Annotated in this window: 90 protein-coding genes, 1 pseudogene and 1 riboswitch (1 of these 92 running past the window's edge); of the genes and pseudogenes, 57 read left to right on the top strand and 34 right to left on the bottom strand. The window is 72.2% G+C overall.

The genetic code is table 11. The annotated features are described in order from the left end of the window. A protein-coding gene (locus ACH4D3_RS20200) for an ATP-dependent 6-phosphofructokinase (protein WP_398323776.1) crosses the window boundary here: on the top strand, positions 1-298 show its end. The gene continues 728 nt to the left of window position 1, outside the view; only the last 298 of its 1,026 coding nucleotides appear in the window; the start codon falls outside the window, past its left edge; the stop codon is at positions 296-298. 16 nt (positions 299-314) lie between these two features. On the opposite strand, the gene ACH4D3_RS20195 is transcribed toward ACH4D3_RS20200, so the two are convergent. The 5 genes from ACH4D3_RS20195 to ACH4D3_RS20175 all read right to left on the bottom strand — a co-directional run bounded on the left by ACH4D3_RS20195 (position 315) and on the right by ACH4D3_RS20175 (position 5,257). Then, positions 315-1,028: a helix-turn-helix domain-containing protein gene (locus ACH4D3_RS20195; protein WP_398323774.1), complete on the bottom strand. Its 714-nt coding sequence runs from the start codon at positions 1,026-1,028 to the stop codon at positions 315-317. 77 nt (positions 1,029-1,105) lie between these two features. After that, positions 1,106-1,957 carry a carbohydrate ABC transporter permease gene (locus tag ACH4D3_RS20190; RefSeq protein ID WP_398323773.1) on the bottom strand — a complete coding sequence of 284 codons (852 nt, stop codon included), beginning with the start codon at positions 1,955-1,957 and terminating at the stop codon, positions 1,106-1,108. Between the two features lies 1 nt (position 1,958). Then, positions 1,959-2,900 (bottom strand): carbohydrate ABC transporter permease, encoded by a 942-nt coding sequence (locus ACH4D3_RS20185; protein ID WP_398323771.1) that lies wholly within the window; start codon positions 2,898-2,900, stop codon positions 1,959-1,961. Then, a complete protein-coding gene (locus tag ACH4D3_RS20180; protein WP_398323769.1) occupies positions 2,897-4,273 on the bottom strand; it encodes an extracellular solute-binding protein in 1,377 nt (458 codons plus the stop codon). The genes ACH4D3_RS20185 and ACH4D3_RS20180 overlap by 4 nt, the downstream gene beginning before the upstream one ends. A 132-nt stretch (positions 4,274-4,405) precedes the next feature. Then, positions 4,406-5,257 carry a nucleosidase gene (locus ACH4D3_RS20175; RefSeq protein ID WP_398323767.1) on the bottom strand — a complete coding sequence of 284 codons (852 nt, stop codon included), beginning with the start codon at positions 5,255-5,257 and terminating at the stop codon, positions 4,406-4,408. A gap of 33 nt (positions 5,258-5,290) precedes the next feature. Here ACH4D3_RS20175 and ACH4D3_RS20170 point away from each other — a divergent pair, with 33 nt between their 5' ends. Together ACH4D3_RS20170 and ACH4D3_RS20165 are read left to right on the top strand one after the other, a co-directional pair. Then, positions 5,291-5,830 carry a hypothetical protein gene (locus ACH4D3_RS20170; protein WP_398323765.1) on the top strand — a complete coding sequence of 180 codons (540 nt, stop codon included), beginning with the start codon at positions 5,291-5,293 and terminating at the stop codon, positions 5,828-5,830. Positions 5,831-5,869: 39 nt separating this feature from the next. After that, complete coding sequence (locus ACH4D3_RS20165) at positions 5,870-8,284, top strand: ATP-binding protein (RefSeq protein ID WP_398323763.1); 2,415 nt, start codon at positions 5,870-5,872, stop codon at positions 8,282-8,284. Here ACH4D3_RS20165 and ACH4D3_RS20160 read toward each other — a convergent pair. Both ACH4D3_RS20160 and ACH4D3_RS20155 read right to left on the bottom strand, forming a co-directional pair. Then, positions 8,169-8,861, bottom strand: a complete 693-nt coding sequence (locus tag ACH4D3_RS20160; protein ID WP_109033488.1) for a response regulator — start codon at positions 8,859-8,861, stop codon at positions 8,169-8,171. The genes ACH4D3_RS20165 and ACH4D3_RS20160 overlap by 116 nt on opposite strands. After that, positions 8,858-10,531, bottom strand: coding sequence for an ATP-binding protein (locus ACH4D3_RS20155; protein ID WP_398323761.1), 1,674 nt, complete (start codon positions 10,529-10,531; stop codon positions 8,858-8,860). Before ACH4D3_RS20155 ends, ACH4D3_RS20160 begins: the two co-directional genes overlap by 4 nt. A gap of 153 nt (positions 10,532-10,684) precedes the next feature. Between ACH4D3_RS20155 and ACH4D3_RS20150 the strand changes: the two genes are divergently transcribed. The 4 genes from ACH4D3_RS20150 to ACH4D3_RS20135 all read left to right on the top strand — a co-directional run bounded on the left by ACH4D3_RS20150 (position 10,685) and on the right by ACH4D3_RS20135 (position 15,395). Continuing rightward, positions 10,685-12,085, top strand: a complete 1,401-nt coding sequence (locus ACH4D3_RS20150; RefSeq protein WP_398323759.1) for a cation:dicarboxylate symporter family transporter — start codon at positions 10,685-10,687, stop codon at positions 12,083-12,085. A 182-nt stretch (positions 12,086-12,267) separates the two neighbouring features. Continuing rightward, positions 12,268-12,666, top strand: coding sequence for a MerR family transcriptional regulator (locus tag ACH4D3_RS20145; RefSeq protein WP_127895010.1), 399 nt, complete (start codon positions 12,268-12,270; stop codon positions 12,664-12,666). Positions 12,667-12,677: 11 nt separating this feature from the next. Next, positions 12,678-12,992, top strand: coding sequence for a thioredoxin (locus ACH4D3_RS20140; RefSeq protein ID WP_398324356.1), 315 nt, complete (start codon positions 12,678-12,680; stop codon positions 12,990-12,992). Positions 12,993-13,127: 135 nt separating this feature from the next. Continuing rightward, positions 13,128-15,395, top strand: a complete 2,268-nt coding sequence (locus ACH4D3_RS20135) for a HelD family protein (RefSeq protein ID WP_398323757.1) — start codon at positions 13,128-13,130, stop codon at positions 15,393-15,395. A 30-nt stretch (positions 15,396-15,425) separates the two neighbouring features. Here ACH4D3_RS20135 and glgB read toward each other — a convergent pair whose 3' ends face one another. Genes glgB through ACH4D3_RS20115 form a run of 4 tightly spaced genes read right to left on the bottom strand, consistent with a single transcriptional unit; the run spans position 15,426 to position 22,954 of the window. Further along, positions 15,426-17,756: a 1,4-alpha-glucan branching enzyme gene (gene glgB, locus ACH4D3_RS20130; RefSeq protein WP_398323755.1), complete on the bottom strand. Its 2,331-nt coding sequence runs from the start codon at positions 17,754-17,756 to the stop codon at positions 15,426-15,428. Positions 17,757-17,796: 40 nt separating this feature from the next. Beyond that, positions 17,797-19,191, bottom strand: coding sequence for a maltokinase (locus ACH4D3_RS20125; protein WP_398323753.1), 1,395 nt, complete (start codon positions 19,189-19,191; stop codon positions 17,797-17,799). 20 nt (positions 19,192-19,211) lie between these two features. Next, complete coding sequence (gene treS / locus ACH4D3_RS20120; protein WP_398323751.1) at positions 19,212-20,930, bottom strand: maltose alpha-D-glucosyltransferase; 1,719 nt, start codon at positions 20,928-20,930, stop codon at positions 19,212-19,214. Then, positions 20,927-22,954 (bottom strand): alpha-1,4-glucan--maltose-1-phosphate maltosyltransferase, encoded by a 2,028-nt coding sequence (locus tag ACH4D3_RS20115; protein ID WP_398323749.1) that lies wholly within the window; start codon positions 22,952-22,954, stop codon positions 20,927-20,929. The genes treS and ACH4D3_RS20115 overlap by 4 nt, the downstream gene beginning before the upstream one ends. Positions 22,955-23,324: 370 nt before the next feature. Between ACH4D3_RS20115 and ACH4D3_RS20110 the strand changes: the two genes are divergently transcribed. Then, positions 23,325-25,943 carry a glycosyltransferase family 1 protein gene (locus tag ACH4D3_RS20110; protein WP_398323747.1) on the top strand — a complete coding sequence of 873 codons (2,619 nt, stop codon included), beginning with the start codon at positions 23,325-23,327 and terminating at the stop codon, positions 25,941-25,943. A 46-nt stretch (positions 25,944-25,989) separates the two neighbouring features. On the opposite strand, the gene ACH4D3_RS20105 is transcribed toward ACH4D3_RS20110, so the two are convergent. From ACH4D3_RS20105 to ACH4D3_RS20075, 7 genes are all read right to left on the bottom strand, one after another. Next, positions 25,990-26,499, bottom strand: a complete 510-nt coding sequence (locus ACH4D3_RS20105) for a DUF1990 family protein (protein WP_398323745.1) — start codon at positions 26,497-26,499, stop codon at positions 25,990-25,992. A 61-nt stretch (positions 26,500-26,560) separates the two neighbouring features. Next, entirely contained in the window at positions 26,561-28,210 is a 1,650-nt protein-coding gene (locus ACH4D3_RS20100) for a M4 family metallopeptidase (protein WP_398323743.1), read from the bottom strand. 249 nt (positions 28,211-28,459) lie between these two features. Next, positions 28,460-30,514 (bottom strand): M4 family metallopeptidase, encoded by a 2,055-nt coding sequence (locus ACH4D3_RS20095; protein WP_398323741.1) that lies wholly within the window; start codon positions 30,512-30,514, stop codon positions 28,460-28,462. Between the two features lie 294 nt (positions 30,515-30,808). Then, positions 30,809-32,560 carry an ABC transporter ATP-binding protein gene (locus tag ACH4D3_RS20090; protein WP_398323739.1) on the bottom strand — a complete coding sequence of 584 codons (1,752 nt, stop codon included), beginning with the start codon at positions 32,558-32,560 and terminating at the stop codon, positions 30,809-30,811. Next, positions 32,557-34,413, bottom strand: a complete 1,857-nt coding sequence (locus tag ACH4D3_RS20085) for an ABC transporter ATP-binding protein (RefSeq protein WP_398323737.1) — start codon at positions 34,411-34,413, stop codon at positions 32,557-32,559. The genes ACH4D3_RS20090 and ACH4D3_RS20085 overlap by 4 nt, the downstream gene beginning before the upstream one ends. Then, positions 34,410-36,299, bottom strand: coding sequence for an ABC transporter ATP-binding protein (locus ACH4D3_RS20080; RefSeq protein ID WP_398323735.1), 1,890 nt, complete (start codon positions 36,297-36,299; stop codon positions 34,410-34,412). The genes ACH4D3_RS20085 and ACH4D3_RS20080 overlap by 4 nt, the downstream gene beginning before the upstream one ends. After that, positions 36,296-38,224, bottom strand: a complete 1,929-nt coding sequence (locus ACH4D3_RS20075; protein WP_398323733.1) for an ABC transporter ATP-binding protein — start codon at positions 38,222-38,224, stop codon at positions 36,296-36,298. Before ACH4D3_RS20075 ends, ACH4D3_RS20080 begins: the two co-directional genes overlap by 4 nt. 193 nt (positions 38,225-38,417) lie before the next feature. On the opposite strand from ACH4D3_RS20075, the gene ACH4D3_RS20070 reads away from it, so the two are divergent. From ACH4D3_RS20070 to ACH4D3_RS20055, 4 genes are all read left to right on the top strand, one after another. Then, positions 38,418-39,320, top strand: coding sequence for an ABC transporter ATP-binding protein (locus tag ACH4D3_RS20070; RefSeq protein ID WP_398323731.1), 903 nt, complete (start codon positions 38,418-38,420; stop codon positions 39,318-39,320). Next, complete coding sequence (locus tag ACH4D3_RS20065; RefSeq protein ID WP_398323729.1) at positions 39,317-40,066, top strand: ABC transporter permease; 750 nt, start codon at positions 39,317-39,319, stop codon at positions 40,064-40,066. Before ACH4D3_RS20070 ends, ACH4D3_RS20065 begins: the two co-directional genes overlap by 4 nt. Before the next feature lie 26 nt (positions 40,067-40,092). Then, positions 40,093-41,346: a sensor histidine kinase gene (locus ACH4D3_RS20060; protein WP_398323727.1), complete on the top strand. Its 1,254-nt coding sequence runs from the start codon at positions 40,093-40,095 to the stop codon at positions 41,344-41,346. 79 nt (positions 41,347-41,425) lie between these two features. After that, complete coding sequence (locus tag ACH4D3_RS20055) at positions 41,426-42,070, top strand: response regulator (RefSeq protein WP_398324355.1); 645 nt, start codon at positions 41,426-41,428, stop codon at positions 42,068-42,070. A 14-nt stretch (positions 42,071-42,084) separates the two neighbouring features. On the opposite strand, the gene glgX is transcribed toward ACH4D3_RS20055, so the two are convergent. Then, entirely contained in the window at positions 42,085-44,343 is a 2,259-nt protein-coding gene (glgX, locus tag ACH4D3_RS20050; RefSeq protein WP_398323725.1) for a glycogen debranching protein GlgX, read from the bottom strand. Between the two features lie 155 nt (positions 44,344-44,498). Here glgX and ACH4D3_RS20045 point away from each other — a divergent pair, with 155 nt between their 5' ends. The 7 genes and pseudogenes from ACH4D3_RS20045 to ACH4D3_RS20015 all read left to right on the top strand — a co-directional run. Further along, a complete protein-coding gene (locus ACH4D3_RS20045; RefSeq protein WP_398323723.1) occupies positions 44,499-45,749 on the top strand; it encodes an Ig-like domain-containing protein in 1,251 nt (416 codons plus the stop codon). Between the two features lie 156 nt (positions 45,750-45,905). Next, a complete protein-coding gene (locus tag ACH4D3_RS20040; protein WP_398323721.1) occupies positions 45,906-47,108 on the top strand; it encodes an Ig-like domain-containing protein in 1,203 nt (400 codons plus the stop codon). A gap of 45 nt (positions 47,109-47,153) precedes the next feature. Beyond that, positions 47,154-47,921 (top strand): enoyl-CoA hydratase/isomerase family protein, encoded by a 768-nt coding sequence (locus ACH4D3_RS20035; protein ID WP_398323720.1) that lies wholly within the window; start codon positions 47,154-47,156, stop codon positions 47,919-47,921. A gap of 318 nt (positions 47,922-48,239) precedes the next feature. Next, entirely contained in the window at positions 48,240-48,743 is a 504-nt protein-coding gene (locus ACH4D3_RS20030; protein ID WP_385359149.1) for an ATP-binding protein, read from the top strand. A 97-nt stretch (positions 48,744-48,840) separates the two neighbouring features. Next, positions 48,841-49,455 carry an ADP-ribosyltransferase gene (locus ACH4D3_RS20025; RefSeq protein ID WP_398323719.1) on the top strand — a complete coding sequence of 205 codons (615 nt, stop codon included), beginning with the start codon at positions 48,841-48,843 and terminating at the stop codon, positions 49,453-49,455. A gap of 294 nt (positions 49,456-49,749) precedes the next feature. Next, entirely contained in the window at positions 49,750-49,962 is a 213-nt protein-coding gene (locus ACH4D3_RS20020) for an EF-hand domain-containing protein (protein WP_398324353.1), read from the top strand. A 153-nt stretch (positions 49,963-50,115) separates the two neighbouring features. After that, positions 50,116-50,796: pseudogene (locus ACH4D3_RS20015) on the top strand (NADPH-dependent F420 reductase); the annotation flags it as partial. Positions 50,797-50,804: 8 nt separating this feature from the next. Here ACH4D3_RS20015 and ACH4D3_RS20010 read toward each other — a convergent pair. Beyond that, the gene (locus tag ACH4D3_RS20010) at positions 50,805-51,362 is read right to left on the bottom strand and encodes a glycoside hydrolase family 25 protein (protein ID WP_398323718.1); all 558 of its coding nucleotides are present in this window, start codon (positions 51,360-51,362) and stop codon (positions 50,805-50,807) included. Positions 51,363-51,561: 199 nt separating this feature from the next. Between ACH4D3_RS20010 and ACH4D3_RS20005 the strand changes: the two genes are divergently transcribed. Further along, the gene (locus ACH4D3_RS20005) at positions 51,562-53,991 is read left to right on the top strand and encodes a tetratricopeptide repeat protein (RefSeq protein ID WP_398323716.1); all 2,430 of its coding nucleotides are present in this window, start codon (positions 51,562-51,564) and stop codon (positions 53,989-53,991) included. A gap of 25 nt (positions 53,992-54,016) precedes the next feature. Here ACH4D3_RS20005 and ACH4D3_RS20000 read toward each other — a convergent pair whose 3' ends face one another. Continuing rightward, a complete protein-coding gene (locus ACH4D3_RS20000) occupies positions 54,017-55,819 on the bottom strand; it encodes a hypothetical protein (RefSeq protein WP_398323714.1) in 1,803 nt (600 codons plus the stop codon). Between the two features lie 167 nt (positions 55,820-55,986). Between ACH4D3_RS20000 and ACH4D3_RS19995 the strand changes: the two genes are divergently transcribed. Further along, positions 55,987-56,721 (top strand): D-Ala-D-Ala carboxypeptidase family metallohydrolase, encoded by a 735-nt coding sequence (locus ACH4D3_RS19995; protein ID WP_398323713.1) that lies wholly within the window; start codon positions 55,987-55,989, stop codon positions 56,719-56,721. 188 nt (positions 56,722-56,909) lie between these two features. Here the strand turns inward: ACH4D3_RS19995 and ACH4D3_RS19990 are convergent, their stop codons facing one another. Both ACH4D3_RS19990 and ACH4D3_RS19985 read right to left on the bottom strand, forming a co-directional pair. Next, positions 56,910-57,857, bottom strand: coding sequence for a hypothetical protein (locus ACH4D3_RS19990; protein WP_398323712.1), 948 nt, complete (start codon positions 57,855-57,857; stop codon positions 56,910-56,912). A gap of 4 nt (positions 57,858-57,861) precedes the next feature. Then, positions 57,862-58,263 carry a hypothetical protein gene (locus tag ACH4D3_RS19985; protein ID WP_398323711.1) on the bottom strand — a complete coding sequence of 134 codons (402 nt, stop codon included), beginning with the start codon at positions 58,261-58,263 and terminating at the stop codon, positions 57,862-57,864. Between the two features lie 164 nt (positions 58,264-58,427). Between ACH4D3_RS19985 and ACH4D3_RS19980 the strand changes: the two genes are divergently transcribed. After that, positions 58,428-63,023 carry a CHAT domain-containing protein gene (locus ACH4D3_RS19980; RefSeq protein WP_398323709.1) on the top strand — a complete coding sequence of 1,532 codons (4,596 nt, stop codon included), beginning with the start codon at positions 58,428-58,430 and terminating at the stop codon, positions 63,021-63,023. 150 nt (positions 63,024-63,173) lie between these two features. Here ACH4D3_RS19980 and ACH4D3_RS19975 read toward each other — a convergent pair whose 3' ends face one another. The 4 genes from ACH4D3_RS19975 to gcvT all read right to left on the bottom strand — a co-directional run bounded on the left by ACH4D3_RS19975 (position 63,174) and on the right by gcvT (position 67,595). Beyond that, positions 63,174-64,541 (bottom strand): L-serine ammonia-lyase, encoded by a 1,368-nt coding sequence (locus ACH4D3_RS19975; RefSeq protein WP_398323707.1) that lies wholly within the window; start codon positions 64,539-64,541, stop codon positions 63,174-63,176. A gap of 100 nt (positions 64,542-64,641) precedes the next feature. Continuing rightward, a complete protein-coding gene (glyA, locus tag ACH4D3_RS19970; protein ID WP_398323705.1) occupies positions 64,642-65,904 on the bottom strand; it encodes a serine hydroxymethyltransferase in 1,263 nt (420 codons plus the stop codon). A gap of 14 nt (positions 65,905-65,918) precedes the next feature. Next, positions 65,919-66,296 (bottom strand): glycine cleavage system protein GcvH, encoded by a 378-nt coding sequence (gcvH, locus tag ACH4D3_RS19965; RefSeq protein WP_127892517.1) that lies wholly within the window; start codon positions 66,294-66,296, stop codon positions 65,919-65,921. 165 nt (positions 66,297-66,461) lie between these two features. Then, a complete protein-coding gene (gcvT, locus tag ACH4D3_RS19960) occupies positions 66,462-67,595 on the bottom strand; it encodes a glycine cleavage system aminomethyltransferase GcvT (RefSeq protein ID WP_398323703.1) in 1,134 nt (377 codons plus the stop codon). Between the two features lie 155 nt (positions 67,596-67,750). Further along, positions 67,751-67,844: riboswitch (glycine riboswitch) on the bottom strand. Positions 67,845-68,021: 177 nt separating this feature from the next. Between gcvT and ACH4D3_RS19955 the strand changes: the two genes are divergently transcribed. The 9 genes from ACH4D3_RS19955 (at position 68,022) to ACH4D3_RS19915 (ending at position 78,051) form a co-directional block, all read left to right on the top strand. Beyond that, on the top strand, positions 68,022-68,690 hold the full coding sequence (locus ACH4D3_RS19955) for an AAA family ATPase (protein ID WP_398323702.1): 669 nt from the start codon (positions 68,022-68,024) through the stop codon (positions 68,688-68,690). Between the two features lie 79 nt (positions 68,691-68,769). Beyond that, positions 68,770-69,537 carry an enhanced serine sensitivity protein SseB gene (locus ACH4D3_RS19950; RefSeq protein WP_398323700.1) on the top strand — a complete coding sequence of 256 codons (768 nt, stop codon included), beginning with the start codon at positions 68,770-68,772 and terminating at the stop codon, positions 69,535-69,537. A gap of 168 nt (positions 69,538-69,705) precedes the next feature. Next, on the top strand, positions 69,706-70,503 hold the full coding sequence (locus ACH4D3_RS19945; protein WP_398323698.1) for an enhanced serine sensitivity protein SseB C-terminal domain-containing protein: 798 nt from the start codon (positions 69,706-69,708) through the stop codon (positions 70,501-70,503). A 314-nt stretch (positions 70,504-70,817) separates the two neighbouring features. Beyond that, positions 70,818-71,825, top strand: a complete 1,008-nt coding sequence (locus tag ACH4D3_RS19940; RefSeq protein ID WP_109036260.1) for an ABC transporter permease — start codon at positions 70,818-70,820, stop codon at positions 71,823-71,825. 71 nt (positions 71,826-71,896) lie between these two features. After that, positions 71,897-73,699, top strand: a complete 1,803-nt coding sequence (locus ACH4D3_RS19935; protein ID WP_398323696.1) for an ABC transporter substrate-binding protein — start codon at positions 71,897-71,899, stop codon at positions 73,697-73,699. Between the two features lie 108 nt (positions 73,700-73,807). Beyond that, entirely contained in the window at positions 73,808-74,806 is a 999-nt protein-coding gene (locus ACH4D3_RS19930) for an ABC transporter permease (RefSeq protein ID WP_398323694.1), read from the top strand. After that, the gene (locus ACH4D3_RS19925; RefSeq protein WP_398323692.1) at positions 74,803-75,900 is read left to right on the top strand and encodes an ABC transporter ATP-binding protein; all 1,098 of its coding nucleotides are present in this window, start codon (positions 74,803-74,805) and stop codon (positions 75,898-75,900) included. The genes ACH4D3_RS19930 and ACH4D3_RS19925 overlap by 4 nt, the downstream gene beginning before the upstream one ends. A gap of 23 nt (positions 75,901-75,923) precedes the next feature. Beyond that, positions 75,924-77,312: an ABC transporter ATP-binding protein gene (locus ACH4D3_RS19920; RefSeq protein WP_398324351.1), complete on the top strand. Its 1,389-nt coding sequence runs from the start codon at positions 75,924-75,926 to the stop codon at positions 77,310-77,312. A gap of 79 nt (positions 77,313-77,391) precedes the next feature. Beyond that, positions 77,392-78,051, top strand: a complete 660-nt coding sequence (locus ACH4D3_RS19915) for a trimeric intracellular cation channel family protein (RefSeq protein ID WP_003973517.1) — start codon at positions 77,392-77,394, stop codon at positions 78,049-78,051. 15 nt (positions 78,052-78,066) lie between these two features. On the opposite strand, the gene ACH4D3_RS19910 is transcribed toward ACH4D3_RS19915, so the two are convergent. Continuing rightward, positions 78,067-79,269 (bottom strand): erythromycin esterase family protein, encoded by a 1,203-nt coding sequence (locus ACH4D3_RS19910; protein WP_398323690.1) that lies wholly within the window; start codon positions 79,267-79,269, stop codon positions 78,067-78,069. Positions 79,270-79,327: 58 nt separating this feature from the next. Here ACH4D3_RS19910 and ACH4D3_RS19905 point away from each other — a divergent pair, with 58 nt between their 5' ends. After that, positions 79,328-80,131, top strand: a complete 804-nt coding sequence (locus ACH4D3_RS19905; RefSeq protein ID WP_398324349.1) for a TioE family transcriptional regulator — start codon at positions 79,328-79,330, stop codon at positions 80,129-80,131. A gap of 25 nt (positions 80,132-80,156) precedes the next feature. Further along, a complete protein-coding gene (locus ACH4D3_RS19900) occupies positions 80,157-81,017 on the top strand; it encodes a thioesterase family protein (protein ID WP_398323689.1) in 861 nt (286 codons plus the stop codon). A gap of 44 nt (positions 81,018-81,061) precedes the next feature. Here the strand turns inward: ACH4D3_RS19900 and ACH4D3_RS19895 are convergent, their stop codons facing one another. Next, a complete protein-coding gene (locus tag ACH4D3_RS19895) occupies positions 81,062-81,688 on the bottom strand; it encodes a TetR family transcriptional regulator (protein WP_398323687.1) in 627 nt (208 codons plus the stop codon). A 127-nt stretch (positions 81,689-81,815) separates the two neighbouring features. Between ACH4D3_RS19895 and ACH4D3_RS19890 the strand changes: the two genes are divergently transcribed. The 3 genes from ACH4D3_RS19890 (at position 81,816) to ACH4D3_RS19880 (ending at position 83,580) form a co-directional block, all read left to right on the top strand. Then, on the top strand, positions 81,816-81,983 hold the full coding sequence (locus ACH4D3_RS19890; RefSeq protein ID WP_398323685.1) for a hypothetical protein: 168 nt from the start codon (positions 81,816-81,818) through the stop codon (positions 81,981-81,983). A gap of 34 nt (positions 81,984-82,017) precedes the next feature. Beyond that, entirely contained in the window at positions 82,018-82,320 is a 303-nt protein-coding gene (locus tag ACH4D3_RS19885; protein ID WP_398323683.1) for a DUF4190 domain-containing protein, read from the top strand. Positions 82,321-82,410: 90 nt separating this feature from the next. Then, positions 82,411-83,580 (top strand): cysteine desulfurase family protein, encoded by a 1,170-nt coding sequence (locus ACH4D3_RS19880; protein ID WP_398323681.1) that lies wholly within the window; start codon positions 82,411-82,413, stop codon positions 83,578-83,580. A 39-nt stretch (positions 83,581-83,619) separates the two neighbouring features. Here ACH4D3_RS19880 and ACH4D3_RS19875 read toward each other — a convergent pair whose 3' ends face one another. After that, positions 83,620-84,348: an N-acetylmuramoyl-L-alanine amidase gene (locus ACH4D3_RS19875; RefSeq protein ID WP_398323679.1), complete on the bottom strand. Its 729-nt coding sequence runs from the start codon at positions 84,346-84,348 to the stop codon at positions 83,620-83,622. Positions 84,349-84,409: 61 nt separating this feature from the next. On the opposite strand from ACH4D3_RS19875, the gene mnmA reads away from it, so the two are divergent. Continuing rightward, entirely contained in the window at positions 84,410-85,540 is a 1,131-nt protein-coding gene (mnmA, locus tag ACH4D3_RS19870; RefSeq protein ID WP_398323677.1) for a tRNA 2-thiouridine(34) synthase MnmA, read from the top strand. A gap of 74 nt (positions 85,541-85,614) precedes the next feature. Here the strand turns inward: mnmA and ACH4D3_RS19865 are convergent, their stop codons facing one another. Together ACH4D3_RS19865 and ACH4D3_RS19860 are read right to left on the bottom strand one after the other, a co-directional pair. Next, positions 85,615-86,394, bottom strand: a complete 780-nt coding sequence (locus ACH4D3_RS19865; RefSeq protein ID WP_398323675.1) for an alpha/beta fold hydrolase — start codon at positions 86,392-86,394, stop codon at positions 85,615-85,617. A gap of 37 nt (positions 86,395-86,431) precedes the next feature. Next, positions 86,432-86,797, bottom strand: coding sequence for a DUF427 domain-containing protein (locus ACH4D3_RS19860; RefSeq protein WP_398323673.1), 366 nt, complete (start codon positions 86,795-86,797; stop codon positions 86,432-86,434). Positions 86,798-86,859: 62 nt separating this feature from the next. Between ACH4D3_RS19860 and ACH4D3_RS19855 the strand changes: the two genes are divergently transcribed. From ACH4D3_RS19855 to ACH4D3_RS19785, 15 genes are all read left to right on the top strand, one after another. Next, on the top strand, positions 86,860-87,399 hold the full coding sequence (locus tag ACH4D3_RS19855) for a TIGR00730 family Rossman fold protein (RefSeq protein ID WP_361011276.1): 540 nt from the start codon (positions 86,860-86,862) through the stop codon (positions 87,397-87,399). A gap of 27 nt (positions 87,400-87,426) precedes the next feature. Continuing rightward, positions 87,427-88,116 carry an SDR family oxidoreductase gene (locus ACH4D3_RS19850; protein ID WP_398323671.1) on the top strand — a complete coding sequence of 230 codons (690 nt, stop codon included), beginning with the start codon at positions 87,427-87,429 and terminating at the stop codon, positions 88,114-88,116. 64 nt (positions 88,117-88,180) lie between these two features. Then, positions 88,181-89,176, top strand: coding sequence for a methionine synthase (locus ACH4D3_RS19845; protein WP_398323669.1), 996 nt, complete (start codon positions 88,181-88,183; stop codon positions 89,174-89,176). 14 nt (positions 89,177-89,190) lie between these two features. Then, complete coding sequence (gene ligA / locus ACH4D3_RS19840) at positions 89,191-91,398, top strand: NAD-dependent DNA ligase LigA (protein ID WP_398323667.1); 2,208 nt, start codon at positions 89,191-89,193, stop codon at positions 91,396-91,398. 257 nt (positions 91,399-91,655) lie between these two features. Further along, on the top strand, positions 91,656-93,884 hold the full coding sequence (gene rmdB / locus ACH4D3_RS19835; RefSeq protein ID WP_398323665.1) for a cyclic Di-GMP phosphodiesterase RmdB: 2,229 nt from the start codon (positions 91,656-91,658) through the stop codon (positions 93,882-93,884). Positions 93,885-94,091: 207 nt separating this feature from the next. Then, positions 94,092-94,388: an Asp-tRNA(Asn)/Glu-tRNA(Gln) amidotransferase subunit GatC gene (gatC, locus tag ACH4D3_RS19830; protein WP_003973500.1), complete on the top strand. Its 297-nt coding sequence runs from the start codon at positions 94,092-94,094 to the stop codon at positions 94,386-94,388. Positions 94,389-94,391: 3 nt separating this feature from the next. Then, on the top strand, positions 94,392-95,885 hold the full coding sequence (gatA, locus tag ACH4D3_RS19825) for an Asp-tRNA(Asn)/Glu-tRNA(Gln) amidotransferase subunit GatA (RefSeq protein ID WP_398323662.1): 1,494 nt from the start codon (positions 94,392-94,394) through the stop codon (positions 95,883-95,885). After that, on the top strand, positions 95,882-96,121 hold the full coding sequence (locus ACH4D3_RS19820; protein ID WP_030188427.1) for a hypothetical protein: 240 nt from the start codon (positions 95,882-95,884) through the stop codon (positions 96,119-96,121). Before gatA ends, ACH4D3_RS19820 begins: the two co-directional genes overlap by 4 nt. A gap of 15 nt (positions 96,122-96,136) precedes the next feature. Beyond that, entirely contained in the window at positions 96,137-97,651 is a 1,515-nt protein-coding gene (gene gatB, locus ACH4D3_RS19815; RefSeq protein ID WP_398323661.1) for an Asp-tRNA(Asn)/Glu-tRNA(Gln) amidotransferase subunit GatB, read from the top strand. Positions 97,652-97,904: 253 nt separating this feature from the next. Continuing rightward, positions 97,905-100,151: an MMPL family transporter gene (locus ACH4D3_RS19810; protein ID WP_398323659.1), complete on the top strand. Its 2,247-nt coding sequence runs from the start codon at positions 97,905-97,907 to the stop codon at positions 100,149-100,151. Further along, positions 100,129-100,713: a GNAT family N-acetyltransferase gene (locus ACH4D3_RS19805; RefSeq protein ID WP_398323657.1), complete on the top strand. Its 585-nt coding sequence runs from the start codon at positions 100,129-100,131 to the stop codon at positions 100,711-100,713. The genes ACH4D3_RS19810 and ACH4D3_RS19805 overlap by 23 nt, the downstream gene beginning before the upstream one ends. Positions 100,714-100,748: 35 nt before the next feature. Then, entirely contained in the window at positions 100,749-101,357 is a 609-nt protein-coding gene (locus tag ACH4D3_RS19800) for a hypothetical protein (protein ID WP_398323655.1), read from the top strand. A 219-nt stretch (positions 101,358-101,576) separates the two neighbouring features. Beyond that, positions 101,577-101,762 carry a hypothetical protein gene (locus ACH4D3_RS19795; RefSeq protein ID WP_398323653.1) on the top strand — a complete coding sequence of 62 codons (186 nt, stop codon included), beginning with the start codon at positions 101,577-101,579 and terminating at the stop codon, positions 101,760-101,762. A 131-nt stretch (positions 101,763-101,893) separates the two neighbouring features. Further along, positions 101,894-105,064 (top strand): AAA family ATPase, encoded by a 3,171-nt coding sequence (locus ACH4D3_RS19790; RefSeq protein WP_398323651.1) that lies wholly within the window; start codon positions 101,894-101,896, stop codon positions 105,062-105,064. A 38-nt stretch (positions 105,065-105,102) separates the two neighbouring features. Next, positions 105,103-105,312, top strand: a complete 210-nt coding sequence (locus ACH4D3_RS19785) for a DUF6191 domain-containing protein (protein WP_398323649.1) — start codon at positions 105,103-105,105, stop codon at positions 105,310-105,312. 8 nt (positions 105,313-105,320) lie between these two features. Here ACH4D3_RS19785 and ACH4D3_RS19780 read toward each other — a convergent pair whose 3' ends face one another. Then, complete coding sequence (locus ACH4D3_RS19780; RefSeq protein ID WP_398323647.1) at positions 105,321-106,529, bottom strand: PQQ-dependent sugar dehydrogenase; 1,209 nt, start codon at positions 106,527-106,529, stop codon at positions 105,321-105,323. A gap of 129 nt (positions 106,530-106,658) precedes the next feature. After that, positions 106,659-107,657 (bottom strand): aldo/keto reductase, encoded by a 999-nt coding sequence (locus tag ACH4D3_RS19775; RefSeq protein WP_398323645.1) that lies wholly within the window; start codon positions 107,655-107,657, stop codon positions 106,659-106,661. A gap of 74 nt (positions 107,658-107,731) precedes the next feature. Between ACH4D3_RS19775 and ACH4D3_RS19770 the strand changes: the two genes are divergently transcribed. The 5 genes from ACH4D3_RS19770 to ACH4D3_RS19750 all read left to right on the top strand — a co-directional run. Beyond that, positions 107,732-108,673 (top strand): 2-hydroxyacid dehydrogenase, encoded by a 942-nt coding sequence (locus ACH4D3_RS19770; RefSeq protein WP_398323643.1) that lies wholly within the window; start codon positions 107,732-107,734, stop codon positions 108,671-108,673. A gap of 414 nt (positions 108,674-109,087) precedes the next feature. Beyond that, on the top strand, positions 109,088-112,186 hold the full coding sequence (locus tag ACH4D3_RS19765; RefSeq protein ID WP_398323642.1) for a putative bifunctional diguanylate cyclase/phosphodiesterase: 3,099 nt from the start codon (positions 109,088-109,090) through the stop codon (positions 112,184-112,186). Positions 112,187-112,427: 241 nt separating this feature from the next. Next, the gene (locus ACH4D3_RS19760) at positions 112,428-114,269 is read left to right on the top strand and encodes an acetolactate synthase large subunit (protein ID WP_398323640.1); all 1,842 of its coding nucleotides are present in this window, start codon (positions 112,428-112,430) and stop codon (positions 114,267-114,269) included. A 21-nt stretch (positions 114,270-114,290) separates the two neighbouring features. Then, positions 114,291-114,815 (top strand): acetolactate synthase small subunit, encoded by a 525-nt coding sequence (ilvN, locus tag ACH4D3_RS19755; protein WP_003973483.1) that lies wholly within the window; start codon positions 114,291-114,293, stop codon positions 114,813-114,815. Positions 114,816-114,954: 139 nt separating this feature from the next. Continuing rightward, the coding region (locus ACH4D3_RS19750; RefSeq protein WP_398323638.1) for an NAD(P)-binding domain-containing protein at positions 114,955-115,343 on the top strand (389 nt) is incomplete at its 3' end.

Genomic DNA, 115,343 nt, shown 5'->3' with positions numbered 1-115,343 from the left:
CGAGCGCTTCCAGGGCATCGGCACCGCGCTCGCCTTCGAGCTGGAGCGCCGGCTCGGCAAGGAGGCCAAGCCGGTCATCCTCGGCCACGTCCAGCGCGGCGGCGTACCGACCGCCTACGACCGCGTCCTCGCCACCCGCTTCGGCTGGCACGCGGTGGAGGCCGCGCACCGGGGCGACTTCGGCCGGATGACGGCGCTGCGCGGCACCGACGTCGTGATGGTGCCGCTCGCGGAGGCGGTCACCGAGCTGAAGACGGTCCCGAAGGACCGGATGGACGAGGCCGAGTCGGTCTTCTAGACGTCGGACGCGCTCCTCACGGGTGCTTCTCCACCGCCGTCCAGAAGTGGTCCACGATCCGGTCCAGGAAGTCCCGGCCCCCGGCGCTCGAGTCGGCCGCGCCGCCGCCCCAGCTGAGGGTGGCGGCCATCCGCCCCTGGTAGTCCTGGTGCAGCACCTGGAGGACGTTCTCCAGGACGCGCCGGTCCAGCGGCGCCAGCTTGGCGATCGGGCGCACACAACCCTGCCAGCGGGTGGTCACCGCGCTCGTCAGCAGGTCGGCCAGCTTCTCCTCGCGCCCCGTGACGGTCACGAAGTCGGGCAGCGTGAGACCGAGCACGTCGGCGAGCTGGGCCGACTGACGGTCGGTGCCGCGCCAGTCGTCCGCCTCCTCCATCCGCAGGTAGGCCGGGAGCCCGAGCCCGACCGCACGTGCCACGTCCGCGGGGGCCAGACCCCGGGCGACGCGGTGCTCGCGCAGGGACTGCGGCCGCCCGATCAGCTCACCGGGCGAGCACCACAGCACCCCGGCGAGCGCGGTCAGCTCCGGCCCCTCGGGGAAGGCCGTCCCCCGCTCCCAGGCGATGACGAGGTCGGGGGAGACGTACGGCAGCCCGTACGAGACCCGTATGCCGTGGGCGACGTGCTCGGGTCCCATGTTGAGGGCGGCACGCAGCCGGCGGGCGGCGAGGGCGTTGAACGGAGGGCCCGACTGGCTCGGGCCGGGTGAGGGTCGGCGCACGCGCCACACCGTAGGGGTCCGCGGCGATGCTGACTACGGGCTGTTCGGCCAGCGATACGGATTGTAGGAACGTACGGGGGCGCGGCTCACCCTTTGACCGCCCCGCCCAGCGCGAACCCGCCGCCCAGCCGTCGCGAGATCAGCACGTACAGCAGCACGACCGGCGTGGAGTAGACGATCGAGAACGCCGCCAGCTGTCCGTACGCGACCATGCCCCGGTTGCCGAAGAAGTCGTTGATGCTGACCGATGCGGGCATCTGGTCCGGGGAGAGCAGCAGCATGAAGGGGACGAAGAAGTTCCCCCACATCATCACGAACGAGAACACCGTCACCACCGCCACCCCGGGCCCCATCAGCGGCAGCACGATCCGCAGCAGCGACTGGAACGACGACGCCCCGTCCGTCCACGCCGCCTCCTCCAGTTCCTTCGGCACCCCGTCCATGAAGTTCTTCATCAGCCAGATCGCGAAGGGCAGCTGCGAGGCGGCGAAGAAGAAGATCGTTCCCTGCATGGTGTCGATCATGTTGACCCGTACGAACAGGGCGTAGACGGGCACCATGATCGCCGTGATCGGCAGGCTGGTCGCGAACAGGATGGTGAGCAGGAAGGGCCGGTTCAGCCGCGACCGGAAGCGGGAGAGCGGATACGCCGCGAGCACCGCGCACACCACCGTCAGCAGCGTCGCCCCGCCGCACAGAATCAGGCTGTTGAGCAGCGGGGTGAAGGTGATCTCCGGGGTGAGGATCGCGTCGAAGTTGTCCAGCGTCACCCCGTCGGGGACCTTGACCCGCAGGCTCGCGTGCGGGTCAAGGGCGGACAGCACCACCCAGGCCAGCGGCAGCACGAAAGCCGCGGCCGCCACCAGCAGCCCGGCGTCGGCGGCGGTACGGCGCCGGTTGCGGCGGGAGGCGTGGGTGTGGGTGTGGGTGTGGGCCATCTCAGACCTCCGTCCGCAGCAGGCGCAGGTACACGACCGAGAACAGCGAGCCGATCAGCAACAGCAGCAGTGCCACCGCCGTGCCGTACCCGATCAGGCTGTTCTGGAAGGCCTGCTCGTACATGAACAGCGGGAGCGTCTGGCTCTTGCCGCTCGGCCCGCCCCGCGTCATCACCCAGATCAGCCCGAAGACCGACAGCGTCTGGAGCGTGTTGAGCATCAGGTTGGTGCCGATGGAGCGCCGGATCATCGGCAGCGTGATGTGCCACATCCGGCGCCAGCCGCTCGCGCCGTCGACCTCGGCGGCCTCGGTGACCTCCTTGGGGATCTCGTTCAGCGCGGCCGAGTACACCAGCATCGAGAAGGCCGTGCCGCGCCACACGTTGGCGAAGGACACCGCCAGGATCGGCAGCGTGAACAGCCAGTTCTGGGAGGGCAGGTGGAGCCAGTCCAGGATGGCGTTGAGGGTGCCCTCGCGCCGGAAGAAGGCGTAGAGCAGGAAGCCCGCCACCACCTCCGGCAGCACCCAGGCCGTGACAACGATGCCACCGGTGAGCGTGCGGACCGGCTTCGACGCCCGCTGCATCAGCGAGGCCAGCGCCAGCCCCAGGGTGTTCTGCCCGATCAGCGAGGACAGCACGGTGAACACCAGGGTCAGCCATACGGCGTTGAGGAACGCCTCGTCCTTGAAGGCGCGGGTGAAGTTGTCGAAGCCGACGAAGGATTCCTGGGCCTGCCCGGTGAGCTGGAGGTCGGTGAAGGCGATGACGACGCAGTAGACGATCGGACCGGCGAGGAAGAGCAGCAGCAGGACGACGGCGGGGGAGACGGGCAGGGCGCGGAAGAGGGAGCGCCGGACGGTGCCGGGCCGGGTGCCGGGGGTCGGAGACGCGGACGTCTTCCGTACCTCCGGCCCGGCGTGCCCCGGCGCGGTGGCCGTCACTTGCTCACCACCTGGTTGTCGGTCGCCTCCTTGAGCGCCTCGTCGTAGCCGCGCGCCGCCTCCTCGACCGACTTGTCACCGGTCGTCACGCCCTCCATGGCCTCCTGGATGGCGACGGACACCTTCGGGTACGCCGGGTAGGCGGGCCGGTAGTGGGTGTCGGCGACGAGGTCGGTGAAGAACTTGATGCCGGGCTGGGCGGCGACGTAGGCGGGGTCGTTCGCGACGTCCTCGCGGACCGAGATGCCGGAGTTGGCGACGTACCACTTCTGGGCGTTCGCCTTGGTCTGCATCGTCTTGATGAACTCGAAGGCCAGATCGGGGTTGCCCGCCTTGTCCGGGATCGCCCAGGTCCACCCGCCGGACATGCTCACCCTGCCGGGTGCCTGCCCGTTCTGGGTGGGCATGGCGGCCAGCCCCAGCTCCTTCGACCACTCGGGCCACTCGTGCCCACTGCCCTCCAGCCAGTCCTGCGGCAGCCAGGAGCCGTCGAGCGCGATCCCCAGCTTGCCCTGCGGCAGCAGCTCACCGCGCACCTTCGTGCCGAAGTTGGGGTCGAGCGCGTCGGAGACCTCCGGCCCGAGCTTCTCCTTGTACACGGTCTCGACGAAGGCCAGGGAGTCCTCGAACCCCTGCCCCGCCGTGATCCACTTCTTGCTGCCCTTGTCGTACAGCGGATCGGAGCCGCCGTCCCCCGTGCCGTACAGCAGCATCTCGAAGCCCTGCATGGTCGCGGCCTCGCCGGCGGGCTTGCCGGTGTAGACGTTCAGCGGAGTGACCCCGGGGACCTTCTCCTTGATCGTCCGGGCCGCGTCGAGCACCTCGTCCCAGGTCTTCGGCTGCCAGTCGGCGGGCAGCCCCGCCTTGGCGAACACGTCCTTGCTGAACCACAGCCCCCGGGTGTCGGTGCCGTCCGGCACGCCGTACGTCTTGCCGTCCTCGCCCTTGGCCGCCGCCTTCGCCGTGTCGATGAACTGGTCCCAGTCCTCCCAGTCGGCCAGGTAGTCGTCGAGCGGCTTCAGGTACCCGCTGGTGATGTCGGAGTTGATGAGGAACGTGTCCTCGTAGACCAGATCCGGCGCGGTCTTGGGGGAGCGGAGCATCTGCTGGAGCTTGGTGTAGTACTCCGAGTCCGGCGCCTTGATCGGAACCAGCTCGACCTTCTTCCCCGGATTGGCCTTCTCGAACTGCTGCTTGATGTCGGCCAGATACTCGTCCATCACCTTGATGGAGTTGTCCGTCGACTGCTTGAAGGAGACCTTCACCGTGTCCGGGTCGCTGCCGGAGCCGCTTGAACAGGCGGCGAGCGAGGTGGCGGCGAGCGCGGTGAGGGAGAACAGGGCGGTGAACCGGACGGTGGGACGCACGGGCATGACCTCCTACGGGCACACGACACTGTGGCCTGGACGGCTGCGTGGCGAACGTAAGAGGAATGGTCTAGTCAGGTCAATGAGTGTGCGCCGGATTGCCCCCGGAGGAGGTGATCGGCCTTCCCGGCCTTGATGTCACGGATGAGAGCGCGGAGGAGGACCCTTGCCGGTGACGGGGCCGTGGAAGGTGCCGCCCCGGAAGTCGATGTGGTCTCCGCCGTACGTCGCTCCTCGGGACTCCTCCTCGGAGTCGGAGGAGCCCTCCCGAGGCCGGTGCCTGTGCAGCACCGCCACCGTCACCGCCGCGGCCCGCTCGGCGGCGCGCTGCTGTGCACCCGAGGCGTCGGCCCTGTGCTTCTCGGCGTCGGCGCGGTCGCTGATGCCCCGGATCACCAAGGCGTTCAACTGGCCGCTCAGGTGGGCCGCCTGGAGGGCGCCGGAGCCCTCCATCTCGATCGCGCCCGCGTCGTTGTAGTTCCGGCGGACGAACCGGGCGATCTCGGACTCGGTGTCTGCCAGGACGACATCCCCCGTGGCGATCGGCATGAAGTGCGCCCGTACGCCGGGCATGTCCCGCACCGCGGAACGGGCCGCCTGCTCCAGCGCGTGCGAGCCCGGCAGAGCCTTGGGCCGGACCAGGAAGCCCTCCGGGGTCTGCTTGCCGCCGTGGATCTCGTACACCTGCGTGCCCACGACGACGTCGCCGATCCCGACGTCGTCCTTCAGGCTGCCCGCGACGCCGACGAACAGCACCGCCTCGGGGCGCAGCCAGTCGATGAGCTGGGTGGTGAGGACGCCGGCCCGCTCGGCGCCCATGCCCAGTTCGGCGAGGGCGACGTGCCAGGGAGCCGACGTCAGCCGGCCCACTTCGACCCGGGTGCCGTCCCGGTGCACCCGCTCCTCCCGCTCCGCCACGTGCGCGCGGATCGCGGCGTATTCGAGCGGGAGTGCGGTCAGCACCAGAACGGTGGGCTCAATGTCCGGCATAGTCGTAAGTTACCGCTGGGAGAAGGGGATCGCGTGCCGGAACAGGACGTCACGGTGGGGCAGTTGCTGCTCGCCGAGTACGAGAGCGTGAAGAGCGAGCAGCGGGCCAGGATCGGGTTCCGGGACAACCTCCTCTACGTGACGCTCGCCGTCGTGGCCGCCGTCATCGCCGCCACGGCACAGGCGGAGCGGCCCTCGATGCTGCTCGCGCTGCCGCCGGTGTGCCTCGTCCTCGGGTGGACCTACCTCGTCAACGACGAGAAGATCTCGGCCATCGGGCTCTACGTGCGGGACGACCTGGGGCCGAAGCTGGCCGAACTCGCCCCACACGGCAGCGGGTTCGCGACCTTCGGGTGGGAGGCGTACCACCGCGGCGACACCCGGCGCCGGTCCCGCAAGACGATCCAGACCGTGATCGACCTGACGGCGTTCTGCGCGGTACCCCTGGCGGCGCTGGTCGTTTTCTGGGTGAACGGCGACGCCACCCGGCTGCTCGTCGCGCTCTCGGTGCTGGAGGCGCTCGCCGTGGCGGGGCTCGCCGCGCAGGTCGTGCGGTACGCGAAGGCGGCGTGAGCGGTGCCCCGCTGCCGCGGGAGGAGGGGAGCGGCGCGCATGGAAACGGCACTGCTGACGGCCCTGGCCGAGGGTGCGGGCGGAGACGAGGGACGCCGGGCGGTGCAGGCGCTGGCGCGGGCGGTGGGGCTCGACGCCGGTGCGTCCGTCCGGGACATCGCGAAGGCGGCGGCGGAACCGGCGCGGCGGGACGCCGTACGGGAGTGGGGCGCGACGGTGGCCGAGTCGCTCGCCGCCGAGCCGTCCTGGTACGGCGGCGATCACGCCGACTTCCGGGGCGGGCTCTTCCTGCGCGAGGTGATCGGCGTACAGGTCGTGGTCCAGGAGGGCGCCGCCGCAGTCCCGGACGCGCTGGCGGGCCTGCCGCCGAGGCCCGGCGGGTTCACCGGCCGGGAGCGCGAGACCGAGGACCTGTTGCGCGCGCTGGACCCGGCGGGGTCGCGGTCCGCGGAGTCGGCCGCCCCCGTCGCCGCCGTGTCCGGTCTCGGCGGCATCGGCAAGACCGCGCTCGCGATCGAGGCCGCTCACGTGTCCCGGGAACGGGGCTGGTTCCCCGGCGGGTTCCTCTTCATCGACCTGCACGGCTACGACCGGGAACCCGTCACCGCCGACCGGGGCCTGCGAGCCCTGTTGCACGCCCTCGCCGTCCCGCCGGACCGCATCCCGGCGACCACGGACGAGCGGGCCGCGCTCTACCGCTCGACGCTGGCCACGCGGGCCCGTGAGCGCGGCGCGGTGCTGGTCCTGGCCGACAACGCCTCGTCGGCCGACCAGGTGCGGCCCCTGCTGCCGGGTGACTCCCGGCACCGCGTCCTGGTCACGTCCCGCGACCGGCTGCCCCAACTCGGCGCCCGGCTCCTGCCCCTGGATCAGCTCGGTGCCGGCGAGGCCCACGAACTCCTCCACCGTGCCCTGGAGATCGCCGATCCCCACGACAGCCGCATGGCCGGCGACCCCCACACGGCCGAGCGGCTCGCCGGACTCTGCGGGCACCTCCCCCTGGCCCTGCAGATCGCGGTCGCCCTGCTGGCGGCGGACCCCGGCAAGCCGGTGGCCGAACTCGTGGCCGAACTGGCCGAGGCCCACGACCGCCTGGACCACCTCGACGACGGCGAGCGCAGCGTCCGCGCCGCCTTCGAGCTGACCTACCGTCGGCTGCCGCCCGAGCAGGCCCGGCTGCTGCGCCTGCTCGCTCTCGCGCCCGGGGCCGAGGTCAGCGACGAGGTCGTGGCCGCGCTCGTCGGCGCTGCCCGGCCCCCGGCGCGTGAACAGCACGCACTGGCCCGGGCGCACCTCGTGGAGCGGGGGCGGGCGCGCGGGTGGTGGCGGCTGCACGACCTGGTGCGGGAGTTCGGGGCGGGTGCGGTGGGCCGGGAGGAGGGGGACGCGGCGCGGTCGCGGGTGCTGCGGCACTACCTGGAGCTGGCCCTCGCGGCCGACGCCCAGCTGAAGCCTCACGGCGGGGAGGCCCAGGAGACCGGACCCTTCCGTGGCCGTGAGGAGGCGCTCGCCTGGTTCGACGCGGAGCGTGCCGGGCTCGTGGCGGCCGCGCGGTGGGCGGCGGACCGGCGTCAGGCCCTGGCCGCCGACGCCGTCCGGCTCGCCGAGGCGCTCTGCGAGTACCTGGACTGGCGCCGCTGTTTCGACGACGCGGTCACCGTGTGCCGGGCCGCCCGTGCCGCCGCGCACCGGGCGGGTGACGCGGCCGCCGAGGCCGCCGCGTGGAACAGGACGGGGACCGCGCTGCGGGGAAGCAGGCGGCTCAGGGAGGCGTACGACGCCCACCGGCGGGCGCGCGATCTCTACCACGCGCTCGGCCACGACAACGGCAGGGCGATGGCGGTGTCCAACCTCGGCAACATCCTCAGCGACGTGGGGCAGATCGACGAGGCCGTCGAAGCCTTCCACACCGCCCTCGGCCTCTTCCGCCGCACCGGCGACCGGCACAGCGAGGCCGGTGTGTGGAACAACCTCGCCATCCCCCTGCGCAAGTCCGGCCGCGTCGACGAGGCGCTCGACGCCCTCCGCGCCGCCCTCGACCTCTACCGGGATACGGGGGACCGGCCCCGCGAGGGCAGGGCCTGGCACAACTACGCCGTCGCCCTCAACGCGCGGGGCCGCACGGCGGAAGCCGTGACCGCCTGCCTCGACAGTCTGGACATCTGCGCGGAGTTCGAGGACTGGCACGGCAGCGCCCGGACGCTGTACGCCCTCGGGCTCGTGCACGAGACGGCCGGGGACGCCGAGCGGGCCCGCGCGCGCATGACGCAGGCCGCCGGCGCCTACGAGCGGGCGGGCTCGCCCGAGGAGGCCGAGCAGGCCCGCAGGGCGGCACGGCTCACCGGCCCCGCACCCACCGGTACACCAGCTCCGGCCGCCCCACCTGACCGTACTGCGGGCTCCGCCCCGCCCGGCCCGCGTCCACCAGGTGCTCCAGGTAACGCCGGGCCGTGATGCGGGAGATGCCCACCGCCTCGGCGACCCCGGCCGCCGTGAGGCCCTCGGAGGAGCCGCGCAGGGCGCCCGTCACCCGCTCCAGGGTCGGGCCGCTCAGGCCCTTGGGCAGGGCCGCCGGGCCGGGGGCGCGCAGGGTGGCCAGGGCGCGGTCCACCTCGTCCTGGCCGCTGGCCTCCCCGGCGGTGCCGCGGAACTCCGCGTAGCGGACCAGGCGGTCGCGCAGGGTGGCGAAGGTGAAGGGCTTCAGGACGTACTGGACGACGCCCAGCGACACCCCCTCGCGCACCATCGTCAGGTCCCGCGCCGACGTCACCGCTATCACGTCGGTGTGATGCCCCGCCGCGCGCAGCGACCGGGCCAGCTGGAGTCCGTGCACGTCCGGCAGGTGCAGGTCGAGCAGGAGCAGGTCCACCGGCGTGCGGTCCAGCATGCGGCGGGCCTCCGCACCCGTGTGCGCCTTGCCGACCGCGACGAACCCCGGCACCCGGCCGACGTACATCACGTGCGCGTCGGCGGCGACCGGGTCGTCCTCGACGACCAGGACCCGGATGGGCTGCGAGTCGGCGGTGCTCACACCGCACCCCCGGAGCCCGGTCTGCGGCCCGTCACCGCCGCCGGGGCCGACCCGCCGCCCGCGGCATCCCGCAGCGGCAGCCGGGCCTCGAAGCGGGCGCCGCCGCCCTCCGCCTCCGTCACGGTCAGGGTGCCGCCGTGCCGTCGTACCGCCTGCCGGACGAGGGCCAGCCCCAGGCCGCGTCCGCCCTCCCCGGCCTGCTTGGTCGAGTAGCCCCGCTGGAAGACCAGGTCCGCGTGGGCGGGATCGACCCCGGCGCCGGTGTCCGACACCCGCAGCACCAGCTCGGAGCCGCCGGAACCGGCACCCTCCGTGTACGCCGCCACCGTCACCCGCGACGGCACCGCGCCCTGCGTCGCGTCCACCGCGTTGTCCACCAGGTTGCCCAGGATCGTCACCAGGTCCCGGGCGGGCAGCGACGGCGGCAGCAGTCCGTCGTCCAGTCGGCTGTCCCGCGACACCACCAGCTCCACTCCCCGCTCGTTGGCCTGCGCCGTCTTGCCCAGCAGCAGCGCCGCGAGCACCGGCTCGCTCACCGCCGCCACCACCTGGTCGGTGAGGGCCTGCGCCAGTTCCAGCTCGGCCGTCGCGAACTCCACCGCCTCCTCCGCGCGCCCCAGCTCGATCAGTGAGACGACCGTGTGCAGCCGGTTCGCCGCCTCGTGCGCCTGCGAGCGCAGCGCCTGCGTGAAACCGCGCTCGGAGTCCAGCTCGCCCGTCAGTGACTGCAGCTCCGTCACGTCCCGCAGCGTCACCACCGTGCCCCGGCGTTCACCGCCGGAGACCGGTGAGGTGTTCACCACCAGCACCCGGTCCGCCGCCAGGTGCACCTCGTCCACCCGGGGCTCCGAGGCCAGCAGTGCGCCCGTCAGCTGCGACGGCAGCCCGAGGTCCGCCACCGAGGCACCCACCACGTCACCGCGCACGCCGAGCAGCTCCCGTCCGCCGTCGTTGATCAGCGCGACGCGGTACTGCCCGTCGAGCATGAGCAGCCCCTCCCGCACCGCGTGCAGCGCCGCCTGATGGTAGTCGTGCATCCGGCTCAGCTGGTCCGCGTTCATCCCGTGGGTGTGCCGGCGCAGCCGCGCGTTGATCACGTACGTGCCGACCGCGCCGAGCAGCAGCGCCCCGGCCGCCACCCCCGACAGGGCCGTGAGCTGCTCCTGCGCCCGCTTGCTGATCTCCTCGACCTTGATCCCCGCGCTGACCAGACCGACGATCCGGCCGTCGTCCACGATCGGTGTGACCGCCCGGACCGAGGGGCCGAGCGTGCCCGTGTAGGTCTCGGTGAAGGTCTGCCCCCGCTGCGCACGTTCGATGTGGCCCTGGAAGGGATGGCCGATTTCCGACGGGTCGGGGTGGGTCCAGCGGATGCCCTCCGGATCCATGATCGTCACGAAGTCCACGTCCGTGTCCCGCATCACCCGCACCGCGTACGGCTGGAGGCGGGCCGTCGGGTCCGGGGTGCGGATCGCCTCCGCCACGGACGGCGAGTCCGCGATCGCCAGCGACACCGCCCGGGCCTGTCGCCCGGCCGCCTCCTCCGCCTGCCCCCGGTCGCTGATGTAGCTGAACAGCGCGTACCCGACCACGACGACCGCTATCAGGACGGCCTGCATGGCGAAGAGCTGCCCCGCCAGGCTGCGGGGTCTCGGGACGCGGAGGTGCATGCCGTCAGTCTCCCTCGTGGCTGGATTGTGAACTAAATGAACGCAAGGGTGACCGCGCTCACACGCCGGGAGATAGTCACCCAGTCCCCACACCACACCCCCGGACGTGAGCCGCACGCCGGTGTACCGACGACGTCGTCAAGGAGGGCAGCCGTGACCAGCAACGCCGCTTCCGCACCTGCCGCACCCAAAGCCAAGCGGGACCGCACGCACTATCTCTACATCGCGGTGATCATCGCGGTCGCCCTCGGTATCGCGGTCGGTCTGATCGCCCCGGACTTCGCCACCGAGCTGAAGCCGCTCGGCACCGGCTTCGTGAACCTGATCAAGATGATGATCTCCCCGATCATCTTCTGCACGATCGTGCTGGGCATCGGCTCGGTCCGCAAGGCCGCCAAGGTCGGTGCGGTCGGCGGTATCGCCCTGGTCTACTTCTTCGTGATGTCCCTGGTGGCGCTCGCCATCGGCCTGATCGTCGGCAACATCCTCGACCCGGGCACGGGCCTCGCGGTCACCGACGCCATCAAGGAGACCGGCCAGGCGCAGGTCGACGCGGAGGCCAAGGGCACCGTCGACTTCCTGATGGGCATCATCCCGACGACGATCGTCTCCGCCTTCACCGCGGGCGAGGTGCTCCAGACCCTGCTCATCGCCCTGCTCTGCGGCTTCGCCCTGCAGGCCATGGGCAACGCCGGGCAGCCCGTCCTGCGCGGCATCGAGCACATCCAGCGGCTGGTCTTCCGCGTCCTGGCGATGATCATGTGGGCGGCCCCGGTCGGCGCCTTCGGCGCGATCGCCGCCGTCACCGGCTCGGCCGGCGTCGACGCCCTGAAGAGCCTGGCCGTGCTGATGCTCGGCTTCTACGCGACCTGCGTCATCTTCCTCTTCCTGGTCCTCGGCACGGTGCTGCGCCTCGTCTCCGGGATCAACGTCTTCTCGCTCTTCAAGTACCTGGGCCGCGAGTTCCTGCTGATCCTGTCCACCTCCTCCTCGGAGTCGGCGCTGCCGCGCCTCATCGCCAAGATGGAGCACCTGGGCATCAGCAAGCCGGTGGTCGGCATCACCGTCCCGACCGGCTACTCGTTCAACCTCGACGGCACCATGATCTACATGACCATGGCCTCGCTGTTCATCTCCGACGCCATGGGTACGCCGATGTCGATCGGTGAGCAGATCCCGCTGCTGCTCTTCCTGCTGGTGGCCTCCAAGGGCGCCGCCGGTGTCTCCGGCGCCGGTCTCGCCACGCTGGCCGGCGGCCTCCAGTCGCACAAGCCCGCCCTGGTGGACGGCATCGGCCTGATCGTCGGCATCGACCGCTTCATGAGCGAGGCCCGCGCGCTGACCAACTTCGGCGGCAACGCGGTGGCCACCGTCCTGATCGGCACCTGGACCAAGGAGATCGACAAGGACCGGGTGAACGACGTCCTCGCCGGCCGGATCCCGTTCGACGAGAAGACCCTCCTGGACGACGGCCACGGCACCGGCGGCGGCGCCGCCGAGGACGCCCCGGACCTGCCCGAGCAGGGCGGCGAGAAGGAGCTGGCGAAGGCCTGACGGCCGTACGACGCCCCGCATGCCGGGGCGGCTCCCGCACACGCCGGGCGGCTGAGGTGCTCCCCCCGTTGCTCAGCCGCCCGGTCCCCCGAAGAAGCCCCGCGCCCTCCCCCCGGCGCGGGGCTTCTGCCTTCGCGGGACTTCTTGCCTTGACGTCCGGGTCAAGGATTACGTTCGTTCCCATGCGAATCGGCGAGCTGGCCGCACGGGCCGGGACCACCACGCGGACGCTGCGGTACTACGAGTCGCGGGGTCTGCTGCCCGCGCGGCGGGGCGGCAACGGCTACCGGACCTACGACGAGGACGACCTGAAGCTGCTGCGGCAGATCAGGACGCTCCAGGACTTCGGGTTCGACCTGGAGGAGACCCGCCCCTTCGTGGAGTGCCTGCGCGCCGGGCACCCGGAGGGCGACTCCTGTCCGGCGTCCCTGGTGGTCTACCGGCGGAAGCTGGGCGAGCTGGACACGCTGATCGAGCAGCTCACGTCGGTGCGCGCGCAGGTCGCCGCGCAGCTGACGCGGGCCGAGGCGGCGGCTCCGGGGGGTCCGGAGCCCAAGTGCGAACTGGGAGGACACGGATGAGGACCAGCGGGGTGCCCGAGGTGACGGACGCGGACTTCGCGGCGGAGGTGATCGGCTCCGAGCTGCCCGTGCTGGTGGAGTTCACCGCCGACTGGTGCCCGCCGTGCCGGCAGATGGCGCCGGTGCTCGGCGCCCTCGCCGAGGAGGAGGGCGACCGGCTCCGGGTGGTGCAGCTGAACGTCGACCGGAACCCGGCGACCACGAACGCGTACAAGGTGCTGTCGATGCCGACGTTCATCGTGTTCCGCGGCGGTGAACCGGTGAAGTCGATGGTCGGCTCCCGGCCCAAGCGGCGGCTGCTGGAGGAGCTGGCCGACGTGGTCTGACCGGCCCGGCACACGGACCGGCCGACGCAGAAAAAATCCCCCGAGCAATTGCGCTCGGGGGATTTCGCTGCGTATATTCGTTGATTCGTGACTTCAGAAGAATGAGGTCGCGAAGAAGTTCAGTAGGCACAGTATATGCGGCCGGGAGTGGAATTGTCAAACACCGAATTTCCGGACGATGAATTGCTGCACGAGCAGGAATTCATCGACGGACTGTACGCGCGCGTGGACGCGCTGCGCGGCGACGCCGAGGACTCCGTGACCGACGCGCTCGCGCAGGGCAACACCCCGCAGCAGGCGCGCCTGGAGCGGGACATCCTGGTCGCCGAGCGCTCCGGGCTGCTCGCCGCGCTCAACGCGGTGGACGGCTCCCTCTGCTTCGGCCGGATCGACCTCACCTCCGGGGAGGGCCACCACATCGGCCGTATCGGCCTGCGCGCCGACGACGCCGAACGCACCCCCGTCCTCATCGACTGGCGGGCCGGTGTCGCCCGCCCCTTCTACCTGGCCACCGGCCACACCCCGATGGGGCTGCGCCGCCGCCGGCACATCACCAGCGAGGGCCGCACGGTCACCGCCCTGCACGACGAGTTCCTCGACGTCGGCGACGAGACCCGCACCGGCCACGAGGACCCCTCCGGCGACGCCGTGCTGCTGGCCGCGCTGAACTCCGCGCGCACCGGCCGCATGGGCGACATCGTGCAGACCATCCAGGCCGACCAGGACCGCATCATCCGCGCCCCGCACCGCGGCGTCCTGGTCGTCGAGGGCGGCCCCGGCACCGGCAAGACCGCCGTCGCCCTGCACCGCGCCGCCTACCTCCTCTACGAGCACCGCGAACTGCTCGCCAAGCGCGCCGTCCTCATTGTCGGCCCCAACCCGGCCTTCCTCGGCTACATCGGCGAGGTGCTTCCCTCGCTCGGCGAGACCGGCGTGCTCCTCGCCACCGTCGGCGAGCTGTTCCCCGGCGTGAAGGCCACCGCCGCCGACACCCCCGAGGCGGCGGCCGTGAAGGGCCGGGCCGACATGGCCGACGTCCTCGCCGAGGCGGTCCGCGACCGGCAGGCACTGCCCGACCCGGTGATCGCGATCGAGCACGACCGGGACGTCCTCATGCTCGACGACGACCTGGTCAACGTCGCCCGCGAGCGCACCCGCGCCGCCAAGCTGCCGCACAACGCGGCCCGCGAGCACTTCGAGGGCCACATCCTCAACACCCTCACCGACATGGTCGCCGAACGCATCGGCACCGACCCCTACGACGGCAGCAACCTCCTCGACCCCAGCGACATCACCCAGATCCGCGACGAACTCGCCGAGAACCCCGAGGTCTGGTCCGCGATCGACCAGCTGTGGCCCCGGCTCACCCCGCACCGCCTGGTCGCCGACCTCCTCGCCGCCCCCGAGGCCTTCCTGCCCGCCGAGGACGCCGCCGCCGTCCGCCGCCCGGTCACCCGGCGCTGGACCGTCGCCGACGTTCCCCTGCTGGACGAGGCCGCCGAACTGCTCGGCATCGACGACCGGGTGGCCCGCACCCGCGCCGAACGCGAGCGCGAGGAGCAGATCGCCTACGCGCAGGGCGTCCTCGACGTGTCGTACGCGTCGCGGACCTACGAGTTCGAGGACAAGGACGAGGAGGACGCCGAGGTCCTGTCCGCGCACGACATCATCGACGCCGAGCGCTTCGCCGAACGCCAGGAGGAGGACGATCACCGCAGCGCCGCCGAACGCGCCGCGGCCGACCGCACCTGGGCCTTCGGGCACATCATCGTCGACGAGGCGCAGGAGCTGTCCCCGATGGCCTGGCGGCTGCTGATGCGCCGCTGCCCCACCCGCTCGATGACCCTGGTCGGCGACCCGGCGCAGACCGCGGAGGCGGCCGGTGTCGGCTCCTGGTCGAAGATCCTCGACCCCTACGTCGAGGACCGCTGGGAGCACACCCGCCTCGGCGTCAACTACCGCACCCCGGCCGAGATCATGGACCTCGCGGCGGCCGTCGTCCGCGCCGACGACCCGGAGTTCACGCCGCCGAGCTCGGTTCGCTCGACCGGCGTACGCCCCTGGGTCCGCGCGACCGGCGACCTCCCGGCCGCCGTGGCCGAGGCGGTCCGGGAGCTGACCCCGAAGGAGGGCCGCCTCGCCGTCATCGCCCCGCGCGAGCTGCACCGGGTCCTCGCGGCCCGCCTGGACGGCGTGACGGCGGACGCCGAGCCCGACCTCACCCACCGCGTCGTCCTGCTCGACCCGCGCCAGTCCAAGGGCCTGGAGTTCGACTCCGTCCTGGTCGTCGAGCCCGGCCGCTACGGCACCAGCGACCTGTACGTCGCCCTCACCCGCGCCACCCAGCACCTCGGCGTCCTGCACAGCGAGCCGCTGCCGAAGGGCCTGGTGGACGCGGACTGACGGACGGGCCGCGCCCGCCGGTCGGGCCGGTCAGGCCGGACGCAGCCACACCGTCGCCAGGGGCGGCAGGGTCAGCCGGATGCTCGCCGGGCGGCCGTGCCACCCCTGGGCCTCCGGTTTGACCGGGTCCGGGTTGAGCACGTCGCCGCCGCCGTACCGGGCCGCGTCGGTGTTGAGTACCTCGTGCCAGGCCGGGACGTCGTCGGGCACGCCGAGGCGGTAGCCGGAGCGGACCACCGGGGCGAAGTTCGACACCGCCAGCAGCGGGGTGCCGTCGGCGTCCAGGCGCAGGAACGCCACCACGTCGTCGTCGGCGGCGTCCCCGACCACCCAGGCGAACCCGGACGGGTGGCTGTCGCGCCGCCACAGCGCGGGCGTGGCCCGGTAGACGGTGTTCAGGTCCCGCACCAGGTCGCGCACCCCCCGGTGGTCCGCCGACGCCCCGTACTCCGGGTCGAGCAGCCACCAGTCGGGGCCGTGCGCCTCCGACCACTCCGCGCCCTGCGCGAACTCCTGCCCCATGAACAGCAGCTGCTTGCCGGGGTGCGCCCACATGAAGCCCAGGTACGCCCGCTCGTTGGCACGCTGCTGCCACCAGTCGCCGGGCATCTTCGACACCAGCGACTTCTTGCCGTGCACCACCTCGTCGTGGGATATCGGCAGCACGTAGTTCTCGCTGTACGCGTACACCATGGAGAAGGTCAGCTCGCCGTGGTGGTACTTGCGGTGCACCGGCTCGCGGCTCATGTACTCCAGCGAGTCGTGCATCCACCCCATGTTCCACTTCAGCCCGAAGCCCAGCCCGCCGAAGCCGCTCGGGCCCTTGTGGTGCGTGGCCCGCGTGACCCCGTCCCAGGCCGTCGACTCCTCCGCCACCGTCACGACGCCGGGCACCCGCCGGTACAGCGTCGCGTTCATCTCCTGGAGGAACGCCACCGCGTCCAGGTTCTCCCGGCCGCCGTGCTCGTTCGGCGTCCACTGGCCCGGCTCGCGCGAGTAGTCCAGGTAGAGCATCGAGGCGACCGCGTCCACGCGCATCCCGTCGATGTGGAACTCCTCGCACCAGTACACGGCGTTGGCGACCAGGAAGTTGCGCACCTCCCGGCGTCCGAAGTCGAACTCCAGCGTCCCCCAGTCCGGATGCGCCGCCCGCAGCGGATCGGAGTCCTCGTACAGCGGGCGCCCGTCGAACTCGGCCAGCGCCCAGTCGTCGCGCGGGAAGTGCGCGGGCACCCAGTCCATCAGCACACCGATCCCGGCCCGGTGCAGCCGGTCGACCAGGTACTTGAAGTCGTCGGGGCCGCCGAGCCGGGCGGTGGGCGCGTAGAAGCCGGTGACCTGGTACCCCCAGGAGCCGCCGAAGGGGTGCTCGGCGACCGGCATCAGCTCGACGTGGGTGAAGCCGAGGTCCGCGACGTAGGCGGGGAGCTGCTCGGCCAGTTGCCGGTAGGTCAGGCCGGGGCGCCAGGAGGGCAGGTGGACCTCGTACACCGACATGGGCGCCTCGTGCGCGGGCGCGTCCGCGCGGTGGGCCAGCCACTCCTCGTCGCCCCACGTGTAGTCCGAGGCGTGCACGACGGAGGACGTGGCGGGCGGCACCTCCGTGCGGCGGGCCAGCGGGTCGGCGCGGAAGGTGCGGGAGCCGTCGGGCCGGGTGATCTCGAACTTGTACAGCTCGCCCGCGCCGACACCGGGCAGGAACAGCTCCCACACCCCGGTCGAGCCGAGCGAGCGCATCGGGTGTCCGGTGCCGTCCCAGAAGTTGAAGCCGCCGGCCACCCGGACCCCGCGCGCGTTCGGCGCCCACACCGCGAACCGGGTGCCCGCCACCCCGTCGTGCGTCGCCGGGTGCGCGCCCAGCGCCCGCCACAGCTGCTCGTGCCGCCCCTCGCCGATCAGGTGCAGGTCCAGCTCGCCCAGGGTGGGCAGGAAGCGGTACGGGTCCTCGACCTCCTGCTCCGTCCCTTCGTACGCCACCAGGAGCCGGTGGAGCGGGACGTCGGTCAGCGGCACCAGGCCGGAGAAGAAGCCGTCCCCGTCGTCGTGCAGCCCGATCCGCAGCTCCCCGGACAGCACGGTCACGGCCAGGGCGTACGGCCGGAACACCCGGAACGCGACCCCGCCGGGCACCCGGTGGGCGCCGAGCACCGCGTGCGGATCGTGGTGCGTGCCGGCGAGCAGCCGCTCCCGGTCGGCGGCGTCCGGCGCGGGGGAGACGGCGACCTCTGCCCCGGTGGCGGAGGCAGCGGCGGCGGAGGAGGCGGCGGTCTTCCGGGGCGCCTTCTTCTTCGCGGCCTTGGCCGGCTTCTTCCCGGTCGTCTTCTTCGGGTCGGGACCGCTGGACGAGGGACGGGGGGTCACGGGTGGGGCCTCCTGGGCGCGGTGGGAGCGGTCGGGGACGTCATGCCGGCTCGGGCACGGACAGGCGGCGCACCGCCGCCAGGGGCACCTTCAGCCAGTCGGGACGGTGCCGGGCCTCGTACAGGACCTCGTAGACCGCCTTGTCCGTCTCGTAGGCGCGCAGCAGCACCGGGTCGGTGCGCGGGTCGTGACCGCCCGCCTGCGCGTACCCGGTGCAGTACGCGGCCCGGCAGGACTCGGCCCAGCCCGGTGCGCGTACGTCGGCCGAGTGCGCGGCGTAGTCGAAGGAGCGCAGCATCCCCGCGACGTCCCGCACCGCCGGCTGCGGCAGCCGGCGCTCGGCCAGCGGCTTCGCCGGTTCCCCCTCGAAGTCGATCAGGGACCACTCCCCGTCGGGGGAGCGCAGGCACTGGCCGAGGTGCAGGTCGCCGTGGACGCGCTGCGCCGACCAGGTACGGCCCTCGGAAGCCAGGTCGGCCAACGCCGTGAACGCCGTCCGCAGCCCGGGCGCGTACGACCGGAGCAGGGGCACGGCCCGCGCCGCCTGCTCCAGCCGCTCGATCATGGCGTCGGCGAGCTGCCGGGCCTGGGCGTGGCCGAGGGTGACGGTCGGCAGCGCGCGGGCCAGGGCGGTGTGCACCTCGGCGGTGGCCCGCCCGAGCGCCCGGGCCTCGGCGACGAAGTCCTCGCCCTTGGCCAGCTCGCGCAGCGCCAGCTCCCAGCCGTCCGTCGCGCCCTGCAGATAGGGCTGGAGTACGCCCAGCACCCAGGTCCGGCCGGCCAGGTCCGCCACCATCCATCCCGCCGGTGCGGGCACCCGGGGGCAGCCCTCGCGGGCCAGGGCCAGCGGCAGTTCCAGGTCGGGGTTGACGCCGGGCACGATCCGCCGCAGCAGCTTGAGGATGAACGTATCTCCGTACACGATTGACGAGTTCGACTGCTCGGCGGTCATCAGCCGCGGCACCAGCCCCGTGCGTATGCCGTCGCCCGGTGCCCGCTCGAAGCGCAGTCCGCCGATGCGGGCCCGCGTGCGCAGCGCCTCCAGCAGCACCTCGGCGGGACGGGTGTCGTACAGGGCGTCGTAGGCGGTGCGTCCGGCCGCCGGGCCCTCGGTCAGATGCCCGATCAGGGCGGGTGCGAGCCGGGGCGGCAGCGCCTCGCGGGTGCCGATCAGGAGCTGGTAGCAGTCGCCCGGCTCCTGAGCCGCGCCCCCGGCCGGGGTGTGCCGCTGGTGGGCGCGGACCAGCACGTGGTGGAGGCCCAGGCGGGAGTCGGCGGGGAGCAGTTCGGCCGCGGCCACCAGGGAGAAGCCGGTGACCGGGCGGCCCTTGCCGGCGAACCAGCGCTGCCGCGGCAGCCACTCCCGCAGCAGGGGGTCGAGGGACGCGAGGAGTCCCGGCGGGCTCGTGTCGGTGCGTATGACGGCTTCCGGCATGGCGTGTCGCGTCCCTTCCCTCAGACGGCGTCCTTGCGCAGGCGGAACCAGTAGAAGCCGTGCCCGCCCAGGGTCAGCAGGTACGGCAGGTCACCGACCGCCGGGAAGCGGACCCCGCCGAACAGCTCGACCGGATGGCGTCCGCCGAAGGCGCTGAGGTCGAGCTCCGTCGGCTGCGCGAACCGGGAGAAGTTGTGGACGCACAGCACCAGGTCGTCCCCTCCTTCCCCATTCGCGGGGGCCTCGCGCAGGAAGGCCAGGACGGCCGGGTTGGAGGACGGCAGCTCGGTGTAGGTGCCCAGGCCGAAGGCCGGGTTCTGCTTGCGGATCTCGATCATGCGCCGGGTCCAGTGCAGCAGTGAGGAGGGCGAGGCCATGGACGCCTCGACGTTCGTCACCTGGTAACCGTGGACCGGGTCCATGATCGTGGGCAGGAACAGCCGGCCCGGGTCGGACGAGGAGAAGCCCGCGTTGCGGTCCGGGGTCCACTGCATGGGGGTGCGCACGGCGTCGCGGTCGCCGAGCCAGATGTTGTCGCCCATGCCGATCTCGTCGCCGTAGTAGAGGATCGGCGAGCCGGGCAGGGACAGCAGCAGGGCGGTGAACAGCTCGATCTGGTTGCGGTCGTTGTCGAGGAGCGGGGCGAGCCTGCGGCGGATGCCGATGTTGGCGCGCATGCGCGGGTCCTTGGCGTACTCCGCGTACATGTAGTCGCGTTCCTCGTCGGTGACCATTTCCAGGGTCAGCTCGTCGTGGTTGCGCAGGAAGATGCCCCACTGGCAGCCGGACGGGATCGCGGGGGTCTTGGCGAGGATCTCGGAGACCGGGTAGCGGGACTCCCTCCTGACCGCCATGAAGATGCGGGGCATGACCGGGAAGTGGAAGGCCATGTGGCACTCGTCGCCGCCCGCGGCGTAGTCGCCGAAGTAGTCGACCACGTCCTCCGGCCACTGGTTGGCCTCGGCCAGCACCACCGTGTCCGGGTACTGCGCGTCGATCTCCTTGCGCACCCGCTTCAGGAAGTCGTGCGTGCGCGGCAGGTTCTCGCAGTTGGTGCCCTCCTCCTGGTAGAGGTAGGGCACCGCGTCCAGCCGGAACCCGTCGATGCCCAGGTCCAGCCAGAACTTGAGCCCGGCGAGCATCTCCTCCTGCACGGCCGGGTTCTCGTAGTTGAGGTCCGGCTGGTGGGAGAAGAACCGGTGCCAGTAGTACTGCTTGCGCACCGGGTCGTAGGTCCAGTTGGAGGCCTCGGTGTCGACGAAGATGATCCGCGCGTCCTGGAACTGCTTGTCGTCGTCGGCCCAGACGTAGTAGTCGCCGTAGGGGCCCTCCGGATTCCTCCGGGACTCCTGGAACCACGGGTGCTGGTCGCTGGTGTGGTTCATGACGAAGTCGATGATCACGCGCATGCCGCGCTGGTGGGCCGCGTCCACGAACTCCACGAAGTCGGCCAGGTCGCCGAACTCGGGCAGGACGGCGGTGTAGTCGGAGACGTCGTAACCGCCGTCGCGCAGCGGCGACTTGAAGAAGGGCGGGAGCCACAGGCAGTCCACGCCCAGCCATTGCAGGTAGTCCAGCTTGGCGGTCAGGCCCTTGAGATCACCGATGCCGTCGCCGTTGCTGTCCTGGAAGGAGCGGACGAGGACCTCGTAGAAGACGGCTCGTTTGAACCAGTCCGGGTCCCGGTCCTTGGCGGGGGTGTCCTGGAAGGTGTCCGGCACGGGCTCGTTGACGATCATGTGGTGGGTGACCCTCCGATCTGCGGGTGGGACGGTCGCAGAACCGTGCAGACGTGCGCGGGCGTACGGCCCGGCTCCAGGCGCACATAGTTGGCCCTGCCCCAGTGGTAGGTCTCGCCGGTCAGCTCGTCGCGGACCGGCACCGACTCGTGCCAGTCCAGGCCGAGTTGCGGCATGTCCAACGAGACCGTCGCCTCCTGGGTGTGGCGGGGGTCGAGGTTCACGACCACCAGAACCGTGTTCGACCCCTGCCGCTTCGAGTAGGCGATCACCTCTTCCTTGTCCGTGGCGTGGAAGTGCAGATCGCGCAGTTGGCGCAGGGCCGGGTGCCGGCGCCGGATGGTGTTGAGGCGGGTGAGGAGGGGGGCGATGGTGGTGCCCTCGCGGGTGGCGGTGGCCCAGTCGCGGGGGGTGAGCTGGTACTTCTCGCTGTCGAGGTATTCCTCGCTGTCCTGGCGCAGGGGGGTGTTCTCGCAGAGTTCGTAGCCGCTGTAGATGCCCCAGGTGGGGGAGAGGGTGGCGGCGAGGACGGCGCGGACCTCGAAGGCGGGGCGGCCGCCGTGCTGGAGGTAGGCGTGCAGGATGTCGGGGGTGTTGGCGAAGAGGTTGGGCCGCATGTACGCCGCAGCGTCGCCGGACAGTTCGGTGAGGTATTCGGTGAGTTCCTGTTTGGTGTTGCGCCAGGTGAAGTAGGTGTAGGACTGCTGGAAGCCGGTCTGGGCGAGGGCGGCCATCATGGCGGGGCGGGTGAAGGCCTCGGCGAGGAAGATGACGTCGGGGTCGGTGGTGTTGATGTCGGCGATGACGCGTTCCCAGAAGGCGACGGGTTTGGTGTGGGGGTTGTCGACGCGGAAGATGCGCACGCCGTGGTCCATCCAGTGGCGCAGGATCCGGACGGTTTCGGTGTGGAGGCCGTCGGGGTCGGTGTCGAAGGCGATGGGGTAGATGTCCTGGTATTTCTTGGGCGGGTTCTCGGCGTGGGCGATGGTGCCGTCGGGGCGGTGGTGGAACCACTCGGGGTGTTTGTGGACCCAGGGGTGGTCGGGGGAGCACTGGAGGGCGAAGTCGAGGGCGACTTCGAGGCCGAGTGCGGTGGCCCGGGTGACGAAGTGGTCGAAGTCGTCGAGGGTGCCGAGGGCGGGGTGGACGGTGTCGTGGCCGCCTTCGGGGGAGCCGATGGCCCAGGGGACGCCGACGTCGTCCGCGGTGGCGGAGAGGGTGTTGTTGCGGCCTTTGCGGTGGGTGGTGCCGATGGGGTGGATCGGGGGGAGGTAGACGACGTCGAAGCCCATGGCGGCGATGGCGGGCAGGCGGCGGGCGGCGGTGCGGAAGGTGCCGTGGGGCTGGGCGGGGGTGCCTTCGGAGCGGGGGAAGAACTCGTACCAGGCGCCGTAGAGGGCGCGTTCGCGTTCGACGAGCAGGGGGAGGGGGTCGGAGGAGGTGACCAGGTCCCGCAGCGGGTGACGGGCCAGGACCGCGTCCACCTGCGGCGTCAACCCCGCCGCCAGCCTGGACGCGGCCGGCCTGCTCTCGTCCCGCAGCGCGTCGGCGGCGGCCAGCAGTTCACGCCGGTCCTCGCGCCCGGGGACGCCGGCGGCGGCCCGCTCGTACAGCAGGGCGCCCTCCTCCAGGACCAGGTCCGTGTCCATGCCCGCCGGGATCTTGATCCGCGCGGCGTGCCGCCAGGTGGTGACCGGATCACCCCACGCCTCCACGGTGTACGACCACATCCCGGTCTCGCCCGCGGTGACCGTGGCGCCCCAGCGGTCGGTGCCCGGGGCCAGCTCCCGCATCGGCGTCCAGGGGCCCGGCCGGCCCCGCGGATCTCTCAGGACGACGTTGGCCCCCACCGCGTCGTGCCCCTCCCGGAACACGGTGGCGGAGACCTCGAACGACTCACCGGTGACGGCCTTGGCCGGCCTGCGCCCCCGCTGGACGACCGGACGGACGTCCAGGACGGGGATGCGCCCGACGACCGTGGCGCGCTTCGCGGAGGTGGCTGACGAGTGGTGCGTGGCGGGCATGACCGCTCCTGTCCGCGTCAACTGGGTGGGCGGATGACTGCTGGGGAGGTGGGTCCTGCGAGGTGCGTGCGGGGCGTACCGCAGGAGCCTTCCCACACTCTTCCGGTGGGCAATCCGGCACTTTGTTAACTACTCGCGCGTATGTCGACATCGCGACACACCGCGCGATCTGACCGTCGCTTTCCCGGATGCCGCTCCCGCAATCAGCGTTCGTCGCGACATGTGCAGCTTTCCTTGCGGGCCGAAGCGCCACAAGACGGCCGACGGGGAAAGATCCGGCCATATCGACACGCCGTGCGCGTCAGTTCCTGTCCGGCGCATCAGGGCGAAGGCCGCAACAAGGGACACATCGCGCGGTAACGTCGTGCGGGTGAAGGCGATCCGTCGACTGACCGTCCGTCCCGTTCTCCCCGACCCCCTCCGGCCGCTCAGTGATCTGGCCCGCAATCTGCGCTGGTCCTGGCACCCGGAGACCCGCGACCTCTTCCAGTCCGTCGACCCCGAGTGCTGGACCGCGTCCGGCCGCGACCCGGTACGGCTGCTCGGCACCGTCCGGCCCGCGCGTCTCGCGGAGCTGGCCGAGGACCGGCGCTTCCTGCGCCGGCTCACCGCGGTGGCCGACGACCTCGACCACTACATGACCGGCGACCGCTGGTACCAGGCTCAGTCCGGCCGACTCCCCGCCGCCGTGGCCTACTTCTCACCCGAGTTCGGCATCACCGCCGCCCTGCCGCAGTACTCCGGCGGCCTCGGCATCCTGGCCGGCGACCACCTCAAGGCGGCCAGCGACCTGGGGGTGCCGCTCGTCGGCGTGGGCCTGCTCTACCGGCACGGCTACTTCCGCCAGTCCCTCTCCCGGGACGGCTGGCAGCAGGAGCACTATCCCGTCCTCGACCCCCACGAGCTGCCCCTCGCGCCCCTGAAGGAGCGCGACGGCACCCCGGCGCACGTCGCCCTCGCGCTGCCCGGCGGCCGGGAGCTGCGGGCCCGCGTCTGGCTGGCCCAGGTCGGCCGGGTGCCGCTGCTGCTGCTCGACTCCGACGTCGAGGAGAACGACCCCGGCGAACGCGGCGTCACCGACCGGCTCTACGGCGGCGGCAGCGAACACCGGCTCCTCCAGGAGATGCTGCTCGGCATAGGAGGTGTCCGGGCGGTACGGACGTACTGCCGGCTCACCGGGCACGCCGCGCCGGAGGTGTTCCACACCAACGAGGGCCACGCCGGTTTCCTCGGCCTGGAGCGGATCGCCGAACTGTCCGACGAAGGGCTGGAGTTCGGCCCGGCGCTGGAGGCGGTACGGGCCGGCACCGTCTTCACCACGCACACCCCGGTCCCGGCCGGCATCGACCGCTTCGACCGCGAGCTGGTCGCCCGGCACTTCGGCCCCGACGCCGAACTCCCGCGCATCGACGCCGACCGCGTCCTCAGGCTCGGCATGGAGACCTACCCCGGCGGCGAGCCGAACCTGTTCAACATGGCCGTGATGGGTCTCAGGCTCGCCCAGCGGGCCAACGGCGTCTCCGTGCTGCACGGCGGGGTCAGCCGGGGGATGTTCGCCGGGCTGTGGCCCGGCTTCGACGCCGACGAGGTGCCGATCACCTCCGTCACCAACGGCGTGCACGCCCCGACCTGGGTGGCCCCCGAGGTGTTCCGGCTCGGCGCCCGGCAGATCGGCGTACAGCGGGCCGAGGACGCGCTGGCCGTCGGCGGCTCGGACCGCTGGGACTCGGTCGCCGACATCCCCGACCAGGACATCTGGGAGCTGCGCCGCACCCTGCGCGCCCAGCTCGTGGAGGAGGTGCGCGAGCGGCTGCGCGCCTCCTGGCGGCAGCGCGGCGCCGGAACGGCCGAGCTGGGCTGGATCGACGACGCCCTCGACCCGGACGTGCTCACCATCGGCTTCGCGCGGCGCGTCCCGTCGTACAAGCGGCTCACGCTGATGCTGCGGGACCGGGAGCGGCTCACCGAGCTGCTGCTGCATCCCGAGCGGCCGATCCAGATCGTCGTCGCGGGCAAGGCGCACCCGGCGGACGACGGCGGCAAGCGGCTGGTGCAGGAGCTGGTGCGGTTCGCGGACGACCCGCGGGTGCGGCACCGCATCGTGTTCCTGCCGGACTACGGCATGGCGATGGCGCAGAAGCTCTACCCGGGCTGCGACATCTGGCTGAACAACCCGCTGCGGCCGCTGGAGGCCTGCGGCACCTCCGGCATGAAGGCGGCGCTCAACGGCTGCCTCAACCTGTCGGTCCTCGACGGCTGGTGGGACGAGTGGTACCAGCCGGACTTCGGCTGGGCCATCCCCACCGCCGACGGCATCGGCACCGACCCGGACCGGCGCGACGCCATAGAGGCCAACGCCCTCTACGACCTGCTGGAGCAGCGGATCACCCCGCGCTTCTACGAGCGGGGCGCGAGCGGGCTGCCCGACCGGTGGCTGGAGATGGTGCGCCGGACCCTCAGCCTGCTCGGCCCGAAGGTGCTGGCCGGGCGCATGGTCCGCGACTACGTCGAGCGGCTCTACACCCCCGCCGCCGAGGCGCACCGCGCGATGGACCCGGACTCGGCGCGCGGGCTCGCCGAGTGGAAGGCGCGGGTGCGGGCGGCCTGGCCCGGGGTGAGCGTCGACCACGTGGAGACCTCCGCCGCCACCGCCAGCGCCGAACTGGGCAGCACGCTCGCGCTGCGGGTGCGGGTGAAGCTCGGCGACCTCGCGCCTCAGGACGTGGAGGTGCAGGCGGTCTCCGGCCGGGTGGACTCCGAGGACCGGATCACCGACGCGGCGAAGACGCCGCTGAAACCGGTGGGCGGACCGGACCTGGAGGGCCGCTGGGCCTACGAGGGCCCGCTCGCCCTGGACCGCACCGGCCCCTTCGGCTACACGGTCCGCGTCCTGCCCGCGCACCGGCTGCTGGCCTCCGGCGTGGAGACCGGCCTGGTCGCGGTGCCCTCGGGCGACCTGGTGGAGGCGGCGGGCCTGCTGATGCGGTGACCCCCGAGCGGCCGGGCGGCGGCGGGCCGGTGGCGACGAGGAGGGCTCAGTCCTCCTCGTCGCCACCGCTCAGCCGCCTGAGGACGGTGCCGCACCGGCGGGCGTAGGCGTGCTGGAAGGCGCGGGCCGCCGGTCCGCCGGCCTTGGCGTACCACTTGGCCGGGCGGCTGAAGGCCTGCACGGTCAGCCAGACCGTCCCGTCACCCGTGCGGTCCACCACGAAGGCCTCCTCGCCGGACTCCGGGTGGCCGGGCAGCGTGCCGTAGGCCCAGCCGGCCCGGCGCGGCTCCTCCAGGGTCCACACCACCCGGCAGGGCGCCTTGATCAGGCCGGCGAGGGTGACGGTGACGTCGACGCCGGGCGCGGCGCGCTCCGCGCCCGCCTCGATGCCGACGCCCATCTCCCGGTGCATCTCCCAGGTGAGCACGGCCTCGACCGCCCGCCGGAACACCGGTTCGCCCTCCCCGAGGCGGGTGCGTACGTGCATGGGGCGGAAGCCGGGCGGGCAGGCGCCCTGCTCGCGGGTGGCGCCGACGTCGTCGTACGTGAAGGACATGGGCACCAAGGGTAGGGCGGCACCCGGGAACCACTGGTTCCGGGTGCCGCGGTCGCGTCGGTCAGTTCACGTTGATCGCGGTCCAGGCCGCGCCCACCGTCTTGTACTCCGTGCTGTCGGCGCCGTACAGGTCGGACGCCGCGCTCAGGGTGGCCGTGCGGGCGTCGGCGTAGTCGGTCGTCGACGTCATGTACTCGGTCAGCGCCTTGTACCAGATCTGCAGGGCCTTGGCGCGGCCGATGCCGGTGACGGTGGAGCCGTCGTGGGTCGGCGAGTCGTAGTCCACCCCGTCGACCGTCCGCGCCCCGCTGCCCTCGGACAGCAGGAAGAAGAAGTGGTTGGCCGGACCGGACGAGTAGTGCACGTCGACGCCGCCGAGACCGGAGTCCCAGTAGTCCTTGGACGCGCCGTCCTTGCTCGGCTCGTCCATGTAGCGCAGCGGGGTGCCGTCGCCGTTGATGTCGATCTGCTCGCCGATGAGGTAGTCGCCCTTGTCGGCGGAGCTGTTCGCGAAGTACTCCACGCCGGTGCCGAAGATGTCCGACGTCGCCTCGTTGAGGCCGCCGGACTCGCCGCTGTACTCGAGTCCCGCGGTGTTGGAGGTGACGCCGTGGCTCATCTCGTGCCCGGCCACGTCCAGCGAGGTCAGCGGGTTGGTGTTGCCCGTGCCGTCGCCGTAGGTCATGCAGAAGCAGCTGTCCGACCAGAAGGCGTTGACGTAGTTGCTGCCGTAGTGGACGCGGGAGTAGGCCGCCTTGCCGTCGTTCTTGATGCCGCTGCGGCCGAAACTCTCCTTGTAGAAGTCCCAGGTGACCTGGGCGCCGTAGGCGGCGTCGACGGCGGCGGTCTGGTCCTGCGGGTCGCTGGAGGCGGCGCCGGTGCCCCAGGTGTCGTCGGCGTCGGTGAACAGCGTGCCGGTGCCGGAGGTCTTGCGGGCCAGGTTGTACGTCTTGTGGCCGCCGCGCCCGGTGTCGTAGAGCTGGTACGAGGAGCCCGACTTGGTGGTGCCGAGTTCGACCGTGCCCGAGTACAGGCTCTTGCCGGAGCCGGTCTCGATGCCCTGGTACTCGTACAGCTTGGCGCCGGTGGCGGCGTCGGTGACGACGTGCAGCTCGTTCGGGGTGCCGTCGTCCTGGAGGCCGCCGACCACGGTCTCGTAGGCGAGCACCGGCTTGCCCTGGGCGGCCCAGATCACCTTGCGGGGCGCGGAGTCGGCCGCGGTCCTCGACGATCCGGCGTCCTCGGCGGCGGACAGCGCCTGCTGCTCGGCCTTGGCCGCCTTCACCTTCGGGGTGACGGTGGCCACCTTGATGGCGGCCTTGGTCGCCTTGGTGACGCCCCTGGTGGCGCCGGACTCCGAGCGGTGCACGACGAGGTCGCCGCCGAGGACGGGCAGGCCGTCGTAGGTGCGCTCGTAGCGGGTGTGCACGGAGCCGTCGCGGTCCTTGACCACGTCCTTGACGACCAGCTTCTCCTTGGCGCCGAGGCCCAGCGCCCGGGCGGTTCCGGCCGCGCCGGCCTGCTGCTCCTGTATGAGCGCGCTGCGGGCGGTGCCCGACAGCAGGACGGGCGCGCCCGGGAGCGCCGACGGGGCGGTGCTGTCGGCGGCGGCGTTGCCCGCGGTCAGGCCGGTGGTGAGCATCGCTCCGGCGGCGACCGCGGTGGCGAGGGCCAGCGTGGTGCGCTTGTGGCGCGCGAAGAGGGAAGACACACAAGCTCCTTCGGTGGGGGGATCCGGACGGTGTGGGGTGTCCGGCCGGTTACTGCGAAGTTGTGCTGTGGGTGACGGAAGACTGACACCGAAGGCGCGTACATGTCAGGAGGGCGCGATGATGTTGGCCGAAAACCGACGGCCGGTGTGTGGTGCGGGAATGTGAAGGACATGGGGAGGGCGCCGCCCCGGAGGATTCGAACCTCCGAAGCGGCGCCCTGACTTGGGGTGGTGCGCCCGCGGGCCGGCCTACGGGAAGGTGAGCCGCCAGGCGTCGATGTAGCCGGTGTCCGCCGGACCCTGGTCCTGGACGCGCAGCTTCCAGGTGCCGTTGGCCGTTTCGGAGGAGGCGTTCACCGTGTAGGTCTCGTGCACGTCCTGAGCCGGGTCGTAGCCGCTGTTCTTCAGGCGGTACGTCGACCCGTCGGGCGCGACCAGGTCGATCTGGAGGTCACCGCGCCAGCTGTGCACGATGTCCACGCCCACCTGGAGGTTGCTCGGCGCCCTGCCGGTGCGACCGGAGACCGTGAGCGACGAGGTGACCGCGGAGCCGTAGTCGGGGATGTTCACGTTCGTGTCACTCTCGAACGTGGTGCCGTCCCCGGGGTCGCCGCCGTCGCCGGGCCGCGAGCCGACGTTGATGCCCGCCCACGCGTTCGCCACCGCGGTGTACTCGGCGCTGTCGGTGCCGTACAGCTCACCGGCCGCCGCGAGGGTGCCGGTGCGGGCGCCCGCGTAGTTGGTGGTCGACGTGAACTTGGTGGTCAGCGCGCGGAACCAGATCTTCTCCGCCTTGGCGCGGCCTATGCCGGTCACCGGGAGGCCGTCCGAGGTGGGCGAGTTGTACGTGACACCGTTGATGGTCTTGGTGCCGCTGCCCTCGCTCAGCAGGTAGAAGAAGTGGTTGGCCGGGCCCGACGAGTAGTGCACGTCGGAGTTGCCGATGCCCGAGAACCAGTCGTCGTAGGACGCGCCGTCCTTGCTGGGCTTGTCCATGTAGCGCAGCGGGGTGCCGTCGCCGTTGATGTCGATCTCCTCGCCGATGAGGTAGTCACCGACGTCCTCGGAGTTGTTGGCGTAGAACTCGACCGACGTGCCGAAGATGTCGGACGTGGCCTCGTTCAGACCGCCGGACTCGCCGCTGTAGTTGAGTCCCGCGGTGTTGGACGTGACGCCGTGGGTCATCTCGTGCCCGGCCACGTCGATGGCGGTCAGCGGGTTGGCGTTGCCCGAGCCGTCGCCGTAGGTCATGCAGAAGCAGCTGTCGGACCAGAAGGCGTTGACGTAGTTGTTGCCGTAGTGGACCCGGCTGTACGCGGCCACACCGTCGCCGCGGATGCCCGAGCGGCCGTGCACGTTCTTGTAGTAGTCCCAGGTCAGCGCGGCCCCGTAGTGCGCGTCGGCGCCGGCGGTCTCCGGGTCGGAGGAGCTGCCGTTGCCCCACACGTCGTCGGAGGCGGTGAACAGCGAACCGGTGCCCGAGGTCCGGCCGTTCAGGTTGTACGTCTTGTGGCTGCCGCGCGCGGTGTCGGTCAGTGTGTACGACGACCCGGACTGCGCGGTGCCCAGCGTCACGGTGCCGCTGTACGTGGTGTGACCGGTGCCGTTCTCGATGCCCTGGTACTCGTACAGCTTGGCGCCGGTGGCGGCGTCGGTGACGACGTGCAGCTCGTTCGGGGTGCCGTCCTCCTGGAGGCCGCCCACGACCGTCTCGTACGCCAGGACCGGTGTGCCGTTCGCCGCCCAGATCACCTTGCGCGGGGCGCGGTTCGCGTCCGGCTGCTCGGCACCGGCGGCCTTCGCGGCGGACACCGCCTGGGACTCCGCCTTGGCGGCGGAGATCTTCGGCGTCACGGTGGCCGGCCTGAGCGCCTTCGCCGTGGCCTTCACGACCTGCTCGGTCTTCCCCGCGTCCGTGGCCACCACGAGGTCGCCGCCGAGGACGGGCAGGCCGTCGTAGGTGCGCTCGTAGCGGGTGTGCAGGGTGCCGTCGCGGTCCTTGGCCACGTCCCGGACGACCAGCTTCTCCTTGGCGCCCAGGCCCAGTTCGTCGGCGGTCTTCGCCTTGGTGGCGTTGGCGTCGCGGATCAGCTCTGCGCGCTGGGCCGGGCTGAGCTTCACCAGCTCGTTGCCCTTCGCGGGCGACGGGTCGGGGGCCGCGGTGGCGGTGCCGGACTGGACCGCCGTGGCGATCAGCGCGGCGACGCCGGCCAGCGCGACGGCCGCGGCGCGACGGTGCGCGGTACGGCGCGAGGCGTGGGAGGTGGTGTGGGAGGTGCGTCTGTGGGGAGTACTGCTGCTCAACACTGACTCCTTCTGCGTGGCCACGGGTCGCGCGGCCAGGGGAGACCGGCCGGCGGGTGGCCGGCCGGGCGGAACTGTGCGGTACGCAGAAACCTGGTGCTATGAGCCGGCCACGGCACAGCGCTCGTGGGGAAGCTGTGGGGGCACTGTGAAGGGGCCGACGGAAGAGTGGCAGGAGAAAGCGCTACTTGTCAGGAGCGCGTCAGCAAGTTGGCTGGAAATGGTTCGTTGACCGGGCGTTCACGTTCGATAAACGGAATCGTTGCCGTCCGGGTCCGGTTACTGTCCGGTCAGTCAGTAACCGGCGGACGGCTCCCCGTGCCAGGAGCCCCACAGGGCCGCGTACGCCCCGCCCGCCGCCACCAGCTCGTCGTGCGTGCCCAGCTCGGTCAGCAGGCCGTCCTCCATCACCGCCACCCGGTCCGCGTCGTGCGCGGTGTGCAGGCGGTGCGCGATGGCGATGACCGTACGGCCCTTCAGCACGGCCGCCAGCGCCCGCTCCGTGTGCCGGGCCGTCGTCGGGTCCAGCAGGGCCGTGGCCTCGTCCAGGATCAGGGTGTGCGGGTCGGCCAGCGCCACCCGGGCCAGGGCGAGTTGCTGGGCCTGCGAGCCGTCCGTCGAGTGTCCCTTCGCGCCCAGCTCGGCGCCGAGGCCCCCGGGCAGCTCCCGCACCCAGGCCTCGGCACCCACCGCGGCCAGCGCGGCCCACAACTCCTCGTCCGCGGCCGTCGGCTCGGCGATCAGGAGATTGTCGCGGACCGTCCCCAGGAACACATGGTGCTCCTGGGTGACCAGCACCACCTGACGGCGCAGCCGCTCCGGACCCAGGGCGACCACCGGCACCCCGCCCACCGTCACCGAACCCTCCGTCGGCGCGTCGACGCCCGCGAGGAGCCGGCTCAGCGTCGTCTTGCCCGCCCCCGACGGCCCGACGACCGCCAGCCGCTCACCCGGCCGCACGGTGAGGTCCACCCCGCGCAGCACCTCCCCGCCCCGGTCGTAGGCGTAGCGCACCCCGGACACGTCGATACGGTCGCCGTCCGGAACCGCCGACTCGTCCGCCGTCGCCCGCGGGGCCCGTGCCAGCCCCTCAACCCGGGCGAACGAGGCGGCACCGGCCTGCAGCTGCTCGACCCGCATCAGCACCTCGTCGAGCGGCCCCGCCAGCTGCTGGAGATACACGGCGCAGGACACCACCGCCCCGAGGCTCGCCGACCCGTGCGCGTGCAGGACCCCGCCGAGCAGCAGCACGCCCGCCACGGGCAGGACGTAGGAGATGTCCACCGCCGGGAAGAACACACTGCGCAGGAACAGCGTCCGCAACCGGGTGCGCAGCGAGACCTCCAGCGCCCCGCGGTTCGTCGCCACGCGCCGCCCGGCCAGCCCGAACGCCTCGACGGTGCGGGCCCCCGCCACCGTGGCCGCCAGGCTCTCCGCGACGTCCGAGTTGGCCGCGCCCTCGGCGAGGTAGGCGGCCCGCGCCCGGCGCAGGTACCAGCGCAGCGCGAGCCAGGCCGGCGTCAGCCCCAGCACCCCGGCCAGGCCGAGCAGCGGGTCGAGCACGAACACCGCTGCGGTGAGGAACAGCGCCTGCACCGCGTTGACCAGCAGCTCGGGACCGGCGTCGCGCAGCGTCGTGCCGACGGCGGTCACGTCCGCGGTGCCGCGCGTCGTCAGGTCCCCGGACCCCGCCCGCTCCACGACCGACGCGGGCAGCGCCAGCGCCCGCTCCACGTACCGCTCCCGCACCCGGGCGAGCGTCCGCTCCCCGAACCGGTGCCCCACGTACCGCGCCCAGCGGGCCAGCAGCAACTGCGCCAGCGAGCACAACAGGATGGCGAGGGCCATCCGGTCCACGGCGCCGACCCCGCCCCCGCCCCGCACCTCGTCGACGATCCGGCCCAGCAGCCACGGACCCGCCAGGCCGGCCAGCGCGGCCAGCGCGTTGAGACCCAGGACGACCGCGAAGGACCTCCGGTCGGATCGCACGAGACCGGCCGCCGCGCGGCGGACGTCGGCGCGCTCGGCGACGGGCAGCTGTGTCATCGGGCCGGTGCCCCTTCCTCGGCGACCTCGGTGTCCTCGTCGTCCCGCGCGACCAGGGCGCGGTACGCGGGTTCGGAGTCCAGGAGTTCGCGGTGCGTGCCGGTGGCCGTGACCTTGCCGTCGACCAGGTGGTGCACGACGTCCGCGCGGGCGAGGAGCAGGGGCGAGGTGGCGGCGAGGACGGTGGTGCGGCCTCGGCGGGCCTGCTTGAGGCGGTCGGCCACGGTGGCTTCCGTGTGGGCGTCCAGGGCGGAGGTGGGTTCCGCGGCGAGGAGGACTTCGGGGTCGGTCAGGAGGGCGCGGGTGAGGCGGATGCGTTGGCGTTGTCCGCCGGACAGGTCGCGGGCCTGGGCCGCGATCTGGGTTCTCAGTCCGTCTGGGAGGGCGCGGATGATGTCTTCGGCGGCGGCGGTGCGGATGGCCGCGGTGAGTTTCGCTGTCTCGTCTGCCCCAGGCGGTGGTTTCGCGGCTGCGGGTGCCTCGTGGCTTGTCGCGCAGTTCCCCGCGCCCCTGAGGGGCGTTTCCTCATCGCCGATCACAGCGCTCAGGGTGCCCGCGCCCCTGAGGTTGGCTTCTGCAACGCCTATTACGTCGTGCAGGGTGCCTGCGAAGAGGTCGGCTTCCGGGTCGGCGAGCAGGAGGCGGGTGCGGATTTGGGGGAGGGAGATGTCCGCCAGGGGGATGTCTCCCCAGGTCGCGTCCGACGGGGTGTAGCGGGCCAGGCGGTCCAGGATGTCGGTGGCGTCGGACGGGCGGGGCGTGACCAGGGCGGTCAGACGGCCGGGGGTGATCCGGACGCCCGAGGCCGGGTCGTGGAGTACCGACGGTTCCGCGGGGGCGTCCCGGGTGCCGTCGTCCGGGGCCGGTTCCAGGCGCAGGAAGGCGACGACGCGGCGGGCGGCCACCACGCCGCGGCTGAGCTGGTGGCCCATCTCGATCAGGAACGCCACCGGCCAGCCCAGCGCGACGACGTAGCCGTACACCGACACCAGTTCGCCCACACTGATGTGACCCTGCGCGGCCTGCCGGGCGCCCAGCCAGGTCACCAGGGCCAGGAACAGCATCGGCAGCCCCACCCCGAGGGCCTGGATCCAGCTGGTCACCGCCCCGACCCGGTACCCCTGCTCGCGCAGCCGGCCCGAGTCCCGCCGGAAGGCGTCCGCGACCAGGCCCTTGCCGCCCAGCCCGTTCAGCACCCGCAGCCCGCCCGCGAGGTCGCCGATCCGCGCGGTCAGGACGGACTGCCGCTCCCGGTACTCCGCCTCCCTGCCCTGCAGCCGTCCCATGAGCGGACCGAGGAGCACCCCGAGCACCGGGACCCCGATCAGCACCACCAGCGCGAGCCGGGTCGACACGGACAGCATCAGCCCGCCGACCGCCGCGTAGGCGACGACCGCGCCGACGCCCGGCCCCACGGCCGTCAGGGAGGTGCTGATGGTCTGCACGTCGCCGACCCCGATGGTGACGACCTCGCCGGTACCCACCTGCCCGCGCAGCGCCGCGCCGAGCCGCGTGGCGTGCCCGACGACCACCTTGACCGTGCGGAAGTTGGCGTCCATCCGCACCTTCGTCATCGTGCGGTGCCGCATCATGCCCAGCCACGCGTTGACCCCGCCGACGGCGACCATGGCGCCCGTCCAGCCCGCCAGCGCGCCCATGTCCCCGGGCTCCAGACCGTGGTCGACGGCCCGGGCCATCAGATACGGCGTCGCCGCCAGCAGCACCATCCAGACACTGGCGAGCACCGCCCCCGCCAGGCACCGGGGCCACTGCCGCCGCACCAGCCACGCCAGGTACCGCCAGCCGCCCCGGCGGTCCGGAGTACCGGGGTCCTCGTACGCGTCGATCCTCACGCCAGACTGTCCCGCCACGCCCGGTGCAGATCCGCGAACCGGCCCGTACCGGCGATCAGTTCGTCCGGGGCGCCGTCCTCGACGATCCGGCCGTGCTCCATCACCAGCACCCGGTCGGCGATCTCCACCGTGGAGAGCCGGTGCGCGATCACGACCGCCGTGCGGCCCTTCAGCACCGTCGTCATCGCCCGCTGCACCGCCTGCTCCCCGGGGATGTCCAGCGAACTGGTCGCCTCGTCCAGGATCAGCACAGCCGGGTCCGCGAGCAGCGCCCGCGCGAACGCCACGAGCTGCCGCTGACCGGCGGAGATACGGCCGCCCCGCTTGCGTACGTCGGTGTCGTAGCCGTCCGGCAGCGCGGCGACGAAGTCGTGGGCGCCGATCGCCTTCGCCGCCCGCTCGATCTCCTCCCGCGTCGCCTCGGGACGGCCGATGGCGATGTTGTCGGCGACCGTGCCGGAGAACAGGAACGCCTCCTGCGTCACCATCACCACCCCGCGCCGCAGCTCGGGCACGGCCAGCTCGCGCAGGTCGGTGCCGTCCAGCAGGACCCGCCCGGCGGAGGGGTCGTAGAACCGGGCGAGCAGCTTGGCCAGCGTCGACTTGCCCGCGCCGGTGGAGCCCACGACGGCGACCGTCTGACCGGCCGGGAGCGTCAGCTCGAAGCGCGGCAGCACCTCGCCGCCGGTGCGGTAGCCGAAGCTCACCGCGTCGAAGACGACCTCGCGGCCGGGGTGCTCCGACTCCAGCGGCGGCAGCTCCTTCGGCGCGGCCGGCTCCGGCACCGACGGGGTCTGGGCCAGCAGCCCGGCGATCTTCTCCAGCGAGGCGGCCGCCGACTGGTACGAGTTCAGGAACATGCCCAGCCGGTCGATCGGGTCGTACAGGCGGCGCAGGTACAGCACCGCCGCGGCCAGCACACCGAGCGCCAGCGTGCCGTCCGCGACCCGGTAGGCGCCCCACAGCACGATCCCCGCGACGGCCGTGTTCGCCACCAGGCGGGAACCCACCACGTAACGGGCCATCTCCAGCAGCGCATCGCCGTTGGTCCGCTCGTGGCGGTGGTTCAGCACCGCGAAGTCGGCGTCGTTGGCGGCCTCGCGGCGGAAGGCGCGCACCGGCCGGATGCCGTTCATCGTCTCCACGAACTTCACGATCACCGCCGCGATCGCCGTGGACCGCTGCCGGTACACCCGCCCCGCGCGCCGCTGGTAGAGCCGCACCAGCGCGTACAGCGGCACGAACGACGCCACCGCCACGGCGCCGAGACCGAGGTCCAGCCAGAGCAGCAGTGCGGCGATGTAGACGAAGGACAGGATGACCGTCACCAGCTCCTGGAGCCCCTCGTCGAGCAGCTCGCGCAGGGACTCCACGTCCGTGGTGGAGCGCGAGATGAGGCGGCCCGAGGTGTAGCGCTCGTGGAAGTCGACGCTCAGCGCCTGTGCGTGCCGGAAGATGCGCCCGCGCAGGTCGAGCAGCACGTCCTGGCTGACGCGGGCCGCCGCCGCGACGAAGGCGTACTGGAGTCCGCCCGCCGCCAGCGAGCACAGCAGGTAGCCGGCGCCCACCGCGATCAGCGGGCCGTGGTCGTCGTCCCGCAGGGCCGGCACAGCGTGGTCGATGGCGTACGCCACCAGCAGCGGGCCCGCCTGCACGGCCGCCTGCTGGAGCAGCAGGAGGAGGACGGTGAGGGCGACCCGGGCCTTCATGGGCACCAGCAGGGAGCGCAGCAGGGCGCCGGTCGCGCCGGGCGGGCTGGGCAGGACGTCCCGGTCGAACGAGTCGTCGTCGGCGGCGGAGGTGCGGGTCCCCGCCTCGACGGGGCCCCCGTGCTCCGGGTCCTGGGGCTGTTCCCTGCCCGGCGCGGTGGCCGTGGGCGCGGTCATCGGCCGTTTCCTTCCTGGGGTGCCTCGTCGGTCTCGTGCCCGTCGAGTCCGGACATCAGATGGGCGTACTCGGGGCTGGTGCGCAGCAGTTCGTGATGGGTGCCGACGGCGGTGATGCGGCCCTCGGAGAGCAGGGCGACGCGGTCGGCGAGCAGGACGGTGGAGGGGCGGTGGGCCACGATCAGCGCGGTGGTGTCGGCGAGGACCTGCCGCAGGGCGGCCTCCACGGCGGCCTCCGTGTGCACGTCCAGCGCGGACAGCGGGTCGTCCAGGACGAGGAACCTCGGCCTGCCCACCACGGCCCGCGCGAGCGCGAGGCGCTGACGCTGGCCGCCGGAGAGGCTGAGGCCCTGCTCACCGACCTGGGTGCCGGTGCCCTGGGGGAGCGCGTGCGCGAAGTCGGCCTGCGCGACGGCGAGCGCGCGGTCCAGCGCCTCGTCGTCGGCGCCCTCACCCGCACCCATCAGCACGTTCTCACCGACGGTGGCCGAGAAGAGGGTGGGCTCCTCGAAGGCCACGGCGACCATCGAGCGCAGCTCCTCGCGGGACAGGGCGGTGATGTCCTCGCCGTCCAGCGTGATCCGGCCCTCGGTCACCTCGTGCAGGCGCGGGACGAGCGCGGTCAGCGTCGTCTTGCCGCTGCCGGTGGCGCCGACCAGGGCCATGGACTCGCCGGGGTGGATGTGCAGGTCGACGTCCGTCAGGAGGGGCGGGGAGTCGGGGGCGGCGTCGGGATAACGGAACCGCACGTGCTCGAACCGGAGGCCTTGAGGCCGACCGGCGTTGGTGCTGGCCTCGGGGAGGGGGCGCGGCCCGGCGTTGCGGGGTGCCGCTGCGCCCACCCGTGCCGCCCCAGCGGCACGACTGCCCGCAGCTGGGTCCGACTCGACCTCCGCGTCCATCACCTCGAAGTACCGGTCCGTGGCCGTCGCCGCCTCCTGGCTCATCGCCAGCAGGAAGCCGATGGACTCCACCGGCCACCGCAGCGCCAGCGCCGTGGACAGGAACGCCACCAGCGTCCCCGCCGACAGCGCCCCGTCCGCCACCTGGACGGCGCCGACCACCAGCGCCGCCCCGATCGCCACCTCGGGCAGCGTCACGATGACCGCCCAGATGGCCGCCAGCAGCCGCGCCTTGCGCAGCTCCGTGCCCCGCAGCGTGTGCGACAGCTCGTGGAAGGCGCGGGCCTGGCTGCGGTGCCGGCCGAAGCCCTTGATGATCCGGATGCCGAGCACGCTCTCCTCGACCACGGTCGTCAGATCCCCGACCTGGTCCTGCGCGCGCCGCGCCACCGCGGAGTACTTCCTCTCGAAGATCCCGCAGGTGATCATCACCGGGATGGCGGGCCCGAGGATGACCAGCCCGAGGGTCCAGTCCTGGACCAGCATGATGCCCACGCCGACCAGGATCGTCACGCCGTTGACCAGCAGGAACGTCAGCGGGAAGGCGAGGAACATGCGGAGCAGCATCAGATCGGTCGTCCCGCGCGACAGCAACTGCCCCGAGGCCCAGCGGTCGTGGAAGGCCACCGGCAGTCGCTGCAGATGCCGGTAGAGATCCGCCCGCATGCCCGCCTCGACGCCCGCCAGCGGTCTGGCCACCAGCCAGCGCCGCAGCCCGAACAGCAGCGCCTCCGCCAGCCCGAGGAGGAGCAGGTACAGCGCCCCGAGCCACACGCCCGCCGGATCACCGTCGGCGACCGGCCCGTCCACCATCCACTTCAGGACCAGCGGGATCACCAGACCCACGCAGGACGCGAGGATCGCTATCACCGCGGCCGTCCCCAACCGCGCGCGCACCGGTCGCACATAGGGCCACAGCCGCAGCAGGGCACGTACGGTGGAACGCTTCTCGGCAGCGTCCGGCGCGGGGTCCGGGGCGGCGTCCGGGGCGAGATCCGTGGCGGGGGCAGGTTTCGTGGGCATCAGCAGCGAGCCTACGGTTTGCCACTGACACTGCCCACCGAGTTTTCGAGCCCGCCCGGGGTCGTACGGAAGCCCCGCCGGGGTCGTACGGGAGCCCCGCGGGGGTCGTACCGGCGCATCGGCCGATCGGCTGATGCGCCTTCGAGCGCGTCGGCCGATGTGCCGGACCCCCGCCCGCCGGGACGCTGGTGCCATGCCCGTCATCGAAGTCACCGACCTGCGCAAGTCCTACGGCGGCCGCCCCGTCGTCGACGGTGTGTCCTTCGCCGTCGAGGAGGGCGAGATCTTCGGCGTCCTCGGCCCCAACGGCGCCGGCAAGACCACCACCGTCGAGTGCGTCGAGGGACTGCGCGTCCCCGACGCCGGCCGGGTGCGGGTCACCGGGCTCGACCCCGTCGCCGACCACCGGCGGGTCGCCGAGGTCCTCGGCGCCCAGCTCCAGCAGAGCGAGATCCAGCCCAAGCTCACCGTCCGCGAGGCCCTGGAGCTGTACGCCGCCTTCTACCCGAAGCCCGCCGACTGGCGCCCGCTCGCCGAGCGCCTCGACCTCGTCCCGATGCTGGACACCCGGTTCGGCAAGCTCTCCGGTGGCCAGAAGCAGCGCCTGTTCATCGCGCTGGCCCTGGTCGGCGGCCCGCGCGTCGTCGTCCTGGACGAGCTGACCACCGGTCTCGATCCGCGTGCCCGCCGGGAGGCCTGGCAGCTCATCGAGGACATCCGCGCGGGCGGCGTCACCGTCCTGCTGGTCACCCACTTCATGGAGGAGGCGCAGCGGCTGTGCGACCGGATCGCGGTGATCGACCGGGGCCGTGTCGCCGCGCTGGACACCCCGGCCGGACTGATCCGGCGCTCGACCGGCGCCACCGTCATCAGTTTCACCCCGTCCGCGCCGCTGGACGAGGCCGACCTGCGCGCGCTGCCGGAGCTCGCCTCCGTCGAGTTCAGGGACGGCCGCGTCACCCTGTCCGGCACGGACGAGACGGTCAACGCCGTCATCACCCTGCTCTCCCGCACCCGCGTCACCGCGCACCAGCTCCGGGTCACCGACACCACGCTGGACGACGCCTTCCTGGACCTGACGGAGGCCACCGCATGACCACCGACGTCTTCGACACCGCCGTACTGAGGACCGAGCTGCGCCTGTTCCGCCGCGAACCCGGCGCCCTGTTCTGGATGCTGGTGTTCCCGACCCTGCTGCTGGTGATCCTCGGTTCCATCCCGTCCTTCCGCGAGGCCGACCCCTCGTTCGGCGGACTGCGCCCGGTCGACGCCTACGTGCCGGTGGCCGTGCTGCTCGGGCTGACCGTCGGCGGCCTCCAGGGCATGCCGCAGGTCCTCACCGGCTACCGGGAGCGGGGCATCCTGCGCCGGATGTCCGCCACCCCGGTGCGCCCGGCGGCGCTGCTGTCCGCCCAGATGGTGGTGTGCGGCGCGGCCGCCCTGGTCTCGGCGCTGCTGGCGCTCGCCGTCGGACGGCTCGCCTTCGACGTGGGCCTGCCCGGGCAGCCCCTGGGCTACCTCCTGGCGCTGCTGCTCGCCGTGGTGGCCGCGCTCTCCCTGGGCGCCGTGCTCTCGGCGCTCTCCCGCACCACGAAGATCGCCGGTGCGATCGGGTCGGCCGCGCTCTTCCCGGCGATGTTCTGCGCGGGTGTGTGGCTGCCGGTGCAGGCCATGCCGGACCTGCTGGCCCGGGTCGTGGGCTGGACCCCGTTCGGCGCGGCCGCGCAGGCACTCAACGAGGCGGCGGCGGGGGACTGGCCGGACTGGTCCCACCTGGCGGTGCCGGCGGCCTGGACGGTGCTGCTCACGTCGGCGGCCTCGCGCTGGTTCCGCTGGGAATGAACCTGCCGATGGCCGACACTGGCCCGATGACCGAAGCGGGTGCCGTCGAGCGCCAGTGGACGGCGTTCCACCGGTGGGGGCCGTACGGCCTGCTCGCCGTCGGCACGGCCGTCGCCGCGGCCGCCTCCGACCTGGTCGGCATGACCGCGCCCCAGTGGTACCTGGCGGCCGCCCTGATCGCGGTCGCGGTCGGCACGCAGCTGTGGTGGACGAGAACGGCCCGCACCCGCCCCGGGCCGAACCCGGTGAGCGTGTGCCTCTACTTCGTGCGCTGCGCCGTCGCCTTCGTGCTGGCCTGGCTCAATCCGCTCTTCGGCTTCTACGCCTACGCCGGGTACTTCGGGGTGGACCGGCTGCTGCCGCCCCGGCTGCTCAAGACGGGACTGTTCCTGACGGCGGTGACGATCGCGGGCTCGCAGTCGGGCGGGATGCCGCCGGACGACACCACGGGGTGGATGCTGTTCGGCGCGATCCTCGCGGTCAACGTCGTACTCCTCGTGGTGTTCGCCCGCCTCGCCGAGACGGAGGAGGCCCGCAGCCGCGCCCGGGTCCGGACCATCGCCGAGCTGGAGCGCACCAACACCGCGCTCCAGCAGGCCCTCGACGAGAACGCCGCCCTCCACGCCCAGCTCCTCGTCCAGGCCCGGGAGGCCGGGGTGGCCGACGAGCGCAGACGGCTGGCCGCCGAGATCCACGACACCCTGGCCCAGGGCCTGACCGGCATCATCGCCCAGCTCCAGGTCGTGGCGGCCGCCCCGGACCCGGCACTGGGCCGGGAGCACCTGGACCGGGCCCTCGCCCTGGCCCGGCACAGCCTCGGCGAGGCCCGCCGCTCCGTGCACAACCTCTCGCCGGTCGCGCTGGCCGACGACGGACTGCCGGACGCACTGAAGAAGACGGTGACGGAGTGGGGCGGACGCACCGGCGTACAGGCCCGGTTCACCGTCACCGGCACCGCCGAGCACCTGCACGACGAGGTCGCCGCCACGCTGCTGCGCATCGCCCAGGAGGCCCTGTCCAACACGGCCCGGCACGCGGCCGCCGACCGGGTGGGCGTCACCCTCTCCTACATGGGCGACGAGGTCACCCTCGACATCCGCGACGACGGCCGGGGCTTCGACCCGCTGACCGCGCGGGAGCGCACCCCCGGCGGCGGCTTCGGTCTCGACGGCATGCGGGCCCGCGCCGAGCGCATCGCCGGTTCGCTCACCGTCGAGGCGGAGCCGGGGCACGGCACCGCCGTCTCGGCTCGCGTACCGTTGGTACGCCATGACCGATGACGAAGCGACCGCCGCCGCGCGGGCCGACGACGCCGTGAACGATGACGCCGTGACCGATGACGCCGTGACCGAGGAGGCCGTGACCGACGACGCCGTGATCTCCCTGCTCGTCGTCGACGACCACCCCGTGGTCCGCGACGGCCTGCGCGGCATGTTCGAGTCCGCGCCCGGCTTCCGCGTCCTCGGCGAGGCGGCGGGCGGCGCCGAGGCGCTCGAACGGGCCGCCGCGCTCGACCCCGACGTGATCCTCATGGACCTGCGGATGCCGGGCGGTTCGGGCGTGGACGCCATCCGGGAGCTGACGCGGCGCGGCGCCCGCGCGAGGGTGCTCGTGCTCACCACGTACGACACCGACTCCGACACCCTGCCCGCGATCGAGGCCGGCGCGACCGGCTACCTCCTCAAGGACGCGCCCCGCGACGACCTGTTCACCGCGGTCCGCGCGGCGGCCCGGGGGCGCACGGTCCTGTCCCCGGCGGTCGCCTCCCGCCTGGTCTCCGCCGTCCGCGCCCCGAAGACCCCCGGCGCCGAGCCCCTCTCCGCCCGCGAGCGCGAGGTGCTCGCGCTGGTGGCGCGCGGCACCTCCAACAAGGAGATCGCCCGGGAGCTGTTCATCAGCGAGGCGACCGTGAAGACCCACCTCACCCACCTCTACGCCAAGCTGGGCGTCAACGACCGGGCGGCGGCCGTCGCGACGGCGTACGACCGGGGCATCCTCGGCTGACCGGGCCCGCGCCCTCACCCCGCCCGCAGCAGCAGCACCGTCCGCGCCGGCACCGTGATCTCCACCCCCGCCGGGTGCAAGACGCCCGGTGCCTCGCCCTGCTCCTCCCGCCCGGTGTCGACGACCACCTCGTACCGCTCCGCCCACGGGGCGCCCGGCAGGACGAAACCGGCCGGCTCGCCGCCCGCGTGCAGCACGGCGAGGAAGCTGTCGTCGACGACCGGGTCGCCGTGCTCGTCGCGGCCCGGGATGTCCCGCCCGGACAGGTACATGCCGACGGTGGCGGCCGGGGCGTACCAGTCCCGCTCCGTCATCTCCGTGCCGCCCGCGGTGAACCAGGCCAGGTCGCGCAGGCCGTCCGCGGAGTGCGCGCGGCCGGAGAAGAAGGCCCGGCGGCGCAGCACCGGATGGCGGTGGCGCAGGGCGATCAGCCGGGAGGCCAGCGCGAACAGGGGTGCCCACTCCGGGTCGTCCCGCAGGCTCCAGTCCACCCAGCTCGTCTCGTTGTCCTGGCAGTAGGCGTTGTTGCTGCCGCGCTGGGTGCGGCCCATCTCGTCGCCCGCGACCAGCATCGGCACCCCGGTCGACAGCAGCAGCGTGGTCAGCAGGTTGCGGAGCTGGCGGCGCCGCAGCGCGCGCACCCGAGCGTCGTCCGTCTCGCCCTCCGTGCCGCAGTTCCAGGACCGGTTGTCGTCGGTGCCGTCCCGGTTGCCCTCGCCGTTGGCCTCGTTGTGCTTGCGCTCGTACGACACCAGGTCGCGCAGCGTGAAGCCGTCGTGCGCGGTGACGAAGTTGACCGAGGCGTAGGGCCTGCGCCCGCCCCACGCGTACAGGTCGCTGGAGCCAGACAGGCGGTAGCCCATCTCCCTGACGTCCGGCAGCGCGTGCCGCCAGAAGTCCCGGACCGCGTCCCGGTAGCGGTCGTTCCACTCGGTCCACAGCGGCGGGAAGGCGCCGACCTGGTAGCCGCCCGAGCCCACGTCCCACGGCTCGGCGATCAGCTTGACCCGCCGCAGCACCGGGTCCTGCGCGATCACCGCGAGGAACGGGGAGAGCATGTCGACGTCGTGCATCGACCGGGCCAGCGCCGCCGCCAGGTCGAAGCGGAAGCCGTCCACACCCATCTCGGTGACCCAGTACCGCAGCGAGTCGGTGATCAGGCGCAGCACGTGCGGCTGGACCACGTGCAGGGTGTTGCCGCAGCCGGTGTAGTCGGCGTACCGGCGGGCGTCGGGCCGGAGGCGGTAGTAGCCGCGGTTGTCGATGCCCTTCAGGGAGAGCGTCGGGCCCAGCTCGCCCGCCTCCGCCGTGTGGTTGTAGACCACGTCGAGGATCACCTCGATGCCGGCCGCGTGCAGCGCGCGCACCATCCGCTTGAACTCGCCGACCTGCTCACCGGTGGTGCCGGAGGCGGCGTAGGCGGCGTGCGGGGCGAAGTAGCCGACCGAGTTGTAGCCCCAGTAGTTGCGCAGGCCGCGCTCCAGCAGGTGGCTCTCGTGCGCGAACTGGTGCACCGGCAGCAGCTCCACCGCGGTCACGCCCAGCCGTGTCAGGTGCGCGATCGCCGCCGGGTGGGCGAGGCCCGCGTAGGTGCCGCGCAGCTCGGGCGGGACGTCCGGGTGGAGCCTGGTGAAGCCGCGCACATGCAGCTCGTAGATGACCGAGTCCGCCCACGGCGTCTTGGGCCGCCGGTCGTCCGACCAGTCGTCGTCGTCATGGACCACGACGCCCTTGGGGACGTGCGGCGCCGAGTCGCGGTCGTCGCGCACGGTGTCCGCGACCCGCTGCTCCGGCCAGTCCCGCACATGGCCGTACACCTCGGGCGGCAGTCCGAAGTCGCCGTCCACGGCACGGGCGTACGGGTCGAGCAGCAGCTTCGCCGGGTTCCAGCGGGCGCCGGTCCACGGGTCCCAGCGGCCGTGCACCCGGTAGCCGTAGCGCTGACCGGGCCGGACGCCCGGCACGAAGCCGTGCCAGATCTCGTGCGTCAGCTCGGTCAGCCGCACCCGGCTCTCCCCGGCGCCGGGTCCCGGCCCGTCGAACAGGCACAGCTCCACCGCCTCCGCCCCGCCCGCCCACAGCGCGAAGTTGGTCCCCGCCACCTGGTCCGGGCCGGTCCGGAAGCGGGCGCCCAGCGGCACCGGGGTGCCCGGCCGGGCCGGCCCGGCGGGCGGCGGAGCGGTGCGCCGCGCGCCATTGACCACGACGGCGGGATGCCCGTCCGCGGCGGCCCGCTCCCCGGGCACCGCCTCCCGCTCGGCTGCGCTGGACACCTGTCGGCCTCCCACGGCTCGTGGAACGACGTCCGGCAGGAGGGCGTGCGGCGTCCCGGCCGCTGCTCCCCGTCGCGTCGTCCTCCCCACAGTTCTGCCCACCGGGTGGCTCGCACTCACGTTTCCCCGGGGCCGACCGGTCGTTACGGGTGGATGTGAGGCACGTACACGGGCGCGCACGGCGCGCGGGCGCCGCTCTGGCCGCCCTACTGACATGGGCAGGACTGCTGGCCGGGGCCGCCGGATGCACCTCGGACGGCGGCGGCATCGGTTCCGGCATCGGCTCGGGCATCGGCGAGATGTTCGGCAAGCAACCCGCCGCCGAGGACACCATCCGGGTCACCCCGGACGACGGGAGCAAGGCCGTCCGGCCGGACGGGAAGCTGTCGGTGCGGGTGCCCGACGGGCGTCTGGAGTCGGTCAGGGTCGTCCGGTCGCAGGACGCGCAGGAGACCCCGGTGCCCGGCCGGATCTCCGAGGACGGCCTGTCCTGGCGGCCCGACGACGGCCGGCTCGCCCTCGCCGCCAAGTACACCGTCGACGCCGTCGCCCTGGACGGCGGCGGACACCGCTCGGCCCGGCACACCACGTTCACCACCCAGGTTCCCGAGGAACGCTTCATCGCCTACGTCGCCCCCGAGAACCGCTCGGTCGTCGGCACCGGCATGATCGTTTCGCTGGAGTTCAACCGGGAGATCACCGACCGCGCCGCCGTCGAACGCGCCGTCACGGTCACCGCGGAGCCCGCCACCGAGATCCGCCCGCACTGGTTCGGCAAGGACCGCCTCGACTTCCGCCCCAAGGCGTACTGGAAGCCCGGCACCGAGGTCACCGTCGACCTGGACCTGCGGGACGTCGAGGGCGCCGAGGGGGTCTACGGGCTCCAGCACAAGAAGGTCTCCTTCACCGTCGGCCGCAGCCAGGTCTCCCGCGTCGACGCCGTCGAGCGGACCATGGAGGTGCGCCGGGACGGCACGCTGCTGGCCACCGTGCCGATCACCGCGGGCGCGCCGACGACGCCCACCTACAACGGCCGGATGGTGATCACCGAGATGCTGGAGGTCACCCGCATGAACAGCCGCACGGTCGGCTTCGGCGGCGAGTACGACATCCCCGACGTCCCGCACGCCATCCGGCTGACCAGCTCGGGCACCTTCCTGCACGGCAACTACTGGGCGCCCGTCGACACCTTCGGCCGGGCCAACGTCAGCCACGGCTGCGTCGGACTGCGCGACGACAAGGGCGGCGGTTCCGACACCCCGGCGGGCTGGTTCTTCGACCGCAGCCTCATCGGCGACGTCGTGGAGGTGGTCCACAGCAAGGACAGGACGGTCGCCCCCGACAACGGGCTGGGTGGCTGGAACATGAAGTGGAAGGAGTGGAAGGCGGGCAGCGCGGTGAAGTGACGCCGACGCGCCCTTCGGCACCCGGCCGCCAACTCGGTACGGAACGGTGACAATTCACCTGTCCCTCAACGCCCTGGCCTGCGGTTACGATGCGCCGGTGCGCGCGCGGGCGCACTGGGGCGCGGGCCCGACCAGGCCCGGCGAGGGGAGAACAAGGTGAACGTGCGTCCGATAGCGGGGGCGGTACTCGGGCTGCTGATGCTGACCGTCACCGCATGCGGTGGGGGCGGCTCGGGCTCGGGGGCCGGGGACGGCAAGGGGGACAAGGCCAAGGACGCCACCGCGGCACAGAGCGAGCAGTCCGAGGCCGTCGTCACCATCGCCCCCGAGAACGGGGCGAAGGCCGTCGACACCAGCGGCGCCCTGAAGGTCGGCGCGGCCAAGGGCAGGCTCACCGAGGTCGTCGTCAAGGACGGCAAGGGCACGAAGGTCGACGGGAAGATAACCGGGGACGGCGCCACCTGGACGCCGTCCACCCACCTGGCCGCCGCCACCACGTACAGCGTGCACGCGGTCGCCAAGGACTCCGCGGGCCGCACGGCCGCCGAGGACTCCCGCTTCACCACCCTGACGCCGAAGAACACCTTCATCGGCACCTTCACGCCGGAGGACGGCTCGAAGGTCGGCGTCGGCATGCCGTTCTCGGTCCGCTTCACCCGGGGCATCACCAACCCGGAGGACGTCGAGAAGGCCATCACCATCAAGACCGAGCCGGCCGTCGAGGTCGAGGGCCACTGGTTCGGCAACGACCGCCTCGACTTCCGGCCGGAGAAGTACTGGAAGGCCGGCACCAAGGTCACCGTCGACCTCAACCTCGACGGCGTCGAGGGCCGCGACGACGTCTACGGCAAGCAGGCCAAGACCGTCTCCTTCACCGTCGGACGCAGCCAGGTCTCCGTCGTGGACGCCAAGAAGCACACGATGAAGGTCGTGCGGGACGGCAAGACCGTCAAGACCGTCCCCGTCACCACCGGCGCGCCCGGCTACGAGACCTGGAACGGCCAGATGGTCATCACCGAGCGGCTCGCGGTGACCCGCATGAACGGCGAGACCGTCGGCTACGGCGGCGAGTACGACATCAAGGACGTGCCGCACGCCATGCGCCTGTCCACCTCCGGCACCTTCATCCACGGCAACTACTGGGGCGGCGACGCCTTCGGCAACCGCAACTCCAGCCACGGCTGCATCGGTCTGCGCGACGTGCGCGGCGGCTGGGACAAGGACGCGCCGGCCCGCTGGTTCTTCGAGAACTCGATCATCGGCGACGTGGTCGTGGTCAAGAACTCCGAGGACGCAACCATCGCCCCCGACAACGGCCTCAACGGCTGGAACATGTCCTGGGAGAAGTGGAAGGCCTGAGGGGGCGGCTGCCGCGGTCAGTGAACGCCCGCTAACCTGCGGGGCATGACCGTACATCTCGAAGTCGCCGAAGGCGTCGCAACGCTGCGCCTGGACCGTCCGCCGATGAACGCGCTGGACGTCGCCACCCAGGACCGGTTGAAGGAGCTGGCCGAGGAGATCACCCGGCGCGAGGACGTGCGCGCCGTGGTGATCCACGGCGGCGAGAAGGTGTTCGCGGCGGGCGCGGACATCAAGGAGATGCAGGTGATGGACCACGCGGCGATGATCGCGCGGTCCCGTGCCCTGCAGGACTCCTTCACCGCGGTGGCCCGCATCCCCAAGCCGGTGGTCGCGGCGGTGACCGGCTACGCGCTGGGCGGCGGCTGCGAACTCGCCCTGTGCGCCGACTTCCGCATCGCGGGGGAGAACGCCAAGCTGGGCCAGCCCGAGATCCTGCTCGGCCTGATCCCCGGCGCGGGCGGCACCCAGCGGCTGTCCCGGCTGATCGGCCCCTCCAAGGCCAAGGATCTGATCTTCACCGGCCGCCAGGTGAAGGCCGACGAGGCGCTGGCGCTAGGCCTGGTGGACCGGGTGGTCCCGGCCGCCGAGGTCTACGAACAGGCGCACGCCTGGGCCGCGCGGCTCGCCAAGGGCCCCGCCATCGCACTGCGCGCGGCGAAGGAGGCGGTCGACACGGGTCTGGAGACGGACATCGAGACCGGCCTCGCCGTCGAGCGCAACTGGTTCGCGGGTCTGTTCGCCACCGAGGACCGCGAGCGCGGGATGCGCAGCTTCGTGGAAGAGGGCCCCGGCAAGGCCAAGTTCCTCTGAAGGCCACCGCTGCACACCCCCGCAAGAAGTACAAGTTTCATCCGAAGTCGCGTTGTACCTCTTGCAATTGACGCGATGTCTGATCCGGGTCCCTCGATGGGGCGGTTTATGGCAGCCTTAACGCACCATTAAGCGCGCCTTGTCGAGGGAGTCCGTCGCTTGTCTCCGGCCGAGCCGTTCGCGCAGGTCACAGGGGCTGTTTCCGGCCCCGAACTGCCTGTGGCATATGCCGATCGACCGTCGCCCGACCGGGCTCCCGCGGAGGCGTATTCCCCGGGAACGGCCCCGGAGGCCCCCGAGGGCGGCCATGATGGGGGCATGGCGGGGCTGGATGGTACGGAACAGCCGCGGGGAGCCGGACGTGCGACCGCGGCGCGCTGGTCGCCCGCGGTCGAGGACGAACGCGCGCTCAAGGCGCTGGACCTGTTCGGCAACCCGACGGAGCGCGAAGTTCCGTTACCTTCCCGGCCCGAGTCCGCCGCCACCGCCCGCCGGCTGGCCCAGGTCGTCGCCCTGCGGCAGTGGCAGCTCGGCCCCAAGGTCACCGAGGACGCCGTCCTCCTCGTCTCCGAACTGGTCGGCAACGCGGTACGCCACACCGGTGCCCGGGTCTTCGGCCTCCGCATGCGGCGCCGCCCCGGCTGGATCCGGGTCGAGGTCCGCGACCCCTCCCGAGGGCTGCCCTGTCTGATGCCGGTGCAGGAGACGGACATCAGCGGGCGGGGCCTCTTCCTCGTCGACAAGCTCTCCGACCGGTGGGGCGTCGATCTGCTGCCGCGCGGGAAGACCACCTGGTTCGAGATGCGGGTCCTGGACCGCTGAGCGCCCATCTGCCGCTGAAATCAACCCGGTTCGACGGACACGCCACCTACGGGTGAGAATCCGGAACGTGCCGCTCCGTAGCCGGGATCGTATCCGCATGATCAGCACTCGCCTGCGCCGACGGACCGCCGCCGCCGTCCTGTCGCTCTCCGCGGTCCTCGCCACCACCGCCGCCACCGCCCCCGGTGCCGCCACGGCCCCGTCGGCCGCCGCCGCCAAGGCCGCCCCGGCCTGCCCCCAGTTCGACGACAAGACCAAGGCCGCCGCCGACCGCGGTGTCGACGTCGACCGCATCACCCCCGAGCCGGTCTGGCGCACCACCTGCGGCACCCTCTACCGCAGCGACAGCCGCGGCCCGCAGGTCGTCTTCGAAGAGGGCTTCCACGCCAAGGACGTGGAGAACGGGCAGTACGACGTCGAGAAGTACGTCCTGGTCAACCAGCCCTCGCCGTTCGTCTCGACGAGCTACGACCACGATCTGTACAAGACCTGGTACAAGTCCGGCTACAACTACTACATCGACGCCCCCGGCGGCATCGACGTCAACAAGACCATCGGCGACACCCACAAGTGGGCCGACCAGGTCGAGGTCGCGTTCCCCGGCGGCATCCAGCGGAAGTACATCATCGGCGTCTGTCCGGTCGACCGGCAGACCAAGACCGAGATCATGAGCGACTGCGAGAGCAACCCGCACTACCAGCCCTGGCACTGACCCCGGCCGTCCCGGCTCAGGGGCGCAGCCCAGCGACGCCGGCGTCTTGCGCACCCACCCCTCGTCCTCGTCGGGGAAGACCACCGAGTGCGCCGGGAAGGCGATGACCCCCGCGTCCCGGCCGCCGGACTGCGGCACGAGGCTCGTGCCGCAGTCCGCCGCGGGGAACGCCTGGAGCCGCCCACCGCCCATGAAGAGCAGTTCAGGTGGGTGGTCGCCGCACTGGGCGCTCGGACGGCCGGTTAATCTGGCCTGCGTCAGATGGACCCAATGCACGGAACGAGGGGCGGACCGGTGGCCGACATCGAGGAAGCACGCAAGCAGTTCGAGCGGATCGACACGGACGGTGACGGCTTCATCACCGCGGCCGAGTTCAAGGCCGCGCTCGCCCAGGGCGGCGACTGGAACGTCACCGAGTCGGTGGCCGAGGTGATCATCGCCGACCGCGACCTCGACGGCGACAAGCAGCTGTCGTTCGACGAGTTCTGGGCCCACCTGAACAAGTGACGACACGGTGCGGGGCGCCCGGCGGTCACCCGGCGGGCGCCCCTTCGCAGTCCGGGCGCGTTGCTGCGGGGGAGTGAAGGCGGGACGACGGCGGAATAGCCCGCCGGGCCCGGAGGTTGCTGGTCCTCAACGGCAGGACACGACCTCCGAAGGGCCAGGCGAGTCAGCATCATGAAGATCGGCATCATCGGCGCGGGCAACATCGGCGGCAACCTCACCCGGCGGCTCACCGCCCTCGGACACGACGTCTCCGTCGCCAACTCCCGCGGTCCGCAGACGCTCGGCGCACTGGCCGAGGAGACCGGCGCCACCCCGGTACCGGTGGAGGAGGCGGCGCGGGGCGCCGAGATCGTGGTCGTCACCGTCCCGCTGAAGCGGGTCCCGGACCTGCCGTCCGGCGTCCTGGACGGCGCGGCCGAGGGCGTCGCGGTCCTCGACACCGGCAACTACTACCCGCAGCAGCGGGACGGCCGGATCGCGGGGATCGAGGACGAGGGCCTCACCGAGAGCCGGTGGACCGAACGCCACCTCGGCCACCCGGTGATCAAGGCCTTCAACGGCACCTACGCCCAGGACATCCTCGAACGCCCCCGTCCGGCCGGCGCGCCCGACCGCATGGCGCTCCCGGTGGCCGGCGACGACGAGGCGGCCAAGGCGAAGATCCGCGCCCTGATCGACGAGCTGGGCTTCGACACCGTCGACGCCGGCGGCATCGACGACTCCTGGCGCCAGCAGCCGGACACCCCGGTCTACGGCCTGCGCGAGGGCGTCGACGGCGTCGCCAAGGCGCTGGCGGCGGCGTCCCCGGAGCGGCCCGCGGCCTTCCGGGGCTGACCCCGCCCTCAGGCGCTCTGGGCCCACTCCTTCAGCGCGGCCCTGCTCGCGAAGTCCGCCACGTTGGTGTCGACCGGGTCGTCGGTGTACTGGTGGAAGCGCCACTTCGCCTGGATGCGCGGCTTGCCCGCCGAGACGTAGTCGGCGATCCAGAGCCCGTCACCGGCGTATGAGGTGGTGTCGATGTTCAACCAAAAGTTCCGGTTGCAGTAGAGAATGACCCGGTTGTCCGGCCGCAGCGCCTTCACCTTCTTGATGAAGCTGTCCTTCTCGGCGTTGCTCGGGTGCGTGCCCTCGCCGTTCGTCTCCCAGTCGACGGCGAGGATGTCTCCCTTGCGGTCCGGGGCCTTGGAGACGAAGTACTCGGCCTGGGCGGTGAGGTTGCCCGGCCACAGGAAGTGGTAGAAGCCGACGGCCAGCCCGGCGTCGCGGGCCCGCTCCGTCTGGGCCGCGAGTTTGGGATTGACGTACGAACGGCCCTCCGTCGCCTTCACGAAGACGAAGGACAGGCCGTCGGTGTCGTAGCTGGAGGACTGGTACGCGCTGACGTCGATGCCACGCAGCATGGGGCCTCCCTGAGGGGCTGTGGGGGGAATGGTCGCGTCGTGATCGTGATCGTGATCGTGACCGTGTTCGTGTTCGTGTTCGTGGTCGTTCCCTGGTCCTTCCCCTCCCCATTCCCCGTGACGGAGTCTGGGATTCCCCTCGGGGCCCTCGCGCTCGTCGATAGCATTGCGAGGACGAGGAGTTGGGGAGGGGACCGGCGTGGAGCCAGTGCTGGGCATGGTGGTTTCGGCGGTCGGCACGGTCGCTTCGGGCGCGCTGTCCGGCGCCGGCGGCGAGCTGGGCCGACGGACCTCCGAGCGGCTCTTCGACCTGCTGAGCCGTCACCCGGGCGGCGCCGCGGACGGGGACGCTTCGGGTGACGGGCCCACCCTGCCCGTCACCGCGTCCGAGAGGTCGGCGGCCGCGTTACGGCTGATGGAGCTGGTGCACAGTTCCCCGCAGGCCGCACGTGATGTGTCGGAGTGGGTGCGGGAGGCGGCGTGGCTGGCCCCCCGCCCGGTGCCCGCGGTGGCGCACGGTGCCTCCCGGCCGCGGATGCTGCCGCCCACGACCGCGGTGTTCACCGACCGCGCGGACGTACTCGCCTGGCTCACCGCCCTCCTGGACGACGGGAACCGCCCGCGGGGAGCGCCCGTACTCGCCGCGCTGACCGGTCCCGGCGGCATCGGCAAGACCGCCGCCGTCGTGCACTGCGCCCTGGAACTGGCGGACCGGTTCCCCGACGGCGTCCTCTTCGCGGACCTGAACGGCGCCTCGGCCGGTACCGCGCTGCCGCCCTCCGACGTACTCGCCCGGTTCCTGGAGCGGCTGGGGGTGCCGCCCGCCGCGGTACCGGGCGACGAGGCACGGCAGCGGGACCTGTACCTGGACTGCACGGCCGACCGCCGCATGATCGTCGTACTGGACAACGCCCACGACGACGCCCAGGTGATCCCGCTGCTGCCGGCCTCCGCGGAGTGTCTGGTCCTGGTCACGAGCCGGCACCGGCCGGGGCGTCTCGTGGCGCAGCACGGGGCCCGGCCGTTCGCCCTGGGACCGCTGTCGTCCGAGGACTCCGTGGACCTGCTCAGGAGGGTGGTCGGGGACCGCCGTCCCGCCGTGCCCGACCACGCCGTGCGGGCCGTCGCGGACGGCACCGGCGGCATCCCCCTCGCGCTGTGCACCACGGGCGCGGGCCTCGCCGTACGCGAACACCTCAGCTGGGAGCGCGTCGCGCACCGGCTGTCCGACCGGATCCACGGCCACGACCGGGAGGACACCGCCGTGCGGGACGCGCACCCGGACGACGACGGTCCCGGCACTCCGGCCGACCCGGTCCGGGCTGCCCAGGACGTCGCCTACCGCGAACTGACGCCTGCCTGCGCCGCCCTCTACCGCGCCATCGCGGCTGCCGCCTGGCCGACGGTCACCGTCCCGTGCGCCGCGCAGGCCGCCGACGTCCGGGAGCGGGAGGCCCGCGTACTGCTCGAACGGCTGAGCCGGGTGCATCTGCTGGAGGAGGTCGGCGAGGAGCGGTACCGCTTCCACGACCTGACCCGCGCCCACGCCCGGGCACTGGCGTCGGCCGAGGACGGTCACACCGGGATCTCCGCCGCCGTCCGCCGGGTGGCCGTCGGGCAGTTGCGGTTCGCGGCCGCCGCGGACTTTCGGGTCATGCCGAAACGGTGGCGGCTCGGCCCCGCCTACCAGGGACTCGTCCTCCCGGCGGAGCGGGACCCCGCCGACGGCAAGCGCGCGTTGGCGAGCCTGCGCCGGGAACGGGAGAATCTCGCGGCCGTCATCAGGTCCGCCGCGCAGCACGGCTTCGACGACCTCGTGTGGCAGCTGTGCGAGGCGATGTGGACCCTGCATCTGCGCCTCGGATTCCACGCCCAGTGGATCGACACCCATGTGCTCGGCGTCGAGGCGGCGCGGCGCAGCGCCGCGGAGTTCGGCGACCGCCGCGCCGTGGGCCGCATGTGGACCCAGCTCGCCTTCGGGCACATGGGTGCGGGGCACGCGGACGAGGCCGAGGCCGCGCTCCGGCGGGCCGAGGTGGCGGACCGGGACTGCGGACACCACCGGGGGGAGGCGAGCGCCGTCGAGGCGCGAGGGCTGCTGCGGCTGCGGCAGTGGGAATTCACGGCGGCCGAGCGGTACTTCGAGGAGGCCAGGGAGATCCTGGACCGCATCGGCCCGGACGACGACGGATGGCGGGACGTCCCCCGGGCCACCGCCCTGCTGACGCACCACATCGGCCGCGCCCTGACCAGGCAGCGGCGCTTCACGGAGGCCGCGGCCCCCCTGTACGACGCCCTCGCGCGGTTCCGGCGCCTGGACGGCGGCGGCGACCGCTACAACGAGGGCCGGGTCTACATGAGCCTGGGCGATCTGCACCTGGACGCGGGAGACCCGGATCAGGCGCGGGTGTGCCTGGACGAGGCCGTCAAGGTCATGACCGAGGACGGCGCGGGCCTGCAACTCGCCGACGCCCTCCAGGCCCGGGCCCGCTGCCACCGCGCCGCCGACCGCACCACGCAGGAGGCGGACGACCTGCGCGGTGCCGCGGGGTGCTACGAGGACGCGGGAAACGACGACGAGGCGGCACTCGCCCGGGTACGGGCCCGCCTGGCCGAGATCGAGACCTGACCGGCGGCCCCGAAGCGGTCCCGGTTCACGCCGGCCGTGCGGCGGACGGCTCGATGGTGACACGGTGCACGGCGGCCCCGGTGCGCACGCGGAGGACGGGTCCGGCGTCGGCCGGTGCCCGGCCGCTCGCCGTCCAGGCGTAGAGCGCGCCGGCGTAGGCGGCCGGATCGCACAGATCGGGCCGCCCGGCGGCGTCCGGCGCCGCCGTCAGACGCAACAGCTCCCCGTCCCTGGTGCGTACGTAACAGCGGTCCGGCCCGTCTACGAAGGCGACCAGCCCGCAGTACGGATGGCTCGCCAGGGCCTCCGCCGCCCAGGCCGCGGGCGGACCGAGCCGAGGATCGTCCGCGGCCGCGCGCCGTACGACGACGTCGGCGACGCTCAGCCGGCCGGGCTCGCGGGTCTCCTCGTCGACCATCGTGTGCGCCGACTCGGCCGGCGCGTCCGATTCCTGCGGCGGATCCGGCTCGTCGCCGCCGACGGCGTACCGCACGAGGTCGACCTGCGGGGGATCCGCGCCGATGTGCCGGACCAGGACCCGGACCGGTGCGGTGGCATGTGCGGGGTGGAACGGCGGCAGCGGCAGCGGTTCGAGCAGCGCCGCGTGCGACCGGGGCTCGGGCAGGTCCAGCAGGCCGTAGAACAGGCGGCGCAGGAGCACCGCGGACTCACCGGGCGCCGAACTGGTCTGCTGTGCCAGCGCCTTGTACCGGCCGGGCTCGTGTGCCTCGACGGCACGGTCGATCTGCGCGCGCAGGCTGCCGTGCCGCAGCAGCCGGGGTGCCGTGCGTCCGAGGGCGGCCACCGGGGAGCCGGGGTCGAGATCCTGCTCGGGGAAGGCGCCGAGGACGACCGGGATGCCTATGGATGCCGCGTAGTAGGTGACGCTGGAGTGGTCTCCCAGGACGCAGTCGGCCGCGATCAGCGCCTGCCGCCATCCTTCGAGGGGCGGTACGGCGTCGAGACCGGCCCGCCGGGCGTTCTCCAGCCAGGCCCGGACCTGTCCCGGACCGTGGCCGTACCAGATGTTGGGGTGCAGGACGGCGGTCGTACGGTACTCGTCGGCCGGCAACTCCGCCGCGAGCCGGGACAGCAGCCAGGGCAGCAGGTCGTCGCGGTCCTCGCCGTCTCCGCCGAAGAGGGACCGCGGTGCCCAGGTCGAACCGACCACGATCAGCCGCCGGTCGGGCCCCACGCCCAGTGCGCGGCGGAACCGTTCGCGCTGGGGGAGCGCGGCGAGGATGCGGTCGTAGCACGGGTCTCCGGCGAGCACCGCGGTGGGCGCCGCCTCGGGACATGCCGCGCGCAGCCGCTCCACCTGCTCGGGATGGGACAGTACGGTCGCGGTGGCGACGGGTCGCCCGTCCTCAAGAACCCACTCCGGCGACAGCCCGAAGACAGGCGGCAGGTGTCCGGTGTCCGGTGTCCGGTGTCCGGTGTCCGGTGTAGCCAGCCTCTTATTGTATCCAACGCCGTGTGACAGTACGACCAACTTCCCCTTGACCGCTCCCAGTTCGCCCCCATAGCTCGCCGACACCGCGAGATCGAACGGCGTGTCCTTGGCCTGCTCCCACGGCAGGACCGGCAGCCCCGCCCGGGCCAGTAGCTCGGGCACCCCGGCGAGGAACGGCGACGAGCCCGTGCAGGTGGCGAACATCTGCACGCGCAGGTCGCCGTCGAAAAGCGGCAGCACATCGAGCAGGCGCGTCGCGGACGTCACGTTGTGCACGACGAACAGCACGCGTCGGCAGCCCACCCGGGTGACCCAGCGCTCCGCGTCCGCACCGGCCGGCACCCGCAGTCGTACCGCCTCCGCCCCACCTGTCATCGCCGGTCCGGTCCCCTGAATGGTCTGGTCCACTGTCGCCCTGGCCGTCCGATGCTATCCGGCGATCGGCTGCCCGCAGGCACTGTTGACGCGCGTAGCGCCGTGCTCCACGCTGTGCTCTGGTCCACGATCGGACCACCCTCGACTGCGACGCTCGGGAGGCCGGGATGTTCAGACGCGTGTCACGTCTGCTTCTCTCATTTGTCATGATCGCGACAGGAGCTGTCATCGGCGTGGGTGCCACCGCCGGCACCGCACAGGCAGACTCCTGCTACACCTGGAACCGCACGCTGCGACAGGGCTCTTCCGGCAGCGACGTGACGCAGCTCCAGATCCGCGTCGCCGGCTGGGTCACCTCCGGCGAACGCCTCTCCTACGACGGCCAGTACGGCGCCAGGACGGCCGCCGCCGTCAAGAAGTTCCAGGCCGCCTACGGCCTGGGCGCCGACGGCATCGCCGGCCCCGCGACCTTCAGCAAGATCTACGCGCTCCAGGACGGGGACTGCACGCCCGTCCACTTCACCTACGCCGAGCTCAACAAGTGCAACTCGGACTGGTCGGGCGGCGCGGTCTCCGCCGCCACCGCCAAGTCGAACGCGCTGAAGACCATGTGGAAGCTGGAGGCCATGCGGCACGCCCTCGGCGACGTGCCGATCACCATCTCCAGCGGCTTCCGCTCCCGCGCCTGCAACAACGCCGTCGGCGGCTCGTCCACCAGCCGCCACCTCTATGGCGACGCTGCCGACCTCACTGGCTCGCCCAGCTTCTGCCGGCTCGCCCAGCAGGCCAGGACCCACGGCTTCTCGGAGATCCTCGGCCCGGGCTACCCCGGCCACAACGACCACACCCACGTGGCCTTCGACCCGTCGCCGTACTGGTCGGCACCCAACTGCGGCATCTGAACCGCCGGAGCCAATCCGCTGCGGACCCCCGCTCGTCCAGGGAGACGTCCTTGGTCTCCCTGGACGAGCGGGAGGGCAGCGAGAGGTACACGCCGACCAGCAACGGCGAGCCGTGACCGGCCTCCCACAGGCCGATGGCCGAGCCGGCCGTCGTGGTGTCTGCCCCGGACCTTTCCCGTGCTGGTCCCTCAGCCGTCGCCCCGGTCCGGGGGCGGGGGCGCGGTGGGCGTCAGGTAGCGGGTGAGGGTGTCGGCGGCATCGAGGGTGAGGGGGGCGGTGGTGTCGAGGCCCAGCTGCTCTGCCAGGGCGCGGGTGTACAGACGGGTGGCGGCTTCCAGCAGAAGCGCGTACGCGTCGACGGCCGCGTGCGTACGGGCCCGGGCAGTGAGGGCGAGTACGCAGGCGACCGGGGCGGCCGGCCACCACCAAAGGGCGAGAGGCAGGTAGAGCAGGGCCCAGGCGGCCAGCGTGGTCGCGCGGGTGAGGGCCTGGCGGGCGGTGGTGACCTCGCCGCGGGGCCCGTCGGGGAGTGCGAGCCACAGATGTGGCCAAACGGTGGCCAGGTCGAGGCCTTGATCGCGCTCGATGCGCACCGCCGCCGCGTTGAGACGGTCGCCGCTCCAGGTGGGACGCGTGGGTACTTCGACCGCGATACGTGTCATGGCGCGTTCCGCGGCTTGCCGGGCGGTGGGATCGGCCGGGTTCCCGGAGGCCAGGGAACGGATGTCGTCGTCGCGACGCCGGTGCCAGGCCCGGGCGGCCGCGATCCACGCGCGACGCCTTCGGGCCGTGCGCCGGGCGGCGAGTCCGCGGGCAGCACGTGGCCAGGCGGGCCAGTCCGCGGCCAACCAGAGCCGTTCCAGCAGGGAGCCGAGGGCTTGCGCGGCAAGTCCCGCCATCGCTGCGACTGCCAGCACCGCCACCAGCAGGACGACCTGGCCGCCGGCCCCGGCCGCGCCCGAACGGTTGGCCCAGGCGGTGATCCGGTCGGCCACGCGGGACAGGTCGAACGGGTGAGTGTGGCCGAGGGCGACCGCGGCGGTGGCGACTGCCAGGTAGAGGGCACCGGGCAGGGCGAGCAGGGACACCCACTTCTCCGCCAGCTTCTTGCCCACCTCCGTCAACAGCCCGCCCACCGGATCAGAGCCGTTTCCTGCGTAGGGCCACGCCGCTCATCCGGCACTCCGGCACCGGTTCGGTGGCCCGTCGTGGCCACCAGGAACGCGTGCACCGGCCGCCGGGGCACAGATACACGTGTTCACCCGGGCTCGGCCGCCTGATCCCTTCCGGCCGCATTCCCCGGAGGCCGGATCCGTCGTCGGCGTAGCCGTCCAGCCCCCATGGATCGCCGCCGACCTGCAACACCGCGTGCAGCCCGTCCAACGCGTCTGCCACGTCGTCCCCGTCCCGCACGGCGGCCAGTACCCTCTCCACCGGGCTGTCGTCACCGGCGGTCACGGACCGCAGATCCCTGCGGATCTCTTCGAGGTGACGGCACACCGCCGCCAACCGCTCTGCGGCGTAACCTCGTTCGTCGGCCATGGACCACCCCCGTACGACTGAATCGGCCGCCGCCCCGCCCACGGCCGACTAATCTGACACCCCATTGGATTGTTGCACCGAACAACGGGCGCTGCGTCGGTCCACCCTCCCCATGTACCCGGTAGGGCGTGGCCGCCGAGGACGGTACGGACAGGGGGCGTGGGGTGCGCGACGAGTTGGTGGCCGCGGTGTGGGCACGGCTGGGGCGGCTGGCCGGGACGAGTGACCCTTCGGCGGTGATGGAGCCGCAGGCCCTCGCCGACGCCCAGCGGCTCGCCGCGCTCCTGCGTACCGCCGACAGCAGCGGGCACAGCGACGTAACGGCCTGGTACGCACTCGGCTGGTTCCACTGGAACCGGGCAGCCGCGCTCCCCCTCGGCGTCAACCACACGGATCTGATGGCCGCGGTGTCGGCCTTCGTTCCGTGCTTCCTCGATGGGGCCCAGGGCCTGCCGGAAGGCGCGCTGCCGGTCGTCGCGGGGCATGCGGCACCGCACGCGGCCGACCTGTTCCAGCGGGCGACGAAGTCGGCCGACCCGGACCTGCCGTCGGCTGCGGTGCACCTGTGGGAACGCGTGCTGAACGCCACGCCACCCGGCTTCCCCCAGCGTCCGGTGTACCAGGCCTGCGTGGCGGGCGCGCTGCGGCTGCGGTTCTCGCGGGCCGGGGACCGTGCCGACCTGGACGGAGCCATTGACGTGGCACGCGACGCGCTGAGGGCCTTCGCAGCCGACGACCCGCAGCGGATGAAGTGCCTGAGCCTCCTGGGAGACGCCCTGCGCGTGCGGTTCACACGAGCCGGGGACCGGGCGGACCTGGACGAGGCCGTCGACCATCTCAGGGCCACGGTGAGGACGGTGGCCGCCGACGACCCCGAGCGGGCGGGATACCTGTCCAACCTGGGGATCGCGCTGGTGCCGCGGTACGAGCAGACCGCGGACCTGGCGGACCTGGACGAGGCGGCCCGCAGTCTCCGGAGCGCGGTGGCGGCCGCCCCGGCCGACCATCCCGACCGAGCGACGTACCTGTCCAACCTGGGGTCGGTGCTGAGGATCAGGTTCCGGCGTCTCGGGGACCAGGCGGACCTGGACCAGGCCGTCACCGTCGAGCGAGAGGCGGCGGAGGCCACCCCCGGCGACCACCCGCTCCGGCCTCTGTACCTGTCCAACCTCGGGGTCGCGTTGATGGAACGGTTCGAACGGACCGGCGACCAGGCGGACTTGGACGAGGCCGTCCGCAGTCTCCAGAGCGCGGTGGCGGCCACCCCCGACAATCACGCGGAGCGCGCCACGTATGTGTCCAACCTCGCGGACGCGTTGCACGCTCAGTTCGAACGTACGGGGAACCAGACGGAATCAGGTGACGCTGTCGTGGCCGCACGGGAGGCGCTGGGCAGTCTCCCCGCCGACCACCCCGGCCGGTCGAGTTTCATGGCCAAGGTCGCCATCGCGCTCCTGTCGCGGTTCGAGCGCATCGGCAACCGGGTGGATCTGGACGAGGCCGTCGACCATCTCAGAGCCGCGGTGGCACTCGTCCCCGGCGACCACCCGGTCCGGGCGGGGTACCTGTCCAACCTCGCAGCCGCTCTGCAGTCGCGGTTCGAGCACACCGGGGACCGGGTGGATCTGGACGAGGCCGTCGACCGCCTCAGAGCCGCGGTGGCACTCGTCCCCGGCGACCACCCGGACCGGGCGGGGTACCTGTCCAACCTGGGAGTCGCGCTGCAGTCGCGGTACGACCGCAACGGCAACCCGGCGGACATCGACGACGCCATCGCCGCGGTACGGGACGCGGTGGCCCTCTTCCCCGGCGACCATCCCGACCGGGCCGTGTGCCTGTCCAACTTGGGAGTCGCGCTGCAGTCGCGGTTCGACCGCGCCGGAGAGCCGGCGGACCTGGACGAGGCCATCGCCGCCCTGCGCAACGCCGTTCACACCACCCCCGACGACCACCCCAACCGGGCCGTGAGCCTGTCCGCTCTCGGGCTGGCGCTGCGGGCCGGATACGAGCGCTCCGGGGATGCGGGGGACCTGGACGAGGCCGTCGCCGTCGGGCGGGAGGCGGCGGAAGCCACGCCCGACGATCACCCCGTACGGGCGCTACGGCTGTCCAACCTCGCAGTCACCCTGCAGGCGCGTTTCGGGCGCACCGGGAACCAGGCAGACCTGGACGAGGCGGTCCGCGGTCTCAGGACGGCGGTGGCGGCCGCCCCCGACGACCACCCCACGCGGCGTTTGCTCCAGTCCAACCTGGGTCAGGCGCTGCGCGCCAGTTTCGAACGGGCCGGGGACGTGACAGACCTGGACGAGGCCATCGGTGCGGAGCGGAAGGCGGTGACGGCCACCCCGGACGACCATCCCGATCGGGCGCGACACCTGTCCAACCTCGCAGTCGCCCTGACGGCGCGTTTCGGCCGCACTGGGGACGGCGCGGCCTTGGACGAGGGCGTCGACTGCCTCCGGGCCGCAGTGGCGGCCACCCCCGTCGAACACCCGGAACACCCCCGATACCAGTCCAACCTCGGATTGGCGCTGCTGTCGCGATTCGAGCGCACCGGTAACCCGTCGGACCTGGACGAGGCCGTCACTGTGCAGCGGAAGGCGACGGGATCCGCTCCCGACGGCCACGTCAACCGAGCGCAGCACCTGTCCAACCTGGGGCAGGCACTGCTGGCCGGATTCGAGCGAACAAAAGACCGAGCGGCCCTGGGCGAGGCCGTCGACCGCTTCCGGGCCGCAGTGGCGGCCACCCCCGTCGAACACCCGGAACATCCCCGATACCTGTCCAACCTCGGGGTTGCGTTGACGGCGCAGTTCAAGCAGACCCAGGAGGAGGTGGATCTGAGAGAAGCCATCGACCACTTCCGAGCCGCAGTGGCCGTCATCCCCGCCGACCACCCGGAGCGCGCCAAAGTCCAGATCGGCCTCGGTACCGCGCTCTGGGTCAGATCCGAGCGCACCGGGAACGCGGCGGATCTCGACGCGGCCGCGGCCGCGTACGAAGAAGCCTGCGAATCGGTTACGGCAAGCCCGACGGTCCGCGTCAAGGCGGGAAGCGCCATAGCCTCGCTGCTGGCCACGTCGGACACGGGACGGGCGGCCGACGCAGCGGAGGCCGCGGTGCTGCTGCTGCCCGAGTTGACCGCACGGCAGCTGGGGCGGGTTGATCAGCAGCACGCGCTCGGTCAGTTCGCCGGCCTCGCCGTAAGCGCCGCGGGGCTTGCGCTGGCCGATCCTCGCACGGACCGGCGTGAACGGGCCGCCAGGGCGCTGCGGTTGCTGGAGGCGGGGCGGGCGGTCCTCTACAGTCAGGCGCTGGACACCCGTGACGACATCACCGACCTGGAAGAACGTCACCCGGGCCTGGCCGCACGATTCGTACGCCTGCGCGCCCAACTGGACCAGCCCGTTGGCGACTCCGCCCTCGGCGAGCTCCTGGACACGGGCGCCCTGGCGGCGGGCGAGGAGCGCGGCGCTGCCCTCGACCGGTACGACCTGGTCCGCGATTTCGCCCGGACCCTGAGTGAGATCCGCGCGCTCGACGGGTTCGGATCGTTCGCCCTCCCGCCCAGCGTCGAGGAACTCGTCGCCGAGGCATCCCAGGGCCCGGTCGTGGTGTTCAACATCAGCCACTTCCGCAGCGACGCCCTGGTACTCACCCACGACGGCATCACCTGCCTGGAACTCCCCGGCATCACCGTCGCCACCGTGAATGACCGGATCACCGCCTTCCACCAGGCGCTCACCGCTGCCTCCACGGGCGCGAACACCGCTCTCCGGCGCGCGGCGCAGGACGACATGACGGCGGTCCTGGAATGGCTGTGGGACAACGCGGCAGGACCAGTGCTCGACTTCCTGGGCCATCACCGGCGGCCGTCGGTGGAGGCCGACTGGCCGCGGGTGTGGTGGGTGCCGGGCGGAGTGCTGGGTCTGCTGCCGCTGCATGCTGCGGGCCACCACACCGATCCCGCCGACGACGCGTGCCGACGTACCGTCATGGACCGGGTCGTCTCCTCCTACACGCCGACCGTCCGCGCCCTGCGCCACGCCCGCCGCACCGGTGGCGGCCGGGTCCTGTCACCCGACGCGCTTGCTCGGGGCCTGATCGTTGCCATGCCCACCACTCCCGGAGTGCCCGGCCTCGGCCGCCTTCCTTACGTGGAGGCGGAGGCGGAGCTGCTGCGCCGGCACCTGCCGGGTGCTGTCCTGCTTCGTGAGCCCGACCCCGCGCAAGCGGACGCGGCCGCCACGAACCTGCCCACCAAGCCCGCCGTTCTGCGTCACCTGCCGGACTGCCCGATCGCGCACTTCGCCTGCCACGGTGCCAGCCACCCCGCCGACCCCTCCAGGAGCCTGCTCCTGCTCCACGACCACGCGTCCGACCCGTTCACCGTCGCCAGTCTGGCCCCCGTCCGCCTCGGCCACGCCCAGTTGGCCTACTTGTCCGCCTGCCGCACCGCGGCCGTCAGCAACGTCGAGTTGATCGAAGAGTCCATCCACCTGACCTCCGCCTTCCAGCTCGCCGGCTTCCCCCATGTGGTGGGCACCCTGTGGGAGATCAGGGACCAGACGGCCGCCGCCGTTGCCGACGCCTTCTACACCCACCTGCGCACCCCTACCGGGGCGCTGGACACCGGCCGTTCGGCCTGGGCACTCCACCAGGCGGTACGCGGCCTGCGCGACGGCCACGACCTGCCGGGCGCGCTCGACCGCGCCAAAGTCCCCTTCCTGTGGGCCGCTTACCTCCACACCGGTGCCTGACCCCCGAGGCTTCGCAGCGGCGTGGTTGTGCCGTCGTATGCCGCGATCGCCGCCGGTGTCGCTTGACGGCGTCCTCCATGGCGAGGCGTACGGCCTGAGCTTGGTCCTGGTACCGAAGATCCGCATGGCCGCGCCGTCTCCGCGGCGGCCCTAGCACTCGATGATGTTCACCGCCAGCCCGCCCCGGGCCGTCTCCTTGTACTTGACCGACATGTCGGCGCCGGTTTCCTTCATGGTCTTGATGACCTTGTCGAGGGAGACCTTGTGCGAGCCGTCGCCGCGCATCGCCATCCGGGCCGCGGTGACCGCCTTGACCGCGGCCATGCCGTTGCGCTCGATGCAGGGGATCTGGACCAGGCCGCCGACCGGGTCGCAGGTGAGCCCGAGGTTGTGTTCCATGCCGATCTCGGCGGCGTTCTCCACCTGCTCCGGAGTGCCGCCGAGCACCTCGGCGAGGGCGCCCGCCGCCATCGAGCAGGCGGAGCCGACCTCGCCCTGGCAGCCGACCTCGGCGCCGGAGATGGAGGCGTTCTCCTTGAAGAGCATGCCGATGGCGCCGGCGGCGAGGAGGAAGCGGACCACGCCGTCCTCGTCGGCGCCGGGCACGAAGTTCACGTAGTAGTGCAGGACCGCGGGGATGATGCCGGCCGCGCCGTTGGTCGGGGCGGTGACGACCCGGCCGCCGGCGGCGTTCTCCTCGTTCACGGCCATCGCGTAGAGCGTGATCCACTCCATGGCCAGGGCCTGCGGGTCGCCCTCGGAGCGCAGCTTGCGCGCGGTGTTCGCGGCGCGGCGGCGGACCTTCAGGCCGCCCGGCAGGATGCCCTCGCGGGTCATGCCGCGCTCCACGCACGCCCGCATCACCCGCCAGATCTCCAGCAGGCCCTCGCGGATCTCGTCCTCGTCGCGCCAGGCCCGCTCGTTCTCCAGCATCAGGGCGGAGATGGACAGGCCCGTCTCCCGGGCCAGGCGCAGCAGCTCGTCGCCGGTGCGGAAGGGGTACTTCAGGACGGTGTCGTCCAGGACTATGCGGTCCGCGCCCACCGCGTCCTCGTCGACGACGAAGCCGCCGCCGACCGAGTAGTAGGTCTTGGTCAGCACCTCGGCGCCCTCGGCGTCGTACACCCACAGCGTCATGCCGTTGGCGTGGTAGGGGAGGGCCTTGCGGCGGTGCAGGACCATGTCGTCGTCGTAGGAGAAGGCGATCTCGTGGTCGCCGAGGAGGCTGATGCGGCCGGAGGACCGGATCGTCTCGACGCGGGTGTCGGCCGTCTCCACGTCCACCGTGCGCGGCGAGTCGCCCTCCAGGCCGAGCAGCACCGCCTTGGGGGTGCCGTGGCCGTGGCCGGTGGCGCCGAGCGAGCCGTACAGCTCGGCGCGGACCGAGGCGACGGAGTCCAGCAGCTCCTCGTTGCGCAGGCGGCGGGCGAACATGCGGGCCGCGCGCATCGGGCCGACCGTGTGCGAGCTCGACGGACCGATGCCGATCGAGAACAGGTCGAAGACCGAGATGGCCACGGGGACTCCTCAGAACGGGGGTGGTGCGGAGGGGGTGCCGAGGGGCGGGGCGCCCGGCCGCTTGTGGCGGATGCGGCGCCCCGTCCCCCGGACGCGGTGTCTACTTGTTCAGACCCGGGTACAGCGGGTGCCGGTCGGCCAGGGTCTTCACCCGGGCCTTGAGGGCCTCCGCGTCGTAGGACGGCTTCAGCGCCTCGGCGATCACGTCCGCGACCTCGGCGAAGTCCTCGGCGGTGAAGCCGCGGGTCGCCAGGGCCGGCGTACCGATGCGCAGACCGGAGGTCACCATCGGCGGACGCGGGTCGTTCGGGACGGCGTTGCGGTTGACCGTGATGCCGACCTCGTGGAGTCGGTCCTCGGCCTGCTGGCCGTCCAGCTCGGAGTCACGCAGGTCCACCAGGACCAGGTGGACGTCCGTGCCGCCGGTCAGGACGGAGACGCCCGCCGCCTTGGCGTCGTCCCGCACCAGGCGCTCGGCCAGGATGCGGGCACCCTCCAGCGTACGGCCCTGGCGCTCCTTGAAGTCCTCGCTCGCGGCGACCTTGAAGGCGACGGCCTTGGCGGCCACCACGTGCTCCAGCGGACCACCCTGCTGACCGGGGAAGACGGCGGAGTTGATCTTCTTGGCCAGCTCGGCCGTGGAGAGGATCACACCGCCGCGGGGGCCGCCCAGGGTCTTGTGGGTCGTGGTGGTGACCACGTGGGCGTGCGGCACCGGGTTCGGGTGCAGGCCAGCCGCGACCAGACCGGCGAAGTGCGCCATGTCGACCATCAGGTACGCGCCGACCTCGTCCGCGACCTTGCGGAAGGCGGCGAAGTCCAGCTGACGCGGGTAGGCCGACCAGCCCGCCACGATCAGCTTCGGCTTGGTCTCCTTGGCCAGGCGCTCCACCTCGGCCATGTCGACCTGGCCGTCGTCGCCGACGTGGTAGGGGACGACGTTGTAGAGCTTGCCGGAGAAGTTGATCTTCATGCCGTGGGTCAGGTGCCCGCCGTGGGCGAGGTTCAGACCCATGATCGTGTCGCCGGGCTTGAGCAGCGCGAACATCGCGGCCGCGTTGGCCTGGGCGCCCGAGTGCGGCTGCACGTTGGCGTGCTCGGCGCCGAAGAGCGCCTTGACCCGGTCGATGGCGATCTGCTCGATCACGTCGACGTGCTCGCAGCCGCCGTAGTAGCGGCGGCCGGGGTAGCCCTCGGCGTACTTGTTGGTGAGGACCGAGCCCTGGGCCTCCATGACCGCGACCGGGGCGAAGTTCTCCGAGGCGATCATCTCGAGGGTGGACTGCTGGCGGTCCAGCTCGGCGTCGACGGCGGCGGCGACGTCCGGGTCCAGCTCGTGCAGGGGTGTGTTCAGAAGCGACATGCGATCGTGACTCCTCAGGCGCCGGCGAAGGCGGTGTACTCGTCGGCGGAGAGCAGGTCGGCCGGCTCGTCCGTGACCTTCACCTTGAACAGCCAGCCGCCCTCGAAGGGGGCGCTGTTCACCAGCGACGGGTCGTTGACGACGTCCTCGTTGACCTCGGTGATCTCACCGGAGACGGGGGAGTACAGGTCGGAGACGGACTTGGTCGACTCCAGTTCGCCGCAGGTCTCGCCCGCGGTCACCGAGTCGCCGACCTCGGGGAGCTGGACGAAGACGACGTCACCGAGCGCGTTGGCCGCGTGCTCCGTGATGCCGACCGTCGAGACGCCGTCCTCGGCGCCCGACAGCCACTCGTGCTCCTTGCTGTAGCGCAGCTGCTGGGGGTTGCTCATGGCCTGAATTCTCCTGTACGCGAGGAAGTGGCTGGTGAAGGGGGTGGTGGGGCGGTACGTCACACGGGGCCGACGCCGCCGGGGACACCGGGGCCGACGCCGCCCAGTGTCCACCGGGGGCCGACGCCGCCCGGTGTCCACCGGGGGGCCGGTGTCGCCCAGTGTCTACTTCTGGCGCTTGTAGAACGGCAGCGCCACGACCTCGTACGGCTCGTGGCTGCCCCGGATGTCCACGCCGACGCCCTCGGTGCCCGGGGCCGCGTGCGCCGCGTCGACGTACGCCATGGCGATCGGCTTGCCCAGCGTCGGGGACGGGGCGCCGGAGGTGACCTCGCCGATCACCTCGCCACCCGCGACGACCTGATACCCGGAGCGCGGGACCCGGCGGCCCTCGGCGACCAGGCCGACCAGGACGCGGGGCGGGTTCTGCTCCGCCCGGGAAGCGGCCTCGGTCAGCGCGGCGCGCCCGACGAAGTCGCCCTCCTTCTCGAACTTCACCACCCGGCCCAGCCCGGCGTCGAACGGGGTCAGCGCGGTCGACAGCTCGTTGCCGTACAGCGGCATGCCCGCCTCCAGGCGGAGCGTGTCCCGGCAGGACAGGCCGCACGGGACCAGTCCGGCGCCCTCGCCCGCCTTGGTCAGCGCCTGCCACAGCTCGACGGCGTGCTCCGGCTTCACGAACAGCTCGAAGCCGTCCTCGCCGGTGTAGCCGGTGCGCGCGATCAGCGCCGGGACGCCGGCGACCGTGCCGGGCAGACCGGCGTAGTACTTCAGGCCGTCCAGGTCGGCGTCGGTGAGCGACGCGAGGATGCCCGGGGACTGAGGGCCCTGCACGGCGAGCAGCGCGTAGGCGTCGCGGTCGTCGCGCACCTCGGCGTCGAAGCCGCCCGCCCGCTCGGTCAGCGCGTCCAGCACGACCTGGGCGTTGGAGGCGTTGGCGACCACCATGTAGTGAGCAGACACGGCCGCGGTGTCGTCGAGCCGGTAGACGATCAGGTCGTCCAGGATGCCGCCGTCCTCGCGGCAGATCATGGTGTAGCGGGCCCGGCCCGGCTTCACGGTGCCGATGTTGCCGACCAGCGCGAAGTTCAGCAGCTCGGCCGCCTGCGGCCCGGTGACGGTGATCTCACCCATGTGCGACAGGTCGAAGAGACCGGCGCGGGTGCGCACCGCGACGTGCTCCTCGCGCTCGGAGCCGTAGCGCAGGGGCATGTCCCAGCCGGCGAAGTCGGTCATCGTCGCGCCCAGCGCGCGATGCGTGGCGTCGAGCGCGGTACGGCGCGGTTCGGTACTGCTCATCGGTCGGTCGTCTCCCAGGACAGGACGTGGCGAGGTCGGTCCTCCCCATCTGTCATCGGAACCTGAGAGGTTCGCCACGGCCACCGGAGTACGGCGATCAGGGCTTGCACCTTGGGTGGGACCGCCGTCGGGGGCGGTCCGCTTTTCAGATGTGCCTCGCCCGCGCGGTAACGGGGCCTGAGAGATTCAAGGGAGGGACTTGCTCCTTCGGCGCCCCGGCGCGGCCGGGGACTCTCCCGCGCGGATTCAAACGGCCGGTATGCAGTTGGCGCCGCCATCATTGCATGCCCGGGCGATCCGTGGCAGACCGTGATCTGTAACCGGCTTGTGGCAGTAAGCGAACGAAAACGCGAGACCCGCGCATTACCTTCTCTTTACACTCGACGGGGAGGTACTCGTGTACCGCCCCAGGGGAGGACGATCACGGTGAACAGGACCACGGCGTACGCCACGACCTCGGGACTCGCGCTGCCCAAGCAGCCGGCCGCCCCGGCCCCCGAGGCATGCGCCCCGCTGACCGCACCCGTCGTCCGCGACCTCAGAGACCGCGACGGCCGCAGCCCGCACGCCCTGCTCTTCGGACCCCGGGACCTGGTGGTGATCACCGGCCTGCCCGGCAGCGGCAAGTCCACGCTGATGCGGCGCACCGTGCGCGGCGGCCGCATCGACTCCCAGGACACCCGCGACCGCTGGGACCGCCGCATGCCGCGTCTCCTGCCGTACCCGCTCTACCGCCCCCTCGTCCGCCTCGCCCACTACGCCGGACTGCGCCGCGCGCTGCGCTCCGGCGAGGGCGTCGTCGTGCACGACTGCGGCACCCAGGCCTGGGTGCGCGGCTGGCTGGCCCGCGAGGCCCGGCGCCGGGACGGCACCCTGCACCTGCTGCTGCTCGACGTCGCCCCCGGCGAGGCCCTGGCAGGCCAGCGCGAGCGCGGCCGGGGCGTGTCGCGGTACGCGTTCCTGCGGCACCGCGCGGCCAACTCCCGCCTGCTGCGCGCGGTGACCGAGGGCACGCTGCCCGCGGGCTGCTCCTCGGCGGTCGTCCTCGACCGGGCGGCGGCCGACACCCTGCGGCGGATCGCCTTCACGGGGTGACGCACGGTAGGGCCCCGGGGCCGAACGGGTTAGCCTTTCAGCCACGAACGGCGGTACCAGGCAGGCGGTAGGTAGGCAGATGGACTTCCCGGCACAGACGCACCCCCACCCGCACGGCGGATGGCCAGGCAACGAGCTGGAGGAGGTGCTGTCCGCCTCCCTCGGCATCCCGGCGGCCGGCGGCCGGATCGTGGAGGTCCTCGGCCGCAGCTTCCTGTGGATCCCGCTGCCGAACGGCGGCGGCCCGCACAGCGGCCCCCTCGACCTGCCGTCGCTGGAGATCGACGGCCAGGCCTACGTGCCGGTGTTCAGCTCGGAGGAGCAGCTGCGCCAGGTCGCGGGCGCGCACATGGCGTACACCGTCGCCCCCGCCGCGGAGTTCGCCCGCGGCCTGCCCCCGCAGGTCGGCATCGCGGTGAACCCGGAGGGCGTGGTCGGCATCCCGCTGCCGCCGCCCGCCGTGGCCGAGCTGTGCCGGGCCGGGCGCACCCCGCTGGACGGGCCCTCCTCCGGCGGCCGGGTCCGCCTCTTCGAGCCGGACTGGCAGGACGACCCGGTGGACTTCCTGGCCGCGGCCTCCGCCGAGTTCGCCGCCACCGGCGTCGTACGCAGCGCGCGCCGCTGCCTGGCCGCCGTCGAGACCGCCGACCCGGTCCTGTTCGTCGGCGTCGAACTGACCCACTGGGAGGACGACGCCCGCACCCTCCCCCTGGACGCCCTCGGCCGAGCCCTCGCCAAGTCCCCCCTGAAGTACCAGGTCAACCTGGTCCTCCTGGAAGCGGCCCAGGACCCGGTCTGCGACTGGATGCGGGAGAAGGTCAGGCCCTTCTACAACGGTGACTTGTAAACACCGGTATGGGAAACGCCGTCAGGGGCGCGGGGAACTGCGCGACAAGCCACGACGGCGCCGCAGCCGAACAAGGACCGCACACCCCGAGCTCCAGACCTCCCCCGCACCCGGCGGAGCCTTAAGCTGGTCCCAACACCGGGGGAACTTCTCGAAGGGGCGATACGCGTGAGCGCCAGCGGCACCACGACCGGACAGGTCGAGCACATGCTGCGCCAGGTGACGCCCGGGCGCTACGACGCCTACGAGGCCCTGCTGCGCGCCCTCGCCACCCCCACTTCCGGCCAGGTCTGGATGCTGCTGTGGCACGGCCAGGCCGGCTCCCCGGACGCCCAGTACGGGAACATGGAGATCGAGGGCTACGGCTACGCGCCCTGCGTGACCTCCGCCCAGGAGCTCTCGGCCAGCGGCTGGAACCGGTCGTACGAAGTGGTCGACGGCCTGGAGGTGGCCCGCGCCCTGTACCCGGACCACTACGGCCTGTGGCTCAATCCGCACGCCCCCGGCGGCGGCGTCGGCATCCCCTGGCTCGACCTGCGCCGCATCGCCTCCGGCCTGGACCGTCAGCCCGCCGGGCCGCTGCGGCTGTCCGAACCGGCCATCGAGATCCCCCAGTTCTACGCCCTGCTCGCGCAGAACGCCCACCGCACCCCGGCGGTCCGCGCGCTGCGCCGCGCCTGGGTGCAGCCCGCGCTGGGCGCGCCGTACCTCGCCATCGGCCTGGACGTGTACGACACCTCCCCGCCGGCCGTCGACGCGGTGCGCGCCATGATGCAGCAGTCCGTCGGCGCGGTGCCGGACGGGCTGCCGGTGTCGACGGTGGCGATGACCGACACCGACGACCCGGTCGCGCTGTGGCTGCGCGCCAACGCGCGCCCGTTCTACGACCGCGAGGCCCACGCTCCGGCCCCCGCCCAGGCGCCGGCGGGCGGGTACGGATACCCTCCGGCCGGTAGCCGGTACTGACGGCGGCGGGGTCGGTCCTCCGGTCGGCAGAGGCGATCTTCGCGCGTAGATGACGACGCAAAGCGCCACCTTGTCCCCGATGTCCCAACTCGCCCGTGTCCGGCCCCCGTTACCCACTGTCCGGATAACGGAACACCTCAAACAGCATCACGGTTGCGCATCCATTCCCCGTCAAGTCTGGCTACAGATCGCCAAAGCGTTGAAGACTCCCGCAACAAGGGGTGGATGCTCGCCTCTTTGTACGACGGACTGATCACGCCGCTACAGCGGCAAGTGCGGGCCGGCTACCGCCGGTTGAGAGGGGTCCCTGCCAGATGACGGCACCATTGCACGAGCCGACCGCGGAAGCGGCCCCGAGTGCGGCAGAGGAAGCGGCGGTTGCCGGCGCCGAGGCCAAGTCGGTACAAGGGCGCTCCCTGGGCCGGATCGCCTGGGAGCGCCTGAAGCGGGACAAGCTGGCCCTCGCGGGCGGCATCGTCGTGCTGGTCCTCGTCGTGGTCGCCGTGTTCGCGCCCTTGATCACCTCGCTCTACGGGCAGGACCCCAACGCGTACAACGAGGACATGATCGACCCGCTGTTCGGTACCCCCACGGGTTCCCTGGGCGGCCTCGGCGGCGAGCACTGGCTCGGCGTGGAGCCGGTCAACGGCCGCGACATCTTCGCCCGCATCGTCCACGGCGCCCGGATCTCGCTGCTGGTCGGCTTCCTGTCCGCGATGGTGGCCGTGGTCCTCGGCACCGTCCTCGGTGTCCTCGCGGGCTTCTTCGGCGGCTGGGTCGACTCCCTCATCTGCCGGATCATGGACGGCCTGCTGGCCTTCCCGCAGCTGCTCTTCATCATCGCCCTGGTCTCCGTCATGCCGGACAACATGCTCGGACTGAGCGGCACGGGCGTGCGCCTGCTCATGATGATCGTGGTCATCGGCTTCTTCGGCTGGCCCTACATCGGTCGCGTGGTCCGCGGTCAGACACTCTCGATGCGCGAACGGGAGTACGTCGAGGCGGCCCGGTCGCTGGGGGCCGGACGGTTCTACATCCTCTTCAAGGAACTGCTGCCCAACCTGGTGGCGCCGATCATCGTGTACACGACGATGATGATCCCCACCAACATCCTCACCGAGGCGGCGCTCAGCTTCCTGGGTGTGGGCGTCAAGCCGCCCACGTCGTCGTGGGGGCAGATGCTCTCGAGCGCGATCGACTACTACAAGTCGGACCCCATGTACATGGTGGTCCCCGGTGTGGCGATCTTCATCACCGTTCTTGCCTTCAACCTCTTCGGTGACGGCGTGCGCGACGCGCTGGACCCGAAGGGGTCCCGCTGACCCTGCCGTACCGCAAAGCGACCCGTGGCACCTGCACGGGGTCTCTCATCTAATCCGGAGGATCCGAGATCGTGACTACCCAACGCACCTCAGGGCGGCGCAAGCAGGCTTTGGCCGCTGCCGCAGTGGTCGCCGCGCTGCTGACCACGGCGGCGTGCGGCGGAGGCGGCGACGACGACAGCGGCGGCGGTTCGAAGAACGGCGCGGCCGGCTACGACGCAGCCAACAACAAGGTCGCCCAGGCCTCCGAGGCCAAGAAGGGCGGCACGCTGAAGTTCGCCAGCACGCAGGACGCCGACTCGTGGGACACCACGCGCGGCTACTACGGCTTCATGTGGGACTTCTCCCGCTACTACAGCCGCCAGCTGGTCACGAACAAGACCGAGCCGGGTGCCGCCGGCGCCGAGACCACCCCCGACCTCGCCACCGACGTCGCCAAGGTCTCGGACGACGGCAAGACCTACACGTACACCCTGCGTGACGACGTCACCTGGGAGGACGGCAAGCCGATCACCTCCAAGGACGTCAAGTACGGCATCGAGCGCGTCTGGGCGCAGGACGTGCTGTCCGGCGGCCCGACGTACCTCAAGGAGGTGCTCGACCCCGAGGGCGAGTACAAGGGCCCGTACAAGGACACGTCCAAGGACAAGCTCGGTCTGAAGGCGATCGAGACGCCGGACGACAAGACCATCGTCTTCCACCTGCCGCAGGCCAACTCGGACTTCGAGGAGATGCTCGCGCTGACCTCGGCGTCCCCGGTCCGCCAGGACAAGGACACCAAGTCCAAGTACGGCCTGCACCCGTTCTCCTCGGGCCCGTACAAGTTCGAGTCCTACAACCCCGGCAAGGACCTGACCCTGGTCCGCAACACCGAGTGGAAGCAGAGCTCGGACCCGGTCCGCAAGGCGTACCCGGACAAGATCACGATCAAGTTCTTCACCAACGCCAACGACATGGACGCCCGCCTCATCGCCGGCGACTACGACATCGACCTGGCGCAGACCGGTCTGTCCCCGCAGGGCCGCACCACCGCCCTGAAGGAGCACAAGGCCAACCTGGACAACCCGGTCTCGGGTTACATCCGGTACGCAGCGTTCCCGCAGAACGTGAAGCCGTTCGACAACATCCACTGCCGCAAGGCCGTGCTCTACGGGGCCGACCACGTCTCCCTGCAGACCGCGCGCGGCGGCCCGGTCGCCGGCGGCGACATCGGCACCAACATGCTGCCGCCCGCCGTCCCGGGCTCCGAGGGTCAGAAGTACGACCCGTACGAGATGGCCGGTGCCAACAAGAAGGGCAACGTCGAGAAGGCCAAGGAAGAGCTGAAGGCCTGCAACAAGCCGAACGGCTTCAAGACCACCATCGCGGTCCGCAACAACAAGCCGGTCGAGGTCGCCACCGCCGAGTCCCTCCAGGCCTCGCTGAAGAAGGTCGGCATCGACGTCGAGATCGACCAGTACGACGGCTCGCAGTACGCCAGCGTCATCGGTAGCCCCACCAACGTGCAGAAGAAGGGCTACGGCATCATCATCATGGGCTGGGGCCCGGACTTCCCGTCCGTGCAGGGCTACGGTCTGCCGCTGTGGCACAGCGACTACATCCTCGACAGCGCGAACAACAACTTCGCGATGATCGACGACCCGAAGATCGACGGTCTCTTCGCCGACTACCTGACCGCGAAGGACGACGCGGGCAAGAAGCAGATCGCCACGGAGATCAACCACAAGGTGATGGAGGGCGCGTACTACCTGCCCTTCGTCTTCGAGAAGTTCATCAACTGGCGCTCCAGCAACATCGCGAACGTGTACACCACCGACGCCTACAGCGGTATGTACGACTTCGTGAACATCGGTCTGAAGAACCCCAAGAAGTAACCGGTACACCCGCCGTACGGCACGAAAGGCAGGTGAAGGCCGGCGCGGCGTGACCGCGGGCCGCCGGACAATCTCCGGCGGCCCGCGGGACGCAGCGGGCCGCAACCCGTGCTCGCTTACCTCATCAGGCGGCTGTTCGCCGCCGCAGTGATGCTCGTGGTCATCATCCTGGTGGTCTTCTGCATCTTCTTCCTCGTCCCCAAGTGGGCCGGGGTCGACATCGCCCTGAACTTCGTCGGCAAGCAGGCGGACCCCGCCGCCGTCGAGGGTGTGCGGGAGAAGCTGGGTCTGGGCGACCCGGTCCTCGTCCAGGCCTGGGAGTTCTTCAAGGGCATCTTCGCGGGTCGCACCTACGCGGCCGGCGGCGACGTGACCCAATGCGCCGCGCCCTGCTTCGGCTACTCCTTCAAGACCGAGCAGTCGGTCTGGCCGGTGCTGACCGAGCGTTTCCCGGTGACCCTGGCTCTCGCGCTGGGTGCCGCCGTGCTGTGGCTGATCTTCGGCGTGGCCGCCGGTGTGCTCTCCGCCCTCAAGCGCGGCACGCTGTGGGACCGCGGCGCGATGGTCGTCGCCCTGGCGGGTGTCTCCCTCCCCATCTACTTCACCGGTCTGCTGAGCCTGGCGATCTTCTCCTACGGCCTCGGCTGGATCGACGGTGAGTTCGTACCGCTCGAGGACAGCCTCACCGGATGGCTCGGCGGCATGATCCTGCCCTGGATCACCCTGGCCTTCCTGTACGCCGCGATGTACGCCCGGATCACCCGCGCCACCATGCTGGAGATCCTCGGCGAGGACTACATCCGCACCGCGCGGGCCAAGGGACTCAAGGAACAGGTCGTCATCAGCAAGCACGCGATGCGATCGACCCTGACCCCCCTGCTCACCATGCTCGGCATGGACCTCGGCGCCCTGATGGGCGGCGCGATCCTGACCGAGACCACGTTCAGCCTGCCCGGCCTCGGCCAGAAGGTGCTGGACGCGATCAAGAACCACGACCTGCCCTTCATCCTGGGCGTCGTCCTGATCACTTCTCTCGCGGTGCTGATCGCCAACCTCGTGGTGGACATCCTGTACGCCGTGATCGACCCCCGAGTGAGGCTCGCATGACCGAACTGAGCAAGAGCGGGGCAGCGGTGGGCGAGCCCACCGGCAACTCGCCCGCGCCGACCGCCTTCCTGGAAGTACGCGACCTCAAGGTCCACTTCCCGACCGACGACGGCCTGGTCAAGTCCGTGGACGGGCTCTCCTTCCAGCTGGAGAAGGGCAAGACCCTCGGCATCGTGGGCGAGTCCGGCTCCGGCAAGTCGGTGACCTCGCTCGGCATCATGGGCCTGCACACCGCCGGCCAGTACGGCAAGCGCAAGGCGCGGATCTCCGGCGAGATCTGGCTGGACGGCACCGAGCTGCTGTCCGCCGACCCCGACCACGTGCGCAAGCTGCGCGGCCGCGAGATGGCGATGATCTTCCAGGATCCGCTGTCCGCGCTGCACCCGTACTACACGATCGGCCAGCAGATCGTGGAGGCGTACCGCATCCACCACAAGGTGGACAAGAAGACCGCCAAGCGCCGCGCGGTGGAGATGCTCGACCGGGTCGGCATCCCGCAGCCGGACAAGCGGGTGGACAGCTACCCGCACGAGTTCTCCGGCGGTATGCGCCAGCGCGCGATGATCGCGATGTCGCTGGTGAACAACCCCGAGCTGCTCATCGCGGACGAGCCGACCACCGCCCTGGACGTCACCGTCCAGGCGCAGATCCTCGACCTCATCCGGGACCTGCAGAAGGAGTTCGGCTCCGCGGTCATCGTCATCACCCACGACCTGGGCGTCGTCGCCGAGCTGGCCGACGACCTCCTGGTGATGTACGGCGGCCGGTGCGTGGAGCGCGGTCCGGCCGAGAAGGTGTTCTACGAGCCCCGGCACCCCTACACCTGGGGCCTGCTCGGCTCGATGCCGCGGCTCGACCGCGACCAGCAGGAACGCCTCATCCCGGTCAAGGGCTCGCCGCCCTCCCTCATCAACCTCCCGTCCGGCTGCGCCTTCAACCCGCGCTGCCCGTACGCCGACGTGCCCAAGGACGACGTCACCCGCACGGTCCGCCCCGAGCTGACCGAGGTCGGCAGCAAGCACTGGGCCGCCTGCCACATGTCGCAGGAGCAGCGGGAGCGTATCTGGACCGAAGAGATTGCGCCGAAGCTGTGAGCGACGAAGCCAAGGACGAAGCGGTGGCCATCCCCGCGCAGAGCGACGGCACCGAGAGCAAGTCCGCCCAAACCGCCACCCTCACCAAGGGTGCGGCCCCCGGCGAAACCCTGCTCAAGGTGACCGGGCTGCAGAAGCACTTCCCCATCAGGAAGGGCCTGCTGCAGCGCCAGGTCGGCGCCGTCCGCGCCGTCGACGGCATCGACTTCGAGGTCCGCTCCGGTGAAACCCTCGGCGTCGTGGGCGAGTCCGGCTGCGGCAAGTCGACCATGGGCCGGCTGATCACCCGGCTCCTCGAACCGACCGCCGGCAAGGTCGAGTTCCAGGGCAAGGACATCACCCACCTCGGGGTCGGCGGCATGCGTCCGCTGCGCCGCGACGTGCAGATGATCTTCCAGGACCCGTACTCCTCGCTGAACCCGCGCCACACCATCGGCACGATCGTCAGCGCCCCCTTCAAGCTCCAGGGCGTCCAGCCCGAGGGCGGGGTCAAGAAGGAGGTCCAGCGGCTGCTGTCGGTGGTCGGGCTCAACCCCGAGCACTACAACCGCTACCCGCACGAGTTCTCCGGCGGCCAGCGCCAGCGCATCGGCATCGCCCGCGCGCTCGCGCTCAACCCGAGGCTGGTCGTGGCCGACGAGCCGGTCTCCGCGCTCGACGTGTCGATCCAGGCCCAGGTCGTCAACCTGCTCGACGACCTCCAGAGCGAGCTGGGCCTGACGTACGTGATCATCGCGCACGACCTCTCGGTGGTCCGGCACGTCTCGGACCGCATCGCGGTGATGTACCTCGGCAAGATCATGGAGCTGGCCGACCGCGACCTGCTCTACAAGACGCCGATGCACCCGTACACCAAGGCGCTGATGTCGGCCGTCCCGATCCCGGACCCGGCACGGCGCGGCGCCAAGAGCGAGCGCATCCTGCTCAAGGGCGACGTGCCCTCGCCGATCGCCCCGCCGAGCGGCTGCCGCTTCCACACCCGGTGCTGGAAGGCGACGCAGATCTGCACGACCACCGAGCCGCCGCTCAAGGAGCTGCGGCCGGGCCAGCAGGTGGCCTGCCACCACCCGGAGAACTTCGAGGACCAGGCCCCGCAGGACGTCGTCCTGCTCAGCGCCGCCAAGGAGGCGGCGGAGCTGGTGTCGGAGGACGCGCTGGCCGAGTCGGCGGCGACCTCGGCGGCGGTGGCCGCGGAGGTCGAGGCTTCGGAGGACACCGCTTCTAAGGACGCCGCTTCGAAGGACGCCGTCTCGGACGGTGCCGCGTCGAAGGAGGCCGCGTCGGACGATGTCGTCTCCGACGATGCCGCGTCGGACGATGTCGTCTCGGACGAGGCCGCCTCGGAAGGCGACGAGCCCGTCGCGGAGGGTGCCGAGAGCACCGACGAGGAGCCTCCCGCCAAGGAGAAGTGACCGCGTTCACTGCGCCCTGCCTGAGAGCCCCCGCCTTCGTTTGTAAGGCGGGGGCTCTACGGCAGGTAAGAATGGAAGGGTGTACGAGCAACTCTTCAGCCCCACCGTCCAGCACACGCTCGACCTGGTCGGCATCTTCGTCTTCGCCATCTCCGGCGCGCTGCTGGCCGTACGCAAGAACTTCGACGTCTTCGGCATCGCCGTCCTCGCCGAGGTCACCGCGCTGGGCGGCGGACTGTTCCGGGACCTGGTGATCGGCGCGGTGCCGCCCGCCGCCTTCACCGACCTCGGGTACTTCCTCACCCCGCTGCTCGCGACGCTGCTGGTCTTCTTCCTCCACCCCCACGTGGAGCGGCTCCAGACCGGCGTGAACATCTTCGACGCGGCCGGGCTCGGCCTGTTCTGCGTCGCGGGCACCACCAAGGCGTACGACTACGGCCTCGGCCTGACCGCCTCGGCCTGCCTGGGCCTGACCACCGCGGTCGGCGGCGGTGTCCTGCGCGACGTGCTCGCCAACGAGGTCCCCTCGCTGCTGCGCTGGGACCGCGACCTGTACGCCGTCCCGGCGATCGTCGGCTCCGCGATGGTCGCCCTGTGCATCCGCTACGAAGCGCTCACCCCGTTCACCAGCGGGCTCGCGGTCGTCACGGCCTTCGTCCTGCGGCTGCTCGCCCTGCGCTTCCACTGGCGGGCGCCGCGCGCCTGGAACCGCCGGTCGACGGTGGTGGAGGGGGACTGACCACCGGCCCTCCACTCACGGGCGCCGCATGTCCCCGACGAAGACGAGGCCGTCGACCGAGTCGAGGTGTCCGGGGTCGAGCGGGGCGTAGCCGAACCAGGGGGACATCCGGGGCGCCGGCCGGGGGTCGCCGAGGGCGTCGGCCAGGAGCGCGGGGTCGAGGACGCAGGGGTCCTCCCCCAGCGCGTACAGAAGCCCCTCGACGGTGTCCGGCGGCGGGGTGTCCACGCCCTGGTGCCGGATCGTGCCGAGCGCCGTGGCGACGAAGGCGTACTCCGGGCCGAGCCGGGCGGCCACGAGCGCGCCGGCGCTCCACCATTCCATCGGGCCCTGCCACATCCGCATCGAGCTCTTCTCGCGCTGGAGGTGGGAATTGTGGGCGTGGACCAGCGTCGGCCCCCGGTCGGCGAGCGCGAGGAGGTTGTCGGCCATCATCCGGTCCCGCAGGCCCAGCATGCGGGTCATGCGGGCCGGGGCGGTGTCGGCCATCCAGTAGTGATAGCTCAGCAGGCCCGTCGCGGTACGTCCGTGCAGGCGCGCCCGGTCCCAGTCGTCCGGTGCGCCGGACGCGAGCAGGTGCGGCGTCTGCTCGTCCAGCAGCGACACCAGGTCGGCGGCGAGCGTGCGCAGCTCCCCGGCCCCGGCCGACCGCCCCACCGACCGGGCGGGGTCCGTCATCGCCTCGGGCTCGGTCCACCGGTCGTCGGCCCCGAGCAGGCGGTCCAGCGTCTGCCGGGTGCAGGGGAGCAGGGCCGGGTCCACCGCGGCCGACAGGTAGCCGTGGAGCGCGGTGAGCGCCTGCCGGGGGCTCGCGGCACCGGTGATCTCCAGCGGGCCGTCGAAACCGGCGAAGCGGGCCCGTTCGTCCGCCGGCCGGTCCTCGTTGTACGCGCGCATCCGGCGCACCAGCTCCCGGTTGGCCGCACTGGCACCGAAGCCGTGGCTGAACCCGTGCGCCATGACCTCGTCGAGGGTGCCGGTGCCCCGGGTGACGTAGTCGTCCACGACCAGCCCCATCAGGCAGTCGCTCTCGATCGCGATCGTCCGGTAGCCGTGCCGTTCGACGAGCTGCCAGAAGACGTCGTCGCGTACGTCGAGCAGGGTGTCCTCGCCGTGGGTGGGCTCGCCCAGGGCGAGTAGCCGGGGCGGGGCCGGGAACAGCCGCATGACGGCGGCGGCGTCGAGAGGGCGGGCGATGTCCTGGATGCGGTCAGCCATGGCTTCAACGGTATCGTTGAAGTCTCGGTTGAAACTTTTCCGCGAGAGTGTGGGACTTTTGGTAGCCAACCTTCAAAACGGAGGAAGACTCAAGCCCGTCGACCTGGCCCGCGCGCACGGTCTGTCGGCGCAGGCGGTCAGGAACTACGAGGCGGACGGCATCCTTCCGGCCGCCGCTCGCACGGCCCACGGCTACCGCGTCTACACCACGCTGCACGCCCGTGCCCTGGACGCGTTCCTCGGCCTGGTGGCGGGCCACGGGCACCGGACGGCGGCCGCGGTGATGCGGGCAGTGAACGAGGGCGCGCCGGACGACGCGCTCCGGCTGATCGACGAGAGCCACGCCCAGTTGCTCGACGACCGGCGGACGCTGGAGGCCGTGGAGGGCGCGCTGCGGGACCTGGTGCCCGAGGCCGCCGGGGGCGCGCCGGTCGCGGGCGGGTTCATCGGCGCGCTGGCGGGAGAACTGGGCATCCGGCCGGCGACCCTGCGCACCTGGGAGCGGGCCGGGCTGGTGCGCCCACGGCGCGACCCGGTGACCGGATACCGCCGCTACGACGAGGCCGACGTACGGGACGCCCGGCTCGCCCACCAGCTCAGACGGGGCGGCTATCCACTGGAGCGGATCGCGTCCGTGCTCGCCCAGGTGCGGTCGGCCGGGGGCCTGGAGCCGCTGGAGGCCGCCCTGCGCGAGTGGCACGACCGCGTCTTTGCCCGCGGCCGGGCGATGGTGACCGGCGCGGCGCACCTGGAGAGCTACCTGCGCGCGAGGGAACACCAGGAAGAAGGGAAGGGAGCAGGGGAGGAAGGGAGGAAAGGGAAGGAGGGGAAGGAGGGGAAGGAGGGGAAAGCTACCGCTTAGTAGTTTCCTGTTGTACCGTGCAGTCATGCCAGAAGCAGCCTCCGCAGCGGCCGTACGGGCCACCATCGGCGACAGCGAGTTCGACCGGGACACCGCCGTCACCCGACGCGCCCCCGGCGTCTACGACACCGACCTCTCGGCCGGCTGGACGATCTTCGACGCCGTCAACGGCGGCTATCTGCTGGCCGTCCTCGGCCGGGCCCTCGGCGACGCGCTCCCGCATCCCGACCCCTTCACCGTCTCGGCGCACTACCTCACCACCTCCCGGCCCGGTCCGGCGGTCGTGCGCACCGAGACCGTCCGCACGGGGCGCACCCTCTCCACCGGGCAGGCCTCACTCCTCCAGCGGGACGACGAGGGCAACGAGGTCGAGCGCATCCGCGTCCTCGCCTCCTACGGCGACCTCGACGCGCTGCCCGACGACGTCCGCACCTCGGCGAAGCCGCCCGCGATCCCGCCGGTGGAGCAGTGCTTCGGGCCGGAGGACGGCCCTGCCCCCGTCGACGGCGGCTCACCGATCGCCGACCGGCTGAAGCTCAAGCTCGACCCCGCCACCCTGGGCTGGGCGCTGGGGCAGCCCTCGGGCCGCGGGGAGATGCGGGCCTGGTTCGGCCTCGCCGACGGCCGCGACGCCGATCCGCTCTCGCTGCTCCTCGCGGTGGACGCGCTGCCGCCGACCGCCTTCGAACTGGGGCTCAAGGGCTGGGTGCCGACGGTCGAGCTGACCGCGCACGTGCGGTGCCGTCCGGCGCCGGGCCCGCTGCGGGTCTCCATCACCACCCGCAACCTCGCCGGCGGCTTCCTGGAGGAGGACGCCGAGGTCTGGGACAGCGCCGACCGCCTGGTCGCCCAGTCCCGTCAACTCGCCCGGGTCCGGCTCGGCTGACCCGGCGGCTCCTCGGGCCGGCCCGTACTCGGTCCAGCCAGTGCTCAGTCCAGCCAGTGCGTGCGGCCGACGCTGATCAGCCGCAGTTGCCGCCGTGCCGTCTCGACGGCCCGGCGGCGCTCCTCTTCCGGGGCCTCCAGTGTCTCCAGGAACAGGGAGGCCGTGATCAGCATCTGGTCGACGTAGAGGCCCGCCAGCATGCGCAGGTCGGTCTCGCTCCAGCCCGCCGCCGACGCGTCCGTGGCCAGCTCGGCCCGCACCTCCTCGGTGAACCGCGCCAACTGCTCCCGTATCGCCCGGCGCACCGGCTGCACGCCGCCGTGCCGCTCCCGCGCGATGAAACGGACGTGGGCCGGGTGCGCGGCCACATGAGTGGCGATCAACTCGACCGCGCGGGCGATGCGTTCCTCGTCGTCCTCGGCCGGTGACATCGTGCTCCGGATCATCGGGTGCAGGCTGCCCAGCGCCTCCTCGACCAGCGCCACGCCGAGATCCGCCGTGGAGTGGAAGTGCCGGTAGAAGGCGGTCGGCGCGACCCCCACGGCACGGGTGACCTCGCGCAGTCCCAGGCTGCTCAGGCTCTGCTCCTCCAGCAGGCCGAGCGCCGCGTCCAGGAGCGCCTGCCGGGTCTTCTGCTTCTGTGCCTGCCGAACGCCGGGGGTGTGACTCATGCCATGCAGTTAACAACTGTTCTCCGGAATTGAAAAGCCGTGCGGCGCGCTAGACTGAGAAGTCAGTGAACAACTGTAACCACAATCGTTCACCGAAGCGTCCACACAAGGTTGGGGGAACCGTTCCATGCTGTTTCTCGTCGTCGCACTTCTGCTCCTCGGTGTGGTCCTGGGCGCCGTCGCCCACGCACCGTTGACCTTCTCCCTCGCGGCCGGCCTGGTCATCGCCGTCTGGCTCGGCATCTTCGCGATCCGCGAGCGGCACGGCCGCCGACGGAGCGCCTCCGCCCACTGACGCACCTCCACCGACGCACGGCAGGGAGAACACCATGCGGCTCACCGCACCGGCCGACCGCACCACCGAAGGCCCCCGCACCATCCGCACCACCCGTCGTACCGGCATCCACGACACCGACGGCATGGCCGTCGCCTCCTTCGTCCTCGGACTCCTCGGACTGCTGGTCCTCAACGTCTTCCTCGGCCCGATCGCGATCGCTCTGGCCGGCGTCGCCCTGTGGCGCGGCACCGCCCGCCGCGGCCGGGCCCTCCTCGGCCTCGGCCTGGGCGTCGCCGACCTGCTGGTCCTGGTCGCCTTCATGTCCGCGGACAGCACCATGTCCTGGAGTCTGTGAACCACCTCACCGTCTCGTCCCGGCCGCTGCCCGACGAGGCCAACCTTGGTCTGAGAGCGGGCGGAACCGCCCCGTAGAATCGGCCGCACCATGGCTTACCTCGACCACGCCGCGACCACCCCGATGCTTCCCGAGGCGGTCGAGGCGCTCACCGCGCATCTGAGCGCCACCGGCAACGCCTCCTCCCTGCACGCGTCCGGCCGCCGGGCGCGGCGCACCGTCGAGGAGGCCCGCGAGACCCTCGCCGAGGCGCTCGGCGCCCGCCCCAGCGAGGTGGTCCTCACCTCCGGCGGCACCGAGGCCGACAACCTCGCCGTCAAGGGCCTGTACTGGGCCCGACGCGACGCCGACCCGGCCCGCACCCGGGTCCTGGCCAGCCCCGTCGAGCACCACGCGGTCCTCGACGCCGTGCACTGGCTCGGCGAACACGAGGGCGCCACCGTCGAGTACCTGCCGGTCGACGCCCAGGGCCGGGTCCACCCCGAGGCGCTCCGCGAGGCCATCGTCCGCGACCCCGGGGACGTCGCCCTCGCCACCGTCATGTGGGCCAACAACGAGATCGGCACCGTCATGCCGGTCCGGGAACTCGCCGACGTGGCCGCCGAGTTCGACGTTCCGCTGCACGCCGACGCGGTCCAGGCCTTCGGTCAGATCCCGGTCGACTTCGCCGCCTCCGGGCTCGCCGCCATGACTGTTTCCGGCCACAAGATCGGCGGCCCCTACGGCATCGGCGCGCTGCTGCTCGGCCGGGAGTACACGCCCGTCCCCGTCCTGCACGGCGGCGGCCAGGAACGCCACGTGCGCTCCGGCACCCTCGACGTCCCCGCCGTCGCCTCCTTCGCGGTCGCCGGGCGTCTCGCCGCCGAGCAGCGCGAGTGGTTCGCCCGCGAGATCGGCGCCCTGCGCGACGACCTGGTCGACGCCGTCCGGACGGCCGTCCCGGACGCCATCCTCGGCGGCGACCCGGCGCCCGGGGGCCGCCTCCCGGCCAACGCCCACTTCACCTTCCCCGGCTGCGAGGGCGACTCCCTCCTCCTGCTGCTCGACGCCCAGGGCATCGAGTGCTCCACCGGCTCCGCCTGCACCGCGGGCGTCGCCCAGCCCAGCCACGTCCTGCTGGCCACCGGAACCGACCCCGACCTGGCCCGCGGCACCCTGCGCTTCTCCCTGGGGCACACCTCGACCGAGGCCGACGTGGAGGCGGTCGCCAAGGCGATCGGCCCGGCGGTGGAACGCGCCCGGGCCGCGGGGCTGTCGTAAGGCGCGGGCCGCCTCGCCGAGAGCCGGGCCCGCCGGGGCTCAGGCCTTGGTCGGCGGCTTCGACGGCGCGCTCGTGGCCGCCCGCCGCACCAGCTTCAGGTACCGGTCCCAGTCCCAGTGCGGCCCCGGGTCGGTGTGGTCGGTGCCCGGCACCTCGACGTGGCCGAGGACGTGCTTCCGGTCCACGGGTATGCCGTATCGCGCGCAGATCCCCGCGGTCAGCCGCGCGGAGGCGGTGTACATCGCGTCGGTGAAGTCCTGCGGGCGGTCCACGAAGCCCTCGTGCTCGATGCCGACACTGCGTTCGTTGTAGTCGCGGTTGCCCGCGTGGTACGCCACGTCCAGCTCGCGGATCATCTGGGTGACGCGCCCGTCCTGCCCGACGATGTAGTGCGCGGCCGCCTTGTGCCCCGGGTCCTGGAAGGCCCGCACCGCGCTGTCGAAGCTGCCCTGCGTGACATGGACGATCACCATGTCGATGCCGAAGTCGTCCGGCCGGTCCGCCCGCCGCCAGTTCGCGTCCGACGCCGCCACCCAGCGGGCGCCCGCGTAGTCGACCACGCCGTCCTCGCGGGGCCGCTCGACGCCCGGCAGCCGCCACCACAGCCGGGACAGCTCGTCGCGGGCCAGCACACCGGTGCCCACGGCCGCCGCCGCCCCGCCGACGATCAGCGCCCGGCGGCCGATGCGCCGGTCGCCGTCCGCGGACCCGCCGCCGGCCGGCCCGCCCGGTGTGGACCCGCTCGTGGATCCCTGGTTCGCCCCCATGCGATCTTCAACGCATACTCGCGCGCTCCGGTTCCCGCTTCCCCCGTACTCTGGAGGAGTTATGACTGAGACCCCGCAGCGCACCCGCCCCCTCCGCGTCCTCGCCGCCATGTCGGGCGGAGTCGACTCCGCCGTCGCCGCCGCCCGCGCGGCCGAGGCGGGGCACGACGTGACCGGCGTCCACCTGGCGCTCTCCGCGAACCCGCAGTCCTTCCGCACGGGCGCCCGGGGCTGTTGCACCATCGAGGACTCGCGGGACGCCCGCCGCGCCGCCGACGTCATCGGCATCCCGTTCTACGTGTGGGACCTCGCCGACCGCTTCCGGGAGGACGTGGTCGAGGACTTCGTCGCCGAGTACGAGGCGGGGCGCACCCCCAACCCGTGCCTGCGCTGCAACGAGAAGATCAAGTTCGCGGCCCTCCTCGACAAGGCCCTCGCGCTCGGCTTCGACGCCGTCTGCACCGGCCACTACGCCCAGGTGATCCGGCGCGAGGACGGCGTCCGCGAGCTGCACCGCGCCTCCGACATGGCCAAGGACCAGAGCTACGTCCTCGGGGTGCTCGACGACCGGCAGCTCGCCCACGCGATGTTCCCGCTCGGCGACACGGTCACCACCAAGGACGAGATCCGCGCGGAGGCCGAGCGCCGGGGCCTCGCGGTGGCCAAGAAGCCCGACTCGCACGACATCTGCTTCATCGCCGACGGCGACACCCAGGGCTTCCTCGCCGACCGGCTCGGCAAGGCCGAGGGCGACATCGTCGACGAGGCGGGCAACCGGCTCGGCACCCACGAGGGCGCCTACGGCTACACCATCGGGCAGCGCAAGGGCCTCAGGATCGGCACCCCCGCGCCCGACGGCAAGCCGCGCTACGTCCTGGACATCTCCCCGGTGAACAACACCGTCACGGTCGGCCCGGCCGAGGCCCTCGACGTCGACGCCCTCCGCGCGATCAAGCCCCGCTGGTGCGGCGCCGCCCCCACCGGCCCCGGCACCTACACCGCCCAGCTGCGCGCCCACGGCGGCGAGACCGAGGTCCGCGCCGAACTGGCCGACGGCACCCTTGAGGTGACCTTCACCGAGCCGGTCCGCGGCGTCGCCCCCGGCCAGGCGATCGTGCTGTACGACGGCACGCGCGTGGTGGGCTCGGCGACCATCGCGTCGACGACGCGGGCCACGGCGGGCGCGGCCTGAGCCGTCGTTGGGCCGTCGCCGAGTCGTCGCGGAGCCGTCGCCGAGCCGTCCCTGAGGTGCACGACCGCGCCGGCTCACCCGGCGAGGAACTCCGCCAGCACCGGCGCCAGCACGCCCGGCTCCACCATGTGGGTCTGCCGGTCCACGGTGCCGTAGGTGCCCTCCGGGGCCGCCTCCGCGATCGCGCGGGCCGCCTCGTGCCACCACGCGTCGCTCGCGCCGCCCGCGAGCACCAGCAGGGGCACGGTGATCCCGGCGATCTCGGTGCGGGGCACCCGGCCGTCGCCCAGCACGGCGTCGTCGTGGGCGAGGCTCGGCGCCACCGACTCCATCCCCGCCCACATCGGGGACTGCCGGGCACCCCGGATCATCTCCTCGCCCAGCCCGCTGTGGCGCAGGAACAGCTCCACGGCGTCCCCGCGCCTGCCCTGCCCCAGCGCCTCGGTCAGCCGCTCCGTGTACTGGGCAGCCGCCCGCGCGGCGGCGTCGTCCATGGCGTACGGCACCTCGTACACGGCGGCCCGGCGCAGCGGCAGACCGCTCGCCGCCGCCCGGAGCACCAGCGCGCCGCCCGACGACATGCCGTACAGCGACGCCTCGCCGCCCACCGCCTCGATCAGCGCCGCCAGGTCCTCGATCTCGCGTTCCACCGCGTAGGGCGCCGTGTCGCCGCTCTCGCCGCGCCCCCGGCGGTCGTACACGGTGACGTCGAAACGGCCCGACAGCTCGGCGGCCAGCGGCGCCATCGTGGCGCCGGTCGACATGGCGCCGCTGACGAGCACGACCGCCGGTCCCCGCCCGGAGCGTTCGTAGGCGATGCGGGTGCCGTCACGCGAAACAGTCGTCATCTCCATGCCTGTGCAGACTGCCCTACGGCACCGGTTTCATCGCTCAGGACACCTCGACTTCGTAGAAACAGAGGTGGTCCTTGATCTCCGCGACCTCCGGCTTCGGGTCCGGGTAGGCCCACACCAGGTCCGCGGTGTCGGGCAGCGACCAGTAGGACGCGTCGCCCTTGAAGGGGCAGTGGGTGGTCGTGCCGGACGGCGTCAGCAGGTCGAGGCGCACGTCCTCGGCCGGGATGTAGTACCGGTCGGGACAGCCCGTCTCGTGCAGTACCAGCGCGCCGTCGCTCTCCGCGAGCACCTGCTCGTCGTGCACCACGCGCACGTGCCGGTCGCTCGACTCGACGGAGATGCGGTGTCCCTTGAGTCCCTTGGTCACGGTCGTCCTCCTGGTGGCAGTGGTCTGCGTCACGTACTACAGCGTCCCCGTAGGCAGGGTTCTTCCCCTCCGGACCGGGCCGTACGGTGGACGCCATGAACATCTGCGTCTTCCTCTCCGCCGCCGACCTCGACGAGCGCTACACCCGTCCCGCCAAGGAGTTCGCCGAACTGCTCGGCAAGGGCGGGCACACCCTCGTCTGGGGCGGCTCCGACGTCGGTCTGATGAAGGTGGTCGCCGACGGCGTGCAGGAGTCCGGCGGACGGCTGCTCGGGGTCTCGGTGGACTTCCTGGCGGCCAAGGCCCGCGAAGGCGCCGACGAGATGGTGATCGCGAAGGACCTGGCCGAGCGCAAGCGGCTGCTGCTGGAGAAGGCCGACGCCGTGGTCATCATGGTGGGCGGCACCGGCACGCTCGACGAGGCCACCGAGATCCTGGAGCTGAAGAAGCACGGGCACACCGACAAGCCGGTCGTCCTGCTCAACACCGCCGGCTTCTACGACGGTCTCAAGGAGCAGTTCCGCCGCATGGAGGACGAGGGCTTCCTGCCCCGCCCCCTCACCGAGCTGGTCTTCTTCGCCGAGGAGCCGGTGGGCGCGCTCGCCTACCTGGAGGAGAGCCAGGGCATCGAGTAGGGCGCCCGTGATGCGAGCATGGCGGGCATGGCTACACATGTGATCACCGGAGCGGGCTCCGGCATCGGCGCGGCCGTCGCCCGCCGCCTGCACGCACGCGGCGACGAGGTCGTGCTCCACGCGCGCGACGCGGGCCGCGCCAAGGAACTGGCCGCCGCGCTCCCCGGTGCGAAGACGCTGGTCGGCGACCTGTCCGACCCCGGCAAGCTGTCCTGGGCCCTCTCCCACCAGAGCCTGCCCGACCGGGTGGACTCGCTGCTGCACATCGCCGGGGTCGTCGACCTCGGAGCGGTCGGCGACCTCACCCCGAAGACCTGGCTCAACCAGCTCAACGTCAACCTCGTCGCCCCCGCCGAGCTGACCCGCCTCCTGCTGCCCCTGCTCCGCGTCGCCCAGGGCCACGTGCTCTTCGTCAACTCCGGCGCGGGCCTCGCCACCCACGCCGGCTGGGCCGCGTACGGCGCCTCCAAGCATGGCCTGAAGGCCCTCGCCGACGGCCTGCGCCAGGAGGAGCACGCGAACGGCGTCCGCGTCACCTCGGTCTACCCCGGCCGCACGGCCAGCCCCATGCAGGCCAAGGTCCACCAGCAGGAGGGCAAGGACTACGACCCGGCGAAGTGGATGGACCCCGAGTCCGTCGCCACGACCATCCTGATGGCCCTGGACCTCCCGAGGGACGCGGAGGTCAACGACCTGACGGTGCGCCCGGGACGGTGAGCGCCCTCCCGCAAGGGGCGGCGGGGGCGAGATCAAGCCCCGCACCCCTGCGTACGCTTGCCCCGTGAACGACGACTTCGCCCCCGCCACCGGCATCGGCAGCCTCCCGGGCCACGACGCCCGAGAGGCCGCCAAGACCGCCACCGGCAGCTTCGAGGACTTCCCCTTCCTCCCCGAGCTGCCCGCCCGCGGCCCCGGCGCCGACATGATCGGCCGCACCGCCGGGATGCTCGTCGAGCTGTACGCGCGCGTGGAGCCCAGCGGCTGGCGGCTCGGCGACCGTCCGGGCCGGGACACCAAACGCGCCCGCGCCTGGCTGGGCGAGGACCTCGACGCTCTGGAGGAGTTCACCCAGGGATACGAGGGCCCGCTGAAGGTCCAGGCCGTCGGCCCCTGGACCCTCGCCGCGGCTCTGGAACTGCGGGGCGGCGAGGCGGTCCTCTCCGACCCCGGCGCCTGCCGCGACCTCGCCGCCTCGCTCGCCGAGGGCCTGCGCCTGCACCTGGCGGAGATCCGGCGCCGCGTCCCCGGCGCCCGCCCCGTCCTCCAGCTCGACGAACCCTCCCTCACCGCCGTGCTGCGCGGCCAGGTCCGCACCGCCAGCGGCTACCGCACCCACCGCGCCGTCGACCGCCAGGTCGTGGAGGCGACGCTGCGCGAGGTCGCCGGGGTGCACGACGGCGGTCCGGTCGTGGTCCACTCCTGCGCGCCGGACGTGCCGTTCGCCCTGCTGCGCCGGGCGGGCGTCGCGGGCGTCTCCTTCGACTTCGCGCTCCTCACCGAGCGTGACGGCGACGCGATCGGCGAGGCCGTCGAGGGCGGCACCCGGCTGTTCGCCGGTGTCGTGCCGGGCACGGACACGGCATTGTCAGACCCTGCCGGTAGCGTTTCGGGTGTCAGAACGCTGTGGCGCAGGCTGGGGCTGCGTCCGGAGCTGCTCGCGGAGGCGGTCACCGTCACTCCGGCGTGCGGACTCGCGGGTGCCTCCCCGGACTACGCCCGGCGCGCGCTCGCCCACTGCGTCCGGGCGGCACAATCTCTCGCGGACAACCCAGAGTAACGGGAGGACATACGGTGGCCGGCGACAAGCAGGGCGACAAGCAGGCGGAGACGACGAGCGTGCCCGCCGAGGCGCGGGAGCGGCACGCGCAGCTCGCCGAGCAGATCGAGGAGCACCGCTTCCGGTACTACGTGAACGATGCGCCCGTCGTCAGCGACGCGGAGTTCGACCGGCTGCTGCGCACCCTGGAGGAGCTGGAGGAGCGGCACCCGGAGCTGCGCACCCCCGAGTCCCCGACCCAGAAGGTCGCCGGTGCCTACGCGACCGAGTTCACGGCCGTGCAGCACCCCACGCGGATGCTCTCCCTGGACAACACCTTCAACGACGACGAGCTGGCCGCCTGGTTCGACCGCATCGCCCGGGAGCTGGGCGAGCAGGAGTACCACTTCCTGTGCGAGCTGAAGGTCGACGGACTCGCCGTCAACCTCACCTACGAGCGCGGCCGCCTGGTCCGCGCCGCCACCCGCGGCGACGGCCGCACCGGCGAGGACATCACGCCCAACGTCCGCACCATCGCCGAGATTCCCGAGCGCCTGGCGGGCGACGAGGTCCCCGACCTCGTGGAGATCCGGGGCGAGGTCTACTTCCCGATGGAGAAGTTCCAGGAGCTCAACACCCGGTTGAACGAGGCGGGGGACAAGCCCTTCGCCAACGCGCGCAACGCGGCGGCCGGTTCACTGCGCCAGAAGGACCCGCGCGTCACCGCCTCCCGCCCGCTGCACATGGTCGTCCACGGCATCGGCATCCTGGAGGGCTACTCGGGCCTGACCCGCCTCTCGCAGGCGTACGACCTGCTGAAGACCTGGGGCCTGCCCACCTCCCCGCACAACCGGGTGGTCGACGGCCTGGACGGCGTACGGGACTTCATCGCGTACTACGGCGAGAACCGGCACTCCGTCGCGCACGAGATCGACGGAGTCGTCGTCAAGCTCGACGAGATCCGCCTCCAGGGCCGGCTCGGTTCCACCGCCCGCGCGCCCCGCTGGGCCATCGCCTACAAGTACGCGCCGGAGGAGGTCAACACCAAGCTGGTCGACATCAAGGTGGGCGTCGGCCGCACCGGCCGTGTCACGCCGTACGCGCAGGTCGAGCCGGTGACCGTGGCGGGCAGCGAGGTGGAGTTCGCCACCCTGCACAACCAGGAGGTCGTCAAGGCCAAGGGCGTGCTCATCGGCGACACCGTGGTGCTGCGCAAGGCCGGTGATGTGATCCCGGAGATCCTCGGGCCGGTCGCCGACCTCAGGGACGGCAGCGAGCGGGAGTTCGTGATGCCGGCCGAGTGCCCCGAGTGCGGGACGCCGCTGAAGGCGATGAAGGAGGGCGACATCGACCTCCGCTGCCCCAACGCCCGTGCCTGCCCGGCCCAGTTGCGCGAGCGGGTCGCCTACCTCGCGGGCCGGGAGTGCCTGGACATCGAGCACTTCGGCGGGGTCGTGGCGGCCGCGCTGACCGGACCGCTGGAGCCGGCCGAGCCGCCGCTGGTCGACGAGGGCGACCTCTTCGACCTCACCGTCGACAAGCTGCTGCCCATCAGGGCGTACGTCCTCGACCCGGACAGCGGGCTGCCCAAGCGCGACCCCGAGACCGGGGAGGAGAAGATCGCCACGGTCTTCGCCAACAAGGCGGGCGAGCCGAAGAAGAACACCGTCGCGCTGCTCCAGCACATCGAAGAGGCCAAGAACCGCCCGCTGGCCCGTTTCATCAACGGCCTCTCCATCCGCTACGTCGGGCCGGTCGCCGCCCAGGCCCTCGCCCGCGAGTTCCGCTCCATCGACCGCATCGAGCAGGCCACCGAGGAGGAGCTGGCGAGCACGGACGGGGTGGGCGGCACCATCGCCACCGCCGTCAAGGAGTGGTTCGCGGTGGACTGGCACCGCGAGATCGTGCGCAAGTGGAAGGCGGCCGGGGTCGCGTTGGAGGACCGCTCGACGGGGGAGGACGAAGGCCCGCGGCCGCTCGAAGGACTCACCGTCGTCGTCACCGGCACCCTGGAGAACTTCACCCGGGACGGCGCCAAGGACGCCCTCCAGAGCCGGGGCGCGAAAGTGACCGGATCGGTGTCCAAGAAGACGTCGTTCGTCGTGGTCGGTGACAACCCCGGTTCGAAGTACGACAAGGCGATGCAGCTGAAAGTGCCGGTTCTGAACGAGGACGGTTTCGCCGTTCTGCTCGAACAAGGACCCGAAGCGGCGGCGGACGTCGCGCTTTCGGCTGAGGAATAGCGGTTGAAGGCCACCCGATCGGCGCATATCAGATGCATACGGGTGGCCGGGTGGCATTCGGGCAACCGTCGACGACCAGTGCCCCTGGAAGCCTTCCGCGGCCTACTGTTGAGGTGTGCGCCCGCCGTGCCCAGCTGCGGTCGGGGCACCCCCCTGCCCCGAGCGACAGGGGGAGGGGTCTCCGACGCGGAGCCGTTGAAGGTGGTCGAGGCGGGGGCCGCGTGGCGTGGGCACCGCCGGCTGTGAGAGGGACGGGAATGGAACCGACCGAGAGCGCCGCCGCGGGCTCACGGCTGAGCCTGCGTCGCATGGCGGGCGCGTGGCACGTGAGCCGGTGGCTCGGGCAACGCGATGGTGGCGTCCCGCGTCCCGCGACGGGCAGCCGCATGCCGCAGGCCACCGGCCACACCACCGGACACCTCCACGGCGCCGCCGATCCGGACGGCGAACGGCACCTGTCCTGGCCCGCGTTGCCCGCGGCCGTCGTCGCGATCGCCGCCTTCGTCCTGGGCGCCGGTTTCTACCGGGCGTTCAGCGACGGACACGCCCTCTTCCCGTCCGGCACCGCCGGCTGGTCCCTGGCCGTGCTGGCCGGCATCGTCGTCGGCCACCTGGTGATGCTCGGCCGCTCCCGCTGGTGGGGCGGCACCGGCTCGGGCGCCGCCCTCACCCTCGCCGTCCTGCTGCTGTACGGCTGGGTCCCGGCCGGCATGGTCAGCCTCACCGTCGTCGTCCTGGTCGGGATAGCCCGCCGGGGCCGCTGGCGGCAGGGCGTCCTGCACGGCGCGGTGGACATCCTCGGCATCGCCGCGGGTGCCCTGGTGCTCGGCGTCTGCGGCTCCGTACCGTCCGTGGAGCACCCCTGGGACCCGGCCACCTGGGGGGTGTACGCGGCCCCCAAGGTGGTGCTCGTCGCCGTCGCCTACCTCGCCGTCACCCGGGCCCTGCTCTGGTACCTCCAGACCCCGCGCCCCGGCCTGCCCACCGTCGCCCGCACCGCCCTGGTCAGACAGGGACTGGTCGCGGTCGCGCTGCTCGGCATCGCCCCGCTGGTCTGCGTCGTCGCCGTCGCCAAGCCGCTGCTGCTGCCGCTGTTCGCCATCCCGCTCATCGCCCTCGACTCCACGCTGTGGATCGCCCGCGCCCGCGCCGAGGAGCAGCTGCGCGACCCGCTCACCGGCCTGCCCAACCGGCAGTGGCTCCTGGAGCGCACCTGGACCGCGCTGGACGACGCCGAGCGCATCGGCGCCCGCGCCGCCCTGATGCTGATCGACCTCGACCGTTTCCGGTCGGTCAACGACACACTCGGGCACCTCGCCGGCGACCGGCTGCTGCTGCAGACCGCCGACCGGCTGCGACAGGCCCTGCCGCGCGGGGCGGAGGCCGCGCGGCTCGGCGGTGACGAGTTCGCCGTCTTACTGCCCGTCGCCGACTCCACCACGTCGGCGACCCGGATCGCCCGGAGCCTGGTGGGCGCGCTCAGTTCCCCGATGGACCTGGACGGGCTCACCCTCGTCCTGGAGGCCAGCGCCGGCGTCGCCGTCTTCCCGGACCACGCGCTGGACGCCGAGGGGCTGCTGCGCCGCGCCGACGTGGCGATGTACCAGGCGAAGCGGGACCGCACCGGCGTGGAGGTCTACGAGTCCAAGCGGGACTCCAACACCCCGGACCGGCTCGGCCTCCTCGGCGACCTGCGCCGGGCCCTGGACGCCCACGAGGTCCAGCTGCACTACCAGCCCAAGGTCCGCTTCGACGGCCAGGTCGCGGGCCTGGAGGCGCTGGTGCGCTGGGTGCACCCGGAGCGGGGCAAGGTGCCGCCGGACGAGTTCATAGCGATCGCCGAGTCCTCCGGGCTGATGCCCCACCTCACCGAGTACGTACTGGAGACGGCGCTCGGCCAGGTCGCCCGGTGGCGCGCCCAGGGGCTGTTCGTGCCGGTCGCGGTCAACGTCTCCCCGCGCGACGTCCACACCCCCGGCTTCGCGGGCTCGGTGGCCGCCCGGCTCGCCCGGCACGGAGTCCCCGCGGGAGCGCTCCAGCTCGAAATCACGGAGCACGTCCTCCTGGAGGACCCGCAGCGCGCGGCCGACACCCTCAACGCACTCACCGGACACGGCGTCAAGATGTCGCTGGACGACTTCGGCACCGGTTACTCCTCCCTCGTCCACCTGCGCAGGCTGCCCGTCAGCGAGCTGAAGATCGACCGCTCGTTCGTGGCCCGGCTGGCCATCGACAACGAGGACGCCGAGATCGTGCGCTGCACCGTCGACCTCGCGCACTCGCTCGGCCTGCTCGTCGTCGCCGAGGGCGTGGAGGACGACGAGACCTGGGAGCGCCTGCGGGACCTCGGCTGCGACGCCGTACAGGGCTGGCTGGTCGCGGCCGCGATGCCCCCGGAGGAGACCACCGCCTGGCTGCTCGCCCGCGGCTCCCGCGGCTGGGTCCGGACCGCCGCCGCCCTGCCCGCCGCGGCCAGCGACGAGTGACCCGACCACGACGGCCACGACAACCACTTCCCGCGCAGCACGGCCCGGGACGCGCGGCGCCGTGGAAGCGCCCCGGGGAAACCGTTTAACGGACACGGGGCCCGGCCCCATAGGATTGGGCCAAACCGATTGGGCCGAATCGACGGGGACAAGCGACTTGTCCCGGCCGAAGTGCCCCGACCACACACTCACCCAGAGGAACGCTGCATGCCTGGCATCACGCGCGAGGAGGTCGCCCACCTCGCCCGGCTGGCGCGTCTGGAGCTGAAGCCCGAAGAGCTCGAGCACTTCGCGGGACAGCTGGACGACATCATCGGCGCGGTCGCCCGCGTCAGCGAGGTCGCCGACCAAGACGTACCGCCGACCTCGCACCCGCTCCCGCTGACGAACGTCATGCGGCCGGACGAGGTCCGTCCGTCGCTCACGCCCGAGCAGGCGCTTTCCGGCGCCCCGGCCCAGGAGCAGCAGCGTTTCAAGGTGCCGCAGATCCTGGGGGAGGAGTAAGCCATGAGCGACATCATCAGGCTCACCGCGGCCGAGATCGCCGCGAAGATCGCCTCCGGCGAGCTGACCGCCGTCCAGGTCACCGAGGCCCACCTGGCCCGCATCGAGGCCGTCGACGAGAAGGTGCACGCCTTCCTGCACGTCGACCGCGAGGGCGCGCTGGCCCAGGCCCGCGCCGTCGACGAGAAGCGCGAGCGCGGGGAGAAGCTCGGCCCGCTGGCCGGCGTCCCCCTCGCGCTCAAGGACATCTTCACCACCGAGGGCATCCCCACCACCGTCGGCTCGAAGATCCTCGAGGGCTGGATCCCGCCGTACGACGCGACCGTCACCCAGCGCCTCAAGGCCGCCGACGTCGTCATCCTCGGCAAGACCAACATGGACGAGTTCGCCATGGGGTCCTCCACCGAGAACAGCGCCTACGGCCCGACCGGCAACCCCTGGGACCTCACCAAGATCCCCGGCGGCTCCGGCGGCGGCTCCTCCGCGGCACTCGCCGCCTTCCAGGCCCCGCTCGCCATCGGCACCGACACCGGCGGCTCCATCCGCCAGCCCGCGTCCGTCACCGGCACGGTCGGCGTCAAGCCGACCTACGGCGGCGTCTCCCGGTACGGCATGGTGGCCTTCTCCTCCTCCCTCGACCAGGGCGGCCCCTGCGCCCGCACGGTCCTGGACGCGGCCCTGCTGCACGAGGTGATCGCCGGGCACGACCCGATGGACTCCACCTCCATCGACGCCCCCGTCCCCGCGGTCGTCGAGGCCGCCCGCAACGGCAGCGTCGACGGCATGCGCGTCGGCGTCGTCAAGCAGTTCCGCGGCGAGGGCTACCAGGCCGGTGTCGTGCAGCGCTTCGACGAGTCCGTCGAGCTGCTGAAGTCGCTGGGCGCCGAGATCGTCGAGCTGGACTGCCCGTCCTTCGACCTCGCGCTCTCCGCGTACTACCTGATCGCCCCCTCCGAGTGCTCCTCCAACCTCGCCCGCTTCGACGGCCTGCGCTACGGCGCCCGCGTCGGCGACGACGGCACGCACTCCGCCGAGGAGGTCACCTCCCTGACCCGCGAGGCCGGGTTCGGCCCCGAGGTCAAGCGCCGCATCATGCTCGGCACGTACGCCCTGTCGAGCGGGTACTACGACGCTTACTACGGCAGCGCCCAGAAGGTCCGCACCCTCATCAAGCAGGAGTTCGAGCGGGCCTTCGAGCAGGTCGACGTGATCGTCTCCCCGACGACCCCGACCACCGCCTTCGCGATCGGCGAGCGCGCCGACGACCCGATGGCGATGTACCTGGCCGACCTGTGCACCATCCCCACCAACCTGGCGGGCAACGCGGCCATGTCGCTGCCCTGCGGCCTCGCGCCCGAGGACAACCTGCCGGTGGGTCTGCAGATCATCGCCCCCGCCATGAAGGACGACCGGCTCTACAAGGTCGGCGCCGCCGTCGAGGCCGCCTTCGTGGAAAAGTGGGGCCACCCGCTGATCGAGGAGGCACCGTCGCTGTGAGCGCACTGTCCAAGGCCAAGGGCTTCAAGAAGTCCAAGTCCGGTCTGTACGTCTCGATGGCCACCTCGGCGTTCGGCGCCGTGGGTGTCTACAAGCAGATCAAGAAGGCGCGTGGCGAGAGTGACACGCTGCGGCTGCTCGACGCCGTCGTGACCGGCGCCGCGGTCGTCACCAACCTCGCCATCCTCTACCGCGAGCTGAAGCGCCTCGGCGACGACGACGTCCTGCTGGGCTGAGAGGGAAGTTTCACCGTGACCACCACGACCGACCTGGTGTCGTACGAGGACGCACTCGCGTCGTACGACCCCGTCATGGGCCTTGAGGTCCATGTCGAACTCGGCACCCACACCAAGATGTTCTGCGGCTGTTCGACCGCGCTCGGTGCCGACCCCAACACCCAGACCTGCCCCGTCTGCCTCGGCATGCCCGGCGCGCTCCCGGTCGTCAACGCGACCGGCGTCGAGTCGGCGATCAAGATCGGTCTCGCGCTGAACTGCGAGATCGCCGAGTGGTGCCGCTTCGCCCGGAAGAACTACTTCTATCCGGACATGCCGAAGAACTTCCAGACCTCCCAGTACGACGAGCCGATCGCCTTCGACGGCTACCTCGACGTGCAGCTGGAGGACGGGGAGACCTTCCGCGTCCAGATCGAGCGCGCCCACATGGAGGAGGACACCGGCAAGTCGCTGCACGTCGGCGGCGCGACCGGCCGGATCCACGGCGCCTCGCACTCCCTGCTCGACTACAACCGCGCCGGCATCCCGCTCATCGAGATCGTCACCAAGCCGATCGAGGGAGCGGGCGAGCGGGCCCCCGAGGTCGCCCGGGCGTACGTCCGTGAGCTGCGCGAGCTCATCCGCGCCCTCGGCGTGTCCGAGGCCCGCATGGAGATGGGCCAGATGCGCTGCGACGTCAACCTGTCGCTGCGCCCGCACGGCCGGGAGAAGTTCGGCACCCGCAGCGAGACCAAGAACGTCAACTCGCTGCGCTCCGTCGAGCGCGCCGCCCGCTTCGAGATCCAGCGGCACGCCGCCGTGCTGAACGACGGCGGCACGATCATCCAGGAGACCCGCCACTTCCACGAGGACACGGGGTCCACCACCTCGGGCCGCGTGAAGGAGGAGGCCGAGGACTACCGGTACTTCCCGGAGCCCGACCTGGTGCCCGTCGCCCCGTCCCGCGAGTGGGTCGAGGAGCTGCGGGCGGGACTGCCCGAGCTGCCGCTGGTGCGCCGCAACCGGCTCCGCGAGGAGTGGGGCATCTCCGGCAACGACATGCAGTCCATCCTCAACGCCGGAGCGCTGGACCCGATCGTCGCCACCATCGACGCCGGTGCCGACGCGGCCTCCGCCCGCAAGTGGTGGATGGGCGAGCTGGCCCGCAGCGCCAACGAGTCGGGCAAGGCGCTCGACGAGCTGGCGATCACGCCGGTCCAGGTCGCCCGCGTCGCCGAGCTGGTGACCAAGGGCGAGCTGAACGACAAGCTGGCCCGCCAGGTCATCCTCGGCGTCCTCGCCGGTGAGGGCACTCCGGACGAGGTCGTCGACAAGCGCGGCCTGAAGGTCGTCTCCGACGAGGGCGCGCTCACCACCGCCGTCGACGAGGCCATCGCCGGCAACCCGGGCATCGCGGACAAGATCCGCGGCGGCAAGGTGGCGGCCGCCGGCGCCCTGGTCGGCGCGGTCATGAAGGCGACCCGGGGCCAGGCGGACGCGGCCCGCGTCAAGGAACTGATCCTGGAGAAGCTGGGCGTCACCGAGGGCTGAGCCCGAGGGTCGAGACCCGCTACACCACGAGCCCTGGGGGGACGCGCCGAGCCCGGCGCGTCCCCCCAGGGCCGTTGTTGTGAATAAGCCCACTAAGTCCGCAAAGGATCACTTCTGGCTGCAAGAGTGATTCCGCATTGCTCATGCGTTCTTTGCGGGCCGTTCACACCATGGACGACCGTTCCCGGTGTTCCCGGCTTCACGGGTGTTCCCGGTCAAAGATCCACAATCAGACACCCCTGGGAGCACGTTCGTGGCAGCCCTCGCACGCTGGTGTGTTCAACGTCGCCTCGTCACCGTCCTGCTCTGGCTGCTCGCCCTCGGCGGGGTGGCCACGGCCGCCACGGTCGCCGGCTCCGCGTACTCCAACGACTACGGGATCCCCGGCACCGGCTCCGACCGCGCCTCCCGGCTGCTCGAATCCCGCTTCCCCGACCTCGGCGGCGACAGCGACACGATCGTCTGGCACACCACGACCGGCACCGTCCGCGCCGCCGACGTCGAGCAGGCCATGACCCGCACCCTGGACCGCATCGCGGACCTGCCCGGGGTGGCCGCGGTCATCAGCCCGTACGACGACCCCGACTCGCCCCTGATCAGCGAGAACGCCGACACCGCATACGCGACCGTCACCTTCGCGGCCGCCTCCCAGGACATCGACGCGGGCCAGGCGCGGGCCGTGGTGGACGCCGCCGAGGCGGCCGAGACCGACGGACTCCGCGTCGAACTGGGCGGCGGCGCCATAGCGCTCACCGAGTCCGGCGGCAGCCACCTCGCCGAGGCCGTCGGCGTGGCCGTGGCCGCGGTCGTCCTCTTCCTGGCCTTCGGCTCCGTCGCCGCGGCCCTGCTGCCCATCGCCACCGCGCTGGTCTCCGTCGGCACCGCCTACGCCGGCATCACCCTCCTCGGCCACGCCATGACCGTCGCCGACTTCGCGCCCATGCTGGGCACCCTCATCGGACTCGGCGTCGGCATCGACTACGCCCTGTTCATCGTCACCAGACACCGGCGCGGACTGAAGCGGGGCCTGTCCGTGGCGGACGCCGCCGCCGACGCCGTGGCGACCACCGGACGAGCCGTCGTGTTCGCGGGTGCCACCGTCTGCATCGCCCTGCTGGGCATGCTGATCCTCCGGCTGAGCTTCCTCAACGGCGTCGCCGTCGCCGCCTCGCTGACCGTGCTCCTCACCGTCGCCGCGTCCGTGACGCTGCTGCCCGCCCTGCTGTCGTACATCGGACCGCGCGCCCTGAGCCGCCGCGAGCGGCGCCGGCTCGCCGAGCACGGCCCCGAGCCCGAGGTACCGACCGGGTTCGCCGCCCGCTGGTCGGCCTTCGTCGAGCGCCACCCGAAACTGCTCGGCGCGCTCGCCCTCGTCGTCATCACCGTCATCGCCCTGCCCACCCTCGGCCTGCGCCTGGGCACCTCCGACCAGGGCAACGACCCCAAGGCCAGCACCACCCGCCAGGCCTACGACCTGCTCGCCGACGGCTTCGGCCCCGGCGTCAACGGCCCGCTCACCCTGGTCACCGAGGTGCGCGGCGCCGAGGACCGGCTCGCCCTGGACAACCTGGACGCCACCCTGCGCACCACCGAGGGCGTCTCCTCGGTGACCCCGGTGATGTACAACTCCGGCGGCGACGCCGCGTACCTCACCGTCGTACCCGAGTCGGCGCCGCAGTCCGAGGACACCAGCGACCTGGTCGAGCGGCTGCGCTCCGAGGTGCTGCCGCGGGCCGAGGCCGGCACCGCGCTCGACGTGCACGTCGGCGGCGTGACGGCGGGCTACGACGACTTCGCCGACGTCATCGTCGGCAAGCTGCCCCTGTTCGTCGGCGTCGTCATCGGCCTGGGCTGCCTGCTGCTCCTGCTGGCCTTCCGGTCCGTCGGCATCCCGCTCAAGGCCGCCGCCATGAACGTCGCCGCCGTCGCCGCCGCCTTCGGCGTGGTCGTGGCGATCTTCCAGTGGGGCTGGGGGAGCGAACTGCTCGGCCTCGGCAGTGCGGGGCCGATCGAACCCTTCCTGCCCGTGATCATGGTCTCGGTGCTCTTCGGGCTCTCCATGGACTACCAGGTCTTCCTGGTCAGCCGGATGTACGAGGAGTGGCTGGAGACCGGCGACAACCGCCGGGCCGTCCGGGTCGGGCTCGCCGAGACCGGCCGCGTGATCAACTCCGCCGCCGTCATCATGATCTCGGTCTTCCTCGCCTTCGTCCTCAGCGGTGACCGGGTGATCGCCATGTTCGGCATCGCGCTGGCCGCCGCGGTCGCCCTGGACGCCTTCGTCCTGCGCACCCTCCTGGTGCCCGCCCTGATGCACCTGCTCGGCCGGGCCAACTGGTGGCTGCCGCGCCGCCTGGACGCCCTCCTGCCGCGCATCAGCATCGAGCCGCCCGAGTGCCGGGCCGCCCATGAGAGGCTGGCCGCGGCGACGGACGCCGAGGTGGCGGACGTCCTTGCGGAGGAGGAACGGCAGCGGGATGTACGCGATACCACTGGGTGACGACGGAGCCGAACTGCGCCCCCTGGAGACCTGGCACGCCGAGGAGTTCCTGGCCCACCTGGACCGCGGCCGGGACTTCATCACCGAGCACATCCCCTTCGGAGCGAAGGCCACCGACGTGGACTCGGCGCGCGCGGTGCTCCAGGCCTACGTCGACCGGCACGCCGCCGACAGCGGCTTCCTGCACGGGCTGTGGCTGGACGGCACCCTCGTCGGCGGCCTGCTCTACCGCGTCTTCGACGCCGCCACCGGCGTCTGCGAGATCGGCTGCTGGCTGGAGCCCGCCGGAACGGGCCGCGGCCTGGTCACCCGCGGTGCCCGCGTACTGATCGACTGGGCCTTCGACGAGCGCGGCATGCACCGCGTGGAGTGGCACGCCTCCTCGGCGAACACCCCGAGTGTCAACGCCGCGCGGCGACTCGGCATGATGCGTGAGGGCGTGCTGCGCGAAAGCTTTCCCTACCGGGGCACGCGCCAGGACATGGAGGTGTGGGCGGTGCTCGCACCCGAGTGGCGGGCCGCACGGGAAGCACGCGCGCGTGCCGCTCAAAGGGATCATTAAGGGACCTCTCAGACAGCGTCCGTACGGTGCGAGGCATGGGAACGAAGACAGTGGACGAGACCGGCGTGAAGACCGACGAGCACAAGACGGACGAGGCGGCCGAGGCGGCCGAGGCGACCGAGGCCTCCGAGTCCATTGAGGTCACCAAGGCGGCCGAGGCCCCTGAGGCGGCCGAGACCGACACCCCCGAGGACGCCGACGCGGCCGCGGACGAGGACACGGACGGCACCGAAGGGACCGCGGCGGCCCCCACCGGCGTCGGCCAGGGCGCGGGCGCCGTGGTCTCCGCCGGTCTCGGCATCGTCTCCCTGACCGGCAGCTGGGTCGGCACCGTGGCCTCCGCGCGCGAGTCGCTGATGGGCCAGCTGCAGACCTCCTCGTCGTCGGACGTCGGCACGCTGATCGAGAAGGGCTACGGCAACGCCTGGCAGGCCACCGCGATGTGGGGCGGCATCTTCGCCCTGGTCGCGCTGATCGTCGGCGTCGTCGTGCTGGCCCGTCCCGCGTTCGGCGCGCCCGGCCGCCCGCAGGCCCCGTGGATCAAGTCGGTCGCCTGGGCGGGCGTCGCCCTCGGCGTCATCGGCCTGCTGCTGGCCGTCCTGAAGTACACGGACGTCCTGCTGGGGCTGCCCGCCACCGGCTGACCAGGCATTTCCGAGGGGTCTTGGGACGGTCGCCCGCCTGTGGCGCGCGCCCTAAGACCCCTTACGCGCGTCTAAGACCCCTCACGCGCCTCTAAGGCCCCGCGCGGCGCCGAAGATGCGGAACATACCCGATGTGGCCCACCCCCCTGGGAGACGAAGGTTGAGGCATCGCAAGCAAGCAAGCGAAGCCGAAACCGAACCGAAGCCGAGGGGCACACCATGTACGAGTACGAGTTCCAGCAGTACCGTTCCGCCGAACTGATCCGCCGCGCCGACGAGGCCCGGCTGGCCCGCGAGGTGCTCCGGGCCCGTCGCGCCGCCCGCCGCCAGGCCCGCCACGGCGGTGCCGTGGCCGAGAGCCATACGCCGCGCCGGCGCGGGCACCGGTTCGCCCGGACCGCGTGAACGGGGGAGCCGGGGAGGGGGGCCGCACGGCCTCCCTCCCCGCCGTCGTTCCCGCCGCCGTTGCGGCCACCGTCGTTCCGGCCGCGGTCCAGCTGCCGAAAACCGGTGACCCGCTGTCGTACCCGCGTGCGATGCTCGGGTCCGTGGAGACCAGGTCCGTCAGTCCCGTGTTCGTCGGCCGCACCGGCGAACTGGACACGTTGAACGACGCGCTCGCCCGCGCCACGGGCAGCGACGCCGCCGGGGCGCCCGCCACCAGGGCGCCCGCCACCGGCGGAGAGCCGCAGGCACTGCTGCTCGGCGGCGAGGCCGGCGTCGGCAAGACCCGCCTCGTCGAGGAGTTCGCCGCCGCGGCGGACCGGCGCGGCGCCGTCGTCGCACTGGGCGGCTGCGTGGAGATCGGCGCCGACGGGCTGCCCTTCGCGCCCTTCTCCACCGCGCTGCGCGCCCTGCGCCGCCACCTGCCCGAGGAACTGGCCGCCGCGGCCGCCGGCCAGGAGGAGGAGCTGGCCCGGCTGCTGCCCGAACTGGGCGAGGGCACCCCGGTCACCGGCGGCGGCCGGCACGACGAGGAGAGCATGGCCCGGCTCTTCGAACTCACCGCCCGCCTCCTGGAGCGCGTCGCCGCCCGGCACACCGTCGTCCTCGTCCTGGAGGACCTGCACTGGGCCGACGCCTCCACCCGCCACCTGATCGCCTACCTCTTGCGCACCCTGCGCACCGGCCGCCTCGTCGTCCTCGCCACCTACCGCTCCGACGACATCCACCGCCGCCACCCGCTGCGCCCGCTGCTCGCCGAGCTGGACCGGCTGCGCACCGTCCGCCGCCTCGAACTCGGCCGCTTCACCCGCGACGAGGTGGGCCGCCAGATCGCCGGGATCCTCGCCCACGAGCCCGACCCGCTCCAGGTCGACGAGATCTTCGAACGCTCCGACGGCAACGCCTTCTTCGTCGAGGAACTCGCCGTCGCCGCACGCGTCGGCAGCTGCACCGGCCTCACCGACTCCCTGCGCGACCTGCTCCTGGTCCGCGTCGAAGCCCTGCCCGAGAGCGCCCAGCGGGTCGCCCGGATCGTCGCCGAGGGCGGCTCCACCGTCGAGTACCGGCTGCTCGCCGCCGTCGCCCGGCTCGCCGAGGACGACCTCATCGAGGCGCTGCGCTCCGCGGTGAACGCCAACATCCTGCTCCCCGCGCCCGACGGCGACGGCTACCGCTTCCGGCACTCCCTGGTCCGCGAGGCGGTCGGCGACGACCTGCTCCCCGGCGAACGCTCCCGCCTCAACCGGCGCTACGCCGAAGCCCTGGACGCCGATCCCACGCTGGTGCCCGCCGCCGAGCGCGTGATGCGCCTGGCCAGCTACTGGTACCACGCCCACGCCCCCGCCAAGGCCCTGCCGGCCGTCCTGGACGCCTCCGTCGAGGCTCGCCGCCGGCACGCCTACTCCGAACAGCTGCGGCTGCTGGAACGCGCGATGGAGCTGTGGGACTCCGCCCCCGACGACGTACGCGCCACCCTGCGCCCCGTCGACTGCGCCGAGGTCTACCCTCCCCCACTGCCCGAACGGCGCGGGGGGACCCCCAGCGGCTGCGACCCCGCCACCACGCCGCTGCGCTACCTGGACCTGATGGCCGAGGCCGCCGTCGCCGGGCGGCTGTGCGGGGAGCGCGAACGCGCCATGAAGATCACCAAGCGGGCGCTGCGCCTCCTGGAGGACGAACAGGACACGGGCACCGGGACGGGCGCGGACGGCCGGGACCCGCAGCGCGCGGCCTGGTTCTGGACCCAGCGCTCGCTGCTGGTCCAGGCCCAGGGCCGCGGCGACGGCTGGCGGGAGCTGGGCATCGCCCAGGAACTGGTCCGCGGCCTGCCGCCGTCCCAGGTGCACGCCGAGGTGCTTGCCATGTCCGCCAACTGGTCGATGCTCCACAGCCCCGGCCCCGACGCGATGACGGCGGCCGAACGGGCCGTCGAGTACGCGCGCATGGTGGGTGCCGAGGAGATCGAGCTGAACGCCCGGCTCACCCTCGGCGGCCTGATGGTGGACGCCGGGCAGATTGACGCCGGACTCGCCGAGATGTTCCAGGTCAGGGATCTGGTGGTGGCCCAGGACCGGTCCGCCGTGGTGGCCCGCAGCCACGTCAACCTGCCCTCGTCCCTGGAAGGCGTCGGCCGCTCGCGGGAGGCGCTCGGCATCCTGCGCGAGGGCATCGACCTCACCCGGCGCAGAGGGCTGCTGGAGTCCGAGGCCTGGGTCTGGGGCAACCTCGCCGAGTCGCTGGTCTCGCTGGGCCGCTGGGACGAGGCCCTCGAAGCCGCCGACCGGGCCGGAGCACCGGGCCGCGGCCCCGCACCACGCGGCGGCGCCGCACTCAAACGCGCCGTCGTCGCCCTCGCCCGCGGCGAGCGGGCCGAGGCCGCCGGACTGCTCGCCGAGGCCCGCGCCGCCTACGGCACCCACGACCCCATGCCGCAGCACCGCCTGCCGCTGGCGGCCCTCACCGTCGGCGTCGCCGCGGCCGAGGGACGCCTCCCCGACGCCCGCGCCGAACTGACCCGCGTCCTGGACGCGGGCTTCCCGCCCGGCACCCAGCGCTTCGGCTGGCCCCTGCTGCTGTCCGCCGCCGTGGCGGAGGCCGACGCCCGCGGCCTGCCGGCCGCCGAGGAGGGCCGCGCCGACCACCTCGACCGCCTTGCCGAGGCCGCGAAGCACCTGACGACGGGCGCCCCGGTCTGGGTCGCCCACGAGCGCTGGGTCCGCGCCGAACTCCACCGCGCCCGGGGCCGCGACACCCCGCGGCTCTGGTCCGAGGCGGTCACCGCCTTCGAATGCCTGGAGCGTCCCTACGATCTCGCCCGCGTCCGCCACCGGCTGGCCGACGCCCTCCTGACCACCGGCGGCGACGACGAGCGCGCCCGGGCCACGGAGCTGCTGCGCCTGGCCCGCACCGTCGCCGACCATCTCGGCGCGCGCCCGCTGTCCGACGCGGTCGCCGTGCTCGGCCGGCGGGCCCGCCTCACCCTCGGCCGCGCCGCCGATCCCGGACCCGCGTCCGGGCCCGCCGACCCGGCCGACGCCCTCGGCCTCACCGGCCGGGAGCGGGACGTCCTGCGGCTGGTCTCCGACGGTCGCACCAACCGGCAGATAGCCGAGGAGCTGTTCATCTCGCCCAAGACGGCCAGCGTCCACGTCTCCAACATCCTGGCCAAGCTCGGCGTCTCCGGCCGCGGCGAGGCGGCGGCGGTGGCCCACCGGCTGGCGCTGTTCCCCGCCGAACGGCTCACGTCCCGTTCGACGGAGTGAGGCTTACCCTGTAAGGGACGCCGACCGACGGAGGCCCGATGTTCAACGCATTCGAGGAACTGTTCTCGCCCGGCCGCAAACACACCACCGACGAGCAGAACCGCCTCGAACTGACCCGCGAGGACGTGGGCGACGGCGACCCCGCTCGCGGCCCCATAGACCTCACGTCGGGCAAGGTCCTCGTCCACCGGACGCGTTCCGAGACGGAGGCGGAGGAACTCGGGGCCCCGTCCCCGGAGGACGAGTAGCCGGCCGCCTACTTCACCTCCAGCTCCAGGATCCGGTCGTCGTCGCCCTTGGCGTCGCCGCGGCCGTCCGTGTTGCTGGTCACCAGCCACAGCTTGTCGCCGCCCGCCGGGGCCACCGTACGCAGCCGGCCGTACTCGCCCTCCAGGAACGCCTGCGGGTCGGCCGCGGCCTCCGTCCCCTTCAGCGGGATCCGCCACAGCCGCTCACCGCGCAGCCCCGCCATCCACACGGAGCCCTCGGCATACGCGATGCCGCTGGGGGAGGCCTCGTCGGTGCGCCACTGCGCGACCGGGTCGCGGAAGCCGGAGCCGCCGCCCTTGCCCTCCGCCTCGGGCCAGCCGTAGTTGCCGCCCGGCTCGATCGCGTTCAGCTCGTCCCAGGTGTCCTGACCGAACTCCGAGGCGAACAGCCGCTGCTTGTCGTCCCAGGCCAGTCCCTGCACGTTCCGGTGGCCGTACGAGTACACGGGGGAGTCGGGGAAGGGGTTGCCGGGCGCCGGTTCGCCGTCCGGGGTCATCCGCAGGATCTTGCCGCCGAGGGACTTCCTGTCCTGCGACAGACCGGTGTCACCGCTCTCGCCCGTGCCCGCGTAGAGCATCTTGTCGGGGCCGAAGGCGATCCGCCCGCCGTTGTGGACGACCCCCTTGGGGATGCCCCGGAAGACCGTGTCCGGCGCGCCCAGCTGCTCGCCCGACGGCTTCTTCTCGTCGTACAGCATGCGCACGACGCGGTTGTCCGAGGCGGAGGTGAAGTACGCGTAGATCATGTGGTCCGAGGCGTAGTCGGGGGAGAGCGCGATGCCGAGCAGGCCGCCCTCGCCGGACGGGGACACCCCCGGCACCTCGCCCAGCTCGGTCTTCTTGCCCGACTTCGCGTCGACGCGCGTGATCGTGGCCTCGTCGCGCGAGGAGACCAGCAGGCCGCCGCCCGGCAGCGGGGCCAGGCCCCAGGGGCTGTTCAGCCCCGTGGCGACCGTGCGGAGCACCTTGACCGAGCCCTTGGCGGGCGGTGCCTGCTCGGTGGGCGATCCGGCGGGCGGGGACTGCGCCGCCGTACTGGTGGGGGAGGCACCGCGGTCCGTTCCGGACGGGTCCGCGCCGTCGGAGGAGCCGGAGGAGCAGCCGGCCGTCAGCAGGAGAGCGGCGGTCAGCACGGCCGGCACGGCTCGACGTTGCACGATCTTGGTCCCTTCGACGCGGCGGGTTCTCCCTGTCATACACCGCAGGGGCTCCCCAAGTTCCCGATCGCCGAATCCCGAATCCCGAACCGCGAACCGCGAACCCCGAACCCGTACCCGTACCCGTAACCCCGGATCAGGCGCCCGGCCGGCCGGGCGCCGCGGGCCTCACCCCCAGGAACCCTGCGCGGGCGGCAGCGCCCACACCTCCGCCAGGTCCCGCTCGGTCAGCCGCAGCCGGGCCGCCCCCGCGTTCTGCGTCACCCAGCGCTCCTGCTTGGTGCCCGGCACCGGCACCACGTGCCGCCCCTGCGCCAGCACCCAGGCCAGCGCCACCTGCGCCGCGGTGACCCCGTCGCCGTGCCGGGCCGCGATCCGGCGCAGCGCGGCCACGATCGGCTGGTTGGCGGCCATCATCTCGGCGGTGAAGCGGGGGTGCCGGGCCCGCAGGTCCTCCGGTTCGAAGCCCTGGCCGGGCGTCAGCGTGCCGGTCAGGTAGCCGTTGCCCAGCGGCATCGCGGCCAGGAAACCGACGCCGCGCGAGACGCACCACGGCAGCAGGGTCCGCAGCGCCTCCGGGGACCACACCGACAGCTCGGCCTCCACCGCGCTCACCGGGAAGACCTGCTGTACGCGCTCCAGTTGATGGATCGTCCCGTCGTGCAGCCGTGCCCCCGGCCGCCGGGCCGAGCGCGCCCCGACCGCGCAGAGGCCGAGCGCCCGCACCTTCCCGGCCCGCACCAGCTCCGCCATCGCGCCCCAGGTCTCCTCGACGGGTATCTCCGGGTCGGCGCGGTGCAGTTGGTAGAGGTCGATGACGTCCGTCTGGAGCCGGCGCAGAGACGCGTCGCAGGCACGTTTCACATAGCCGGGGCGGCCGTTGGCCACGATGTGCTGCTCACCCACCAGCAGACCGACCTTGGTCGACACGAAGGCCTCGGACCGCCGCTCCCTCAACACCCGCCCCAGCAGCAGCTCGTTGGTGAACGGGCCGTACATGTCCGCCGTGTCCAGCAGGGAGACCCCGAGGTCGAGGGCCCGGTGCACGGCCCTGAGCGACTCGTCGCCCCGCTGCCGCGAGGCGCTGTACGCCCAGTTCATCGGCATGCACCCCAGTCCGACGGCCCCCACCGCGAGTGCCGTCGCGCCGATCGTCCTGCGCTCCACCGGTCGTGACCCTCCCTTGTCGGACCACCCAACCTAACCTTTGCCTCTCGGCCCCCTGACATAGCCTCCTGACCATGACTGCTGACGTGTGGCTGCCCATCCCGCCGGACGAGATCGAGGGCCTTCCCGAAGGTCCCGCCTACCGCCACTGGGACGGCGAGGAGACCTTCCCCGCCGACCCGGCCGACTGCGCCTTCTACGTCGTGCCCTACATGAAGCCCAGCACGGTGGGGGTGCGCCCGCTGGCCGAGATGCGCTCCGTCCAGGTCGTCCAGACCCTCTCCGCGGGCATCGACCACGTCGAACCCGGCCTGAAGCACCTGCCCGCCGGGGTACGGCTGTGCAACGCGCGCGGCGTGCACGAGGCCAGCACCGCCGAGCTGACCCTGGCCCTGGTCCTGGCCTCGCTGCGCGGCATCCCGGACTTCGTGCGGGCGCAGGACCGCGGCGAGTGGCTCGGCGGGTTCCGGCCCGCGCTCGCGGACCGGACGGTCCTCATCGTCGGGTACGGGTCGATCGGCGCCGCGATCGAGGACCGGCTCGTGCCGTTCGAGGTCGCGCCGGTGGTGCGCGTCGCGCGCTCCGCCCGCACCACGGAGCGCGGCCCCGTGCACCCGCTCACCGAACTCCCCGCCCTGCTCCCGACGGCCGACGTCGTCATCCTGTCCACACCGCTCACCGAGGCCACCCGGGGACTGGCCGACGCCGAGTTCCTGGCCCGGATGAAGGACGGTGCCCTGCTCGTCAACGTGGCGCGCGGACCGGTCGTGGACACGAAGGCGTTGCTCGCCGAACTGGAGAGCGGACGCCTCACCGCGGCCCTCGACGTGACCGACCCCGAACCGCTGCCGCCGGGCCACCCCCTGTGGCATGCTCCCGGCATAGTCGTCAGCCCGCACGCGGGCGGTCCGACCTCCGCCTTCCTGCCGCGCGCCGAGCGGCTGCTGGTGGACCAGTTGACCCGGTTCGTGAACCGGGAGCCGCTGCGCAACGTGATCCTGACGACGGGGTCGTAATCCGTTTCGGGCACCCTCCGCGACTCCCCGGATGCGGTGGGTGCGCGCATATCCGCTGGTCGTCACGGAGCGTAGAGAACCTATGTCCCTGAGTGACGAGACTGGTGTATCGTCCGACAGGGGACGCGCCGCGCACCGTACGGCGCCGGGGATGGACATCTCAGACTGTGGAGGGGGGCGACGGGCGATGCACGGCCTATGGACCGACGATCCGACGCGGCGGAGCCGCCGCCGGCGACCCTGGCGCGCGACCACGACCACGACCGCGCGCCGACGGGGTCGGCACGGCCACCGGGGTGGCCGGCCCGCTCCGCGCTGCCCCCACCCGCGCCGACCGGGCGACCGCAGAAGGCAGGACCGGCCGGCCCGCCGGTGCGCGCGGGACGCGGGAGCGGTGCGGACCTGGAGGCCCCGGTGAGTCCGCCCCCCGTGCCCACGCTGGACGGAGCGCTGCGCGGCCAGGCCGCGCCCGGACCGCTGCTGCCCCGGCCGTCGGCCGCCGCCGGCGGGCCGCCCCTCGTCCGCCAGCTCGTGCTCGCCCTGGTCTGCGCGGCCTACGCCGTCGGTGCCGCGCTCGGCTGGGGTTCGCAGTACGTCGCCAAGATCATGGGCGACTTCGGGCTGAGCGCCGCCGCGGCCGCCGCCACCGTCTCCTGCTTCCTCTACGCCCGTGGACGCCGCGTCCGCTTTCGACCGGCCTGGCTGCTCTTCGCCCTCTCCTCGGCGATGGCGTCCCTGGGCAACCTGGTCTGGGGGTGGTACGAGGTCGTGCTGCGGGTGCCGGTGCCCAGCCCCAGCTACGCGGACCTGTTCTTCCTGTGCTTCGCCCCGCCCGCCATCGTGGGGCTCCTCGTGCTCGCCAAGCGGCCGGTGACCAAGGCCGGCTGGATCTGCCTGGGCCTGGACGCCTGGCTGATCGGCGGTTCGCTGCTGACCCTGGCCTGGAGCCTGGCGCTCGCCCAGGCGGCCAAGGCCGAGGGCGGGTCCAGCGTGGCGCACGCGGCGCTCTCGGTGGCCTACCCGCTGCTCGACATCGCCCTCGTCAGCATGGTGCTCGCGCTGCACTTCCGGCGTTCGCCCGTCTGCAGATCCGCCGTCAACACCGCTATCGGCGCGCTCGCCCTGACCGTGGTGTGCGACGCCCTGTTCACCTCGCCGCTGCTGCACAACAGCTACCGCTCGGGACAGTTGCTCGACGCGGGCTGGTTCGCCGGTTCCCTGCTGCTCGCGTACGCCCCCTGGGCCGCGTCCCGGCGCGGGCGGGCGGCGCCGGACGAGAAGGGGACCGGCGGCCACACCCGCGTGGTGCGCGAGCACGTGCCCGGCCAGCGCGGCAGCGGTCACCGGCCCGCGCCTCCCTCGGTACCGCCCGCCACGCCCACCGCGCTGCCCGGACCCGGGCAGGGCGGCGAACGGGGCCGCTATCCGGCCGCCCGCCCCATCGCCGGGTCGCTGGCCGCGCTCACGCCGTACCTCGCGGCCGCCGTCTGCACCCTGGGCATCCTCTACAACGTGCTCAACGGGCGCAGCGTCGACCGCGTGGTCCTGCTGACCGGCGGCACCGTCGTGCTCGCGCTCGTCGTCCGGCAGGGCATCATGCTGCTCGACAACATCGTCCTCACCCAGGAGCTGGCCCAGAAGGAGAACCACTTCCGCTCCCTGGTCCAGGGCTCCAGCGACGTCATCATGATCGCCGCGCCGAACGGCATCCTCCGCTACGTCTCCCCGGCCGCCGCCGGGGTCTACGGACGGCCCGCGGAGGAACTGGTGGGCACCGAACTGGCCGGGCTCATCCACCCCGAGGACCTCGGCTGCGTGGTGCACGAGGTGCGCCGGTTCCTGGCCGCCAACCCGGTCGAGGAGCCCACCACACGCATCGAGTGCCGCTTCCGTTCCGGGGGCGGGGGAGGGTGGCTCAACGTCGAGTCCACCGTCAACCGGCACCACGGCGGCCTCATCTTCAACAGCCGGGACGTGACCGAAAGAGTGCGCCTCCAGGCGCAGCTCCAGCACAACGCCGAACACGACCCGCTCACCGACCTGCCCAACCGCGCCCTGTTCACCCGGCGCGTCCAGCAGGCCCTCTCCGGCCGCCGCGCCTCGGACCGGGGCGCCGCCCTGCGCGGGACGGCGGTGCTCTTCATCGACCTCGACGGCTTCAAGGGCGTCAACGACACCATCGGGCACCAGGCCGGGGACGAGCTGCTCGTCCAGGCCGCCCGCAGACTCCACGAGGCCGTCCGCAAGGGCGACACCGCCTCCCGGCTGGGCGGTGACGAGTTCGCGGCCCTGATCGTCGGGGACGGGGCCCGGGACCGGGGCGCCCGCGAGGGCCACATCCGCGAGTTGGCCGACCGGCTCAGACTGACGCTCTCCCAGCCCTACCTCATCGACGGCAACGAAGTCCGGGTCAACGCCTCCATCGGCGTCGCCTTCGCCGAACCGGGGCTGGGCGCGGGCGAGTTGCTGCGCAACGCCGACCTCGCCATGTACCGGGCCAAGGCGGGCGGCAAGGGGCGCGTCGAGCTGTACCGACCGCAGATGCAGCAGGACGTCGTACGCAAGGCCGAGCTGGCCACCCGGCTGCGCGCCGCGCTGCACGACGGGGAGTTCGCCCTGCTGCACCAGCCGGTGGTCTCGCTGACGGACGGCCGGATCACGTCGGTGTGCGCCCAGGCGCGCTGGCGCTCCTCGCAGGGCGTGCTGTTCACCCCCGCCGAGTTCCTGCGGGTGACCGAGGAGGGCGACAGAACCGCCGAACTCGACCGCTGGGTGCTGCGCGAGGCCGTCGAGCAGGCCGCAGAGCGTGCGGCGACCGGGCTGTCCGTGACCGTGGCCATACGCATCGGCGCCCGCCGCCTGCTGGACCGCTCCATGCCGCTCGGCTCCGTGGAGGCGCTGCTGACCCGGCACGGACTGCCGTCCGGCTCCCTCGTGATCGAGCTGTCGGACATCGATCCACGGGTCGGCCTCGACGAGCTGGACCGCCGGCTGAACGCCCTGCGCAGGGTCGGTGTCCGGATCGCCCTGGACGGCTTCGGCAGCGGCTACGCGGCGATCACGGCGCTGCGGCGCCTGCCCGTGGACGTCCTCAAGCTCGACCGGGGTCTGGTCGAGGGCGTAGTGGAGTCCGCACGGCTGCACAAGATCACCAGCGGTCTGCTGCGCATCGCCACCGACCTCGGACTGAAGTCCGTGGCCGACGGCGTCGACCTGCCCGAGCAGATCGTCGCCCTGCGCGCGATGGGCTGTACCCACGGACAGGGCATGGCGTTCTCCGGGGCCCTGGACGAGTACCGGCTGCGCAGAGCGCTCGCGGCCGGTCACTACCCGGTGCCCCACGGGCCGGCCGAGCCGGCCTTCGCGGGCGGCGGTGCCGGGGTCTACACCAAGGGTGTCGGCGGCCAGGGCCCGGGTCAGGTCACGGGCGGTGTCCCCTCCGGACTGCCGGCCGTTCTGAGTGGCGGCACGGTCCTTCGCTCACATAATGAGACTCCCGTCCCACCCACTTGACAGTGAGTGCGCGCCGGAGGGAAGGTCAGTGCCATGCGCACCCGAATTCTCGTACTTGGAAAGCGCGTCGGCTGAAGCTGGTGACGTCCGGACCGACCCGGACTCCCCGCGACCCACACCGACGCGCTCCCCTCGCTTGCCTTACGGCACGAGGGGTTTTTTGTTGCACAGGCACCTGCCGAGCAGCAGCACAGATCGCCCGAATCTCGCCAAAACCCTCAGCATCGAGAAGAGAACGCCGATGACCGAGCAGGCCACCGGGGCTCACCCGCAGCCCCGGCCCCGATCCGGAGGACAGTCCGCCCCCGAGCACGTCACGGGTGCGCAGTCCCTCATTCGCTCTCTCGAGGAGGTCGGCGCCGACACCGTATTCGGCATCCCCGGTGGCACGATCCTTCCGGCCTACGACCCGCTGATGGACTCCACCAGGGTGCGCCACGTCCTGGTCCGCCACGAACAGGGCGCCGGCCACGCGGCCACCGGCTACGCGCAGGCCACCGGCAAGGTCGGCGTCTGCATGGCGACCTCGGGCCCCGGTGCCACCAACCTGGTCACCCCGATCGCCGACGCCAACCTGGACTCCGTGCCGCTGGTCGCGATCACCGGGCAGGTGGTCTCCTCCGCGATCGGCACCGACGCCTTCCAGGAGGCGGACATCGTCGGCATCACCATGCCGATCACCAAGCACAGCTTCCTGGTCACCAAGGCGGAGGACATCCCCCGGGTGATCGCGCAGGCGTTCCACATCGCCTCCACCGGCCGCCCCGGCCCCGTCCTGGTCGACATCCCCAAGGACATCCTCCAGAAGAAGACCACCTTCTCCTGGCCGCCGGTGATGGACCTGCCCGGCTACCGCCCGGTCACCAAGCCGCACGCCAAGCAGATCCGCGAGGCGGCCAAGCTGATCACCGCCGCCAAGCGCCCCGTGCTCTACGTCGGCGGCGGTGTCCTCAAGGCGAAGGCCACCGCCGAGCTGAAGGTCCTCGCCGAACTCACCGGAGCGCCCGTCACCACCACCCTGATGGCGCTCGGCGCGTTCCCCGACAGCCACCCGCTGCACGTGGGAATGCCGGGCATGCACGGTGCGGTCACCGCCGTCACCGCGCTGCAGAAGGCCGACCTGATCGTCGCCCTCGGAGCCCGCTTCGACGACCGCGTCACCGGCAAGCTGGACAGCTTCGCCCCGCACGCCAAGATCGTCCACGCCGACATCGACCCGGCCGAGATCGGCAAGAACCGCGCCGCCGACGTCCCGATCGTCGGCGACGCCCGCGAGGTCGTCGCCGACCTCGTGCAGGCCGTCCAGAAGGAGCACGACGAGGGCAACAAGGGCGACTACAGCGCCTGGTGGAAGGACCTGAGCCGCTGGCGCGACACCTACCCCCTGGGCTACGACCAGCCCGAGGACGGTTCGCTCTCCCCGCAGCAGGTCATCGAGCGCGTCGGACAGCTGGCGCCCGAGGGCACGATCTTCGCGGCCGGCGTCGGCCAGCACCAGATGTGGGCCGCGCACTTCGTGCAGTACGACAAGCCCGCCACCTGGCTGAACTCCGGCGGCGCCGGAACGATGGGCTACGCCGTCCCGGCCGCCATGGGCGCCCAGGCCGGCATGCCCGACCGCACCGTCTGGGCGATCGACGGCGACGGCTGCTTCCAGATGACCAACCAGGAACTGACCACCTGTGCCCTGAACAACATCCCGATCAAGGTCGCCGTCATCAACAACGGCGCCCTCGGGATGGTCCGCCAGTGGCAGACCCTGTTCTACAACCAGCGGTACTCCAACACGGTGCTGCACTCCGGCCCGGACGACGTCAACCCCCAGGCCCGCGGCACCCGCGTCCCCGACTTCGTGAAGCTGTCGGAGGCCATGGGCTGCTACGCCATCCGCTGCGAGGACCCCGCCGACCTCGACAAGGTGATCGAGGAGGCCAACTCCATCAACGACCGCCCCGTCGTCGTCGACTTCATCGTCCACGAGGACGCGATGGTCTGGCCGATGGTCGCCGCCGGCACCTCCAACGACGAGATCATGGCCGCCCGGGACGTCCGCCCCGACTTCGGCGACAACGAAGACGACTGAGCGAGAGAGACCGAAGAGACCATGTCCAAGCACACGCTCTCCGTCCTGGTGGAGAACACCCCCGGCGTCCTGGCGCGGATCACCGCCCTCTTCTCCCGCCGCGGCTTCAACATCGACTCGCTCGCCGTCGGCGTCACCGAGCACCCCGACATCTCCCGCATCACCATCGTGGTGAGCGTCGAGGACTTCCCGCTGGAGCAGGTCACCAAGCAGCTCAACAAGCTGGTGAACGTGCTCAAGATCGTCGAGCTGGAGCCCACCCAGGCCGTCCAGCGCGAACTCGTTCTGGTGAAGGTGCGCTCCGACAACGAGACGCGCTCCCAGATCGTCGAGATCGTCCAGCTGTTCCGCGCCAAGACGGTCGACGTCTCCCCGGAGGCCGTCACCATCGAGGCCACCGGCAGCAGCGACAAGCTGACCGCCATGCTCCGGATGCTGGAACCGTACGGCATCAAGGAGCTCGTCCAGTCCGGCACGATCGCCATCGGCCGCGGCGCCCGTTCGATCACGGACCGCTCGCTGCGCGCACTCGACCGGTCCGCGTAACAACGGAAACGATCCGCAGTACGACGGAAACGGGCGGCCGGGGACACCGTCGGCCGCCCGCATTCCGAGACCCCGAGACTTCCCCTCCCCCCACCGGCATACGGTGGGACGCAACGCCTGCACACAAGGAGAGAACCCAGTGGCCGAGCTGTTCTACGACGCCGACGCCGACCTGTCCATCATCCAGGGCCGCAAGGTCGCGGTCATCGGGTACGGCAGCCAGGGCCACGCCCACGCCCTGTCGCTGCGCGACTCCGGTGTCGACGTGCGCGTCGGTCTGCACGAGGGGTCCAAGTCCAAGGCCAAGGCCGAGGAGCAGGGCCTGCGCGTGGTGAGCCCGTCCGAGGCCGCCGCCGAGGCCGACGTCATCATGATCCTAGTCCCGGACCCGATCCAGGCCGAGGTCTACGAGAAGGACATCAAGGACAACCTGAAGGACGGCGACGCGCTGTTCTTCGGCCACGGCCTGAACATCCGCTACGGCTTCATCAAGCCCCCGGCCGGCGTGGACGTCTGCATGGTCGCCCC

The organism is Streptomyces sp. NPDC018026 (assembly GCF_044327745.1).
Classification (GTDB): Bacteria; Actinomycetota; Actinomycetes; order Streptomycetales; family Streptomycetaceae; genus Streptomyces; species Streptomyces rubrogriseus.
This window is presented reverse-complemented; position numbering and strand designations above follow the sequence as displayed.

What these genes read in the sequence shown, in the direction of transcription:
- ACH4D3_RS20145 (WP_127895010.1), top strand. Translation starts at nt 12,268, where the DNA reads ATGCGAATCGGCGAGCTGGCCGCACGGGCCGGGACCACCACGCGGACG.
- ACH4D3_RS20075 (WP_398323733.1), bottom strand. Translation starts at nt 38,224, where the DNA reads ATGCCCACGAAACCTGCCCCCGCCACGGATCTCGCCCCGGACGCCGCC.
- mnmA (WP_398323677.1), top strand. Translation starts at nt 84,410, where the DNA reads ATGACTGAGACCCCGCAGCGCACCCGCCCCCTCCGCGTCCTCGCCGCC.
- ACH4D3_RS19910 (WP_398323690.1), bottom strand. Translation starts at nt 79,269, where the DNA reads ATGGCTGACCGCATCCAGGACATCGCCCGCCCTCTCGACGCCGCCGCC.
- ACH4D3_RS19900 (WP_398323689.1), top strand. Translation starts at nt 80,157, where the DNA reads ATGCCAGAAGCAGCCTCCGCAGCGGCCGTACGGGCCACCATCGGCGAC.
- ACH4D3_RS20060 (WP_398323727.1), top strand. Translation starts at nt 40,093, where the DNA reads ATGACCGAAGCGGGTGCCGTCGAGCGCCAGTGGACGGCGTTCCACCGG.
- ACH4D3_RS20025 (WP_398323719.1), top strand. Translation starts at nt 48,841, where the DNA reads ATGATCAGCACTCGCCTGCGCCGACGGACCGCCGCCGCCGTCCTGTCG.
- ACH4D3_RS19890 (WP_398323685.1), top strand. Translation starts at nt 81,816, where the DNA reads ATGCTGTTTCTCGTCGTCGCACTTCTGCTCCTCGGTGTGGTCCTGGGC.
- gcvT (WP_398323703.1), bottom strand. Translation starts at nt 67,595, where the DNA reads ATGAGCAGTACCGAACCGCGCCGTACCGCGCTCGACGCCACGCATCGC.
- ilvN (WP_003973483.1), top strand. Translation starts at nt 114,291, where the DNA reads ATGTCCAAGCACACGCTCTCCGTCCTGGTGGAGAACACCCCCGGCGTC.
- ACH4D3_RS20030 (WP_385359149.1), top strand. Translation starts at nt 48,240, where the DNA reads ATGGCGGGGCTGGATGGTACGGAACAGCCGCGGGGAGCCGGACGTGCG.
- ACH4D3_RS19790 (WP_398323651.1), top strand. Translation starts at nt 101,894, where the DNA reads ATGCTCGGGTCCGTGGAGACCAGGTCCGTCAGTCCCGTGTTCGTCGGC.
- ACH4D3_RS20105 (WP_398323745.1), bottom strand. Translation starts at nt 26,499, where the DNA reads ATGTCCTTCACGTACGACGACGTCGGCGCCACCCGCGAGCAGGGCGCC.
- ACH4D3_RS19880 (WP_398323681.1), top strand. Translation starts at nt 82,411, where the DNA reads ATGGCTTACCTCGACCACGCCGCGACCACCCCGATGCTTCCCGAGGCG.
- ACH4D3_RS19875 (WP_398323679.1), bottom strand. Translation starts at nt 84,348, where the DNA reads ATGGGGGCGAACCAGGGATCCACGAGCGGGTCCACACCGGGCGGGCCG.
- ACH4D3_RS19985 (WP_398323711.1), bottom strand. Translation starts at nt 58,263, where the DNA reads ATGGCCGACGAACGAGGTTACGCCGCAGAGCGGTTGGCGGCGGTGTGC.
- ACH4D3_RS19760 (WP_398323640.1), top strand. Translation starts at nt 112,428, where the DNA reads ATGACCGAGCAGGCCACCGGGGCTCACCCGCAGCCCCGGCCCCGATCC.
- ACH4D3_RS19770 (WP_398323643.1), top strand. Translation starts at nt 107,732, where the DNA reads ATGACTGCTGACGTGTGGCTGCCCATCCCGCCGGACGAGATCGAGGGC.
- ACH4D3_RS20190 (WP_398323773.1), bottom strand. Translation starts at nt 1,957, where the DNA reads ATGGCCCACACCCACACCCACACCCACGCCTCCCGCCGCAACCGGCGC.
- ACH4D3_RS20180 (WP_398323769.1), bottom strand. Translation starts at nt 4,273, where the DNA reads ATGCCCGTGCGTCCCACCGTCCGGTTCACCGCCCTGTTCTCCCTCACC.
- gatA (WP_398323662.1), top strand. Translation starts at nt 94,392, where the DNA reads ATGAGCGACATCATCAGGCTCACCGCGGCCGAGATCGCCGCGAAGATC.
- ACH4D3_RS19895 (WP_398323687.1), bottom strand. Translation starts at nt 81,688, where the DNA reads ATGAGTCACACCCCCGGCGTTCGGCAGGCACAGAAGCAGAAGACCCGG.
- ACH4D3_RS20175 (WP_398323767.1), bottom strand. Translation starts at nt 5,257, where the DNA reads ATGCCGGACATTGAGCCCACCGTTCTGGTGCTGACCGCACTCCCGCTC.
- ACH4D3_RS19785 (WP_398323649.1), top strand. Translation starts at nt 105,103, where the DNA reads ATGTTCAACGCATTCGAGGAACTGTTCTCGCCCGGCCGCAAACACACC.
- ACH4D3_RS20035 (WP_398323720.1), top strand. Translation starts at nt 47,154, where the DNA reads ATGACCGTACATCTCGAAGTCGCCGAAGGCGTCGCAACGCTGCGCCTG.
- ACH4D3_RS19885 (WP_398323683.1), top strand. Translation starts at nt 82,018, where the DNA reads ATGCGGCTCACCGCACCGGCCGACCGCACCACCGAAGGCCCCCGCACC.
- ACH4D3_RS20065 (WP_398323729.1), top strand. Translation starts at nt 39,317, where the DNA reads ATGACCACCGACGTCTTCGACACCGCCGTACTGAGGACCGAGCTGCGC.
- ACH4D3_RS19800 (WP_398323655.1), top strand. Translation starts at nt 100,749, where the DNA reads ATGGGAACGAAGACAGTGGACGAGACCGGCGTGAAGACCGACGAGCAC.
- treS (WP_398323751.1), bottom strand. Translation starts at nt 20,930, where the DNA reads ATGATCGTCAACGAGCCCGTGCCGGACACCTTCCAGGACACCCCCGCC.
- ACH4D3_RS19950 (WP_398323700.1), top strand. Translation starts at nt 68,770, where the DNA reads ATGGACTTCCCGGCACAGACGCACCCCCACCCGCACGGCGGATGGCCA.
- ACH4D3_RS19865 (WP_398323675.1), bottom strand. Translation starts at nt 86,394, where the DNA reads ATGGAGATGACGACTGTTTCGCGTGACGGCACCCGCATCGCCTACGAA.
- ACH4D3_RS20010 (WP_398323718.1), bottom strand. Translation starts at nt 51,362, where the DNA reads ATGCTGCGTGGCATCGACGTCAGCGCGTACCAGTCCTCCAGCTACGAC.
- ACH4D3_RS20070 (WP_398323731.1), top strand. Translation starts at nt 38,418, where the DNA reads ATGCCCGTCATCGAAGTCACCGACCTGCGCAAGTCCTACGGCGGCCGC.
- ACH4D3_RS19795 (WP_398323653.1), top strand. Translation starts at nt 101,577, where the DNA reads ATGTACGAGTACGAGTTCCAGCAGTACCGTTCCGCCGAACTGATCCGC.
- ACH4D3_RS19850 (WP_398323671.1), top strand. Translation starts at nt 87,427, where the DNA reads ATGGCTACACATGTGATCACCGGAGCGGGCTCCGGCATCGGCGCGGCC.
- ACH4D3_RS20000 (WP_398323714.1), bottom strand. Translation starts at nt 55,819, where the DNA reads ATGACAGGTGGGGCGGAGGCGGTACGACTGCGGGTGCCGGCCGGTGCG.
- ACH4D3_RS20080 (WP_398323735.1), bottom strand. Translation starts at nt 36,299, where the DNA reads ATGACCGCGCCCACGGCCACCGCGCCGGGCAGGGAACAGCCCCAGGAC.
- ACH4D3_RS19995 (WP_398323713.1), top strand. Translation starts at nt 55,987, where the DNA reads ATGTTCAGACGCGTGTCACGTCTGCTTCTCTCATTTGTCATGATCGCG.
- ACH4D3_RS20135 (WP_398323757.1), top strand. Translation starts at nt 13,128, where the DNA reads ATGCGGCCGGGAGTGGAATTGTCAAACACCGAATTTCCGGACGATGAA.
- ACH4D3_RS19780 (WP_398323647.1), bottom strand. Translation starts at nt 106,529, where the DNA reads ATGACAGGGAGAACCCGCCGCGTCGAAGGGACCAAGATCGTGCAACGT.
- ACH4D3_RS20090 (WP_398323739.1), bottom strand. Translation starts at nt 32,560, where the DNA reads ATGACACAGCTGCCCGTCGCCGAGCGCGCCGACGTCCGCCGCGCGGCG.
- glyA (WP_398323705.1), bottom strand. Translation starts at nt 65,904, where the DNA reads ATGTCGCTTCTGAACACACCCCTGCACGAGCTGGACCCGGACGTCGCC.
- ACH4D3_RS19925 (WP_398323692.1), top strand. Translation starts at nt 74,803, where the DNA reads ATGACCGAACTGAGCAAGAGCGGGGCAGCGGTGGGCGAGCCCACCGGC.
- ACH4D3_RS20115 (WP_398323749.1), bottom strand. Translation starts at nt 22,954, where the DNA reads ATGCCCGCCACGCACCACTCGTCAGCCACCTCCGCGAAGCGCGCCACG.
- ACH4D3_RS20125 (WP_398323753.1), bottom strand. Translation starts at nt 19,191, where the DNA reads ATGCCGGAAGCCGTCATACGCACCGACACGAGCCCGCCGGGACTCCTC.
- gcvH (WP_127892517.1), bottom strand. Translation starts at nt 66,296, where the DNA reads ATGAGCAACCCCCAGCAGCTGCGCTACAGCAAGGAGCACGAGTGGCTG.
- ACH4D3_RS19855 (WP_361011276.1), top strand. Translation starts at nt 86,860, where the DNA reads ATGAACATCTGCGTCTTCCTCTCCGCCGCCGACCTCGACGAGCGCTAC.
- ACH4D3_RS20165 (WP_398323763.1), top strand. Translation starts at nt 5,870, where the DNA reads ATGGAAACGGCACTGCTGACGGCCCTGGCCGAGGGTGCGGGCGGAGAC.
- gatC (WP_003973500.1), top strand. Translation starts at nt 94,092, where the DNA reads ATGCCTGGCATCACGCGCGAGGAGGTCGCCCACCTCGCCCGGCTGGCG.
- ACH4D3_RS20155 (WP_398323761.1), bottom strand. Translation starts at nt 10,531, where the DNA reads ATGCACCTCCGCGTCCCGAGACCCCGCAGCCTGGCGGGGCAGCTCTTC.
- ACH4D3_RS19805 (WP_398323657.1), top strand. Translation starts at nt 100,129, where the DNA reads ATGTACGCGATACCACTGGGTGACGACGGAGCCGAACTGCGCCCCCTG.
- ACH4D3_RS19940 (WP_109036260.1), top strand. Translation starts at nt 70,818, where the DNA reads ATGACGGCACCATTGCACGAGCCGACCGCGGAAGCGGCCCCGAGTGCG.
- rmdB (WP_398323665.1), top strand. Translation starts at nt 91,656, where the DNA reads ATGGAACCGACCGAGAGCGCCGCCGCGGGCTCACGGCTGAGCCTGCGT.